The following is a 115,343-nucleotide window of genomic DNA, read 5'->3' on the forward strand; positions in this document are numbered from 1 at the left end:
AAATGCCCGCTCCATGCCTTGCTGCAGCAAGACAGGAAGCGGGCGTTTGAGCAAACGGCGCGCGTTCAGGCCGGCAGGGCCGCCTGCCCGTCCTCCAGACCGGAAATGACAGTTTCGAGATCTCGGGCCTGTCCAGCCAGCGCGGTCACAGCCTGGGACGAGGCGATCATGGCCGCTGCCGTCTGGTTGGAGATGCGGCTAATTTCCTCGGCGGACTGGCGAATCTGCTCAGTCGTCGCTGACTGCTCTTCGGCAGCAGCGGCCATGGAACGGATCTGATCCGAAGTGCGTGAGACAATGCCCACGATTTCCTGAAGCATCACCCCGGAGGCATTGGCCTTGTCCGTGCCGGCAGCAATGGCCCGGCTGGTTTCGTCGGTCTTGGCGCTGTTCTTGCGCACACTCTGTTGCATGGTGGTGATAAATCCAGCCACGTCCTTGGTTGCGGCCATGGTTTTTTCAGCGAGCTTTCGCACCTCGTCGGCAACTACGGCGAAACCGCGTCCCGCCTCCCCAGCCCGGGCTGCCTCAATCGCGGCATTGAGGGCCAGAAGGTTGGTCTGATCGGCGATATCGGCAATGACCCCCATGATCTTGCCAATACCGTCAGCCTGACCGCCAAGGTCGTCCATGTCCCGGCGCAATTCCTCGGCCAATTGGTTGACATGGCGAATGGACAGCACCACCTCGGAGACCATGTCCGCTCCAGCCGTGGCCTTGCCCCGGGCGTCATCAGCCAGGGATGCGGCAGCCGAGGCGTTTTTGGCCACCTCCATGACTGCGTCGTTCATGGCATCCATGGCCAGCGCCGTCTCGCCGATGCGCTCCTTTTGAGCAGAGGCGCCCTGCTCTACACTGTCCACCTGCCGGGCCAAGGCTTCGGTCTCCTGGGCGAGGGTATCAGCAATGGATTTGGCCTCCTGGGCCGTCGTCAGCATCCGGTCAGTCTGCTCACGCATAACAATCTCATTGCGGCGCAATTCCGAATAATCGGCATACACGCACAGTGCCCCCATGAGCTTGCCGTTAATTGCATTATACAAAACCGTGGCGTCAATCAGGACATTTCGCATATTGCCTTTGCGGGAAATGAGCTCCACTTCTTTGCGTATTTGTCTATTCTCGGCCATGGCCAGCCCAAGGACCGTCTTGCGCCCGGCATCGCCGTAAAAGAATTCAGCCACATTGCGTCCGTAATAGTCTTCCGGCCGGCCGGTTAGCTCAAGGAGTTGCATAAGAGTGTCGTTGGTCAAACGCAGATTCTCAACGGTGTCCACCACCACGAACGGGGTGGCCATCCCGGCCACGATGCCCTGATAGTAGCCCAGGGAATCTTCGAGATGACGCACCATGGCCTGCAACGAGCCGCTTATGGCTTCAAACTCTCGCGGTAACCCGGTTCTCGGGCGTGAGGTAAAATCCCCGGTGGCGATAGAGCTGGCATACGTGATAAGCGCCTCGGCCCCACCGGACACGCCGCGAATGAGCCAGGCAATCAAAGCCATCAGCAAGAGGACAGACAATACAGCCATACCTAGAAAGAGTCGAAAGACGGAGGCTTCTCCGGCCTTAATGGCATCGAGATTGGCTTTTGACACTTTGACCTGTACGTCAATAGCCTCCTGGACGGTCTTTTTCACGGATCGCCACAGTGGCGTTTCCTCGGAATTAAGCAACTGCACTGCCTTGGCCGTATCACCGGCAGTGGCCATGTCCATCAGTTTACGTTTGAGCAGGTGACTGGCATCCCAGTTCGGCAGCAGACTGTTCAGGGTGGAGGCCATGCTGCCCGTTGCCAGGGCTGACGCAGCAGCCAAGGCTTCCCGAAATTCTTTGTCGGCGTGGGTATAATTATCGCGCGCTTTCTGGTCAGTCGGGTTGAGAATGACGTTACGAGTCGCTTGTTCAGTCTGAAGGCCTTGGGCATAGACATCCTGAAGATGGTAGAGCAACGGTCCGTCGACAGTGCTCACATTCTCCAGGTAGCCAAGCATTCTGCTTTGTTGTATATATAAGAGAGTAAGAGTCAGACTCGCCCCGATGAGACTGGCAACACCAAGGGTCATCAAGAGTGCTTTCAAACTTAACCTATTCATTAATCTCCTCCTGACTGTCCACTGGACAGCAAATGCCAAAGGCGTCATTTGCACGCGCCGATCTTGCACAACATGTCGGAAAAACGACAACTATGTTTCATCCGTGTATTTTTGTCATAGATTATAGCCAATCTATTGGCAACAAACATGTCTTTTGAGAAAATCATCACAATATTTCGTATTTCAAGCAGTTCCCTGCTCTGGATATTGTGATATTTTGAACAATCAGCATAATGATGGACATGCTCCAGGTGGCGACAGGCTCAATATCAATCTGCTCTTGCCTATTCTTCAGAAGTGGCCATGGCGGAATTTTCCCTGTAAAAAATGCTTTCCGTGCCGCTTCGCACGCGATAAGGAAAAAGAAACTTGTTCGATGATGATCGAAAATTTTCGATCCAAGCTGCCGTATTTCAGCCGCATGCCCAGTCGGCGAGCCTGGCCGAACAGGACGATGCCAAGGAGTTGCCCCTATGCGCCGAATTGTTCCCCTGCTGTTTTTGGCCCTGTTTTTGGCCAGCGGTTGCACCCGTCCGCCCTATGCCAAACCCGGGGCAGAGCTCTCTGCCGTGGAAGACGACTACACAGATTGTTACAGCAAGGCCTCGCTTTCGGTGAATACGCCGCCATTCCCGGATCGCCCCTTGTCCGTGGTTGACAGCGATGCCGATGCCTGCATGAAGGATCGGGGCTACGCATCCAAAATCCGGATGTTTTAGGGCCTCTCCCCCTTGCGCTTCGGGGGAAAAGCGTTACATTGATGTTTCGACGGGGGTGCCCTGGTTTCGACGGGGATAGTGAAGCCCTGGTTGCAGGCCGAGGTGCCGCGAGGCCTCGTAAAACACGCGGCAACTGGTTAACTGCCAACGATTACGACTACGCTCTGGCTGCTTAATTGACAGTCAGCGTTCCATCAGTTGACGCCTGATATGCTGGACCGGAACGCCAAACCCCATCAGGCTGGCGCGAACCCTCGTCCGTTGGGGTAAGCTCGAGACAATAGACGGACTGGCCGGAGGCGGCCCGGCCGAAAGGCCTGCCCGAGGCGAGATTGTTTTTCGGTCTAAGCCTGTAGACGCCTGGAGTGGAGCATTCTCGGACGGGGGTTCGATTCCCCCCACCTCCACCAACCACCCCATCGACACCGTCCGTTACGGTTCAAAAAATCAAAAATTTCAGCCAAGAAGCCGGTCCGCCAGGGCCGGCTTCTTCCGTTTTGGGCCGTTGATATCCACGCTCGCCTTGAGACGTTCCTTGAGGAACAGGTTATGGACACTCTCCGCATCTCCTGGTCCACACCTTCCAAATGCTTGCTCTCGTATTCTCCATAGTCTCCAGGAACGTCGCGGTGTCAAAATATCGGACTCAACCTGCCGGTATTGTATGACTCTGCAACGGCCTCCTTGTTTTGACTCTGTCAGGGGTGCTCCGAAGATCGCCGGAGACTCGCCGGCCCTTTTGCTTTCCTGAATGCCTTCGCGCTCTCAACTCCAGACTGGCTATGTTGGAGTTGTTCCACGGCCTGACCACACGGGGCTTCCTTGCCTCCTTCGACAAGGGCGGCGGCTATTACAACACCAATTCCGCCCATCCTTTTACAATCCCACGCCACTGACCAATTTATTAGAAATGCTGTCCATTCTACTCTTCCCAGCGGCCTTCCGGCACACCTTCAGGGCGATGATCGGCGACCGGCGACAGGGGCAGGCCGTGCTCGCAGCCATGGCCATCCTCTTTGCCGGCTTCTCATATCTGACCCTGGCCGCCGAGTCCGTCCCCCACCCGGCTCTGGCCGGCATCGGCGTGGTTTCAACCCCGAGTCTTGAGGGCACTGAGATGCGCTTCGGCACGGCCTGTCCGGCCCTGTGGGCCGCCGCCACCAACGCCTCCAATGGCACGGTCAACGCCATGCACGACAGTTTCATGCCCGTGGGCGGTCTGTATCCCATGCAGCTCATGCAGCTTGGCAAAGCGGTCTTCGGCGGCGCTGGCTCGGGACTCTACGGCTTGCCGGTCTCAGCCATGGTGGCGGTCTTCGTGGCCGAGCTCAGATTGCTCAAGGAAATGTGGGGCAGAAGACACAGCCAAGGGCAGGAGCATTCCGTGCGCATCCACGTCCACAAGTTGCGCCAGAAAATTGAACAGGACCCGGCGCGCCCCCGGTATCTCCATACGGCAGCCGGCGTTGGCTACCTGTTTTTGGGAACTGTCTCGGGCGGACTTCAATGCGGCAATGGACCTGTATTGTTCGTGTGCATATATATGCGCCAATGGCGGCTAGTTTTTATTCGGAGCTGCGTCCAACTGCTTAAATCCACATTGACGCATGATAGCCTGCCCGGCGCTGCTTTGTAAAAACGTGAGGAACGCCCGGGCAGCCTCCTGGTGCACGCATGATTTCAGCAAGGCAACTGGGTAAATAATGGGATTGTGTCCGGTCATATTTGCCACAACCCGGACCTTCCGGCTGGCGAGACGGGCATCCGTGGCGTAGACAAAGGCCGCGTCGACCTCGCCCAAGGCGACATAGTCAAGCGCCTGCTTGACGGAAAGGCCATAGACCATCTTAGCCTCAAGTTGTTGCCACAGGCCGGCTTTCACCAAAACCTGTTTGGTATAGCTGCCGGCCGGCACGGCGTCTGGTTCGCCGAGGGCCACCCGCCCCACCCGGGGGTTAGCGAGATCAGACAGACTGTTGATGTCGACGGCATCGATTGGCACAACCAGCATTAGGTCGTTGCCTGTGAAATCGACGCGGCTGGCCTCGTCGATAAATCCGGCCTTCTGCGCCCTGTCCATGGTTTCCCGATCCGCCGGCACAAAAACGTCAACAGGCGCGCCTGCTTCGATTTGTTGCAACAGCTGTCCCGAACCGGCGAAATTGGCGAAGACCTGCCATTGCGGATTGGCGTTTTCAAAGGCAGTTTTGATTTCCGCCATGGCGTTGATGAGACTGGCTGCTCCGGAAACGATCAGCTCTTCGGCGGCGACGGTGCGGCAAACGCCCAGGCAGATCAAACAACTTAGGCAGATCAGCGAGGACAAGTGCTTGAGGGGCATATGGCGTCCTGTGCAGTCAGGCAATACGGGGATAGGGATGCGCGATGGCGCGGTGGCTCGTCTGCCTGGCGTGCTCCTGTCCTTCCTTGGAATGCCCGGGGTCGGCAAGGCAGCCGGCAGGTGGTTGCCGGTGCAGGGCTGAACGATGGGACCGTGTGCGTTTTTCCGCATACATTCTGGCGTCAGCGCAGGAAACCAGATCGTCGAGGGCTCTGGCGCAATCGAGTTCCAGGCTGGATACGCCAACGCTTGCCGCCAGCGGATACGGCCGGCCGGCGCTGTTGTTGAAGACAGCCATGTTGTGCAGCAGACGCTCTTTGGGTTCGATAACTTCAAGATGCGTTTCCTGCAGGCCGAACACAGCGAATTCGTCGCCGCCAAGACGGGCCACGACATCGCCTTCCCGAAAGGTCTCTCGCAAGACTTGCGCCATGTCCTTGAGCATACGGTCTCCTTCTTTATGACCGAGGCCGTCGTTAACCTTTTTCATGCCGTCCAGGTCCGCGTAGAGCAGGAAAGCGCCCCGCACCAGTCGCTGGGCAGACTTGAACATCTGGCCGGCCAGGGCCAGAAAACCGCGTCGATTGAACAGGCCGGTCAGTTCGTCGGACAGGGCCGCGCCGGCGAGCTCCCGGTAGATCTGGTGGCGTTCGATGGCATGCAGGATGGCCCGAAAAAGGATTCTCCCGTCAAAGCTGCCTTTGACGATGAAATCCTGGGCTCCCTCGCGCACGGCCATGGTCGAGATCTCCTTGTCGTCGAGACCCGAGAGAACGATGATGGGAATATCCGGAAATTGGAGCCGGAGTGTCGTGAAGGTCGTCAGACCCGTGGAGTCGGGCAGATTGAGATCAAGCAGCGCCACGTCGGCGCCGTTGTCCTCCAGAACTTTTACGCCATGCTCAAGCAGCGAGACGTGTTCGAGAATGAAGGCATGGTCCGCGTCGTCTTCGAGATAGGCCCGCACCAGTTCCGCATCCCCGTAGTCGTCTTCGATCAGCAATATCCGCAGTGTCATGAGCAGACACCGCAGGCAGCGTCTCGGGGCGGCAACTTGGCCAGGCGCAGCCAGAAGCTTTCGACGCTTTTGATCATGAACTCAAAATCGTCCAGCCCAAACGGTTTTGTCAGGTAGCAGTTCGCCCCGAGATCGTAGCTGGCTTCAATGTCGCAGGGTGCGTCAGAGGTGCTCAAAATGAGCACGGGTATGGTTCGCAAGGCTTTGTCGCTTTTAAGGGCCTGCAGGACTTCCCGGCCGTCCATGAGCGGCATGTTGAGATCAAGCAAAATGAGATCAGGCCGTCGGACGTCCACATAGGCTCCTTCCCGGCGCAAAAAACGCATGCCTTTCTCGCCGTCAGGAACGTGATCAATGGCGACATCGAAGGCTGCGTCCTGAAACACTTCACAGATGACTTCCGCGTCCCCTGCGTCGTCTTCCATAAGCAGGATGCGGAGTGCTGCATTTTTCACGCGGGGACATCCTCTGCATCGGGCAAGGTGAAATAGAAGGTGGAACCCCGGCCCTCTTCGGACTCCACCCAGATGCGTCCGCCATGGCGTTCGGCGATGCGTTTGCAAAATGACAGGCCGATGCCTGCGCCCTGCTGCTCCCGGTCGGCCTGGAGACGCTGGAACATGCGAAATATCCGTTCATGGTGCTGCGGGGCGATGCCTGGTCCATTGTCCCCGACCGAGACGACCCAGGCTCCGTCCCGGTGTGTCGCTGCTACGCGAATGGCCGGGGCGGCTATGCTTCGATATTTGATGGCGTTGCCAATCAGATTTTGGAAAAGTTGGCAGAGCTGGGTTGCATCCGCCGTAACCACGGGCAAGGGTTCACGGACAATGGCGGCGTCGTTTTCTTCAATGGGGAACTGGAGATTGTCCAGGGCCGCATCAAGGGGGACATTGAGATCAACAGGGGTAAAGGTCTTGCCTCGAGTGCCTATGCGGGAATAATCCAACAGATGGGTGATAAGCTGGCTCATGCGCCTGGCCCCATCGACCATATAGTCCATATACCGCAGCCCGTTGGCATCGAGTTGTCCGGCGCAGCGTTTGTTGAGCAGATCGGCAAAGCTTGTGATCTTGCGCAGTGGTTCCTGCAAGTCATGCGAGGCCACGTAAGCGAATTGCTCCAAATCTTTGTTGGAATTCTCCAATGCAACAGTCTTTTTTTCTAGATCGATCTGACGTTCTTCCAATCCCTGGGCCATGTGGTTAAACGCCCGTCTCAGACGCTCCAATTCCAGGGCTTGGCCGGTCCCGGCCAGACGCACGGCGAATTCCCCCCGGCCAATAGCCTCGGCCGCGTTGACCATGGAAGTGATTGGCCGCACAAGCAGTCTGGACCCCAGCGTCCAGGCGACGCCAAGACCGACGACGCCGACCAGGGCCAACCACATGGCCTGTTCATGCAGCAGTTTTGTAGAGGCCGCATAGGCCTCTTCCAGAGGGATTTCGACGAACACCGTGGGTGAATTGGCCAGATCAGGCAACAGCAAGTCGAACCCGACGAGCTTGGGTTGGCCCATAAGGCCGGTTGTTTCGGCACTGCCACGCTGTTTTCCCAACACGATGCGGCCGAGTGGGGACGCGGCGAGGGTGGCTCCCAGGGAAACGGAGGCGTCGGGAAGAAGGGACAGCAAAGTGCCTTGCGACGATAACACGCCAACAACACCGTTTATCGGCAGGAGGGCGGCAGCGGACTGGGACAGGGCTTCCAGGGTCATGCTCGCGGCGACAACGGCTTTGACCTCCCCGTCCCAGCCGAGGGCTGGGCAGGCCACGGTCATCATCGCTTGTCCATCGGGGGCCAGGGAGAACGGTTCGCTGACGCAGGCCTTTGATTGGGTGACCGATTTAAACCAGCCCCGGGCGGCATAGGTCGCCGTCCCCATCGGCGTATGCTCGGGCGGAAACAAGTCCCCGGCATCGGGCGCCGCCTGGCCGATCGGTTCGCCAGTGACCGAAACGGCCAGGATATTGGCCAGCCCCGCGCCTGATTGGGCCTTGAGTTGCGAGAAAAGCTGCGAACAGCCCTTGGGATCGATGACGCGGACGACGGTTGTCGCGGCCAGCGTCTCGACAAGGCGTCGCACGGCGTCATAGTGCACTTTTTGTCTGGCGGCCAGATTCTGGGCGCGCTGCAAGGCTTCCACCTGGGCTTCGCCCCTGGCGTGGGCGCGCAGGGTCAGACCGTGATAAAGGGCCAGTCCCAATGCCGGCAGGATCGCCAAAAGCACGAGCCCCATAAGAGTGGCGCGAAGCCCCCGCAGGAGGTTAGGATGATCTGCCGTCATGTGCTGGGACATTTTCCCTGAATACAACTTTGGGATCTATCGCTCGCACCCGGGCATGCGCCTCGGTATAAGAGGGTCACCGCAGCCGCAATCCCGTTGGAGGCAGGACGGAAAAACAGTCACAGAATGGATGCGTCGATGCAGTACTGTTTAGACGAACTCGATGTCCTTGTAAACAACTGAAATAACGTACACTTTTTTACAAATATCCGTGATTGTCGTGTCATTTGGCTCCGCCCTGATTGGCGTTGAGGAAAAAGGCAGTCGTCCAGTTGCTCTGAAGGCACCTGCCAGGACACTGTCCGGGGAACCGATTATCAGACCACGGCAAAACGGATAACAGACATTGAAACGGCCCCATGCCGCGACCAGACGGGTGCCCGTTCCAGGCTCGAAGTTCCCCAGGCCCCTTTGACAGACATCTCCAATGACAATCGCAAACCAAAATAAAAAATTCTCTACCAGCGAAAAGAATGCTTTCCAGACACCATCCTGTCATTGCTTTGCTATTATATCGTTCCAATATTGAAGTCGCTCATATTTGTTCTGTATAATATAACCACACATATGCGCACGCTCTCGTATAAATTTATTTGCATAGTCATCATTAAGCTTGTTTGGATCCAAAAACTTGACAAGCATTGATTTATATCTCGCCTCGATGTACTTTGGAGACATCACTTCTTTCGCAGCACTTAGAAATTCATTTACTCTTAAAGAAGACATTTTCTGTGTTTTTATATCATCAAACTGTATGGCCAACACGCCTGTTATCTTTGCTGCAACAGCGCATTCGCAAAGCTCATCAACAAATTTACTCCTGGCCTCAACTTTTATTTTTTTTGAGGCCAATATTTGTCTTTGATCGTTCTCTTTAAGAGCCTCTGCATTTTCCAATGGCAGCTGTATAAAAATAACAAAAATCAAGAATGTCACAATTACTTTGCATGGCTTCATAGCATATCCTTTTATTTCCTCAATATACTTTCGCACAGTTACTCTTCCATTGTATCGTACGTCAACCTCCTGGCCCGCCCGCTCTTCCAGCTACCGCCTGAACCAATAATCCAGGCTCCAATCCCGCGCTCTTGCCACCTGGCCGGCTTGTGCCGCATCCCGAAAACTTGGTAGCATGCATACACAGGAGACCACCATGGAATAATTATACCATTTAAAAAGCACGCATTTTTCAAAGAACGCCGCTTCCGCTAAGCGGCGCTACGGGGCCAGGGCCAAAACGGCCACAAGAATCCCTTGCATGACGTGGCTGGCAGCAACGTGGATGGTCATGGCATCCGGGCAGCGATTCTTCAAGAGCGCCGGACCGAAGGCAAGAATGAGACCGAATTGCCCCTATCCGGTTTTTTGGATTCTGGCCCAAGCGTTAAAGAACTACCAGCCGTCCCCATGGCGCGCACACTCTTGCCCGCCACCCATGACTTTCGCGAATGGCGCCCGCTGTCTTGCCTGGGTTCCTCCAAATTTCTTGATAAGACAGGATGAATGGGAGTATCGTGATTGCCATAAAACCTGTTCTCGAAACATCAAGCCAAAGGCCGCCCACCATGGTAAAATCACGTTTTCTGCCTGCCCTGCCCGCTCTCGGCTCCCTCTCGCTCGGACTGTGTTTATCACTTCTGCTGGCGTGCGCCTTGTACGCGGTTCCTGGCCACGCGCTGGCTGGTGAGCTTGGAAAACCCACCGGACATGTGGTCATGGAATTTGGTCAGGGCGGATTCATTCTCAGCGCCTCTGGCGGCAAGGGGACGTTGACCTTCAATGGGCGCAGATACCCCTTCAAGGTCGGCGGTATGGGAGTCGGGGGACTTGGCGTATCGAAAATCACTGCATCCGGAGAAGTCTACGGGCTGAAACGAATGGAGGATTTCCCGGGCGGCTATCTGCAGGCTCGCGCCGGTTATGCTGCTGTCGAGGGCAAAGGCGTTCAGTGGCTTGAAAATTCCAATGGTGTCGTCATGAAGCTGCGCTCGACCAGCAAAGGCTTGTCGCTCAATCTTGGTGCGGACGGGCTGAAGATCGAAATGGGTCACATCACAAAGAGCAAGACGAATAATTAACGAATGAAGTTGGCGAGTTGTGTTTCCTCACAAAGAATGTCGAGCGAATGTGACTCCACGTCATTGCTGCACAGGGAGATGCAATCAAAAATTGTGGGCATACCGCCCAAAAAAAGATTGACGCTCCCTGTGCTGCTCACGGGTCTGGCTTGATTCACACGCTATTCCCAGACAGCAGATCTGCCGATTTCCAGCGCGGGCGGACGCACTGACGACACCCAAACATGAATGCATCACAGGCATTCAATGCTGCAACGAAGGCCCCCCAAAAACAGGTTGGACAGATTCCAGGTCGGGCATTTCATTAATTCTCCGAGACCTCAAGGTTTTCGCCCGTTTGCCTCCCAGATGTTTCGCCCTGGATCATGACGCCGCCGAGCCAGGACATTTTGGCCTTCAAATTCCTGACGGCCTCCTCCCTTTCCATACACTCTTTTGCGTGTCCACGGCTGCCCCTGCGCCGTCTGGAGACAGGCCGTGCGCTACGCCTTGGCCTCTGGCTCACTTTTCGCACTGTAAGCGACTTCCTTGAAGGAATTTTACTGTGTCTTAACAGCAGATTGGCAGCATCATCGACTTCAAAATAGTCCCTCCCCCCTTGCCGAGCAATGAAAGGAAATTATTTCCCTACTTGGCTGGCTTAAAATTTGCTACTAAATCAGTAGACTTTTCCGGAGCACCCGGGGAACAGGCCACCAGGGCTCCAATATGGCCCAACCGCCTGTGACATGAGGAGATTTTCGGCAGAGTGCAGGAAGACGTAGCGCAGCCCAAGGCAACAGAATCCACAAAGTGTGGTTTCTCTCCAGTCTCCCAATGCTACGCCCCCCCTAAAAGCGTGGAACGCCTTGGGGGATGCCTCCGGCAGTGACCTGTGGACACCCTCATGTTGATTGCAAACAGAGCGTGCCATGACACCCTGCCCTTCTCAAGATGTCTGTCTCGTCTAGCCTGCAGTGGGAAGACTGAGGGGAAATTAATACATACTATTAACTATCTTCTGAAATAATATTCACTTCGGATTTAGAAAAATGAAGCTGCTTCTTGACTAGGGTTGCATAGAAATTGTTTGCAGTGCAAACGATTAGCAAAATGTGCCTTAAATTCATATGTCTTAGGTATGGAATAGGTATCCATCCGATACCATTAGTGACCCCAGGAGCGCAGCGCGTCCGAATGCTTCAGGGCGGAACCACCGAAAAATTGCACGCCGGAGGTATGCATGAAAATTGATAATTTGATCGCCACACCGGAGGACGCCCCCACCCCCGCCGGCATGTCCAGACGTTCATTCCTCAAATTCTGCACCGCCGTGGCCGTGACCATGGGACTGGGCCTGGACGGAGCCGTGACCGTGGCCCGAGCCCTGGCCGGATCGCGTCCGCCAGTTATCTGGCTCAATTTCTCCGAGTGCACTGGATGCAGCGAATCCTTCTTGCGCATGACCAGTCCTTATCCCGAAGACCTCATGTTCAACACCATCTCCCTGGACTACCAGGAGACCATCATGGCTGCCGCCGGTCTGGCCGCCAGTGGCCACCGCGACTCGGTGGTGGATGCCAACCCGGGCCAGTTTTTCGCCATCGTCGAAGGTTCCATTCCCACAGCCGCAGGCGGCGTCTACGGGACTGTCGGCGGAGAGACCATGCTGTCTGTGGCCCAGCGTATCCTGCCCAAGGCCAAGGCGGTCATCGCCTACGGCAACTGTGCCGCCTTCGGTGGTCTGGCTGCGGCCGCGCCCAACCCGACCGGGGCCAAGGGCGTCTCCGACGCCGTGTCCCTTGGCAGCGTGCCTGTGGTCAACATTCCCGGTTGCGCGCCCAACCCCTACAATCTGGCCGGCGTCATCGTAAACTATTTGCTCAAAGGCACCCTGCCGGCCCTCGATTCCAAGAAACGCCCGACGTTTGCCTATGGAAAACGCGTCCATGAGTGCCAAAAACCCCACGGCTGTCTTCTCGACTATGGTTGCAAAGGACCGAAAACGTATCACAATTGCAAGACGATCAAATACAATGAAGGGACTTCCTGGGACATTCAGGCCTGCGCCCACTGCATCGGCTGCACCGAACCAAACTTCTGGGACGCCTTCAAGCCCTTTTATACTTCGTCTTTTGTAACAGACTTCGCCTCAAAGTACGGGGCGATCAAATTCATCCCCGGCGACGATTAATACACAAGGATCTGAAGGAGAATTTATATGGCTGGCATACTGAATCCAAGCACTGTCGGAAACTCTGTCAAGATTGCTCCCGCACTCAATCTGCTCCTGAGTGATTCGACCAATACAAACAAAGCCACGGCCAAAATCACCCTTGATCCCATTACTCGTATTGAGGGTCACCTGCGCATCGACACCCAGGTGAAGGAAGGGGTCATCACCGATGCCTGGTCCTCAGCCACCCTGTTTCGGGGTATCGAGCTGATCCTGGCCGGCCGCGACCCCCGGGACGCCCCCTTGATCACCCAGCGTTTGTGCGGCGTGTGTACCTACGTGCATTTGCAAGCCTCGAGCGTGGCTATTGAAAACTCCATGCAGCTGACCGTGCCCGTCGATGCCCAGATTGTGCGCAATCTGATCAACGGCACCCAGTTTCTCCATGATCACATCGTTCATTTCTATCATCTCCACGCCCTGGACTGGGTCGATGTGACCGCAGCCATTAAGGCCGATCCCAACGCCACCCAAACCCTGGCCCGACAGATTTCGCCGGCAGCCCCGGCCATGGATTTCGCTGCTGTCAAGGCCAAACTGCAATCCCTGGTCGACTCCGGCCAATTGGGGCCTTTTGCCGCCGGTTACTGGGGGCATAGCGCCTACAAGCTCAGCCCCGAAGCCAACCTGCTGTTTGTGGCCCACTATCTCCAGGCCTTGCGCCAGCAGGCCGACACCGCCAAGATGATGGCTCTTTTCGCCGGGAAAAACCCCCACCCCCACGCGGTTGCGCCGGGCGGCATCACCTCCGGCGCGGAAATCTATGTGGCGGCTAACATGACCAGTTTCAGTTCGCTGCTGACGGCCACCAACGACTTCATCAACCAGTTCTACATCCCCGATGTTGTCTACCTCGCTGGCCAGTATCCCGAATATGCCAAGATCGGCGGCTTCGAGAACATGCTGGCGTATGGCGAATTCCCGCTGGACACCTATGGCACAGGCAACTGTCTGCTGCCCGGCGGCGTGATCCTCAACAAGGATGTCGCCAACGTCGCGGCCGTGAATCTGGCCGACATCACCGAAGACGTATCCCGGGCTTGGTATACCAAATCCACGCCGCAAAATCCGACCACCGGCGTCACAAGCCCGTCGTATACCGGTTACGACCAAAACGCTGATTACTCATGGCTCAAGGCCCCTCGTTACCAGGGGAAACCCATGGAAGTCGGTCCTCTGGCCCGGGTACTGGTGGCGTATGGCAAGGGGCAGACCCAGGTCAAAGCGGCTGTGGATTCCCTGCTCTCCACCCTTGGCCTGACCATGAGCGACATGTTTTCGGTGCTCGGTCGAACCGCAGCCCGGGCCATCGAAACCCAGGTCATCGGTCAAGCCATGACCGGCTGGTTGACCACCCTGCAAAACAATATCAAGGCAGGGAATACCGCCACGTTTACCGGCAAGGCCGTACCGGCCAACGTCACGGGTATCGGCATCGGCGAGGCTCCGCGCGGCGCCGTGGGCCATTGGTTCTCCACGGACGGCAGCGCCAAGATCAAGAACTATCAGATGGTGGTCCCCTCGGCCTGGAACTTTGGCCCCCGGGACGCCAAGGGGTTGCCAAGCGCCGTGGAAGCGGCCCTGGTCGGCGTACCTATTGCTGATTCCACCCAGCCGCTTGAAATACTGCGTCTCGTCCACTCCTACGATCCGTGCATTGCCTGCGGCGTGCATCTTATCGACGCGCAGGGCAATCCGCAGGGCATGGTGAAGATCGGATAACGATGCTTGGCGTCTTGGCATGCCGCGGCTCCCTGGAATAACCGGGAGCGCATTGCCGGGTGGCTGCAATAGGGCAGCCACCGAGGACGAGAGGGCCAAGGATGCAGACGGCCCGGAGACATCGAATCCCGGTTGGCAACCAGGATGGTTGCCGCAGGATGCCAGCGAGCCACTCGGACCTTGCCTGTGTTGTATGCAAAGCGCCTGGAAACGCTCGCAACAGGACGAGTTGAAGGACCAACTCGTCCTACTGGCAGCGGGCCAGCCTGGCGAGATCGGGGGGGCGGCGTCCGTCAAACTGACCGCAGGCGGCGAAATAGCGCAGGTCGCTGAGCCACAGGCCAAGTTGCCGGATGTCTCCCCGGGCAAGGGACAGCCATCCGGCCGGACCGGCGGCCAGATCGCCCAGCGGTCCAAGTAGTTCGCTCGGGTCGCGGAAACACTCCCAATCGCAGGCCCGGCAGTGGGCTTTGCCGTCCAACCGGTCTTCGCCAAGCTCCCAAAACGGCCCAAGGTTCTCCGTCCCGCGATAGCCGCACGGAAAGGCGTTTCCGAACCGGTCGACATACAAAAAGCTCACCCCGCCCAGACAGGGCCGACCGCTTGGCTCCTCGCCGGCATATTGGCGCACCAGAGTGGAAACGGCGCAACGAGGCGTGAATATGCGCAGCGCTCCCCGATGGCGGGGCACGGTATCCAGCACGGCCTGAAAGAGCGCCCGTTTTTCCCAGTCGGCAAAGGTCACCCGGGCATCGGCCGCAGTGGCCGCATAGACCGCCTGGGCTCCCTTTTGCTGATCCGCGTCGCTCATAGGATAGCAGCAATTGGCCATGGTGAAGCCGAGGTCGGCAGCCGTCTGGAAAAAGACCGATAGCCCATGGCAGGCTTTTTCGTAAAACTGTTCGGCGCTTGCCGCCTCCAAAGGGACTTCACCGGTCATGAGCCGGGTCAGAGCCAAATTGGCTGTGGGATAAAGGCCATGCGCGTGGAAAATCGGCAGAGCTTGCCGTATGCCTTCCACCATGCCCGGAAAGCCGCGATTGGCCTCATGAACGCCGGCATCGGCCGAATCAAGGCTGATCCAGAAGTTGCGCACCGGGGTGCTGGCCAACCCCTCGGCCAGCCGCGTCACCCGGTCGTGAAAATCCGGGGCCTCAGGGTGGGCAAAACGGGAGCCGTTCGTGCCGGTTCGCAGATATTCAATGCCGGCCCGGCCGGCATAGGACAACAGTTCAGAGAGCAGCGGACCGGTCAACAGCGGTTCGCCGCCCGTGAAGGACAGCGCGGAAACCCCCAGTCGGACGCAGTGATCGATAATCCGTTTGGCCGTATCAACGGCCATATCCCCGCGAGGACCGGTGTTTAAGACATTCATGCCGCATTGGACGCAACGGGCGTTGCAACGGTCGGTGAGCTGCAGTACCACCTGCCGGGGCCGGCCCCGACGATGAAGGATTTTGAAAATAGGCATGCCAGTCCTTGAAGTGGATTTCTTCCTTGTCTGTTAGCCATCTTCTCAATGCGGCTCCATGACTGCTTGGTGACTTTGCTGCGTCGAACCAGCCGTCATCCCCGAGCTGTCGTCAAATTGTAACGGCGCCTGGGCATGGTTTCCCCATGGATGCCACAGTTCCGCAAACGCCTTGCCTTGCCTGCCTCAACCACAAAGGGGGTGTTGGCAAGACAACTTGCTCCGTCAATCTGGCGGCCGGACTGGCCCGGCTTGGTTGGCGCATTCTGGCTGTGGACGCCGATCCTCAAGCCCATCTGAGCGTCTCTCTAGGCCTGACCTCCCCGAGCGGCGACAACGGCGGACTGGCCGGAGTGTTGACCGGCCGCCTCCCCCTTGACGCGGCCATGGCGAGGGCAGGCTCGTGCATGGTTGTGCCCGCCTCGGCCGCGTTGGCTGCAACCGAGTCTCCCCTGGCCATCGAGAATCCTGGCAACAACCGCTTGCGTCAGGCTCTGGCCGCCGCGACCGGCTTTGATTTGGTCATCATCGACTGTCCGCCCCACCTTGGTCCTCTGGCCCGACAGGCGCTCACTGCGGCAAGCGGCGTCATCGTCCCCATGACCCCGGACTTTCTGGCCATGCAAAGCTTGGCCTGGCTCATGGACACCCTGGCCGGTCTTTCAGCCGACCATCTGGCTCCCACCGTGGTCGGCATCGTGCTCAACCGTTTTTCCAGCCAAAAGCGCCTGCACCGCGAGGTGCAGGGCGCTGTGGCCGAGCATTTTCCCGGCCTGGCCTTTGCCGGCGTCATTCGCGAAAACATCGCCCTGGCTGAAGCGCCGAGCTTTGGGCAGGACATTTTTCAGTATGCGCCGCGCAGCGCCGGAGCTTCGGATTTCGCCAGAGTGTGCCGGGAAGCGGCGGCTCGGCTCAACCTTGCTCCCCTACCCGGGGCAAGCGGCATCGCCAGATAAGGACGTTGCACATGGCTACCCGTTCCAGACTCGGCCGCGACCCCTTGCAGGGCACAGCCAAACCTGCGGCCAAACAACCAGCCGCGACAAAACGCAAATCCCCGTCCCGGGCCAAAGCCGCCCCACAACCAGACGCGGTCGAACAAAACGCACCGCCAACCACCTTGACAAACGATCTGATCCGGCAGCCTGAGCCGGCCGCCCCGGGCAACGGCCAGCAGGTCTTTGCGGCTGCACCCGCCAAGACGGACGCGCCCAGCCCAACCGGACAGGCTACCGCCCCACCCCCGGCTTTAGGGCTGTCGCCAGCAGCTCCTGGCCTTCCTAGAGGGGACGACGCGTCCGACCAGACGACGCTGCCCGACCCGGCCGAAACGCCGACTGCGGCTGCGTCCGAAACGGCGCAAGCGGATGCCCCGTCCGGGACGGCGGCCGGGCTCGTCGCTTCCCCGGGTCCCTGCCCGTCCCAAGCTGCGCCTGCCGCCCCGGACCAGGGCGCGCATCCGGTGGAGGTCTTTTTGCGCGGCGTTCTGGAAGGGTTGCTCCCTGAGGGAGAAGCTGTTTTGCGGGTGGAAGTCGATCCTGAGACCTTTGCCTTGCCGGTGGAAAAACTCTTTTATTTCAGCCATGCCCTGCAACGAATCGTGACGCCGATGGAGCTTGCGCAAGGTCCGGATTGGCGTCCGGGGGAAACCGCCGGACAACTTCCCGTGCTGACGGTCCGGTTGCGGGCGCACGGCGGCGATCGCCATGTGCTCACTCTTACTGATAACGGGGAATTCTTTCGCAGCCGACTGCCGGAATTACGACTACACATGGAGGCTTTGAAGCCGCTTGTGGCCTTTATCGTCAAACGCCAAGGGTCTGTTCGGTTGGCCCAGGGCCGTTCGATCACGTTTGAAATCATCGGCTGACGTCGCACAGCCAAAGGAGCCGCGCATGGAAAAGGACAAGAGCAAGATCAAGGTCGAAGGCGTGATGCAGATCACGGAAGTCATCGCCAATCTGGAAAAATTGGCGACTGATATGAAGGCCGGACTGGTCACCATTGCGGCCGGGGAGGAATCCCTGACCCTACACCCGTCGGTGCTGGTCAATGTGGATATGAAGGCCTCGCAGAAGAAAGACAAAGAGAAGTTCGCCCTCGAAATCTCCTGGAAAAAGCACAAGGAGATGGAAGGGTTCACGGAAATGGGCGAATAATTTTAGCCCCTGTGCATGTGTCGCCCTGGCCCGTTTTGCGTCGGGCCAGGGCGACACGCATGCGTCCGGACGACGGGGCTGACAAGCAGACTCCCAGTTATCAGGGTTGTTCCTCAAAAAATCGGATGGCGTTTCGCAGTTCGCCGAAGCGGTAGATATTGTAATGGGCGGCAACGCCGTCCATTTGCTGCTGCCCCTGGCCGCTGGCAAAAAAGACCGTCCGCATTCCGGCCTCCCGGGCTCCATAAATATCCCGGTACATATCGTTGCCGACAAAGACCACTTCTTCGGGGCGCAGATGCATCCGCCGCAGGGTCAGGGCAAAGATGCGCGGATCGGGTTTGCGGTAGCCGAGGTCGCCGGAAACAACAATCGGGAAAAAATACTCGGCCAAGCCGACCATCTGCATCTCCGGCACGGCCCAGGCCGTCTGGGCATCGGACAGGGCGGCCAAGCGATAGTGCTGACGCAATTCGTCCAGAACCTCGCGCACGTCCGGATAGAGCTCCAGGCGATTGAGCGAGATGCCCCGGTAGAGCTCGGCCAGAAAATGCGGCAGTTGGGCCAGCTTGTTTTTGGGAAGCTCTGCCCCGCTGCGGGCCAGGCGGCTGGCGAGAAACTCCCGCCACACGGCCACGGCGTCGTATTCCGGAAACTGCTCCCCGCCCGCCCGCCGCTGCTCCTTGAGGATCTGATAATAGCCCTCGCGCACATCACCCCGGCTGGTGCGAATGCCGTAGTATTTGAGCAGGTGGCTGATGGAGCGGTAGATCTGCTCGTTGCCCTCGTCGGTGTTGATGTCGATGAGCGTGCCGTTCACATCGCAGATGATTCCCCGAACGATCATGTGAGCCCTCCGAGCAAAATGACTTTGGCCTCATGGACCAGGCGTTTGCGGTACCAATCCTCCAACCAGGCGTTGCGGGCAATGCGCAGGAGGGTCAGGCCCAGGTGAAACGGCAGCCGGGCGGTCAACGCCGCAAAAGTACGCTCGCGGTCCGGGAAATGCCCGGCATATTCCCACAAGAAATGGCCGACAAACGGCTCGGCCCGGTCAATGTCGCCGGTCATCTGCAAAAAGCAGTGTTTGAGTTCGCCGCAAAGCCGCCCCACGTCGTAGATACGGTCGTCACGGTGCATCCGCTCAAGGTCGATGGCGTATACATCCTGACCTCGCCCGAACAGGAAATTGGAGGGCGTGGCGTCGCCGTGCACTGCCACCTGCACATCCTGCCACATGGCGGCCCGACCGGCGTAGCCATGCCCGAGCTCCCGCAGCCGGTCGATTCGGCGGGCGGAAATGCCGGCATTGGCGGCCAGATACCCGACCACCCGGTCGTAGTAGCCTTGGGTTCTGGCAAAATCGACCTGTTCCGGACCAGCGGTGGCGTTGTGCAGGCGGGCGAAGAAACGGGCCAGCCCGGAGAGCTTGCGAAACAGCCGTTCGCCACGGCCGCTGCCGGCTGCAGCTTCGATGACACTGTCGAGTTGTTCGCCAGCGACATGTTCGATGACAAGCAGATCGCCCAGGCTCGGGTTGACGCCCAGGGGACGGACCACATAGTCCGGCAGGGCATCAAGGCCAAGGCTTCGGGCAAAATCCAGGTTACGACGCTCATTCTCGGCGGACTGGGGCGCGTTGCTGCCGTTTAAACCCCTCAAATGGGCGTAAAATTTTCCCACAACTGTGGCCTGGGTCCATTTGTCTTCATACAAGTAGACGTCGCTGGCCGGTGAGATGCGGTACACCCGCCACCGGGGCTCACGGTCGGTGGCCGCCAATTGCGGCAAAATGACGTCACGCAGATAGCTGTGCAGCGGGTCGGCGGCGGCGAGATGGCCGAGGTATTGGCGCATGGCGACAACTTTGAAGCCGGCTGCGACAATTTTGTGCGGTAAGCCGGGTTGACGATTTCTTCGGAGTGTATAACCAGCCCCTGGTATATGCAAATTCTTCGGACTCTCCAACCAATCTCCCCTGCCGTCCTTTGCCTGCGCCGGCAACCGGACGAGCCCGGGGAGGTCGCCGTTCCGGCCTGGGATGCCGCGCTTGCTCCTGCACAGGATGTCACGACGCCGAAACTGGTATGCGCCCAGTGCTGCCTTCCGATCACAGCCGATGCTTGGCGTATCCCGGTGTCCGGTTCACACTCCCACGTTTTTGCCAATCCTTACGGGCAGGTGTTTCGCGTCGAGTGTTTTGCAGCCGCTCCAGGTTGTGTCACGGTTGGTCCGATCAGCCTGGATTTTTCCTGGTTTCCAGACACGGGCTGGCAGGTGGCCATCTGTGCGCGCTGCGGTCTGCATCTGGGCTGGCGCTATGCTCGCAATGCCGACGGCGGTTTTTTTTTCGGACTCATTCCCGAGCGCCTGCGTCGCAAAACGGACAATTTGGTCTGATTTATGCTTGGTGGAGTTTCAAGTAGGTTGCCCGGACAGCTTGCCAGATTCCGATGGCTGCCTATCTTAAACTTGACCAAGCAAGTAGGAAATTGCCTCTTTGACCGCAAAGCCAAGACGGGTGCGCCGACAATGCACCCAGGCCACCCGGGAGGGTGCAAACATGAACAAACACCTGACGCTTATCCCCACGACTCCGCCCATCAGCCTTTCCTGGGAGGAGGATGCGAGCGGGCCGGCAGAGCCCGTGAAGCCGATCTTCAATAATCCGTCTCTGGCCACAGCCGATCGCATGGTCTGCGCTCATTGCGGCGAGGACATCACGCACTCCAGCCTGCGAATCGCCGTCCACGGCTCCCATCGTCATGCCGTGCCCACCGAGTATGGCATCGATCAGGAAATCGGCTGTTTTTCCCTGGCTCCGGGATGCCTGTCCGCCGGGCATTTCGCCCTGGATTTCGGCCATCAGGAAGATGGCTACTGGCAGATGGCCCTGTGCGCCAGTTGCGGCAACCATCTGGGCTGGCATCATCAGACCGACAGCGACATCGGTTTTTACGGGCTGATTCTTGACCATCTGGCCGCCGCGCCCGAAGACAGTCGAGAAAAAGCTGCTTAACGGCGCTTGGCGCAAGAACCGCTTCTTCCTACCCGGTTTTCGCTCTGAAAGCCTCCCGCCGGAGGCTTTCAGCCCCGGAGGCAGCACTGCCCCCGGACCCGCCCCACCGTCCCCGAGCATAAAAAAAGCCGGGGACCGAAGCCCCCGGCCTGTATCGGCGCGAAAACGAATCTAGGCGGCACTGACCGTGACAACGTCTTCGAATTCGGCTGTCACTTTGAAGGTCTTGCCGCCGGCATCGACAAAAAAGTCGTTACCCGGAAAGAGCTGTGTTGTGGCCGTGAAGGCGTCGCCAATGTAGACGTCCTTGGCCTCGCCGTTGGTTTCGAAACGGATGGTCGTCCCGTCGCCAAGCGTGACCATTTGTTCGTGGTCAATGCTGACCGGCAAATCGGCCTCGGTGAAGTTGCTCATCCTCTCCTCCATGTTTGGCGGTTTCAGGCCTATGGCACCCGCGCCGTGCGGGTCGAAACCAGAGGGATTTGAGCCAACTTACGCCCGATCTGCCCGAAAGCAAAGACTTTTCTCAAATTACCATCCCAGCACGTAGGCAAAAATCAACGGGGCCACGATGGAGGCGTCGGAGTTGATCATGAATCGGGGCGTGTCGATGTCGAGCTTGCCCCAGGTGATCTTCTCGTTGGGCACAGCACCCGAATAGGAGCCATACGACGTGGTGGAATCGCCGATCTGGGCGAAGTAGGCCCAAAACGGCGTGTCTTCCCGCTCCAGGTCCTGAATGAGCATGGGCACGACGCAGATGGGAAAATCGGCTGCAATGCCGCCGCCGATCTGGAAAAAGCCGATGGGCGTGCCGGCCTTGCCCTGCTCGGTGTACCACTTAGCCAGGACTTCCATCTGCTCGGTGCCGGTGCGGATGGCGCTGTGGCTCTTGACGTTGCCCAGAATCACTTCGGCGCAAAAAATATTGCCAAGCGTGCTGTCTTCAAAACCCGGGGAATAGATGGTCAGGCCCTTTTCCTTGGCCGCCAGCACCCAGGAGTGCTCCTTGGGGACCTGGAAGAACTGCTCGATGTCGGGCTGATCCAGCAGGGCGTACATGTATTCGTACGGGAACATGGGCTTGCCGGAATCGGCAGCGGCGGCCCACAGCTTGGAGATGCGGCGCTGCACCTGGCGCAGGACGCCTTCGGGAATGCAGGTATCCGTAACCCGATTGAATCCCTGGTCGTACAGCGCCTTTTCCGCCTCGGGCGAAAGGTCGCGGTACTCGGGGACCATCTTGTATTCGTTATGATTAAAGAGGTTGAACAGGTCCTCTTCAAGGTTGGCGGCGGTGCAGCTGATGGCATGGACCTTGTCCTGGCGGATCATCTCGGCCAGGGAAATACCCAATTCACAGGTGCTCATGGCGCCGGCCATGGTGAGAAACATCTTGCCGCCCCGGCCCAACAGATCGTTCCAGGCCTTGGCCGCATCGAGCGTCTCGCGGGCGTTGAAGTGACGGAAATTGGTTTCCATGAAACGGGATATGGAAGACATTCTAACTCCTTGGGTTATTCCCGGGCGGGACCGTCGCCTTGGTCGGCCCGCTCCTCAATGGCACCCGGGGACGTGGGCAAAAAGCCCTCGAAAACAATGTTGTCCCCATGACGCAAGGCTTTGACTCTATCCTCTCTCGATCGCACCGTCCAGAGCAGAACCGGCCATCCAAGCCATCGGACCAGAGCGACCGGTCCATGCGGCAGTCCCCGCCAGCCATAGGCAATACAGTGGGGTCGGGCTATGGCGGCATGGAACAGATTGGCATAGGCGAACCGCTTGAGCCGGCCCATGGCCGGTGCGTCGGCAAAATCGCAGGCAATGAGGCAGCGCGGCAGCTCCGGGGCCAGGAAGGCCAGACGGGCCAGCGACCAGGGATGAAACGAGGCCACGACCACCGGGCCGGAGTACCCGGCCAACAGGGCGGCCACGGCCTGTTCCAGACGCCCCGCCCGGCCCTGAGACTTGAGTTCGATATACAGCGGCACCCGGCCGGCCACCAGGGACAAGACCTCGGCCAACAGCGGCGGGTGCTCCCCGGAGCCCAAAAGACAAAGGCGGGGCAGATCAGCGCAGGTCAGCTGGTCGAGAGGGCCGGCCTGTCCGGTCAGACGGTTCAGGCCGCGGTCGTGAAAGACCACAACGCCGCCGTCGGCCAGAAGCCGCACGTCGCATTCAATGCCGTATCCGGCGTCACAGGCGGCTGCAAAGGCCGGCAGGGAGTTCTCCGGGCCGGTATCCGGGCCATGGAGGCCCCGGTGAGCAAAGGGGACGGCGGTCAGCCAGTCCAGGTCCCTCCCCGGACGCTTGGCCGACGAGGCCTGGCTACACCGCAAGCAGGCGAACAAGGGCAGCCTTGATGCCGTTTTGGTCAATGCCGCAAAGCGCCCGCAGGGCATTTTGTCCGCCATGCTCCACAAAGGCGTCGGGCAGGCCCAGCCGGTGTACGGTCAACCCGGAGAGTGCCCCGGCGTCGGAGAGCAATTCCAGTACGGCCGCGCCAAAGCCCCCCTGAAGCACATTTTCCTCGACCGTCAGCCACAGTGGATAGCGGCCGGCCAGGGCAAGGAGTTGCGCTTCGGGCAATGGCTTGATGAAACGGGCGTTCAACACCGCCACTTCCCTGCCCGTCTCGGCGGCCAGGGCATCGGCAGCCGCCACGGCCGGCATGACCCGGCTGCCGATGGCAACGATCAGGGCATCGCTTCCCTCGCGCACCATCGCACCCTGGCCGAGGGGCAACGGTTCGACGACCTCGGGCACGGGCAGGCCCACGCCGGCCCCGCGGGGATACCGAATGGCGACCGGACCGTCATGGGCCAGGGCGGTGGCCAGCATGGCCGGCAGTTCGGCTTCGCTGCCCGGGGCCATGAAAACAAGATTGGGGATGTGACGCAGATAGGAAATATCAAAAGCCCCGTGATGGGTGGCTCCATCCTCGCCTACCAGCCCACCCCGGTCGAGGCACAGGGTCACGGGCAGATTTTGCAGGCACACGTCATGGACAATCTGGTCGTAGGAGCGCTGCATGAAGGTGGAATAGATGGCAACGACCGGTTTGTAGCCGGCCATGGCCAGTCCGGCGGCAAAGGTCACGGCATGCTGCTCACAGATGCCGACGTCCACAAAGCGTTCGGGGAGTTCCGTGGCAAAACGCGACAGCCCCGTGCCCTCGGGCATGGCGGCCGTGATGGCCATGACCCGGGGGTCGGCCTTGGCCGAAGCGAGCAAGGCCTCGCCAAAAACCTGGGTGTAGCTCGGGGCGCAGACCCCGACTTTTTCCACCAGCCCGGTTTCCGGCTCAAAGCAGCCCACGCCGTGGAAATAGGTGGGATTGTTCTCGGCCGGCTCGTAGCCGCGTCCTTTCTTGGTCAGCACATGGACCAGCACCGGTCCCTCAATGTCTTTGACTTCCTTGAAGACCTCAATGAGCCGCTCGGTATTGTGCCCGTCGATGGGACCAAGATAATTGAACCGAAACGCCTCAAAGAGCATTCCGGGCGTGAAAAAGCTCTTAAACGACTCCTCGCCGCGACGGACATAGCCCATGAGGTCGCCGCCGTAGGGCAAGGAACTGATCCAGCTTTCCATGTCCTTTTTGAGCCGCTTGACCCAGCGCTGGTTAAGCTTGCGGCTTAAAAAGAGCGAGAGCGCCCCGACGTTTTTGGAGATGGACATTTCGTTGTCGTTCAGTACGACAATGAGCCGTCCGCCCCACCCTCCCGCCTGGTTCAGTCCCTCGTAGGCCAGACCGGCGGTCATGGAACCATCGCCGATAATAGCCACCACGTCGTGGTCCTCACCCTTGCGGTCCCGGGCCATGGCCAGCCCCAAGGCGGCCGAGATGGAGGTGCTGGAGTGGCCGACGCCGAAGTGATCAAAGGGGCTCTCGGCCGGACGCGGAAAGCCGCTGACCCCGCCCATGGTTCGCAGGGTGTGAAACTGTTCCTGACGGCCGGTCAGAATTTTGTAGGCATAGGCCTGATGCCCGACGTCCCAGACAAGTTTATCCCTGCCGGGATCGAAGGCGGCAAGCAGGGCCAGCGTCAGTTCCACAACCCCCAGCGACGGGGCCAGATGGCCGCCGTTCATGGATACCGTGCCGATGATGACCTGCCGGATCTCGTCGGCCAGCACGGTCCTTTCCTCGGCGGAAAGACCGGCCACGTCATGCGGATGCTTGATGCGCGTGAGGATGTGAAGGGCCGCGTCGCTCATTGCCGTCATTGCGTTTTTTCCTTGTCCCTGCCGAGGCTTGCAACCGTCACTGCACCCGGACAACGATGTAGCGGGCCAGATCCCGTAAAAAATCGGCGGCCTCGCCCACATACGGCTCAAGGGCGGCCACGGCGGCGGCTACGCGGTCCTCGGCCAGCCGGCGGCTTTCGTCAAGACCGATCATGGACGGGTAGGTGTTCTTGCCCTGCTCCCGGTCGCTGCCCACGGGTTTGCCCAGGGTGGCGGCGTCGCCGATCTCATCAAGAATATCGTCGACGATCTGAAAGGCCGCGCCAATGGCCTCGCCGTATTCCCGGGTTCGAGCCACACCCTCCTCGCCTGCGCCGGCCAGAATCGCCCCGCAGACACAGGAGGCCGTGATGAGCGCACCGGTTTTAAGCGTCTGCATCCGGGCCAGTTCGGCCAGGGTCACGCCCTCTCGGGCGGTGTAGTCCATGTCCAGGACCTGGCCGCCGACCATGCCGGCTGCCCCGGCGGCCCGGGCCGCTTCGGACAAGGCCGGCAGGACCAGTTCAGCGCCAACGCCCGGCCAGGCGCGGCCCATGCAACCAAAGGCCTCGGTCAACAAGGCGTCGCCGGCCAGGATAGCCCCGGCTTCGCCGTAAATCTTATGATTGGACGGCCGGCCGCGACGCAGATCGTCGTCGTCCATGGCCGGCAGGTCGTCATGAACAAGGGAATAGGTGTGAATAAGCTCGAAGCCGGCGGCAAAAGGCATGACCCTGGCCCGCTTGGCCTCGAAAAGTTCGGCAAAGGTCAGGCACAGGACCGGCCGCAGGCGCTTGCCGCCGGCCAGCAGGGAATATTCCATGGCGGAAAGCAGATTTTCCGGCACGCCGCGTTCCCGCATCCGCACACCGAACCGCTCCCGCAAATAAACCTCGACCTCGGCCGCCAACGCAGCCAACCGTTCCTTCACCGTCACAACGCCTCCCCGACCGGACCGGCAGCGCCGGTCCCCTCGTCGTCTTTCACGTCAAAGGGCCGCAACGTCCCGTCCTCGCCCGCCAGGGCGATTTCCATCCGGGCGGCCTCCAGCCGCTTGCGGCAGGTCCCCACCAGCCCCATGCCCTCTTTGTACAGGGCCACGCCCTTTTCCAGCGGCACGTCGCCGGCTTCCAGGCGCACGGCTATGCGCTCCAAACGCTCCAGGGCCTTTTCAAAGGATTCTTCTTTCACGCTCAAGGCTTTTCTCCAGCATCCGGCCGGTTTTCCGACACAACGGCCCGGACGCGGCCTTCATACACCATGATGTCGAGCTTGTCGCCGGGGCGCACATCGGCTTCCCGGCGCAGAAATTTCCCGGTGCGGGCAACTGTCGTCAGGCTGTAGCCCCGGGCCAGCGGTCCGGTCGGGTCCAGGCCGGCCAGATGCGCCTGGGCCAACTCCAGTCGCCGCTCACGGTCGGCCAGATACATCCTGGCTGCCGTCGTCAGTCGTTCCAGACGTCGGTCCAGGGTTTGCTCCCGGACATCCAGGCTCTGGGCGTCAAAACGTCGGGACACCCGGGCCTCCAGATCGTCCAAGCGCCGGGCAATGGCGTCCAGGTAGCCAGTCCCGGCCCGGGCCAGCCGCCCGGTTGCGCCGGCAAAGGCCTCGTCCAGCCGGGCCAGCCGCCGCGCCGGCGACAACCAGGACAGTCCCCGGGCCAAAACAGCCAGCTCCCGCTCCCGGGTCGCCAGGAGTTGCGAAGCCAGCCGGCGAAGGGCCATTTCGGCGTCATCCAGGCGCTGGGCCAACTGCTCGCGCTCAGGCCACAAGAGCTGGGCAGCATGGGAGGGCGTGGCCGCACGGACATCGGCCACCATGTCGGCGATGGTCACGTCCACTTCATGGCCGACACCGGTCAGGACCGGCACGGGCGAGGCAAAGATGGCCCGAGCCACGTCCAACGTGTTAAAAGCCCACAAGTCTTCCAACGAACCGCCGCCGCGGATGAGCACCAACACCTCGGCCCAGTCGTCGGCCACAGCCCGCAGCATGGCCCGCACGATGCCGGCCGGGGCGGCGTCTCCCTGCACCAAGGTTGGATAGACCCGGACCTGCGCCCCATGCCCGCGCTCGCGGCCGATACGGATAAAATCACGCACCGCAGCCCCGGCCGGGGCCGTTATGACCGCCACCCGGCCAGGATGCGGCGGCAGCGGCCGCTTCCTGGCCGTCTCAAAATAGCCCTTGGCCGCCAGATCCTTTTTGAGCGCCTCAAATTCCAGCCACAACCGGCCAGCCCCGACCTCCTGCACCACCTCGGCCACCAGCTGGTAGACGCCGCGCTGGGCATAGACCGTGAGCCGCCCGGCTACCATGATCTCCATGCCGTCGCTGAGCAGTTCCGCCAACGGCCGGTCCAGGACTTCGCCGGTCAGCGGATCATAGCGCTCCCCGCCCGCCGATACCCGGCCGGCCTGGGCGCCGCGAAACCAGACCACGGCCAACGAGGCCTCGGCGTCGCGCAAGGAAAAATAAAAATGCCCGGACCCCGGACGCGACAAATTCACCACCTGCCCGCGCACCCAGACAAAGGGGAACTCCGACTCGACCACGTCCTTCAAGGACCGCGTCAGCTCACCGACTTCAAACACATGGGGCATTAATTGTGTCCGTGAGACTGGGAGACGAACCGGGGGAGGGAACCTTTTTTTTGGAAAAAAGGGTTCCCTCCCCCGGACCCCCACCCTCCCCAAAAACTTTTCAAGGGGTTACAGGGGAATGGCCGGCCATTTGCGCCACTGCGTTAAGCCAGCAAAAGGTCAGTAAATCCTATCAATCGAAAGCACTTTGCAAAAGGGACCAGAGCCGCACAACACACCCTCCAGACAACCCTCGCGACACGAGCATTCGCTTCACTGCCGTGGCCCCACACATCTTCTCAGGTCTTCAGGGTCTGTATTCCCTAACCTGTCGTCATCACTCGCACAACCGTGCCCCCTGTCTGGTCGCTCTTGCGCGAACCTGTCGGCCCCGCTTCGGGACCGAGGGCAACTTGGGGTACGCCGTTGGGGCCGGTGCGACCGGCGCGCCAGCGACGGTCGTATCGGCCCCAACGGCGCACCCCATTCTCGGCAGTCACCCGCCGCAGCACATCCTCCCGACCCGCTTCCCGCACTCCCGCCGCCCCATCCGGGGGTCCGGGGGGATGATCCCCCCGGCAGGTCCAGGACAGCGTCCTGGCAGGGTCCGGGACAGCGTCCCGGCAGGGTCCGGGACAGCGTCCCAGTCTTCTCCTCCCCCCTACTCCAGTCCCCAGCCCTGATGGACGCCGGCACGCCAGGTGGCGAAGGCCTCGAAGAAACCTTCCAGCGAGAGTTCGCCCTTCTCATTGGTGCGGCGGTCCTTGGTTTCAACGATGCCGCGGGCCAGGCCTTTGCCGCCGAGCGTCAACTGGATGGGGAAGCCGATCAGGTCAGCGTCCTTGAATTTGACGCCGGGGCGTTCGTCGCGGTCGTCAAGGAGCACCTGGATACCGGCAGTGGTGAGCTGGTTGTAGATTTCATCGGCTTTGGCGTTGGCCGTGTCGTCCTTGGGGCTGAGATTGATCAGCGCCACTTCGAAGGGGGCGATGGGTGGCGGGAAGACAATGCCGGAGGCGTCGTTGTTCTGTTCGATGCAGGAAGCCACGATGCGCGACACGCCGATGCCGTAACAGCCCATGATCATGAACTGTTCCTTGCCGGCTTCGTCCAGGAAGGTGGCGTTTAGCGCCTGGGAATACTTAAGGCCCAGCTTGAAGACGTGGCCGACTTCGATGCCTTTGGTGAAGGTCAGCATCGCGCCGCATTTGGGGCAGGGATCGCCCGGGGCGACTTCGCGCAGATCGGCAAAGGAAACAATGGTCGCGTCACGACCGAGGTCCACGTGGAGCAAGTGGGCGTCGGCGGCGTTGGCCCCGACGATCCAGTCCGAGGCCAGGGAAAGTTCGCGGTCGGCGTAGATGGGAAGCGAAAGCCCCACCGGCCCGGCGAACCCGACTGGGGCGTTGGTGGCCTTGACGACCTCTTCCGGGGTGGCCAGCCGGATGTCTTCCTTGGCACCTATCAGGTTTTTGAACTTGATCTCGTTGAGTTCGCGGTCGCCGCGCACCAAAGCGGCCACGGGCTTGCCGTCGGCGATATAGAGCAGCGTCTTGACCACGGCTGCGGGGGCGGCCTTGAGGAAGGCGGCCACTTCCTCAACGGTATGGCTGCCCGGGGTGGCGACTTTCTCGGCCGGCGGGCAGGCCGGGACAGCGCCGGCAGGCGGACAAACGGCCTCGGCCTTTTCGAGGTTGGCCCCGTAGTCGCAGTCCGGGCAGGCCACGATGGTGTCCTCGCCGGTGGCGGCCAGGACCATGAACTCGTGGGAGAACGAGCCGCCAATGGCCCCGGAATCGGCGGACACAGCCCGGAACTTGAGGCCCAGGCGGGTGAAGATGCGGGCATAGGCCTCATACATGGCCCAATAGCTGGCATCGGCCCCGGCCTCGTCCTTATCGAAGGAATAGGCGTCCTTCATGACGAATTCCCGGCCGCGCATAAGGCCAAAGCGGGGACGGATCTCGTCGCGGAACTTGGTCTGAATCTGGTAGAGATTGACCGGCAACTGGCGGTAGGAACGGATTTCGTGGCGCACCAAATCGGTAACCACTTCCTCGTGGGTGGGTCCGAGGCAGGACTCTCGGTCGTGGCGGTCGACGAAGCGCAGCAGTTCGCGGCCGTAGAAATCCCAGCGGCCGGATTCCTTCCACAGGTCGGCGGGCTGCACGGCCGGCATGAGGATTTCCAGCGCCCCGGCCCGATCCATCTCCTCGCGCACAATGTTGGCGACGTTGTTGAGCGCCCGAAGCCCCAGGGGCAAATAGGTGTAAATGCCAGCGGTTAGTTTGCGGATCATGCCGGCGCGCAGCAGGAGCTGGTGGCTTATGACTTCGGCCTCGGCCGGGGTTTCCTTGAGGGTGGGGGCGTAGTAGCGGCTCAGTCGCATGCGGATTCCTTTTTTTCGGTAATAAAGCGTTCCAGTTCGTCCATAAAGGCCGGGATGAGGTTGGCGGCCCCGCGCACTTTGCCAAGCACCTCGCCCTTGCGGAAGATGATGCCGCAGTCGCGCCCGCCGGCAATGCCGATGTCGGCCTCCCGGGCCTCACCCGGGCCGTTGACCACGCAGCCCATGACGGCCACGGTAAAAATTTCAGGGACGCCGCGAAGGCGTTCTTCCACGGCCTCGGCCAGCCCGACCAGATCGATTTCCGTGCGCCCGCAGGTGGGGCACGAGATGATCTCCGGCCCACGGGCGCGCAACTCCAAGGAACGCAAAATCTCGTAGGCCACGCCGATTTCGGTCACCGGATCGCCGGTCAAAGACACCCGCAGCGTGTCTCCCAGGCCTTCGGCCAGGAGGATACCGAGGCCTACGGCGGATTTGACGGCCCCGCGCATGGGCGTTCCAGCCTCGGTGACGCCGATGTGCAGCGGATAATCGACCGTTGCGCCAAGCAGGCGGTAGGCGGCGATGGTGCGCAGCACGGACGAGGATTTAAGCGAGACCTTGATGTCGTAAAAGCCCCGGGCTTCGAGGAAGGCGATGTGTTCAAGCGCGCTTTCGACCATGGCCTCGGGGGTGGGGCCGCCGTGTTTCTTGAGCAGTTCCTTGGCCACGGACCCGGAATTGACGCCGATGCGGATGGGGGCCTTGTGCGCCTTGGCCGCGTCCACCACGACGTCCACAGCGGCTTCGGAGCCGATGTTGCCGGGATTGATGCGCAAGGCGTCAACGCCGGCCTCCAGGGCGGCCACGGCCAGGCGGTGGTCGAAATGGATGTCGGCGATAAGCGGCGCCGCAGCGCCGGCCCGAATGGCGACCAGGGCCTTGGCCGCGGTCTCGTCGAGCACGGCCAGACGTACGATCTCGCAGCCGGCCTCGGTCAGGGCCGCAATTTGCTCCAGGGTGGCGTCCACATCCCGGGTGTCGGTGTTGGTCATGCTTTGGACGCGCACGGGATTGTCGCCGCCGATGCCGACGGAACCGACTTGCACCGTCCGGGTCGGGCGTCTTGGAGCGAGAGGCGATGTTTTTTGCATGGGAAACGTGGGTTAGGTATTGTTGAACCGCAGCGGACGCCAGGGAAAACGCCTCCGGCCAACCGAGATGACTAGCCGCCCTGCCCGACGCCGGTGATGGCCAGACGCACCTCGTCGCCGCTTTTTTGGGCAACCGTGCCGTCGACACGGCAATCAGCGTCTTTTTTGCCCAGGGCGAAAAGCTTTTCAATGATGTCCTTGGCCGTGGCGTCGTCGCAAATCAGGTAGTGCTTCTTGTCCTTGGTTTCAAAGGACAGACAAATGGTTTCTTTCTGGGGATATTGCATAACGCCCGTCACCCTGCCGGTGAGGGACACGGTTTCAGCGGCCAATCCAGTCGCTGCGGTCAGAATCAGGACGACAGCCAGTATCCATACGCGCATCAATACAAACCTCCTTGACGCGACAGCGGCAACGCAGGGTCAGCGGGAAAGAGCATCATCATCGGCCGGGTCGGTCCGACCGGAGCCGGTGAGCAGCCACAGGAGCAGGCATACGGCTGCAACCCAATACAGCACATCCCGGCCAAGAAGCCAGCTGGCGGCATTGCGCAATCCTGGCGGCTCCAGGGTGAAAACCCGGCGCACCACGATATCGGGCACAAAATCCCCAAGCGGCCACTCCAGCCACAGCCCCTCCCGCCAAGCGACAAACAGCCGCATGGCCAGCAAGCCATACAGGGCCGCCAGACTTACCCACAGGCAGCCCCGGCCAAAGGTGTCGCCAGGAATTTTCATGCCGCCTCAACCTTGTGCGCCGTATCCGGGTGGCGGCACTATACGGATGGCGCGCCTGCCTGTAAACGGCTGTGCTGCAATGGCGGCATGTGGCCGCCCCTTTGCTGCAATGCACCATGGGACAGGCAACAAGGCTGGAGTGGGCATGTGGGCATGGCGCGCCGGACAAATTTAAAGGAATTGCCCCAGACTATTGCATGAAGTGCAGCCAAAAGGAAGGGCGGACGCCCCGTCAGGAGCTGGCAGGCTGACCAGCCAAATAAGCCAAGGCCTGTTCCCGGTCGGCAAACCGGGGGGCCTTGTCGGTGATGCCCAGGCGGTCGAGCACTCGCATGAAATTGTCGGCCAGACCAAACACGGCCGCCCGGCGGCCCGAGGCCAGACAGGCGTCGGCCAGAGTGAGCAGGATGTCAAGACCCGCGCCGTTTATCGAGGCATTGGGCGTAAACGCAAAAAGAATCGCCCGGGCTGCGTCCATCTCCCGAAACGCCCGGGTCAGAAATGGCTCGGTTTCGCCGGTGAGACTGCCCCGGATGTGGATGACGCCGACCTCCCCTTCCCTGGTGGCGGCCACATCGCCGTAACTGCCGGCCGATTCGACCATATCCAGGCGGGCTCCCGCCCGACTCAGAGCAGCTTCCAGGGTTTCCCGGCGGATGGGCTTGTCGATAAAATCCGTGGCCCGGAGTCCCAGGGCGGCCAGGGCCAGATCGGTGTCGCCATGGCCAGTGATGACAATGACCTCAGTGGCGGGTCGACGGGCTTTGATGGCTTTGAGGACCTGCAGGCCGTCCATGCCAGGCATCTTGATGTCGGTGAGCACGAGGGGCGGGGACTCGGCGTCAAAGAGGGCCAAACCCTCCTCGCCGCTGGCCGCAACCAGCACCCGATAGCCGTAGGCTCCGAGATAGAGCTCGAACATCTGAAGCGTGGGCCGTTCGTCGTCGATAACCAAAATGGTGCGCATAGGGGCTCCCGGACCGTCTCGCATGTGGCTGTTTGCTGGCTTGGGGCGGCGACGTCAAGCTCCGCGGCCGGGTCTGTCCCGGGCGGCCGGAAAAGTCAGTCGAAACACGCTTCCCTGGCCAGGGGCGCTGTCGACTTCAATTTCGCCGCCGTAATCCCTGACGATGCCGTAGGTTATGGCCAAGCCCAGGCCCATGCCCTGGCCGGTTTGCTTGGTGGTGAAAAACGGTTCGAAAATCTTGCGTCGCTCGGATTCCGGGATGCCGGTCCCGGTATCGGAAACAGACACCATGACCTGCCCGTTGACGCTTCGGGAGGTGATGGCCAGACGCCGGGGTCGATCCCGGCCGCGCGGATCAATCATGGCGTCGCGGGCATTGACCACAAGGTTGAAAAAGACCTGCTCCAGCCGGTTGGCGTGGGCCTTAATCGGGGCATCCGCCAGAAGGTCAAGCGTAATGTCGATCCCTTGCAAAGCCAATTCATGGCCGATCATGGTAAACACGCCACGAATTGGCTCGTTAATATCCACTTTCTCCAGCCTGGGTTCGGACTTGCGACCGAAATCGCGCAGATGGCCGATTATGCCCGCAGCCCGGTCCACCTGCTGGCTGACCTGCTCGGTGACTGTGGCCAAGGCCGCCGGTGTAGGAGAATTGCCGCTCTCCACCACCATCTTCAGGTAGTCGCTGCCGATTTTGATGGCATTGAGCGGCTGGTTCAGTTCGTGGGCGATGCCGGCGGACATCTCGCCCAGGGTCTTCATTTTGCTGGCCTGGATGAGCTGGGCGTCTTTTTCCACCAGCTCGGTGATGTCGGTGGCCGACACAATGACCGCATCGCGCCCCCGGTAGGCGATGCGGCAGGCGTGGACGTTGACGTAGAGCGGATTGCCGTCTTTTCGCACATGGCGCAGCTTGGGAAAAAGCACCCGGCCCGGGGCGTCGCGGTCGCGCAGATAGCCGGCCACGCCTCCGCCATCGGCTTCCGGCTCCAGATCGGCTACATTGCGGCCGGACAGTTCCTTGCGCCCGTAGCCGTACACCGCCTCGGCCTGGGAATTGGCATCGAGGATGCGGCCGCTCCCCGCATCGACCACAAAGACGGGATCGGGGTTGCTGTCGAAAAGGGAGCGGTATTTCTCCTCGGACTCACGCAACCGGCGGCGGTACAGGCGGATGCTCCAGATCATGTTGCTAAAGGACTCGGCGAGCTGGGCCACTTCGTCGCCGCCGCCGTCTTTGCGGTAGAACCGGCACTCCCGGCAGGTGCGGGAATTGACCAGACTGGAGGTCTCGGAATCGGCGCGATTTTGATCGAAATGCCAGCAGGGCAGATCCGTGTCGGCATAGGCTTGGCAGTGTTTGACGGCGTCGTCGGACAGGCCGAGCATGGCTTCGGGCGCATCCATACTGCCCCGGCTGATGGCGTCGGCAGCCTGGGTCAGCCGGGAAAGCGGCCGGGCCACGGCATTGGACAGGCGAAGGACAATGAGGAACATGACCACGGTGACGGCTGTGATAAAACCCAAAAAGGTGGTGCGTAGTTTTCCCACCAGGGAATCGATGTGGCTCTTGGACAGCCCGACATGGACTGCGCCCAGCGTGTAAATGCCTTCGCGCACGGGAACTGCAATGTCGATGGCCTGGGCGCTGTCAAAATCAACCAGATCAATGCCGTACTCCCGGTTCTCGGACAGGGGATTAATCTTGCGCAGGTCCTCGGGAAACGGCCGGATAAAGGTGTTGGCCAGGATGCGTCCTTCATTGTCCCGGATGAAAATGTAGGAAACCAGCACCTTGCGTTCGCCAAGTTGGGCCGCGTCGAACACCAAGCTGACCAGATTGGCCCGGTCCTTGTCCAGGATAAAGCCGCTGGCCCGTTCGGCAATGCTCTGGCCGATGGCCACGCCGCGCTGTTCGAGTTCGCGGTTAAGACTCGTCACCAAAATCCAGCGGGCCAGGATGGCAATGACGGCGCTGACCAGGAGCACCACCGCCATGGTGCCGCCAAACATCTTGAGCTTTAAGCTGACCCGTTGGGGAAACGGCATACGGTTACCGGTCGGATCCGACTGCGCCAGGGCCGCCTGCGCCGTCGAGTTCAGTGGGAACAGACGTCATCTTGGCCGAAGCCGCCAGGATCTCCTTGATGCGCCCCCAATCCGTGACCATCTGAAAGTGGCCGTGGTCAAACCGGGTGAAATAGACCCGTTCCAGGCCCTGATGGCGGTCTTTGGCGAAGCTGACTGGACTGGCGATGCCCACGGAAAAATTGGTGATGGATTCGATGGCGTCGAGGAAGTGTTCCCGGGTCAGTTCCCGACCGGCCCGGCGAAGGCCCTCGACCAGCACCCGGGCGTTTATAAACCCTTCCAAGCCGACCACATTGGGGCGTTCCTCGGGAAAGGAACGGGCCAGGAGCCGGGCGTAGTCCATAACCCCGGTCAACAACGCAGCCGCCTCAGGCAGATCCGGCGGCGGCGCCACCTGGGACATCAAAAGCGGCGTGTCGTCGCCGGGTCCGAGAATCCGGGCAATCTCGTCGGCTCCGACAAAGGAGACGGCATAAAAAAGACCCCGGTAGCCCCTGGCCCGGGCCAGCTTGATGGCCTTGGCGCAGGGACCGTAGGTGCCGATCATCACGATGGCCTGGGGATTGGCTTCCAAGAGACGCCCCACCCCCTCCTCCACGTCCATGGTGCCCCGGATGTAGGACCCACGGGCCACCGGGGCCAGCCCCAGGGATTTGAGCGCCATTTCCGTGCCCTTGAGTCCGTCAAAGCCGTAGGCGTCGTACTGATACAGCACAGCCACCCGGTCAAAGCCGAGATCGCTGACGAGATGGTCTACGGCAGCGGCAGTCTCCTGGTAATATGAGGCCCGGATGTTGACGATGTAGCGGCGAAACGGAAAACGCAGGACATCGGCCCCGGTGAAGCTGCCGACAAGCGGCACACGGGCTTCTTCCAAAAGCGGAATGATCTTGGCGGTGGTCGGGGTGCCGACGTAGCTGAACAGACAGAACACGCGGTCTTCGACAATGAGCTGTTGGGTGTTGGCCACGCAGCGCGGCGGGTCGTAGCCGTCATCAAGGGTGATGAGCTTGATGGTCCGCCCGGCCACCCCGCCGGCTTCATTGACGGCGTTTAGATAGGCCTGCGCCCCGTAAAGCGTCTGTTTGCCAAGATAGCTGGCATGGCCGGTGAGCGGCAGGGAACAGCCGATGGTCACGGTGTCGCTGGTGACGCCCGGGGTGCTGGTCGCACCTTTTTCAGGCGACGACTCTCCCGAACAGGCGGCCAGGACGACGGTCACGACGCAGGCGGCCAACACGGCCAAGCCTCGCATGCGGCGGGAAATTGGTGTGGAGATGCCCATGGCTGAGGATAGCAGACGAGGCCAGGGGTTGGTCAACCGGTGTGACGGGCCAAACGGGCCGGCCGGACCGGCCGCGCAAACCGCCGCAGTCGGGAGGCCGTGGCAGCGGCCTCCCGAAGCGGACGGAAGCGGGAACCTAACCGAGAACCCGAAGCGGACGCATGACCTTCGCCAGGAAGGCCTTGCGGCTTAAGGGCCGTGGTCCGGCGTCTCCGAACTGGACGTATTTGTAGTAGGCGCTGGGCGGGAACGGGCACAGGAAGATGACCCGCACCGAATCAGCGTCCACCAGCTCGGCCTTGGGGAACTTGACCTTGAGCTTTCCCAGGCGTTCCCGGGCCATGGCCAACATTTCGTCACGGTCGCCGAAGTTCATGGTGCCGGTGGGACAGGTCTTCACGCATGAAGGCACCATGCCGGCATGGATGCGGTCGTTGCACAGGTCGCACTTGTACATGAGCTTGGTGGCCGCATCGACGCGGGGAATGTCATAGGGACAGGCCTCGCGCACACCCTGGGCGTTTAAGCCCTTGCACTTCTCAGTAAACACCACGGCCCCGGTCTCAGGGTCCTGGACAATGGCGTCAGGGACTTCGGAATCACCGACCATCTTGCAGGGCGCATCCAGGCAGTGGCGGCATTGGTCCGGAAAGAACAGCCACTGGAACGTGTCGTCGATGGTGGTTTCGGTAAAGCGCACCACTTTGAGCGTCTGCCAGGACAGATCCGGCGGATTCTGGTGCGAACCGGTATTTTCCGTTTGCTCCACGGGTTTATTCTTCCACTGCTTGCAGGCGATCTGGCAACCCCGACAGCCGGTGCAGCGCGACAGGTCGACAAAGAAGCTCTTTCCATTCATGGCGTCGGTCCTCCCTAGGCCTTGCGCACGTTGACCATGAAGGCCTTGGTCTCGGGGATGCCCGTATTGGGATCGCCGACTGACGGACACAGGATGTTGGCCGAATCACCGCCGTTTTTGGGCCAGGTCCAGCCATAATGCCAGGGGATGCCCACCTGGTGGATGGTCTGGCCAAGCACGGTAAACGGCTGGATGCGTTCGGTGACGATGGCCTTGGCCCAAAGCGACCCGCGGGTGCAGTCGAGAATGACCTTTTCACCGTTTTTAATGCCGCGCATCGTGGCCAGCTCCGGGCTCATCTCGCAGAACATCTGCGGTTCCGCCTCAAGGAGCCAGGGAGAGTTGCGGGTCATGACGCCGGTCTGCCAGTGCTCGGTCACCCGGTAGGTGGAGCAGATAAACGGATACCGGGGATCGCAGGAGGCGTGAATGTCGGCCGGGCCGGTGAACTTGAGCGCCGTCGGGTTGTGCAATTGCTTGGAGAAGGGGTTCTCGGCAATGGGACACTCCAGCGGCTCGTAGTGCTCGGGCAAGGGGCCGTCGTTGCGGCCCGGGCCAAAGATCTGGCCCATGCCGTCGCCGGTCATGATAAACGGGAACTTGCCCTTTTCGGTGTCGGCCATGGGTGGCCAGGGACCGTCAGGCACATCGCCTTCCCATTTGCCGTTGACCCAGGCAATGACCGGCTTGTCCGGCTGGTAGGGCTTGCCTTGGGGATCGACCGAGGCACGGTTGTAGAGCACCCGGCGGTTGACCGGCCAGGCCCAGGACCAGGCCGGGAACAACCCGATCTTGGCCTGCATGGCCGTTTGGGACTTATCGCGCCGGGCGGACATGTTCTTGTCGGTGTAGGAACCGCAATAGACCCAGGTGCCGGAGCAGGTGGAGCCGTCGTTTTGCAGCAGGGCAAAGCTCGGCACCGGATCACCGGGCTTAAAGGTCTTGTCCGCGTCGCCGACCTTGAGGGTTTTTTCCGTGAGGAAATAGCCGTTGATGCGCTTGGCGACCTTGTGGGGATCGTAGATGTGGTTGGTGGCCACATCCCAATTGAGGTTTTTGATGGGATCGGGATAGGCCCCGCCTTCTTTGGCGTAAAGCTCCCGGATCTTTTCAAACAACTCATAGATAATATCGCCATCGGGCTTGGAGTCGCCGGACGGTGCCTGGGCCACATTGCGCCACTGCATCCAACGGCCGGAGTTGGAGATGGAGCCTTCCTTTTCAAAGGACACGGCGCACGGCAGATAAAAGACCTCGGTCTTGATCTTCTTGGGGTCCATGCCCGGGCCCTTCCAGAAGGAACCGGTCTCGGTCTCGAACATGTTGACCGTGACCATCCAGTCAAGCTTGGTCATGGCCTCACGGGTCTTGTTGGAGTTGGCGGTGCTGGCGGCCGGATTCTGGCCCCAGGCGAAAAAGCCCTTGAAGGCTCCGCCAAGCATGACGTCAAACAGCGACAGCCAGGAGTAGTCCTTGCCCGGCTCAAGCTTGGGCAGATAGGAATAGCCGGTGTCGAGATCCTGGTTGGGATACATCGACTTGATGAAGCTGGCCAGGTACTTGGGCCGGTTGCCCCACCAGTTGGCGCTTTGCGGTTCCTTGGTGACCGGGGTGTTCTTCTCGTTGTACTCGGCCAGGGTCTGCATCGCCGCCGTGGGCGTGGGGATGTAGCCGGGCAGAATGTGGAAGAGCAGCCCCTGGTCGGTGGAACCCTGGACGTTGGCCTCGCCGCGCAGGGCGTTAATGCCGCCGCCGGCCACACCCATGTTGCCAAGAAGCAGCTGGATGATGGACATAGCGCGGATGTTCTGTACGCCGACGGTGTGCTGGGTCTGGCCCATGGCGTAGAGCATGGTGCCGGACTTTTCCGGTTTGCCCGTGGCGGCGTAGGTCTGGTAGACCTTCTGCAAATCGGCCACCGGGGTGCCGGTAATAGCCGAAACAGACTTCATGTCATAACGGTCGTAATGGGCCTTCATGATCTGGTAAACGCAACGAGGATCTTTGAGGGTCGGATCCTTCTTGATGCGTCCCTGGTCGTCCTTGGCAAAGCTCCAGGTCGACTTGTCATAGGCGCGCTTCTCAGCGTCAAAGCCGCTGAACAGGCCGTCCTTGAAGTCGTACTTGTCGCCCAGGATAAACGAGGCATTGGTATAATTGACGACGTAGTCTTTAAAGATCAGGTTGTTGGCCAGGATGTACCGGATGAGACCGCCGAAGAAGGGAATATCGGAGCCGGACCGGAGCCGGGCAAACACGTCGGCATGCTGGGACGTACGGGTGTAGCGCGGATCCACGTGGATCATGGTCGCGCCCTTGTCCTTGGCCCGAAGCACCCATTTAAACGAGATGGGATGGTTCTCGGCGGCGTTGCTGCCGATAATGAAAATGCAATCCGAATTGACGATGTCGATCCAGTGGTTCGTCATCGCCCCGCGTCCGAACGACTCTGCCAGAGCCGCTACAGTTGCGCTGTGTCAGATACGGGCCTGGTGCTCAATGTAACTTAACCCCATGGCCCGGAGCATGGCCTGGTAGATCCAGCATTCTTCGTTGTCCATAGCGGCGGAACCGACCGAGGCGATGCCTTCGCAGCGGTTGACCACCCGGCCCTTGCTGTCCTTGGTCGTAAAGCTGCCGTCGCGGGCTTCCTTGACCTTGCGGGCAATGCGGTCGAGCGCCCAATCCCAGGATTTTTCTTCCCAGTTCTCGCTGTAGGGAGCACGGTACATGACTTTGAGAATACGGCGGTCGTTTTTCCCAAGCTGGTAATGGGACGCACCCTTGGGACACAGAGCGCCTTCGTTGATCGGATGGTCGGGATCGCCCTCAATGTTGACCACCCTCCCCTTGCCGTCCTTGTCCGTGCTGGCTATGAGCCCGCAGCCCACCGAACAGTAGCAGCACACCGAGGTGGTCTGCTTGGTGAACTTGAGTTTGGCCGCCTGCGCTTCAGCATAGGCCGGCTTCAGATCGAAGCCGAGTCCGCCGAAAGCGGTCACTGCGGTCGTCGCGCCAGCAATTTTCAGGAACTCTCGCCGGTTCCACTCCATGGTCCGTCTCCTTGCCGCTAGGCGTTCATCACAATCCCGCCGCCAGGCTTGCGGCGTCGGGCTTTGACCCGTGTGGTGTTATGCTAAATTTAGCATAAGTTAAAAATAACATATACTTCAGTGCAAAGGATCACTCTTTATCTAAAAAGCGGGCCGCACGGGGTCAAAGAAAACCGTATTAGTTAAGATCTGGCACTAACGAGGCAATGTTGGCGAGTAAAATCGGCAGGATATCCTGGTCTCGATGGTTGTAGCGAAACTCCAACTCCTTCAGATAGAGCGGAAATTTCCGGGCTGTGACGCCATGAAACCGGATCAGCCGCTCCCGGGCATACGGCCAGAACCCGGCCTGTCGGGGGTCGACCTCAGGAGCCCGGCCGGCCACCTCGACCAACCGGCGGTTGAGCAGCTCCGAGCCGCAGGCGACCAGGGCGTCATAGCGCAGATACCGATCGGAATAGACAATGGACCCCAGGCGCGACAGGGGCAGGGAGAAATTACGGTTGAAATGCAGTAGATCCTGCGGGGCAAGGGTTGGCAGATAATCGATAAACACCATGTCGCCGCGTTCCAGAATGCCAAAGACCGGAATGGCGGCCAGGGGCGCCTCGGGACCGTCGGGCCGCATGGCGCGCGCCGCCGAACCGAGTTCAGCGCCGAGCGGACTTTTCAGAATCTCCAAGCCGTCCAGGCTGGCGGCCAGGATGGACAGGCGAACCACCGTGGCGGCCTTGTAGGCGGTGTTGTAGGCCATCCCCAGGGCGGCGGCCATGGCGTGGGCGGTTTCGTCAGCGGCAAAAAGAACCAGCAGGCGCAGCCACTGGCGCGGCGTGAGGCCAGCCAGGCCGGCGAACCGGCCGGACAGGGCATGAAAAGTGTAGCGACACGAGGCACAACGCACCCGCCCCTCGGCCAGGACATAGGCCTTGCCCGTCCCGCATCGCGGACACACGGGACGCCCTGCGGGCCAGCAATGGCGTTCCAGGAACTTCCGAGCGCTCTCCTCGGTCCGGACATGCCGGGTCAGATCAAGAGCCATGCAGCCTGCAGCCTAGCCGCCAATAGCCGACATGTCCCTGGCCTTGGACGTGCCTCCGGGGTTTAAGACCTCGTAGCCAAGCGGTTTGGTCCGCAGAGCCATGGCAATGATCTGGCGGACCTTGGGCAGGCCCAGGACGGGATTGCGCAGGATGGGTCGCAGCCGGTACTCGCGCTCGGAAAAAAGGCAGGTGCGAAGCTTGCCGTCGGCCGTGATGCGCAGGCGATTGCAGTTGTCGCAGAAGTGTTCGCTTAAAGGCGAGATGACGCCGAACCGGCCAGCCCCGTCCACAATGCGGTGCATCTTCGCCGGACCGCCGGCGGCCCGGTCATGGTCGTCAGGCACGAGTTCGGCCGTGCGGGCGGCCATGGACAGCACGTCCCGGGCCGAGATGTAGTTTTCCGAGCGCCACAGATTCCCATCGCCGACCGGCATGAATTCGATAAAGCGCACGTCGATGGGTGCGGCCTTGGCCATGGCGACAAAATCCGGAATTTCCACGGTGTTGATGCCTCGAAGGGCCACGGCGTTGAGTTTCACCCGCAGTCCGGCGGCCAGGCATTCATCCAAGGCCCGGCGCACGGCATCCAGGCGGTCATGCCCGGTGATGCGTTCAAATTTCTCCCGATCCAGCGTGTCCAGGGAGATATTGACGGCGCGCACGCCAAGCTCGGCCAGGGTGGCCGGATGGCCGGCCAACAGGGTGGCGTTGGTAGTGATGCGCAGGTCCACATCGGGAAAGCGGGTGCGGATCGAGGCCACAAAGGTCATGAAATCGCGCCGGGCAAACGGTTCCCCGCCGGTCAGCCGGACCTTGGTGATGCCCATGTCCCGGGCCAGGGACACAAGGTCGAGCAGTTCCTCGTAGCGCAGGATTTTGTCGTGGGGAATGAAGGTGATGCTGCCCTTGGGGCGGCAGTACATGCAGGCGAGGTTGCAGCGATCGGTGACGGACAGGCGCAGGTAGCTTACCTCACGGCCTCGCCCATCGCGCAGTACGGCGGCATTGCCGGTCATATCCCCTCCTCCATGCCTCGGGCCCGGATCAGGTCCGGCGGCGAATTGACGTTGAAAAAGGCCCGGGCTGCGGCAGAGTCCTCCCGGCTGTAATCGACATGGCAGCGCAGTTCTTCAGGGAAAATCGCCGAAAGTCGGCGCTGACCCGCCAGCAGACAGCGTCGCAACACCTCGGCCCCGGCCGGATCGTAGATGGCCACCAGGGATTCCACAAACCCTGTCTCGATGATGCGGTAGGTGGTCATGATCGCCGTATTGGGGCGTTCTCTCCAGGCGGCAATCAACCGTACCAGGGTGGCTTCATCCAAAAAGGGGAGATCGCACGACACAACCAGACACGGCCGGCCCGTGGCGGCAAGGACGGAAAGCACCCCACCGGCCGGCCCAAGCTCAGGGGTTTCGTCAGCCACCCAGGGGACGGCCAGTTCAAAGGGCGACGGGTCGCGCCCGGACACCAGCACCTCGCCGGTGACGGCGGCCACGGTATTGGCCACCCGCCGAAACAGCGGCTGGCCAAAAAACGTCAGCCAGGCTTTGTCCCGGCCCATGCGACTGCTTTTGCCGCCAGCCAGGATAACGCCAAGAGGCATCGGCCCGGTCGGGGTCACATGCCGACCCTGCCGCTTGGATCGGTAAAGACCGTGAAGCGTTCCTCGGCGTCCCGGGCGAACCCGACCAGGGTGATGCCGGCCTCCTGGGCCGCAGTCAACGCCGCTCCGGTCACGGCCGAGCGGCTCACCACCATACGGATGCCGGCCCGCAGCGCCTTGTGCATCATGCTGGCCGTCACCCGGCAGGACAGGAACAGGACCAACTCCGGCAGGCAAAGCCCCAGGCGCAGGCCGTAGCCGGCCAGCCGGTCCAGGCAGTTGTGGCGGCCGATATCTTCGGCCCGCACGACAAATTCGCCGATCCCGGTGTCGTAAAGCGCTGCCCGGTGAAAGCAGCCGGTATCGTTCCAAAGCCCGGGCTCGGCGATAAACCGGCGCATCAGGCCAAGCAGTTCGGCTGCCGGCAGCCCTCGGGGCAGGGCCGTATCCGGGGCCGGGCGCGTGTCGGGCCGGACGTCCAAATCAAAAAAAAGACCCTCGGCCGCTGTCATGACCGGAAGCTGTCCCGCCGGGAGCATATCCAGGGCAGCATGGCCAAGGACCAGTACTTCCGGGTCAAGCGGCGCGGCATAAAGCGTTTTTTTCCCAACGCCGGCGACCGTCAGGGTGACCCGGATCTCCGTGGCCACGTCGTCGGTGATGTCGGAAAACCTGCCGTTGCGGTAGCGACGACAGGGCACGGATCGGGTCAGGGGCGCATCAAGCATTAAAACCCCCAGGCGGACAATACCGGCCGGTTATACCCCTGTCCCCGGGCCGCCATGTCCAGGGTCAGGGATTCCAGGTCGTCCAGGACCGGGACGCTGGCCCGGTCAAATTCCCGAAAATCCGTGGTTTTGATATAGCACTTGCAGGTCAGGCAGACATGCACGAAATACCCCGGCTCTTCCGCCGCAGAAAATACTTCGAGTTTTTTGGCGTCTTCCTCGCCGCAATACGGGCACATGAGGCGTCTGGCCCGGTATTCGAGCTGGCAAAAGGAGCAGGTCAGATGCCTGGCCCCTTCCTTGCCCACAAGCCGGGCCATGAGCGGCGGGCTGGCGCAGGTCGGGCATTGGCCGAACTCCCAGGAGCGGTCGACGGGGAAATGGGCGTGGACCGCCTCGCTCACGGCCGCCAGCCGGGGGGCCAGAGCTGCCTGGACGAGAAAATTGAGCAGCCGCGGCGCACTGGGCGTGCGTTCGCCAAAGGCCGCAAAGAAGCTGTCGTCCCCGGCCAGATGTTGGCGTACGGCCTTGGCCAGATCAAGTTCGCCGGACTGTCTGGCTGCGGCAATACCATCCATGGCTTGAACCAGATGGGCTTCATTGTCCCGGACAAAACCGGACAACTCGTCAAAAAGGGCCTCCATCCGGACCATGTCCACAGGGAAAGCATCACGGGCCAACATGGGCGCCCCGCGCAGGACCCGCTCAATGTCTTCAAGCATCCCGGGAACAATCTCCACGGACTCCGAGGCCCTGGCTGCAAGCTGCGCCTTGGCCGTGGCTGCAACCAAAGCCAGCATGGAAGCCGGCAGGACCGTTTTCTTCGACAGGGCTTCGAGTTTTTTAGTCAATAATTTAGATTCGTTGTCTGCATCGAAGGGCATGATGACTCCTTAAAAACGGTCCCGGTTGCCAGAGACGCCCGGGCCTTGATGACATTATGGTGACGCAAACCGGGAATGGCAAGGAAACAGATGCCCCCACCAACCGGCACGAGGCGTTCCGCCGAGCCTGGGGCTACTGGGCCACTGGCAACCGGACCAACGGCGCCGGTGTTTGTGTGGGCAATTGGTCAATACAGACCGGCGCTGTCAAGGGCGTCGCCGTATTTCCGGAGCGGTTTCCGACCTCCCGGAGGCGTTTTCCCCACTTGCCGGGACAGGAGAGGCAAGCGGTTTCGCAGGCCTTGACGCCGCGCCGCGCTGACGCAGCCAAGAAACCATATGACGACCGACGTCTGTTCCAGGCCAAACAGTGGGGAGCAGGGTTGACGTCGGCGGCTCTTGGCCGCAGTCTTGGGCCATGCGGCGATGCAAAGCGGCCTTGTCCCACAGCCCAGGCCGGCGCACAGTGGACTTTGACGCTCTAACACGGTGAGGCGAATTCCATGGGCTGGTTGACGGCATTATTGACGTCTTCGTCGGCGGTTTCGGCCGTCGCGGTACTGGGGCTTGTGGCCGCAACCGGACTGGCCCTGGGCCGCATTCCGGTTGCCGGCGTGCGCCTGGGCGTCGGCGGCGTGCTCTTTAGCGGACTGGCCGCCGGCCATTTCGGACTTGGGCTCGACCATCATGTCCTGGAATTTGTCCGGGAATTCGGGCTGATCCTTTTTGTCTACGCCATCGGGATGCAGGTCGGTCCGGGGTTTGTGGACTCGCTGCGCCGCCGGGGACTGCGGCTCAATGTCATGGCTGCGTTCATCGTCGTGTTGGGGGCCGGACTGGCTGCCGCTTTTCATCTGACCGGCCTGCTCCCCCTGCCGGTGGCCGTCGGCCTCTACAGCGGGGCCGTCACCAACACGCCCGCCCTGGCCGCCGCCTCCCAGGCCTTTGCCGAAGTGGCCCCAGCCCTGGCCGAGCACCATGTCGGACAGGCCGGACTAGGCTATGCCGTGGCCTATCCCTTCGGCATCTTCGGCATCATCTTAACCATGCTCGTGCTGCGTCGTCTCTTTCGCATCGACCCGGCCAAGGAGACGCAACAACTTGAAGCCCTGCTTCGCAGCCATGCCCCGCCGCTGACTGCCGCCACCATTGAAGTCGCCGCTCCGGCTGCGTTCGGGCTGGCCTTGTCCGGGCTGGCGGCGACGACGACCGACGGCGTGGTGGTGTCGCGGATTATGGACCACGGCACGGTGCGGGCGGCCGGGACAGACACAATCCTGACGCCGGGAATGCTGCTCCATGCTGTCGGCCGGGCGGATGCCGTCGAGGCCCTGTGCCGACAGGTCGGCCGCAGAAGCCAGGCCGATCTGCCGGCCCTGCCCGGCCCGCTGGAAGTGCGCCAGCTGATCGTCACCCGGTCGGCCGCTGTCGGACGCACCGTACCGGAACTGGGGCTGGACCAGGGACATGACGTGGCCGTCACCCGAATCATCCGCTCGGGCACGGAATTCTCCCCAGGCCCGGACGTGCCGCTGCACTGGGGCGACCGGTTGCGCTGCGTCGGCACGGCCGAAGCCCTGACCGGGGCCGAGGCCCAGGTCGGCAATTCGAGCCGGGACTTGGCCAAGCCCCACATTTTGCCCATCTTTATCGGCATCCTGCTCGGCACGGCCCTCGGCAGCATCCCCGTGCCGGTGCCGGGGCTGCCTACCAGCGTGCGCCTGGGCGTGGCCGGCGGTCCACTCCTGGTCTCCATCCTGCTGTCGCGGCTGCATCATTTCGGGGGGCTGGTCTGGTATCTGCCCCAAAGCGCCAATCTGCTGCTGCGGGAAATCGGCATCACCCTTTTTCTGTCCTGCGTGGGTCTGGCCGCCGGCAGCCGCTTCGTGGCCAGCATCGCCTCGGGTCAGGGGCTGGTCTGGTTCGCGGCCGGGGCCGTCATCACCTTCGTGCCCCTGCTCACCGCCGGCGTCATCGGCCGGGTTTTTCTGCGCTGCAACTACGCCTCGACTTGCGGGCTGCTGGCCGGTTCCATGACCGATCCCCCGGCCCTGGCCTTTGCCTCCCAGATGCTCGGCGGCGACGCCCCGGCCTCGGTCTATGCCACGGTCTATCCCCTGGCCATGATCCTGCGCATCGTCACCGGGCAACTCCTCGTGCTGACGCTTTTTTCCGGATAGCGAGGTAATCCCGTCCATGGACACGACCGGCTACGACTTCGCTGCGGCAGGAGGCGGCAGGGATGCCACAGGCTGACGACATCTGCCGGCGCTATGAGGGCATAGCCGACTGGTTTACAGCCACACGCTTTGCCGGCGACCCGCCTATGGAGTCGGCCTATCTGGCGGCAGTGACCAAGGCTCTGGCCCCCGGGGCAGCGGTTCTTGATCTGGGCTGCGGCGCCGGCGAACCGCTGGCCGGCTATTTCATCCGGGCCGGGCATCCGGTCGTCGGCATAGACGGTTCACCGGCCATGATCGCCCGGTGCCGGGAGCGGTTCCCGGCCATGACCTGGCTAGTCGGCGACATGCGCCGCCTGTCCCTTGGCCGGACCTTTGGCGCGGTCCTGGCCTGGGACAGTTTTTTTCACCTCGGCTACGACAACCAGCGGGCCATGTTTGCGGTCTTTGCCGCCCACACAAGCCCGGGCGGCCTGCTCCTTTTCACCAGCGGCCCCGACCACGGCGAAGCGACCGGGATCATGGACGGACTGGCCTTTGCCCACTACAGCCTGTCCGCCGCCGAATACGAGGAGCTTCTGACGCACCACGGCTTTGCCGTGCTGCAACATGTGGTCGAGGACCCGGATTGCGGCGGGCATACGGTCTGGCTGGCCAAGAAGGAAATTTCCGAAATTCTGCCGCACACCGGCATTTCGGCCTGACAGTCGAGGGCGTAAGGCACCCGGCCAGGGTCATCAGCAGGACCATTCGGACAGGGCGTCGACAATGGCGTCGGGATCAAGCAGGCGGATGCGCTGGCGCGACACGGCGATAAGGCCGCGCTGCTCAAAGGCGGCCAGGGTCTCGCTGACGGTCTGCTGGCAGGACCCGGTCATGGCGGCGATCTGGCCCTGGGTCAGGCGCACCGGGACATCGACCGGTCCGCCCCTGGCCTGGGCGATTTCGTCGTGGGACAGGCAAAGCAGCAGTTTGAGCAGCCGGGTGGGCACGCCGCAGGTCATCACATTTTCGAGTTGTTCACTCAAATAGCGGATACGGCTGCCCAGGACGCCGATGACCCGACGGGCGAGCAACGGTTCATCCAGCATAATCTCCAGGAAGCGGTCGCGGTCGATCTCCAGCAGCACACAGTCGGTCAGGGCCTGGGCCGAACACTTACGCCGCTCGCCCCCGACCACCTCGGCCAGACCGAACATTTCCCCGGGTGAGCGAATGAAAAACGTGGGTTCCTTGCCGTGCAGGGAGACCCGAAAAATCTTGATGGAGCCGCTGTCGAGGTAAAATGAACGGTCGCACCGATCATTTTCAAAAAAAACGATCTCGTTTTTTTTGATCCGCCGCTGCACGGCGAGCTGGCGAAAGGCCGCAAATTCCCGTTCCAGTCCGTCGAAAAAACCGCCCTTGAGGAGATGCCAGTCCATCTGGCCTGCTTGCTGTACCATCGGGCAGAGATAGTTGTTTGGCCGGCCAGGTCAAGGCCGGTCGCGCGGACGCGGGATTGCCGCGCCGCGCGACCGGATCAATCAGGCCGGGCTGTGTCGCGTCCTTGGCATCCGTTCAGGCGAACACGGCTGGCAGCGTCACGCAACAAACCTATTTTCATTTGCAAACTCGGATAGCTCTATGACGAACCGCCCTGCTCGTCGGCAACCTCCAGACGATTGCGATACTTGTAAGTGATCGTCTCGCCGTGGATGTCCGTGCATTTCCAGGTGATGTTGTTTTTTCCCATGATCGGCATCAACCGGGCTTTGTGATAGCCGAGCTGATAGGGAATGCGCGTTTCGATGGCGTTTCGCGGGCACATCTTGACGCAGGACATGCAGTCCCAGCAATCACGGGCGGCATGACAGTGGGATTTCCCGTCAGCCCCAACATAGAGGAGATCGCCCGGACAGGCCTCTTCGCAAAACGATTCCTCGCGTCCCTGGCAGCCGTTGCATTTTTTGTGGTCGATAATCGGCGGCATGTTGTCCTCCTTTACGGCTTGTACCGGTCGCCCGACACGATCTGCTCGTAGGGCCGGGTGAATGTTTCGATGGCTCCGGTGGCCATGTCCCGGCGGCTTTCCACATGGCAGTCGTAGGCCGGATCGATCTCGGGATAATCCGACCGTGTCTGCCAGCCCTGCCAGCGGGTCTCCTTGCGGAACTTGAGATGATGGCACAGCACTTCGGCCACATCGATCCGGTCGATGACCTCATGCACGCTCATCAGATCGTGCAGGTTCTCGGCCTTGAGATAGACCGTCTGGGACCGCAGCATGGCCAGGTGCTTGAGGGCGTAGTCCAGGCGCTCTTCGTTGGTGCGGTAAAACTGGCTGGTGCCGCCGGCGTATTCGTCCATGAGCCGTTGCAGGCGTTCTTCCATTTCGATGGCGCGCAGGCCGTCAAAGTCGACGTCGTGCAACAGCGGCCCGTAGACGCGCGCCTTTTCCGCCTCGATCTGGGCCATATCTGGTTCGGGCAACGCCAAACCCTGCATGTAGGCCATGGCGCCGCGAAGGGCCAACTTGCCCTCGGCCGCACAGCCGCCGACGAACTTGTTGGGATTGCCCCCGGCCGTCTCGCCGGCGGCAAAAAGGCCAGGGACGGTGGTCATGCGGTCAAGGCCCACCCAAAAGCCGGACTGGGTGTGGCCGCCGACGATGTAGGGGTCCGACCCGTAGATCTCAATCGGTTCCTTGACCGGGTCCTGGCCCCGGCTGGCCAAAAAGAGCACGAAGCTCGGACGTTCATTCAAGTAATCCGTCATCATCTGCTTGGCCAACTCCGGTTCCATGCCCCGGGTGTCGCAATAGGTGGGACCGCGGCCGGCCAACCATTCCTCCATGGGCGCGTTGGCCCGGATGTAGCGCGGGGCCTTGTCGCCGCCGAGGTGGGCGTAGCGGGTCTGCATGATGCGCTCGCCCTTGGCATTGATGATCGGGGCCTTGTAGCCGACTGAGATGGTGTCCACCGGACCGCAGAAGTCCTTGGTCCGGGTGGCGACCCAGCGCTGCTCCATGGAGGTCATTTCCGCACCCTGGCGGATGCCCACGGCATAGCCGGTACCCACGCAGTAAGGACACATCCAGATCTGATGATGGCTGTCGGTGGCGTCGGCGGTGTAGCTTTTATACAGGCCAGCCGCACCGCCGGTGGCGTTGATGGTGGCCTTGGCGTGAAATACGTAGAACTTGCCGTCGCGCACGCCAAAGCCCAACGCGCCAACGCAGCGCTCCCCGTCCATGAGTAACTGGGTGCAGGCCACCCGGTTGTAAACCACCGCACCGGCTTCGATGGCTTTTTCGGCCATAATCGGTTTAAGCTGCTCGCCGTGAATCGAGATGTCCCAGGCTCCGCGATAACGGATCTTGCCTTCGGCGTCGCGCAGGATGGGCAGGCCCCAACGCTCCAGATCGTCCACGGATTCGTTGAGTTCCCGGGCATTGGACAGGGCCAGATCCTCGCGGATGGGGCCGCCGCCGACTTGGGAGCGGCACCAACGGACCAGATCCTCCGGGGTTTTGCCGTCCGGGATGTAGGTGTTGATGGCGTCCATGCCGGCCGAGCAGGCTCCGGACCGCATGATGTGGGCCTTTTCCATGATGACCACTTTGAGGTTCGGATCGAGCTTGGCCGCTTCTACCGCCGAGAAGCAGCCGGCGTTGCCGCCGCCGATAATGAGCACGTCGCAGGTCACATGCACGGTTTCGACGGCGTCCAGGGTCAGGGGATTGTCTGCCATATGCGGCATGGGGTGTTCTCCTTCGCTTTTGGTCGCAAGGGTTGGTTGCAGGACGATATCAATAGGGCCAGGGCGCGGCCGGATTCCAGACCGGCAGCCCCATCAGGGCATACCAAGGGGCCATGACGCAGATGCCAAAGGCAATGGCCAGCAGGATGCACACCCAGCCCGAACGGGCGTAGTCGGCCGTGCTGAAGGTGCCGGTGCCGTAGGCGATGACGGCGGCCGTAATCTGGGTGGGCAGCAGATAAGCGAACGTGTCCACGTTGCAGATGAGCAGCGTGAAGGCCACGGGGTGAAGTCCCAATTTGGGACCCATGGCGAAGACAATGGGAGCCAACATGGCCACGGCCGCCACGTTGGAGAGCATCCCCACCCGCAGCACCTGGGTGCCGAGCATCATGACGAGCAGTGTTTGCCACCAGCCCATGCCCTGCACCAGCACATGGATATGCTCGGCCATCCAGCCGGCCAGACCGGACTTGGACATGGCGTCGGTCATGGTGATGGCTCCGCCAAGGAGCAGGAAGGTGCCCCAGATGGTGCGGTCCTGCACGGCCTTCCACTTGAAGGGGAAAAGCCCCGGAATAAAAAGGATCATGATGCCGACCAGCCCGACCACGCCAAGCTGGTACTGGTGCAGGCTCAGGGGACTGCCCTTGCCGGTCATGAAAAGGACGCCCACCAGACCAAAGACGGCCAGCATGGCTTTTTCCGGCCGGGTCATGGGACCAAGGGCGGCGTGTTGTTTGTGGATCTGTTCATGACCGCCGGCAATGACCACGCCTGCTGTCTTAAAATGGAAACGCACCCACCACTGGGTCAGGGCGAACATGAGGACATAGGGAACGTGGAGAATCATCCAGCTGAAATAGCCAAGGTTTTTAAAGCCGCTTTTCTCGAAAAGGCCGGTCATGATGAGGTTTGGCATGTGTCCGGTAAGGATGAAGATGCCCGAAATCATGCTGGCGTAGACCATGGACTGGATAACGATGGCCTTTTTGGCCTCGCGTTCCCGGGGCGTGTCGCCAAGGAGCTTGGTGATGCCCTGCACCACCGGCATGACCGTGGCCGCTCGGGCGTTGGCCGCCGGGATAAGAAAGGCCAGCACCACGTTGACCCAGAACATACCCCAGATGATGCGGCCCACACTCGACGCCTTGAGCTTGTCGAGAATGGCCAGGGCGATGCGCTTGTCCATGCCCAGGAGCTGGATCAGCGCGCCAGCGAAAAAGGCGAACAGGCACAGCCAGACCTCGTGGGTGGTGAAACCGGAAAACACCTGCCCCATGGGTGGATTGCCGTTGTTCCAGGGAAGAGCCCGGGTGAGGATCAGGAGCGTTGGAATGGAAATGCCGGTGATGCCGACCGGCATGGCCTCGGTGACCCACATGACGCAGGCCCAGGCCAGGATGGCCAGCACGGACAGGCCTTCGCTCTTAAGGCCCTCCGGCAGGGGCAACGCAAAGTTGATAATGAAAAACAGCGCCCAGGCAGCCACGTATCCGGTCCAGGCGATCCGTGGGTTTTGCCCGCACAGGGTCAGGTTTTCGGAGACGTAGGTTCCAAACCCTCCCCGGCATTCGTTGACGGTCGCAGCAGCCCCATTGGCCATACTTCCACCTCCTTTGGTCGCCGCAGCGCGGCATGGATGGGAAGTCGTAGCCCGGCAGGCCAAAGGACACTATCGCGGCGACGATAAAGACGTGGAGACCGCGAGGGATTTGTGAAAAATGTATCTCACCTAGGCTCCAGACAAGGGAACCACCCCGGCAGATCGGCATAAAGCGTCCCCCAGGCTCAGCCAAACCCCTCCACCGGCTATCCCTGGCTGCCACTGCCGCGTAGGGCAACAGCTTATAGAGCGATTCAAGCACCGCCTGTTTATCTGGCTGCCACTGCCGCGTGGGACAACAGGGTGACAAGCCTCGTTCACCCTGCTACCAGCCTGCCTTTACAAGTTGGCAGCCGCCTGTCAGGACGACTCGCCTGCCCAAGGAAATTTCATGCACATCTATGCCGATGCCGACGCCTTGCCCGGCCCCATCAAGGAAATCCTCTGCCGCGCCGCTGTTCGCCTGGGTCTCCGGTTGACGCTGGTGGCCAACAAGACCCTGCAGATCCCCGCTTCGCCGCTGATCGCCGCCATCCGGGTGGGCCAGGGGTTCGACGTGGTGGATGCGGCCATCGTGAAGCTCGTTTCGCCCGGCGATCTGGTCATCACAGCCGATATTCCCCTGGCCGCCCTGGTCATCGAAAAGGACGGCCATGCCCTCAACCCCCGGGGGGAACTCTATACCAAGGACAATATCCAGGGCCGTCTGGCCATGCGCAACCTGCTCTACGAACTGCGAAGCAGCGGCGTGACGACCGGCGGCCCTCCGCCATTTCACAACCGGGACAAAGAGGCCTTTGCCAACCAGCTCGACATCTTCCTGACCCGACACGCCAACCAGTAAGCTGCCGCGTCATCTGCTCCGACGTCCCACCGGCAACAGGACCCTTCCCGTGAATACAAAACTTCGCGGCTCCCTCGCCGCCCTGGCCGCCACCATGCTCTGGGCTGGCAATTTCGTCGTGGCCCGCGGGATTGCACATGATATCCCGCCCATTCAGTTAAATTTCTGGCGCTGGGCGCTGGCCTTCCTGTGCATCCTGCCCCTGGCCCTGCCGAAACTGCGGACCGATTTGCCGGTCATCCGCCGGCATTGGCGCTATCTGACGGCCATGGCCTTTGTCGGCGTCGCGGCGCTCAACGCCTGTGTCTACAAAGCCGGCCAGACCACGGAAAGTCTCAACATGGCGCTTTTGGTGCCGAGCGCTCCGGTCGTCATCATTATCCTGTCACGCATCGTGTACGGCGAACCCATCACCCCGCGACGCCTTGTGGGCGTGTTTGTCGTTCTCCTTGGCGTCGTGGAACTTGTTTCCCGTGGCGACTGGCAACACATTGCCTCCCTCAAGTTCATGGCCGGGGATTTGTGGGCTTTGGCCGGAGCAATCTGCTTTGGCGTCTATTCGCTCTTCATTCGAAAGCGTCCGGCCGCCATTTCCATTGAAGGATTCAACGCTGCGATGTTCGGTCTGGGCCTTGTGCTGTTGCTTCCGGCAGTGCTTTGTGAAGTCGCCGTCCTGCCAAAGCCGGTCTGGAACAGCCACGTTGTGCTCGGCGTCCTCTATGCAGGCATTGGCTGCTCCTTTGCCGCATACCTGCTCTGGACAAAGGCCATCGCCTCCATCGGCCCTGTTTTAGCCGGAATCGTCTACTATTCCCTGCCGCTTTTTACGGCTATCGAGTCCTTGCTGCTCCTTGGCGAGCGCATTTCCCTGTCCCACCTTATCGGCGGCGGCCTCATCGTGTTCGGGATCATGCTGGCAACCCTGGACCTGCGTTTCCTCTCCCTGCGCCCGCAGGGGAAAGACTGACCGCTGTTGCAGCTCTGACAAAAAAGACGGCCCCTTAAACAGGGGCCGTCTGCAGCAACGCTTTGTCTACCACCTTCTCGGCGGCGGGTAATATCCCGGAGGAGGATAATATCCCGGAGGCGGCGGGTAATAATACACCGGCGGCGGCGGGTAATACACCGGTGGCGGAGCAACATAGACCGGCGGCGCGGGTGCGTAGTACGGCGCCGCCAGCAGCCCGCCAACCACGCCTCCCAACACACCGGCTCCGAAGGCTACGCCGGCTCCCGGCCCCGGTCCCGGCCCTGGACCAGGGCGCGGTTGGGCCAATACGACACTTGCCGAAAGCATGAGTCCGCATACGCCCAGCACGACAAATTTCATTCGCATCATAGGTGTCCTCGTGCCTTGTCTGCCAACTTCAGGTTGTTTTCCTGGCATACCGCTACATATAACCATCTCTTCAAAAATAGCCAGCAGATACCGGGGAGGGACAAATGGGGAGTATTGTGGCCACCTCTCGGATTCTTCCGGACAGCTATCGGAAATTCCCACCGATGCGGTGGCCGGCTTTCCTGTTCGTGGCTCCGGGCAAACAGAGGTGGCAACGATCAGGCCGCGCACGGCAGCAGCTCCTGAAAATGGGCATCTGGCCGAACCGCAACTGAAGCCATTTTGGGAGCATCTGGGGGATAAAATGGAGGGGCAAACAAAGAGCACCCGCCCATGAGACGAGTGCCCGAAGAATAAAATATATGAAATCAGTCTGGTGCGAGAGGGGGGGCTCGAACCCCCATAGCCTAAGCCGCCAGATCCTAAGTCTGGTGCGTCTCCCAGTTCCGCCACTCTCGCACAGGTTCCCAACCGACGGGCGTTTGTGCTTACGCGAATTGCCCAACTTAGACAATATCCCAACAATCACACGAAGACTGCAAACCTGGTAAAAGGCAAGTCCGTTTGCAACCAATGTCCCGGACTAGGCTTGACCCCCCAGTCGCGCGTATGGAGCCAGATGATTGACTGGCCCGTCGCCATGGCCAAGATCCCAGGCTGTTTCCAGCGCCAATTGCAAATAGTCCCGAGCCGCTTCCACCGCTTCCGGCAAGGCCTTGCCCAGAGCCAAGTGGGCGGTAATGGCCGCAGACAACGTACAGCCCGTCCCGTGGGTGTTGTGCGTATCCACATAGGGTCGGACCAGTTCCCATCCCCGGCCATCGGCCAATACCAGACGATCCGCCACAAACCCGGCTTCGATAGCCTCGCCAGAGGCAAAATGCCCCCCCTTGAGCAACACCGCTTGCGCGCCCAGAGCCAGCAAGCGACGAATGACCGTGTCGGCGTCCTCACGGCTGACAATCGCCATGCCGGCCAGCAACTCGGCTTCGTGCCGGTTGGGCGTTATCAAATCCGCCAAGGGGAACATCCGGGTTTTGAGCGCGTCTACAGCCTCAGACTCTAGCAGGCGCGCCCCGGATTGGGCCACACACACCGGGTCGACCACCAGCGGGAAGTCCTTGTCCGCCAGTCCGTCGGCCACAGCGGCTATGATGGCCCCGGAAAAGAGCATCCCGGTCTTGGCGGCCCGGATAGGAAAATCGGTTCGAACGACACGTAGCTGTTCGGCCACAAATCCCGGAGTCGGGGCCTCAATGGCTGTCACGGCGCGCGTATTCTGGGCGGTCAGGGCGGTAATGACGGACAGGCCATAACAGCCCTGCATCATAAACGTTTTGAGATCGGCCTGGATGCCGGCTCCGCCGCCGCAATCAGATCCGGCAATGGTCAGGGCGCAGGGATATGCCATAGTTCCTCTCCGTAACGCCAGGGAGGTTGTCAGACTTACGAATCCAGTGCGTCCTCGCTCTCACGGATTTTGCTGAGCTTGAGTCCGCTCTTCGCCAGGATCAGGAGCCCGGCTACGGTCACCGGAATAAACTGCACCATATGGAGAACGAGTCCGGCAGCCAAGGCCTGCGCCCGGTCGACGCCGAAAAGGCCCAGCGAAAAGACCACTGCCGCTTCAAACACGCCAAGGGCTCCCGGCGACGAGGGCATGGCCATGCCAAATGACGAGATGACGAACACGGCCGCCGCATGGCCATAGGTCAGCGGCAGCCCGGCCACCCACAAAAGGACCAGGAAGGTGGAGCCAGCGTAGAGAATCCAGCACACGAGCGTATACAGGCCAAGGACCGCCATAAAGCCCGGCGTGACACCGTGGAGCACCTGCAATTTGAGTTCGGCCAGAAATTCGGCCAACCGCTCGGACGGTATTTTTTCAATGATGCGGCCGACGAAATCCGGATAGCGGCGCACCACCCACAAGCCGACCCATATGCCGCCGACAGCTGCGCCAAGGGGAACAAAGGCCATCTTGAGATCAAAATAAAACGCCACGACCATACCCATGGCCAGGATGGCGTTGAGATCGAAAAAGCGCTCCCAAAAGACCATGGAAATACTGCGCGACAGGGAAAATTTGCACTCCCGACGCAAGTAAAAGGCCTTGGCCAGTTCGCCGAGCTTGGCCGGCACGATGTTGTTGACGGCCATGGACATCAAAAAAGCCTTAAAGCAGGTCCAGGGGCCGGCTTTAAAACCCGAGAGGAAATCCAGGCGCAGGGCCATGACCCCATAGCCGAGAAAGGAAAAAACCGTGGTCCAAAACAGCGCCATGTGGTCGTAGCGCAAAAGCGTGTCCCACAAATCACCGAAATCAAGTCCCCAAAAGGCGTAGACCAGACAGGCCCCGACCAGAACCAGACGAACAAGCAGACTGGCGGCTTTTTTTACAAGCATCGCGGGCCGTTCCTCCATGTTTCCGGGATGGAACCCGGAAGTTGTCGATCAAACATTGAAAAGCTCACGCAGGCGGTAGTTGAGATGGGTGTAGCGCCGGTCGCCGCCGGCATTTTTAAGCCCGAGCATAAGCGCTCGCCGGCTGCCGACCAGCACGGCCAGACGTCTGGCCCGGGTCAGGGCGGTATAAATGAGGTTGCGGCGCAACATGACGTAATGCTGTGTCAAAATAGGGACCACCACCGCCGGGTATTCACTGCCCTGGGACTTGTGGATGCTTACGGCATAGGCCGGAGCCAGCTCATCGAGTTCAGAGCGGTCATAGGGGACACTGCGGCCGTCAAAGGACACAAGCAGCTCCCCTTCCTCGGGGTCCGCCTCGACAATGTGCCCCAGATCGCCGTTAAACACGTCCTTCTCGTAATTATTTTTGGTCTGCAGCACCCGGTCATGCAGACGAAAACGCAGATTGCCGCGCACGACTTCCGGTCCCGTGGGATTAAGCCGCGCCCGCAGGGCCTCGTTCAGGGATTGCGTACCGGCCTCGCCCTTGTGCATGGGCGAAAGCACCTGCACATCCCGCATCGGGTCGAGTCCGTAGACTTCGGGAATGCGCTCCCCGACCAGAGCGGTGATCAGGTCGCGCACAGCGGTTGGATCATCCTGCTCCACCCAGAAAAAATCCGCGTCAGGCGGTTTTTTTTCGGCCGCCAGGGGGAACTGGCCATTATTGACCCGGTGGGCATTGACCACGATCATGCTTTCCCGAGCCTGGCGGAAAATATGCGTCAGCCGGGCACTGCCGACGCTGGCGCTGTCCAGGATGTCTTCCAGGACATTGCCCGGACCGACAGAGGGCAGTTGGTCGGCATCGCCGACGAGGATGAGGCGCGACGTAAAGGGCAAGGCCCGCAGCATATGGCCGCAAAGCCGGGCGTCGAGCATGCTGACCTCATCAACCAGCAGCGCGTCGGTTTTAAGCTTGTTGTCCTCGCACAGGGCAAAGGAGCCGTCAGGCGCGGACTGCAGCAGACGGTGCAGGGTGGCGGCCGGTTGCCCGGTGGCTTCGGAGAGTCGTTTGGCCGCCCGGCCCGTTGGGGCGGCAAGTTTTACTTTTAACGACAGCTTGTCAAGAGCGGCCACCACCATGCGGGTGATGGTGGTCTTGCCGGTGCCGGGGCCGCCGGTGATGACAAAGACCTTGTTGGCGCAGGCATCGACCACGGCCTGGCGCTGCTCCGGGGAAAGCTGGATGCGGGCCTCGGATTCAAGCGCCGGCAGGAGCTTTTCAACCTTGCCCCGCAGTTCGGCCCCGGGATGGTTGGCCAGTTCCTGGATGCGCCGGGCGATCTCCACTTCCAGGGCGTAAAAATGGCGCAGATAGACGGCGGATTTGATGCCCTGGGCCGGCAGATCCTCGACCTTGACCCGCTTTAAGGTCTCAAGGCTGCCAAGCCCCTCTTCCAGGCGTTCCGGCGCCACGTCCCCGACCATGGCCGCGGTCTTTTCGAAAAGGATGTCCTTGGGGACAAACAGATGGCCCTGCTCGCCCATAGTAAAGAGCACATAGGCCAGGGCGGCCTGGATGCGCTCGGGGCTGTCCGGGGCAAAGCCCAGGCGAAGGGCCATGGCGTCGGCGGTCTTGAAGGCAATGCCCCGGATCTCGTAGGCCAGTTCGTAGGGGTTGGCCCGGATGCGGGCCTCGGCTGCGTTGCCGTAGAGACGCTGAATCTTGGCGGCGTGGGTGGTGGCGATTTCGTGGGTCTGCAAAAAGAGCATGAGCGACCGGATCTCGTTCTGGGCGTCCCAGGAGGCCTTGATTTCCTTGAGCTTCTTTTTCCCGACACCTTCCACTGCCAGCAGTTTTTCCGGTTCGCTGTCGAGAATCTCCAGCACCTGCTCGCCAAAGGCGTCCACCAGACGTGTGGCCAAAACCCCGCCAACACCCTTGATCTGGCCCGAGGCCAGATAGCGGCGGATGCCGTTGATCGTGGCCGGCATTACCCGCTCGGCCGTTTCGACCTGAAACTGACGACCGTACTTGGGATGGGTGGACCAGGAGCCGGAGACCCGCAACACCTCGCCCGGGGTGACCCGCTGCACCGGCCCGACCACGGAAAAAGCGCCCGGTTCGTCCTTGGAGCTGACACGGGCGATGAGGAAGCCGTTTTCCTCGTTAAAAAAGGTGACGGTCTGGACCTCCACCGTAAGTTCGATTGCCATGGCGTGCCGCTTCGTCCCGTAGGCTTAGAGGTCCTGGCGGTAGCGCAGGGACTGGGACAGGGTTTCCTTGTCCACGTATTTGACTTCGGCCCCCAGGGGGATTCCCTGGGCCAGTCGGGTGAGGCGGACAGCGGGATACTCGCGGCCCAGAAGATTTTTGATGTGCGAGGCCGTGGATTCGGCAGCCAGAGTCGCCCCAAGGGCCAGAATGCACTCCGTGATCTCGCCCTCGGCCAGCCGGGCGCGCAGAACGTCCAGGCGCAGCTGCCCGGCGGAAATCCCTTCCAGGGGATCGAGCAGGCCGCCAAGAACCAGATAGCGGCCGGCGAAAAGCCCGGTCTCCTCGATCTGCATGATGGAGTCCCACTGGGCCACCAGACACAGCTGGTCATGGTTGCGGCTGGGATCTGCGCACACCGGGCACACCGGCGTCTCGGACAGGCCGGCGCAGTGACGGCACAGACACAGCCGCTCACGCAGGCGCAAAATGCCGTCGCCCAGGGAATCGGCCCGGGCGCGCGGCCATTCGAGCAGCGTCATGGCCACCTTGAGGGCGGATTTCGGGCCAAGACCCGGAAGCCGGGAGAGTTGCTCCACCAGTTCCACCAGAGGGACGGGCAGGGTCGTTTGCGATGCCATGGGCGGGTGTCCGTTTACGTATGAAAACTGTGCGGCCGGGCCGGCCGGCAGGGGATCCTGCCGGTCGACGCCAACGGATGGGGCGGAAGGTTAGAACAGGCCGGGCACCTTGATGCCGCCGGTGATCTGGCCCATTTCGGCCTCCATCATGGCCTTGGCCTTCTTGATCCCGTCATTGACGGCGGCCAGGATCAGATCCTGCAACATCTCCACATCATTCGGGTCCACGGCCGTCTTGTCGATGGTCAGGGCCTTTAATTCATTGGCCCCGGTCACCACGGCCGTGACCATGCCGCCGCCGGCCGAGCCTTCGACGGTGCGCTCCTGGAGGTCTTCCTGGAGCTTGGCCATTTTTTTCTGCATAACCTGGGCCTGACGCACCAGTTCACTCATCCCTTTCATGCTGCTTCTCCTCTATCGGGGCTTGCGTTCAATGATTTCCGCGTCAAATGTCGTCACCGCCTGGCGCACTTCCGGCCGGGCGTCGATGTAGTCCTTGAGATCCTGGGGCGACATGCGGTCGGATTCCTGGCCGCCCTCCTCCACCCGCACGGTCACGCCCTGCCCAAAATATTCCGACGCCAGGGCGGAGAGCTGGCGAAACTTATCCGGATGGATGAGCTGGCCCCGGTGAAAGGCGTTGGCACAGCCGATGACCACTTCGCCGGGAGCCGGGTCCGGGTGATAAACGCCGCGGGCCTGTTTGAGGCCGGCGATCTCGCCCTTCTTGGCGGCAAAACGCTTAAACCCGTCCCAATTCTGCGGGCCGGCCGGGGCTGTCCGGGCAGGAGCCTCGCCCATCGGATCCACCGGCGCGCCTGCGGCCGCAGCCGGCTGGTAGGCACGAGACGGGGCCTGGGCCGCAGGGGGCATTTGAGCCGCTTGCGGCGTCTGAACCGGAGCCTGAGCCGAGGACGAGGCCTGGGACAGCACCGGGGCCTGGGGTGCGGTCGGGGCCGGCCGATGCTGCCCATAGGGGGCCGGCTGATCGGCCAGAGGCTGGGGGCGATAGCCGCCTTGCCGGGGGGCCTGGGGCGCGCGGCCCGCGCCTGACCCGGGACCGGAGGCCGCTGCCGGCGTTGCCGGCGCGGAGCAGGCGGCGAGATTTTGCAACGGGAGCAGGCGCGGCAGATAGGCCATGTTGAGCAGCAACAGCTCCAAGGCCAGGGCCGGTTCCAGGCTCGTCTGCACCCGGCGCTGGCCCTCCAGCGTCATCTGCCAGCAGGCATGGATGTGGGCGGCCTCGATGCGACCGGCCCAGTCCAGCCATTGCCCGGCTTCCTCAGCCGGCAGATCGACCACGGACAGGGCCTTTTCGCCGGCTTGGCGCAAAAGAAAGAGGTTGCGCCACATGGAGGCCAGCTCGCGCAGAAAAAAGCCGATATCCAGGCCCTTGTCGAGCACTTGGCGCAGCACTTCAACCACACCCGGTCCGTCCTCGGCCCGGATGGCTTCGATCAGCCCGAAAAAGACGTCCTGCCCGGCCAGCCCGAGGACGTTTCGGGCGTCGGACTCGGTCAACTCCGCCCCGCCAAGGGCCAGGACCTGGGCCAAAAGCGACATGGAATCGCGCACGCTGCCGGCCCCGCGCCGGGCAATAAGGCTCACGGCCTTTGGCTCAAAGGGAACGGTCTCGCGCGTCAGCAGGCTGACCAGATGGGCTTCCAGCTCGGCCTGGGCCAGGCGTTTGAACAGATAGTGCTGGCAACGGCTGATGATGGTGGCTGGAAACTTGTGCGGCTCGGTGGTGGCCAGAATAAAGGTCACGCGCGCCGGCGGCTCTTCCAGGGTCTTGAGCAAGGCATTGAAGGCCGCCGTGGTCAGCATGTGGGCTTCGTCGATGATGAAGACCTTGTAGCGGCTGTTGAGCGGCGCATAGCCCACGTCTTCTTTGAGACGGCGGGCGTCGTCGACCTTGCCGTGGGTGGCGGCGTCGATCTCGATGACGTCGGGGCAGACCCCGGCGGTGATCTGGCGGCACTGGGAGCAGACGTTGCAGGGCTCGGCCGTGGGCGCTGTTTCACAGTTGAGCGCCTTGGCCAGCACCCGGGCCAGCGTGGTCTTGCCCACGCCGCGGGTGCCGCTGAACAGATAGGCCGGAGCAATCCGGTCCTCGGCGGCGGCCCGGGACAGGATGCGTTTGACGGCCTCCTGGCCGGCCACGTCGGCGAAGCGCTGCGGTCGATATTTGGCAGTAAGGCTGACAGTGCTCATGGGGCGTGTCCGGGCGATCCTGGCGCGGTGGTCGGGACCGCCCGGGGATGGTTACAGGCTATAACGGTACAGCCATTTGGCGTAGGCCGGGTTTTCACCCTTGACCACCTTGAAGAAGGCCGCCTGGAGAGCCTTGACCACAGGACCGGCATGGCCCTCGCCGATGACCCGGCGATCGAGTTCACGAATGGGGGTCAGCTCGGCGGCGGTGCCGGAGAAAAAGGCCTCATCGGACATGTAGACTTCATCACGGGTAAACAGCTGTTCCACCACGTCGTAGCCAAATTCCTTAGCCAGGGTGATGAGGCTGTCGCGGGTGATGCCGGCCAAAATCGAGGTCAGGGGCGGCGTCTTGATGCTGCCGTTTCGCACGATAAAGACGTTTTCCCCGGTGCCCTCGGCCACATAGCCGGTGGGATCGAGCATGAGCGCCTCGTCGTAGCCGTCGGCCAGGGCCTCGGTCTTGGCCAGCACGGAGTTGACGTAGTTGCCGACCACCTTGGCCTTGGTCATCATGACGTTGACATGGTGGCGGGTATAGCTCGAGGTGCAGATACGGATGCCCTTTTCCAGGGCTTCAGCGCCAAGATAAGCGCCCCACGGCCACACGGCAATGGCCACCCGGATGGGGTTTGGCCCGGGATTGACGCCCATGGCCTCGCCAGAGCCGATAAAAATGATGGGCCGGATGTAGCCGGCGGTCATCTTGTTGGCCTGAAGGGTCTCGATGCAGGCCTTGGCCAGCTGGTCCCGGGTGTAGGGGACCTTCATGTCCATGACCTTGGCCGAACCAAGCAACCGGTCGATGTGCTCGTTTAGGCGGAAGACCGCTGAGGAGCCATCGGTGCACTCGTAGGCCCGAATGCCTTCGAACACGCCGACACCGTAATGCAACGTGTGGGTAAGGACGTGCACATTGGCCTGGTCCCAGGGCACCATCGCACCGTCCATCCAGATAAAATCAGTCCGAACACCCATGATCCAACCCCCGTGCTGGAAACGTTTTCCGGGGAGCTTCCCGGATGGCGTCATGATTGCGCCGGCTATGGCCAAAACGTAAACGTGGCAACTTAGGCGCTTTGCCCTTCGGGGTCAAGACGGTCACGCCCTGGCGGACGGCAGGGCAGCCGGCGTCCCCTCGCCGCGCAACTCGTCGATGAGCCCTTCGATCACCCGGGCCTGCTCGGCCAGATCGGCCACAGCTCCAGCCGCCTGTGCCATGGCCTGGGCCGTATCCTCGGACACTCGGCCCACATCGGCAATGGTGCTTTCAATGGATTCGCTGGCGGCCGACTGCTGCTCGGAAGCGGCGGCAATGGAGCGCACCTGATCCGAGGCCGTTTCCACAAGGCTCACAATGGCGCTTAGCGCCTGCCCGGACTCGCCGGCCAGGGTATTGGCCGTTTCGATGACTGCGGCGGCTTCGCGCACGCCGGCCACGCCTTTCTGGGTACCGATCTGGATGTCCCGGATGGCCTGCCCCACCTCGGCCGTGGCGGTCATGGTCTTTTCCGCCAGCTTGCGCACCTCGTCGGCCACCACGGCGAATCCCCGGCCGGCGTCGCCGGCCCGGGCAGCCTCGATGGCGGCGTTCAAGGCCAGCAGGTTGGTCTGATCGGCAATGTCGGAAATGACCCCGAGCACCCGGCCGATGCCCTCGGCCTGGCTGCCGAGTTCGCCCATGTTCCGGGCCAGATCCAAGGCCTTGTCCCGGGCGGCGCTGATACCGTCGACAGCCCGGCGGACCACGATCGCTCCGCTTGCCGCCTTGTCCCGGGCCGCTGCCGCCGTTCCGGAGGCCGTGGCCGCGCTGTGGGCCACATCAACCACCGTGGAACGCATCTCGCCCATGGAGGCCACGGCTTCGGACAGGCGCAAGGACTGTTCCTGCGCCCCGTGGGTGGCCCGCTCGGTATGTCCGGCCAAGGCGTCGGCAGCCCCGGTCAGCACGCCGACCACCTCGGCCAGCCGACCAGCGGCATGGAGCATGCCTTCCTGCCGGGCGTTCTCGGCGGCCAACCGATGTTCGTCGGCGGCCTCCATGGCCGTGCAGGCCTTGGCCGCTTCGGCCGCAGCGTCCTCGCCCCGGGCCAGGGCCGTGGCGATGTTTTCCTTCAGGGAGTCAAGCATCCGGCGCAAGGCGTCGGCCAATTGGGCAATCTCGTCACGACCGGCCACATCCAACCGGGCTTCGAGATCACCGTCGGCAACAGCCCGGGCAAAAGCCACGCCCCTGGTCAGGGGCCGGGTAATGGACAAGGTGATGATGATGCCAAGCAGCGCCGAGACGGCCACGCACAGGGCTCCAACGACCATGAGCACGGTTGTCCGTTTGCCGACGTCGGCCAGGGCCGCGTCTGCCTGGGAGTCGGCCAGGGCACGGCTGCGTTCCAGCAGAAGATTGAGCGACTCCATGGCTTTTTTCTGGGAAAGGGTGGAAATGCCGATGGACAGGGTCAGGGCATTGCTGCGCTTGCCGTTGGAGACCAGGTCAAGCACCTGGGCATTGGTCTTGCGCCAGGCAGCCAGGGCGTCGTTAAATGCCTTCCACTGGACCGCTTCCTCCTCCCCCAGGGTCAGACCGTCGACTTCGGCCCGACCGGCATCGACCAAAGCCAGCCCAATCCGCAGATTGTCCCGTTGCCGGTCAAATTCCTTGGAATTGGCCAGTTCCGGCACCAGGATGGTGCGTTCGGCCGACTGGGCGGCAAGCAAGCCTTCCTTGACCATGCCAAGACCGGCCACGCACGGCAGCGTGTTGCCGGCCACCTCGGACAGGGCTGCGCCAGTGCGCAAAAGCCCCTGATAGCCAATGAAGCCGATGGCCAGGGCGGCCAGCGAGGTGACGACGATGAGGGTGAAAAGCTTGACGCCGACCTTGACGTTGCCCATGGCTTTGCTCCTTGAAACGACCAGGCACATCAGCGCCCAGGATCAGCCTGGATGGTTGTGGTTGGGCTGTGTTTGCCCTGCCGCGCCTGCCCTGTCAAACTTCGGGCGACGGCCTGGATTGCGGCCCTGCGTCTTCGTCGGCGTCAAGCGCCCCGGGCGGCTTGTCCAAGGGCGGCGGCAGCGCCTCCAGGGGCGGCTCGGCCAAGGCCTCGCCCCGCTCCCGGGAATCCAAAAAGGCCAGAAAGGTTTTGGCCTCGGGGAAGTCGGCATTAAGGCGCAGGGCCTTGCCGAGTATGGCCCGGGAACTTTTCAGCCGTCCCTTTTCAAACAGCGTCCGAGCCATATTATAGAGAAGATGCTCGTCAGTGCGGCACAAGAGGTAGGCTCGGCTGTAGTAGCGCATGGCTTCGTCGTACATGCCAAGCTTTCGCATCTGGATGCCGAATGCATTATAAAGATGCTTATGCTCGGGCAAAAAAGCCGCGTCGATGCGCATGATTTTGTGGAACACGGCATCGGCGTTGTGTTTTTCCTGGCGCTCCAGGTAGGTCAGCCCCAGACCGAAGGCCGCCTTGACGTGTTCCTCATCCAGCCGCAAAATGACTTTGTATTCAAATTCGGCGGCAAAAAGCTCCTGGCGCTGCCGATGGGCGTCAGCGGTTGAGACAGACTCCTCCAGCCGACGCATAATCGGCACAACCTTGTTGAGATAAATCGATGGTTCAGGCTGGTATTGGGTCAGCAGCTGCTCACGGGTGATAAACCGCTTGGTTCCGGAAGGGATGAAAGTGCGGTTGAGGCGCTGGATGGCCACCCGTCCCAGCTCGTCTTGCTGCTCGGCATAAAAAAAGATGCGCTGACTGGCCCGGCTGATGCCCGCGATGCCGAGCAGTCGCTGCGAATCAATGGAAAAAACGCCCTTGACGGGCTTGTGGCCGGAAGCGGCCCTGGTATGGGAAACGGGTGGTTCTGGCATGACGCTTGGCAGAGTGTATTCCGTTTCATACCCACGTCCGGGGTGTTTCGGCAAGCTGTCTGAAAAAGCTGGCGAACCAGGCGTGTTGACAGTTTTTTTTCCAGGCGCGTATAGTCTGTGATGCCGCGACGACACCCGTCGCAACCGGCAAGCGCAGAGCGGACGGGCCGACATCCACGCACCCCCAGGGAAGGCCATGCAGATAGACGAATATCCGATATTGGTGGAACAACTTTGTCCGGGGCTTTTTATTCGCATTGACGAACCCGGTCTGTCCCACCCCTTCCCGCCCAAGGGATTCAAGCTGCGCACAGAGGCCGAGGTGGCCAAGGTCGTTGGCCTGGGGCTTGCCCATGTCTATTGCGTCCCCGACAAGTCCGATCGCCTGCCTATTTCCCTGGAAGAACTCGACGGTCTGGTCGGAAAACGCCAGAAAGGTCCCTGGGCCACCGCCCGCACCCCGGTTTCGGCAGAACTTTCAAGTCTCAAACGAGAGACGATTGAGCGCAACAAGGACCGCATCGAACGGTTTGCCGCCTGCGAACGTCGGTACGAAAAGGCCATGGACAAGGTGGTCGAGGCCATTAAAAAGGTCAGTTCCCCCAACGCCGAAGTGCTGGAGGCGGCCGGGGAAGTCGTTGGTCCCATGGCCGAGATGTTTCTCTCCGACCTGGACGTGCTCATAAACGTCATGACCTCCAAGATGCGCGACGAGGCCAAGCACTACCACGCGTTGAACGTGGCTGTGCTGTCCATGATGCTGGCCAAGGAGATGGGCCTGGGCAAAACCGAGATCGAAGAGGTCGGGGTCGGCTCACTGTTTCACGACGTCGGGAAGGGGCGGGTGCCCATCCAGCGGTTTTCCAAGGGCAACATGGTGACCATGAGCAAGGTGCTCAAGGAATACTACATGGAACATCCCAAGATCGGGGCCAAGATGCTGGCTGCCGTCCCGGGATTTCCGCCCTCGGCCCAGATGCTGGTCCTGCAGCACCACGAATTGCTCGACGGCACAGGTTTTCCGGCCCGGGTCCAAGGGACGGCCATGGTTCTTGGGGCGCGCATTGCCGCCGTGGCCAACGTCTACGACCGTTTTTTAAACGCCAAAGACGGCAGCGCCCTGCGCACCCCGCACGAGGCCATGAAGGCCCTGTATAAACGGCGCGGCCCGCTTGATCCCAAGGCCGTGACCATGTTTATCCGCAAGCTCGGCGTCTACCCCCCGGGCTCCCTGGTCGAACTCTCCAACACCATGCAGGGTATGGTCGTCTCGGCCAATATGAGCGACTCCCTGCGCCCGAGCATCAAGGTCTACCACCCGGACATCCCCAAACGCGAGGCGCTCATCATCGATCTCACCATCGAAACCGAACTGACCGTGGTCAAGGCCCTTCGCCCCGAAGCGCTGAGTCCGGATGTGCTGTTGTACCTTAATCCCGGCAAGCAGGTATCCTACTATGTGGACGCCGCGCCCCGGTCCTAGTTTCCGTCTGCCGCTGCAACGGAGCCGCCCGTGATCCGTCCGGGCTCGCCGGCCCGCGCTCTCATGCGGACCCTGCGCACCGGCCTTTCCCAGCCGCCGGGATCGGACATCACTGCCCTCTTGCCTCTGGCCCGCCAAACCCTGGCTTTTATTGACCGCAGTGCCGCAGACGACCCGGCCACTGCCGCCGATGCGTCCGAACTGGCCTTTCTCCTGGCTGCCCTGCTCAACGCCGGGGATGAACATTTCACCAGACAGGCCTTTCCCATGCTCTTTCGCTTGGGGGTCGAAGGCGAGGTGCTCTCCGTCACCCACCTGGAAACCATGCCCGAGGAGCAGGCCCTGTCCCTGCTTGGAAGCCTGGGCGACGAGGAAAAGCTCCTTTTTGCCAACGCCTTTTTCCGTCGCCCCCGGGCCGAGCGCCCCAAAACCGCTGCCCTTTGCCTGGAAGTCATTGCCGACGTGGTGGAGCGCACCCCGGATGAACTGCTGATACTCCTGGATTTGCTGGCTAACCGCCACGAGTATCCGGCTCTGCCGCTGCGAAACGCCCTTATCCGGGGACGTCTGGGCATGTGGCTCAAGCGGCTTATCCAGATGGATCTCTCGGCCGAACAGACCCGCTACATGGCCCGGGTGGCCGGACGGTTGCGCGAACCCGGGCTGGTGGAACAACTGGCTGAGCGCCTGGGCGATATCGACGAAGTGTCGGCCGAAATCATTTGCCGGGCCCTGGCTGAAACGCCGGGCATTGACGCCGCTATCGTCGCCCAGCCGGTAAAGACCCTGATCGAGGCTGCAGAACCGTCCCTGGCCGCCGCCGCCCTTTGCGCCTTGGTGCGCTGCGACGAGATGCAGGCCGCCAGTGTCTGCGCCGCCCTGGCCGCTGCCAACCCCGGCCGTATTCCCGAACTGGCCCCGGCCCTGGCCGCCATGTCGCTCCCCGCTTTTGGCCAAGCCCTGCGTGAAATGCCGCCGCAGACCCGGCGCGCCATGCTGTGCGCCGTATACTGCATCCTGGCCGCCGCCCTGCCGGGAGCGACCCAGGCCGCCGCCCGATCCATCGCCAAGGCCGGCATGGCCCCCAAGGCGCTGCTTTCGGCCCTGGCCGCGGATCTGGGCCACCGTTCCCGGGCCGCCTCGCGCCCTTTTCCCAAACGCCCCCCTCTCCCCGGCCAGACGTCGGCCACGGGAGCGCCCAAAGGTCTGTGGAGCCGGGTCAAAACCCTGGTTGCCGCCCCGCCGCCCGGCCCGTCCTCCGAACCATCGGAGACCCTGCGCCGGGACATGGCCACACCGGGCGCCCAAATCCACAAGCGCCAGATCATGTGGACCAACCTTGACGGGGCAAATGTTGCCGCGGTGGTGTTTTCACGCTGTTCACTCAAAGCGGCCAGCTTCATTGAGGCCGTCCTCGCCGGGACAAGCTTTGTCGGCGTCCAGTTTTCCGACGTCAATTTCGAGCGATCCCGATTAAACGGCGTTTCTTTTCGGGCCTGCCGCTTTCTCAACTGCCGCTTCAACGAGGCCATCCTCCAGGATGTGCAGTTTATGGACTGTGAGCTGCGCCTGTGCGCTTTTGGCGGCGTAATCGGACGGGACGTGTCCATGACCGGATTTGACGCCCTGGAATGCGATTTTGTGGGCGCTGCCCTGTCCGGACTCTCGTTGGTGCGCTGCCGGCTGCGGGCGGTCAGCTTCATCCGAGCCGTACTGGACGATCTTGCCTGCCGAGGCGTCCTTTTTTCCGACTGCTTGTTCGAAATGGCCGCTTTTGAGCGGGCACGCCTGGTCAGTGTGCGCACCGAAGGCTGCTACTTCGCGGCCTCGCGTTTTTCCGGACCAACCGATGAACCGGACATTCTCGGGGCCATGGCCAAGGACGAGGCCCTGGCCGTCATTGACGCCCTCGGCGCCGGATCGCCGCTGCCCCCGGACCTGACCGATGGTCCCGGACTGCGCCTGCTGGCGGCCGTGTGCGACGGCGTCCTTTCCGGTCGGGATATCCGTCGTCGCCGGCTGACGCTGCTGGCCAACAACAAGCGGCGTCTGGCCTGGGCCAGACGCCGGCTTGGCCCGTCAGCAGCCGCCTTCCTGGAGATGTTGCCGGGGTTGATCGAGGCGCCGCTTGTGCGCGAGGAAACCGGCATCCGCCCCGGCCCGGCGGCCCGCATCGCCGGGTTTGCCCCCAACCTGACCGCCGCCCGCCTGCTGGCCGCCCATTTCGGCGACCAAGCCGACACAGGGCAAACCATTCCGGAAGACGCCATTGCCGTGGAAGCGGTCTATACCATCGGCAGCGTGGGCACCGTGGCCCAGACCGAAGATTCCGACCTCGACATCTGGGTGTGCATCGCCCAGGCCGATGCCGCCCGTCCGGACCTGCCTGCGTTCCAGGACAAGCTCGATGCCATCAGCCGGCAGGCCGAGCGCGACTATGCCCTGGAAATCCATTTTTTCCGCATGAGCGTGACCGACATCCGCGACAACATTTTCGGTTACTCCGAAGACGAGGGCTACGGCTCGGCCCAGGGCTGCCTGCTCAAAGAGGAATTCTATCGCACGGCGCTGGTGGCGGCCGGCAAAAAGCCGGCCTGGTGGTACGCGCCGCCGGGCATCGGCCAGGAGGCCTATGAGCGATCCCTGGCAGCCATGGCCCGCTCGACGCCGGACGTGGCGGCCGACACCCTGGATTTCGGCTGTGTGCGCTCCATAGCCGGCGACGAATACTTTGGGGCCTCGTTGTGGATGATTGTCAAATCGCTGACCAGTCCGTTCAAATCCATTATCAAGTTCGGCCTGCTGGAAAAATACGCCGCGCACCCGGGTGATCCGGAGCTGTTGTGCGAGACGCTCAAGGCCTTCATTTTCGCCAATCAGGGGGGGCTTTGGCGCTGTGACCCCTACGCCCTGCTATTTCGGGAGGTCAGCCGCCACTACCAGGAAGACGGCCAGACCGGGGCCGTGGAATTGCTGCGGCAGGCCTTTTTGCAAAAAACCGGTTTCGATCCCTGCGACGAATACGCCAGCCGTACCGGCGAAACCATTCTTGACCACTTTTTTCCCTATGCCCCGCCGTCGTTTCGTTCCTGCCCGCCGCCGACGAAAAAGACCGGGGGAGCAGAGGAAGAGGGGTTTGCCCGGGCGACAGCATTGTGCGACGCTATCTCCACCTATTTTCTCAAGGCCTATGAACGGCTCAAGACCCGAAGCACGGCCCTGGGCAACAGCGGCGGACTGACGGAACGCGACCAGACCATGCTGTCGCGGCGTATCGGGGCGAGTTTCGGCCGGCGGGTGGGCAAAATCATGCGCCTGCCCTTTTTGCGGCCGGGACGACATCTCTTTGCCTCGCTGGAAATCGGCCTGGAAGATGGGAAATCCCGTGACGCCACGTTTGTGGCCCGGGGTGAAGCGGCCGGGGGGGATCGAAAGGCGCGCCAAAAGGAGACGCTTCGCCAGGAGGCCTCGGTGGTGCGGCTGGCCGTCTGGCTCGTTGCCAACGAACTGTATCGCCCGGGGCTGCATGTCCAAGCCACGCTGCTGCCTGCGCCGCTCACCCTGCCGGATTTCACCGGACTTATTAACGCCGTCTACGACGTCTTCCCGGCCCGGGAAACCTTTACTCCCCCCCTGTCCTGGGGGCTGGCCGACGAGCGGGTCACAACCGCCCTGCTGGTCGTCAACATGCTCGCCCCGCGCGAGGAACGCGGCACGGTCAGCATCGATACGCTCTACGCCACCAACTGGGGAGAACTCTTTCACCTGGAGCGCACAGCCGCCCTGGAACCGCTGGCCCACTCGCCCCGGGACTATCTCATTGAATCCATGGGGTTGACTCTTGATCCCGACGCCCGCATCGAAGTCTTTGTCCCGGTCAAATCCCAATGCCAGGCCGTGCGCCGGGCCAGACGTTAAAGCAACGCTTTAGCTTTTCGCCTGCACCCAGGTCCGCTGCAAACCGGCCGCCCCTTCCAGAGGCGCTACCGGTGGACAGTTTCCTCGACCGGTTCGGCGTTGAGCGGCACAGGCGGCGTCAGGTACAGTCTGTTGCTGTCGAAACGATTGGCCGCACGGAACCACAGCCAGTAAAACGACGGTGTGACAATGCGCCGGTTGCCGACCCAGTCCATGAGCAGATGACCGGTGATCCCGATGGTCAGGCCCACGCCCCAGGCGGCAGCCACCCCGGTGCCGACGAGCAGCCATAGGAAACAGACCAGCTCAAAGGAGTGCAGAACCAGATACAGGCGGGGCAGACGGCCTTCTTCGCAACTGGCAAAAAAGTGCTGCGTGCCGTCCCAGCGCTTGTTGCACAGCATGTAGTCCAGGACATGGTCGCAATCGATCAGCACGCTGGAGACGCCGGCCATGAAGGCGGCGGAAAACCGTCCGCCAGTGGCGGCGTAGGCGGCAACGGCCAGCGGAATGGCACTGAGACAATGGGATGCAAGTTTCACGAGTCGGTCTTCCTTGCTGCGGCCCGGCGGCCGGCCTGGGTCAGCCGGCCGCTGTAGGCCGAGATGTCGTATTCGTAGTAGTCCAGTTCAAACAAGCGGCGAAAAAGCCGCCAGGACCGGGCCGGTCCCAGTCCCAGGGACGTGGCGGCCTCGCCCGGCATCACGCGGTCCGGAAAGGGCGCATCGGGCAAGCTGGCCAGGGCCACAAGCAAACGCCGGGCCTCCGGTTCCAGATCGTCATCCATGGGCTAGCCCACTGCCGGAGGCTGGTTGCCTGCAAAGGCGGCCGGCGTCAAGGCGCGTTTGCCCACTCCCCCGGCTGGCAGCGTTGTCTCGGGTTGCGCCAGACAATTCCCATCATGTTTGTTAGGCAACAACACCATGAATTTATAGATTTTATTCACAATAAAACAGCAATGCCTTTTTGTGAAAGCGATGCGCGGCGCAGCAAGGGCGAGATGGAGGCAGAGTTCCAAAGCTGCGCTGCGCTGCCTGTGGGCTTACACCCCGGCAGCGGCCAGGGCCGCGTCCACGATCTCCTTGGCCTCAGTCTGCAAAGCCTTGAGGTGGTCGCGGCCCTTGAAGCTTTCAGCATAGATTTTATAGACGTCCTCGGTGCCTGAAGGCCTGGCGGCAAACCAGCCGTTTTCCGTGGTCACCTTGAGACCGCCGATGGCCGCGCCATTGCCCGGGGCGGTGGTGAGCCGGCCGGTGATGGCCTCGCCGGCCAGGGACGCGACCTGCACCATCTCGGGCGAAAGCTTGGCCAGGACGGCCTTTTGCGCCTTGCTGGCCGGGGCGTCCGTGCGCTCATAGACCGGCTCGCCGTAGCGGGCCGTCAGGTCGGCGTAATGGGCGGCCGGGTCCTTGCCGGTCTTGGCCGTGATTTCGGCCGCCAGCAAGTCCATGATGATGCCGTCTTTGTCCGTGGTCCAGACCGTGCCGTCGGTGCGCAGATAGGAAGCCCCAGCGCTCTCTTCACCGCCAAAGCCGAACGAGCCGTCAACAAGGCCCGGCACGAACCATTTAAAGCCCACCGGCACCTCGCACAGCCGTCGGCCAAGCCCGGCCGCCACCCGGTCGATCATGGCGCTCGACACCACGGTCTTGCCCACGGCCGCGTCGGTCCGCCAGCGCTTGCGCGTGGCAAACAGATAGTTGATGGCCACGGCCAGATAGTTGTTGGGGTTCAAGAGTCCGGCCGAGCGGGTGACGATGCCGTGGCGGTCGTAATCGGGATCGTTGCCAAAGGCGATGTCGTAGGCGTCGCGGTGCTCAATCAGCCGGGCCATGGCATAGGGCGAGGAGCAATCCATCCGGATTTTCCCATCCCGGTCCACGGTCATAAACGAAAAGGTCGGGTCCACCACGTCGCTTATAAGCGACAGGTTCAGGCCATAGCGTTCAACCAGGGGTTCCCAGTAGGCCACGCCCGAGCCGCCCAGCGGATCGACGCCGATGCGGATGCCGGAGTCGCGGATGGCGGCCATGTCGCAGATATTGGCCAGATCGGCCACGTAGGGCGCGATATAATCATAGTGCTCAACGCACGCCGCAACCAGGGCAGCGGCCAGGGGGATGCGGCGCACCCCGACCAGCCCCTTTTCCAGAAGAGCGTTGGCCGCTTCCTGGACGGATTTGGTGATGTCGGTGTCGGCCGGACCGCCCGAGGGCGGGTTGTACTTGAAGCCGCCGTCTTCCGGGGGATTGTGCGAGGGCGTGATGACGATGCCGTCGGCTAAAACACCCTTGTGGTCGCGGTTGAAGGTCAGGATGGCATGGGAAATGACCGGCGTTGGCGTATAGCCCCGTCCGGTCTGGATGCGTGTGGCCACGCCGTTGGCGGCCAGGACTTCCAGGGCGGTGATCCAGGCCGGTTCGGACAGGGCGTGGGTGTCCATGCCGAGATAGAGCGGCCCGCTAATCCCCTGCCCCTGGCGGTAGTTGCAAATGGCCTGGGTGGTGGCCAAAATATGGTCTTCATTAAAGGAGCCGTTAAACGACGTCCCACGATGCCCGGAGGTGCCAAACGACACCCGGCACCCGGGGTCGGTCGGATCGGGTTTGACGGCATAGTAGTCGGCGACCAGACGCGGCACATTGACAAGCAGCGAACGCGGCGCCGGTTTGCCGGCGAGGGGACTGACGGGCATGGGAATTCCTCCTTGAACTGTGGCCTGTTCATAGTGCCGCAATGGGGCGGAATCGTCCACATTGGACGACGATTCCAGGGAAAATCGCGGGGGGTCGATGCGCAGGCTGCGGCAGATGGGGCATTTGCCGGGTTTTCCCAGCCGGTCACGCTTGGCAAACACATGGCCGCAACCGAGGCATCGGGCCGGATGCACAAGCAACCGGGCAGAAGAACGGCGAAGGGAACGTTGCACATGCTCCAAAGCGTCCACGACGGCTTTTTCGCCGGCCCGCACCAGACCGGACAGCTCCAGGGCCGTGGCCGGGGCATCAAGGCCGGCCAGCGCATCACGCAGCGCCTGGGCCAGGGTCTTGTCCCGACAGGGCGCAATCGCGGCTTTTGGAGGACGCATGGCGGCGGATGACGGCTAGAGGCAGTACTTCCAGACGTCCTGGACCGTGGCGAAGAGCATCAGGCCCAAAAGCGCCAGCCAGCCGCCGACGGCTGCCGGCAGATAGAGCCGCGACAGGCGGCTCCACAGGCGCGTGGCCACGTCAAAGACCATCTTGCCGCCGTCGAGCGGCAGCACCGGCAGCAAATTGAACACAGCCAGCGACAGGGACAGGTGGGCGGCCAGGATGCCATAACGCATGGCGTCCGCCTGGGCGAACCGACCGCCCTCAGCCACGATGCCAACCACGCTGCTGACCTGTGCGGGATGGTGGAAAAGGCCGGCCAGTCCGGTCAGGATGGTGGCCAGGGTCTGCCCGGTCAAAAGAAACGGTTTGATGGCCAGACCGAGCCAAGTGGCTCCAACCGGAATCGGAGCGGCCAGGCACAGCGCCCCGTAACAGGCCAGGGCAAACAGGACATTGGCCAGGGGGCCGGCCAGGGAAAAAAGCAGGCGCTTGCCAAGGGGCAGGGCCAGATAGGCCCGTTCGTCCGGCAGGTCCGGCAACACATAGCCGCCAAGGGGCACGGCGCACAGGCAGTAGCGCACCCCGCCAACCGTGCGGCTGGCCACCACCGGGCCAAAGCCCAGGGCAAAGCGGGCAATCGGCACTCCGACCAACCGGGCCGCCACAAAATGGCCCAATTCATGGATAAATATCAGGACGCCGAGGAGCGCGACGACAGCCGCGTAGCTCATGGCCAGCCTCCGTCAGACCGGGATAAGCCCGGCCGGCGATTCAGATAAAATCCGGGTCGATGGCCGCCTTGCCGCCGGCCATGACCAGCTTGACGAAGCGCACCGAGCGGTCGTCCACCGGCACGATGGGAAACCGCCCCCGGCAGGCGTCACAGGCGATCATGGTCGGCTTGACCGGGGCCACCACCGGCACTTCGCGCCGACAAAAAGGACACGGATAGAGAAAAACGAGTTCTACGCCCACGGGTTTGGCCGGGGTCAGCGGTTTGCGTTGTTCGGTACTCATGCCTGCTCCGTGACGAGACTGACGCCGGTCATGGCCGCCGGCACGGGCAATCCGGCCAGGGTCAGAATGGTGGGGGCGATATCGCCGAGTTTGCCCGGGGAAAGGGTCGCCCCCCGGCGGTCCGGGTCCACCAGGATCAGGCGCACGGGATTGAGCGTATGGGCCGTCATGGGGCCGCCGTCCGGGGCGATCATTTCCTCGGCATTGCCGTGGTCGGCCGTCACCAGCATCCGCCAGCCGGCCGCAGCCACGGCTGCGGCAATGCGGGCCACGCAGGCGTCCACAGTCCTGACTGCGGCCTCGGCCGCCTCCAGGATGCCGGTGTGCCCCACCATGTCGCAGTTGGCCAGATTGACCACGGTCAGGCTGTGGCCCTGATCCATGGAAGCCAGAAAGGCGTCGGTGACGGCCGCCGCGCTCATCTCGGGCTTGAGGTCATAGGTGGCCACCTCGCGCGGCGAGGGAATGAGCCGGCGGGCTTCCCCGGGGAAGGGCTCCTCGCGGCCGCAATTGAAAAAATAGGTGACGTGGGCGTATTTTTCCGTCTCGGCCAGTCGCAACTGGGTCAGCCCCTCCCGGGAATAGACCTCGCCCAGCACATCGGTGACGGCCACCGGGGCAAAGGCCGCCGGCAGTCCAAACGAACCGTCGTACTCGGTCATAGTGGCAAAGGCGGAAAGTTTCGGCACGCGACCCCGGGCAAAACCGTCGAAATCGGCGGCTGTCAGCGCCCGGGTGATCTCCCTGGCCCGGTCGGCCCGGAAGTTGAAGAAAAAGACGGCATCCCCGTCACGCATGCTTCCTTCGCCGTCGGGAAGCACGCGGGGCTTGACGAACTCGTCGGTCTCTCCGGCGGCATAGGCAGCCTCGACAGCGGCGACCGGGTCGGTGAACGCCTCGCCAATACCCTCGGTCAGGGCGGCGTAGGCCGCAGCCACCCGCTCCCAACGGTTGTCGCGGTCCATGGCGTAGTACCGGCCGATCAGGGAGGCGATGCGCCCTGTACCCAGATGCTTGAGGAATCCGTCGAGGTCGGCCACGTAGCCGGCCCCGCTCTGGGGCGGGGTGTCCCGGCCGTCGAGCAGGGCGTGGACCAGGACGTCGCGCTGGCCCAGGCCGGCCAGGGCGGCAATGAGCGCCTTGGCATGGCGCAGGTGGCTGTGCACTCCGCCGTCGGACACAAGGCCCATGAGGTGGACCCGCCCGCCTGCGGCCAGGGACGCCCGAGCCAGTTCGGCCAACACCGGATTATTGGCTAGGGAGCCGTCTTCCATGGCGATATCGATGCGGGTCATGTCCTGGTAGACGATCCGACCGGCCCCAATGTTCATGTGGCCGACTTCGGAATTGCCCATAAAGCCGTCCGGCAGGCCCACGGATCGGCCCGAGCAGGCCAGGGTGGTGGACGGATAGGCGGCCAGCAGGCGGTCGATGGCCGGAGTGCCGGCTTCGGTCACGGCATTGCCGGGTCCGGCCACAGCCACCCCCCAGCCGTCCAGGATGAGCAGCAGGGTCGGAGTCGGTTTCATAACGCGCTCATCGGGCCTTGCGGGTCTTGCGAATCGTCCTGATCGTCCAGTTCGTCCGCATCATCCAACGCATCCGGATCATCATCCAGCGGGTCTTTCGGCCCTTTCGTGCGCTGGGGCAGGGTCAGGGCAAGAGGCTTGCCCTCAGACCACAGGCCTTCGATATTGTAAAAGGACCGCTGGTCTTCCTGAAAGATATTGACCAGCACGTCGTTGAGGTCGAGCAGCACCCATTGGCCGGTATTGTAGCCTTCCATGCCAAGGTAGGAAAAGCCGTGATCGCCGCAGTTGGCCAGGACATAGTCGGCCAGAGCCTGGGCCTGACGCACGCTGGCCGCCGAGGCCATGACCATGGCGTCGCAGATGGGGCTCAAGCCGGCGACGTCAACGGCCTTGATGTCTTTGGCTTTTTTTTCATGAAGCCACAGGGCCACCCGGGCGGCCTTGTGGGCAGGGGAAAGATTGGCATCAGTCGGTTTTGCGGGCATTTCATCTCCAAAAAATAGTCATGCCGTCCGGTTCCCGGACAACGGCAGTGCTCTACGCGATTTGCCGACGTCCCGCAAATGCGCAGCCCTCATTTTTCCCGGCCCTCACTTGACGCCGCCGGTTGCTTTCGGCAGGAATCTCCCTTGGATGCGCCTATGACGCCATTTGGAGGAATCCCATGATTTTCGATATGGACATCGAAACCCTGCCCAGGGAAGATCTCGAAGCCCTGCAACTCAAGCGGCTGAAAACACAGTGCGAACGGGTCTACGCCAATGTGGCCTTTTACCGCCGGGCCTTTGATGAAGCCGGGATCAAGCCTGCCGATATAAAAAGCCTGGCCGACCTGCGCTATCTGCCGTTCACCGAAAAGCAGGATCTGCGCAATCATTATCCCTTCGGCCTGTTTGCCGTGCCCAAGGACAACGTGGTCCGCGTCCATGCCTCCTCCGGCACCACCGGCCGGGCCACGGTGGTCGGCTACACCCAGCGCGACATCGACACCTGGGGCAGGCTGGTGGCCCGGTGCTTTGCCGCCGCCGGAGCGACCCGCCGCGACATCATCCACGTGGCCTACGGCTATGGCCTTTTTACCGGCGGTCTCGGGGCGCACTACGGAGCCGAGCACCTGGGAGCCATCACCGTTCCGGTTTCCGGCGGCGGCACGCGGCGTCAGGCCATGCTGCTCAAAGATTTCGGAGCCACGGTCATTTGCTGCACTCCTTCCTACAGCCTGGTGCTGTACGAGACGGCGCTCGAAGCCGGCATCGATTTCAAGGATCTGCCCCTGCGGGTGGGCGTCTTTGGCGCCGAACCCTGGACCGAAGAGATGCGCCGGGACATTGAGACCAAGATGGGCATCAAGGCCATCGACATTTATGGCCTGTCCGAAGTCATGGGACCGGGCGTCGGCATCGAGTGCGTTGAGGCCCAGGCCGGCGCGCACCTCATGGAAGACCATTTCCTGTGCGAAGTCATCGACCCGGTGACCAAGGAGCCGGTGGCTCCGGGAGAGGCCGGCGAACTGGTCATCACCACGCTGACCAAGGAAGCCCAGCCGGTCATCCGCTACCGCACCCGCGACATCACCCGCCTGGTGTATACGCCGTGCAAATGTGGCCGCACCTTTGCCCGGATGCAGCGCGTCCATGGCCGCAGCGACGATATGCTGATCATCCGGGGAGTGAACGTCTTCCCGTCCCAGATCGAGAGCATATTGCTGGAAACCGAAGGGCTCACCCCCCACTACCAGCTTGTGGTGCGCCGCGACGGCAACCTCGATACGCTGACCGTCCAGGTGGAAGTGGATGAAAAGATCTTCTCCGACGAGGTGAAAAACCTCCAGCGCCTGGAAGGCAAGATCCAGAAGAACATCAAGGAATTCCTGGGCGTCACCGCCCAGGTCAAGCTTGTGGAACCCCGGGGCATCCAGCGCTCCGAGGGCAAGGCCAAACGTATCCTGGACCTGCGTAACGACTAACGGCTCAGCAGCCGACATCCCGGAGGAAGACGCCATGAAAGCCGAACAGATTTCCATTTTTCTGGAAAACCGGACCGGTCGCCTGGAAGAAGTGACCCGCGTCCTGGCCGAAGCCGGCATCAGCATCCGCGCCCTGTCCCTGGCCGACACCTCGGACTTCGGCATCCTGCGCCTTATTGTCAGCGACCACGAAAAAGCCAAGGCGGCGCTGAAGGAAAACGGCTTCACCGTGGGCCGAAATGCCGTGGTGGCTGTCGAAGTTTCAGACAAGCCCGGCGGACTGCACGCCATTTTGAGCCTGCTCAACGCCGGCGGCGTCAATGTGGAATATATGTACGCCTTCGTGCACCAGTGCGAGCGTTCGGCAGTCATCATCTTCCGCTTCGACCGCACCGATCAGGCCATTGAGCTGTTGCAGAAAAACAATATCGCCATCATTCCCGGGGACAAGCTCTACACCATCTAGTCCCGGCCCCGACACCCGCGCGCGCCGTCAGCCGTCAGCCGTCCCCCGGCCCTGCGGCGCGCGCCAAAGCCCATATCCCCTGGCCCAAACCGGGGACAAGCGTCATCCCCCTCTGCCCCAGACCGCTCCCCCGCCGCCGCCCTGTCCCTGATCACATCCAACCCCGTCCAACGATGCGTCAGACGAGTTCTTGCCGCGCGTTGTCCTGGGGCCGGGTTGTCTGGTCACAGCCGCTGCCGCCGAGTCCCGTCTCCTGGCTACGTGTCCGACCAGCCCCAGCCTGCCCCGGCTGGACGCAACCTGCTTCTGGCCTGGGAGCGCACCGACCGCACCGTCTGGCCTGGCCTGAAACAGGATTTCGGCGCAGCCGTCGCCGCGCAGGCTCCGGTCTCACTGACGCAGCCAACCAAATCACAGAGCCCTGGTCAACAACGCCTTGACAAAAGTCACTCCCCATGGGCTACCATCGCCTTATTCTTCTGAATTTGGCCAAGTCTAATCCTTCTGGCCCAAAGGACCGCTGTCATGGGACCTGTGCTCCGCCAAATCGAGGCTCTGGCCTGGGAATTGCCGCAGACCGGGGCCATGCGCACGCGGGCCGTTTTTTACGGCAGTCAGGCCGCGGCCAAGGCCCTGGAGGACGGTGTCCTGACACAGCTCGCCAATGTGACCGGATTGCCCGGCGTCGTTGGCCCGGTCCTGGCCATGCCCGACGCCCATCCAGGCTATGGATTTCCCATCGGCGCGGTGGCGGCTTTCGACCCGGAGGCTGGCGGCGTGGTATCGGCCGGAGGCGTGGGTTTCGACATTGCCTGCGGCGTACGCACCCTTGTCGGCAACCTTTCCCGGCAGGACGTCGAACCGGTGCGGGAACAGCTGGCCGACCGCCTTTTCGCCCGCATCCCCTGCGGCCTCGGCCAGGGCGGGGCGCTTCGCCTGTCGGACGCCGCCATGGACAGGATGCTTCGCGGCGGCGCGGCCTGGGCCGTGGGCCAGGGCTACGGCGAAGCCGGCGACCTGACCCGATGCGAGGAGGGCGGCGTCATGGCCGGAGCCGATCCAGCGGCTGTGTCCGGGCTCGCCCGCAAGCGCCAGCGCGACGCTCTGGGAACGCTCGGTTCCGGCAACCACTATCTTGAAGTGCAATACATCGACGAGATATACGATCACCCTGCCGCCGCCGCCTACGGCCTTCGCCGCGATCAGGTGGCCGTATCGATCCACTGCGGTTCCCGGGGCCTGGGCCATCAGACGGCAACCGACCACATGGCCGCCATGCGCCAAGCCGCTCCCGGCCACGGCATAACGCTCCCCGACCCGGATCTGGCCTGCGCGCCCATTGCATCGGCCCTTGGACAGTCCTATCTCGGCGCCATGCGGGCCGCCATCAACTGCGCCCTGGCCGGCCGACAGGTGTTAAGTCACCTCGTGCGCGAGGTCTTTGCCGAATTGTTCCCCGGCTGCCGGCTCCCTCTTCTTTTCGACGTCTCCCACAACACCTGCAAGGTGGAGCGGCATCAAACGGAACGCGGCGTCAAAACCCTCTACGTCCACCGCAAAGGAGCCACCCGGGCCTACGGGCCGGGCCATCCGGAACTGCCGGACTTCTGCCGGGCCGTCGGACAACCGGTCATTATCGGCGGCAGTATGGGGACGGCCTCCTTTATTCTCTGCGGCGCGGCCTCCGCTGCCGGCCGCTCGTTTGCCTCGGCCTGCCACGGAGCCGGACGCGCCCTGGGACGCCGTCAGGCGGCCAAACAGTTCCCAGCCCGCAGCGTGCTGGCCGATCTGGCCGAGCGCGGCATTTCCCTGCGCGCCAAAAGCCTCAAAGGGGTTGGCGAAGAGGCTCCGGCAGCCTACAAGGACATAGAAGACGTGGCCCACACGACCCAGGAGCTGGGTCTGGCCCGTAAAATCGCCAGGCTTCGTCCCCTGGCCTGCATCAAGGGGTAATACTGTCATGCTTGAAGGTCTCATCCGCGAAACCGACGCCTTGGAAAAACTGACCGGTGATGCGTTGCTGCTCGTGGACAAAGACGACATCATTTTGCACGCAACGCCCGGGGCCGCAGCATTTTTGGGCGTTCCGGCCAACCAGCTGACCGGTATGCCCCTTGGTCTGCCCCTGGATGGGGAGAGTGTTCGGGAGGTGCGTCTGCCGGCTACCGGCCGTCTGGCGGTTATGCGCCGGGAAATCCTGCGCCGCACCGATCTGCCCCTGACCCGGGTGCTGCTGCGCGATCTGGCCCCCCTGCGTGCGGCCGAGGACCAGCTCGTCGCCGCCCGGGAGGCGGCCAAGGCCGGCGAACGGGCCAAAAGCCATTTCCTGGCCAACATCACCCACGAAATCCGCACCCCCATGATCGGCATCCTCGGCATGACCGAGTTGACCCTGGCCACGGAGCTTACAGCCAAGCAGCGGGAATATCTGGAGATGGCCCGCCACTCGGCCCAATCTCTACTGACCGTGCTCAACGATATTGTGGACTATGCCCGCATTGAAGTGGGCGCGTTGGAACTGGCCCGGCTACCTTTTGATCTGCGGGCCACGGCCGAGGAGATTATCAGCGTCTTCCGGCCCCTGGCAGCCAAGAAGGGTTTGTCGCTCACCTATCGTTTTGTCGGCGCCGTCCCCCATACCCTGGTCGGCGACGCCAGCCGGTTGCGTCAGGTGCTGATCAATCTGGTCGGGAATGCCGTCAAATTCACTGATGCCGGCAGCGTGGTTCTGGTCATTGCCCGAACCGATTCAGGTCCAACGTCCAGCCGGGCAAGACTGCACTTCGAGGTGCGCGATACCGGCATCGGCATCCCCGGCGATAAAATTCAGACAATTTTCGACAGTTTCACCCAGGCCGACGTGTCCCCGGCCCGGCGCTACCAGGGAGCGGGCCTCGGCTTGGCCATCGTGCGCCATCTCGTGGAAATGATGGGAGGAACCTACCATGTCGAAAGCGAGGAAGGCAAAGGCAGCATCTTCACCTTCGAGATGGACTTTGCCCTGCCCGGAAGCCTCACGACCGTTGCGCCTGCCGCAGTTGCGCCACAACCAGCCAAGGCCCGCTCCCTGACCATTCTTTTGGCCGAGGACAATCCCATCAATCAGATTTACGCCCAGGAATTGCTGGAGATGGACGGCCACGAGGTGGTGGTGGCCCACACCGGCAGACGCGCCCTGGAGGCGCTTCGCAAGAAACGCTTCGACGCTATCCTCATGGACATCCAGATGCCTGAAATGGATGGACTGGAGGCCACCCGGGCCATCAGAAACGATACCAGCGGCGACTTTGATCCGGGCATTCCCATTGTGGCCCTGACGGCCCATGCCCTCAAAGGCGACCGGGAAACATTCCTGCAAGCCGGCATGAACGAATACCTGAGCAAGCCCGTCAGTCCCAGCGAGCTTGAAATGGCCCTTAGCCGGGTGATGGGCCTCTCGCCGACTCAGGCCCAAGACCAGCCCCTGCCTCGTGACGACGGTCGGCTGGTACTCGACTGGACCGAACTGCTGTCCAAGGCCCGGGGCAACACCGGATTTCTCATGAAACTGTTCGGGGCCTTCGTGGCCGAGCAGCCGGGAAATCTGGTTTCCATGCGCGACGCACTGACCGGGCCTGACTTGCAGCATCTGGCCTTTCTGGCCCATTCCCTGAAGGGCGCCTCGGCCACCATGTGCGCCCCGGTGTTGCGCGAGGCCTGCCACGATCTGGAACGTGCTTCCCGGGAGAACAACCAGCCCCAGGCCCAGGCGGCCTTTGAGCGCATGGAAGCGGCCATGGATGATGTCTTGGCGGCCATGCGCATCAAGCTCACCGCCGCCTGAGGGTTTGGCCGGCGCGCCCGATTACTTGCTGGACCAGAGTTTGACCAGCCGGGCCATCTCCAGGGGTTCCAGGCTCGGGGTGTCGTACCGGCCGGCTGCGTCGAGCTGGCGAAACCCTTCGTACAGAATCACTGCGGCGGCTACCGACACATTAAGGCTTTGCACCATGCCCATCATGGGGATATACAGCGCCCCGTCGACATGCGGGGCCAAGTCGTCGTCCACGCCCCGGTGCTCGTTGCCGAGGATGATGGCGGTCTTGCCGGTGAGATTCCAATGCGGCAGCGGTTTGGCCGTTTCAGAGAAGCTCGTGGCCAACAGGGCATAGCCCTGGCTTTTGAGCGTTTGCGCCAGGGAGGCCGCGTCGCGGTGGCGCACGGTTTCCACCCATTTCTTGGCCGAACCGGATGATTTTTTCCCCAGAGCCGGAAAGGCTGTGTCGGTGTAAAGCAGATGGACGCGGTGAATGCCGAAGGCGTCACAGCTTCGCAATATGGCCGACACGTTGTGGGGATCGTGGATGTTGTTTACAACCAGGGTCAGGTCGGTCTGACGCCTGGCCAGGACTTCCTCAATGCGCTTTGCCCGGCGCTCGGTGATGCAGACATGCATGGCCGTGGCACATAGGCCAATATGCCGTCCGGCGCAAGAACAAGGAGTTGGGATCATGCCGAGAATTTCCGCCCCAGACGTGACTGCCGCCAAAGGGGCGCGTAAAATCGCCATGCTGGCTGCCTATGACTATACATCTGCCCGCCTGGCCGAGGCGGCCGGGGTGGATGTCCTGCTCGTCGGCGATTCCCTGGCCATGGTGGTTTTGGGGCACGACGACACGTTGTCGGTGACCATGGATGAAATGCTCCACCATGTCCGAGCCGTGGCCAAGGGCTCGGAAACGGCCCTGGTGGTGGCGGACATGCCCTTTTTGTCCTATCAGGTTTCGGTCGAGACGGCCGTGGCCAATGCCGGCCGCTTCCTCAAGGAAGGCCGGGCCGGAGCCGTCAAACTCGAAGGCGGACGCGAGGTGGTCCCCCAAGTGCGGGCCATGGCGGCTGCCGGCATTCCCGTCCTTGGCCATGTGGGGCTCACCCCGCAGCATCTGGCAGCGCTCGGCGGATTTAAAGTCCAGTCCAAAACGGCCGAGGCGGCAGCCAAGCTGCTGGACGACGCCCTGGCCCTGGCTGAGGCCGGTTGTTTCGCCATCGTGCTCGAATGCATCCCGGCCCCGGTGGCGGCGGCCGTAACCAAAGCCCTGCCCGTGCCCACGATCGGCATCGGGGCCGGACCGGATTGCGACGGCCAGGTCCTGGTCTTCCACGACGTCTTAGGACTCTACGACCGCTTGCGCCCACGATTCGTGAAACAGTTCGGGACACTCGGGGAGCAGGCCGTGGCCGCATTGACGCGGTACGTCGAGGCGGTTAGGAGTTCGGATTTTCCGGGACCGGAGCAGAGTTTTTCCATGGCCCCGGACGCGCTGGCCGCGTTCTCGGCCCTGATCGGGAAAAACGATGACATTCCCGATAGCTTGAAGACCAAGCCCTGACCAGCAGCCGTGGCGCATCGGCGTCCATTTTTATGAGCGGTACATGAAAAACAAGCAGTATGACGACGACGTCCGGGAATTCATTGCCCTGCAAAACGGGGTGTTCCTGGTCGTCAGCACCGATGCCCTTTTTAACAAAAACCTGCGCAGCACCCTGCTTCGCCACCTGACCATCAAGGATGAATGCGTTCACAACATTGCCACAACTGAGCAACTCCCCAAAAACATCAAGCAATTGCGCGCAAAGAGCCACAAGATCCTTGTCTTCATCGAACGGGAACTAAACGGTCGCAACACCTCCGATATTATCCGCTATCTTAAAAACGATTTTGCCAATGACCTTTTTGTGGTGGTCCTGACGACGGAAGTCGAGCGCGACAAGCTTGTCCTGCTCCACGAACTCGGTGCGGACAACATCATCACCAAGCCCATCTCTGCGGATACGATGATCGAAAAGATCGCCTTCACGGTCAAACCCCGGGGACAGCTTGGCGAGTTTATGGACAAGGGCCGCCAGTGCCTGGAGATGGGCGATGCCCTGGAGGCGGCCAAAATCGCCAGACAGGTCCTGGACATGAAGTCCAACAGCCCGTCGGGACTCCTGCTTATGGGCGACGCCCTGCGGGCCATGGGCAAAAAGGATGAGGCGCTTCGGGCCTATACCCAGGCGGAAAAAGGAGCTCGGCTCTTTCTCGATCCCCTTAAAAAGATTGCCGAACTCCACCACGAGGAAGGCAATACCACCGAAGAAATCAAGTTCTTGGAGCGTCTGGACAAACTCTCGCCGCTCAACGTCGACCGCAAGGTGGACATCGGCACGGGCTACATCAAGCTTGGCGATACGGACAAAGCCAAGGCCGCCTTTGATATGGCGGTGCGCATCGCCACCAAGGAAGCCCTGGACGCTGTCAGCCGCGTCACCCAGACCATTGCCATGCGCTGCATGGAGTCCGCCCCGGAATTGTCCGAGCAGTATCTGCGCCAGTCGCTCAATACCCGAAAAAACATGCTCGACCGCTCCGATATCGAGACCTTCAACCGTTTGGGGCTCATGCTGCGCCGCCAGGGCAAGTGGCAGGAAGCCATTGCCGAATATCGCAAGGCCCTTAAAATATCCCCTGACGATCCCGGGCTCTACTACAATATTTCCATGGCTTACACCGAAGGCCGCCAGTACATTGAAGCCTACCAATACCTGGATCGGTCCTTGTCGCTCAATCCCGATCTTTGGAAAAACGGCGAGGCGGTGTGCTACAATATCGCCACGGTCTATCGTCGCTACGGCAAGAAAGATCCGGCCGTGGACTATCTCAAAAAAGCCCTGGAAATAAATCCCGGCTATGAAAAGGCCAAATCCCTGCTTCAGGAGATGGGCGCGGGCCGCTAGTCCGCAACGCGTTGCCCGACCAGCTCTTCCACTGCACCCGGCAGCCGCCCCCGGCTTGCCACCAACTGCCCAGTCCAACCGGAGTTTTTCCTCATGATCGTCCATCCCGACTTTGATCCCGTGGCTGTGAGCCTCGGCCCTGTCAGCGTCCGTTGGTACGGCCTTATGTACCTGATCGGTTTTGCCGCGGCCTGGATACTCGGACGCTGCCGGGCCTCGCGTCCGGGTTCAGGCTGGACCGCCCTTGAAGTCGACGATCTGGTGACCTACATGGTACTTGGCGTGGTGGTCGGCGGACGGGTGGGCTACATGCTCTTTTACGATCTGCCGGCCCTGGCCGCCAATCCGCTGTCTCTTTTTATGGTCTGGCAGGGGGGAATGTCGTTTCACGGCGGCTTTTTGGGCGTACTCACGGTGGTATGGCTGTGGGGCCGCAAAACCGGCAAGGGCTTCTGGGGTGTGGCCGATTTCACCGCCCCTCTGGCCCCGTTCGGCATTTTCGCCGGCCGCATCGGCAACTTCATAAACGGCGAACTCTGGGGCAAGGCGACCAATCTGCCCTGGGGCGTCCTCTTTTCCGACCCCCGGGCCGGGGGTGTTCCCCGCCATCCGTCGCAGCTCTACGAGGCCCTGCTCGAGGGTGCAGCCCTTTTCACCATTGTCTGGCTCTACTCGGCCAAGAAGCACAAGCCGGGAGCGGTCAGCGGCGTCTTTTCCCTGTACTACGGCATCTTTCGCTTTGCCGTGGAATTCGTGCGCCTGCCTGACCCCCAGCTCGGCTATCTGGCCTTTGGCTGGCTGACCATGGGCCAGCTCTTAAGCCTTCCGGTCATCGCCCTTGGCCTCTGGCTCATCCTGCGCCCGGCACACGAACCGGCGGCAGCGTAAAGCGCCGCTATTCGCGGTGCAGGGGAATGAGCACGAACTCTCCGCACAAGTCCTCGGCCTGGGTTTCCGGCCACACGGCCACGTAGGTCTTGCCCCGGGCCTGTTCCACCGGCACGGCGGCCGGGAACGGCGCGTGGCGCTTGCAATAGCCCCACTCCCCGCCCTGCATCTCCTCTGGAGGGCAGTAGCGGTGCTCGGGTGGGATCGGTCCCTTCCAATACCGACACATCCGGCATTTCTGCTTCATGCTGCCTGCCTGGGGTCGTAGTTGTTCGCGCATGGACGTCCCTCCCCAGTCTGCTTGTCTGTCCGTCTCTGCCCTGATCCAGCCTAGTGGGCGCCGCCTGTGGGCAATCCCGGCACGGTGATCTCAAACAGTTCGGGCCAGTGTTTGCCGGTCACCCAGACCCGCCCGGTGGCCGGATCGTGGGCGATGCCATTTAACACCTTGTTGAGGTCGGTGGCCGTGACGCCCGGGCGCAGCCCAGAACAGTCCACCCAGGCCGTCACCCGGCCGCTGGCCGGATCAATGACGGCAATGCGGTCATCCCCCCAGACATTGGCCCAGATCTGCCCGGCAATCAGCTCCAGCTCATTGAGGCGTGTCACAGGCGCACCGTCGTCGGTTACGGATACCGCCCCGATGGCAGCCATGGTGGCGGGATCATAAAAAAACAGTTTATCCGAGCCGTCGCTGACCACAAGCATGCCATTGAGGACGCAGGCCCCCCATCCCTCGGTCGGCAGCGGGAACTCCCCAGCCGGGGACAGGTCCGCCGGCTTGGAAACCAGCACCCGGCCTTCCCGCCAGGAGAGCTGGTACAACAGCCCGCGAACCAGGGCCAGGCCCTCGCCGAAAATTGTGGCCGGGAGCACCCGTCGGGCCAGCACCTGCCCGGTGGCCGGATCCACCCGGCGAAGGGTCGATTGGCCGTAGAGTCCCGTGCTCTCGTACAAAAAACCGTCGTGGTAGAGCAGGCCCTGGGTAAAGGCCTTGGGATCATGGGGCAGCCGGGTCTTTATGACTGCGGGCAACAGCGGCGCAGCCAGGCCGACGCCGGCCAGACAGGAGCAAACCAGCAACACGGGCAGCGCAATGGCCGCAAGTCGTCTAATAGTCGAGGACATGTCGTGAATCCACGCCGTAGCGGCGCATGCGGTTGAGGATCGTGCCACGGCTGACGCCAAGTATTCTGGCCGCTTTCGAACGGTTGCCCCCGGCCTGACGCAGGGCGGTTACGAGTTCGCTGCGCTGGGCTTCGAGCACGACGCCCGGGCGGCAGACTGCGGCAGGAATGTCCTGGCTGGCTGGCATGAGCAGCGACGGCGGCAGATGCCGGGGTTCCACCGGACCTGCGTCGGTGACCACAAAGGCGTATTCCAGGGCGCTTTTGAGCTCGCGCACATTGCCGGGCCAGGGATGGGCCAGAAGGATGCGCATGGCTTCCGGGGAAATGGAGGGCACGGGCCGGGCAGCCTGGGAGGCCAGACGACGCAGGAAATGCTCGGCCAGGGGAGCCAGATCCTCAAGCCGGGTGCGCAGTGGCGGCAACTCAATGGGAATGACGTTTATCCGGAAAAAAAGGTCTTCCCGAAAACGCCCTGCCGCCACCAGCCGGGACAAATCGCGATTGGTGGCGGAAATAACCCGTACATCGGCCCGCACAGACCTGTTTTCGCCCACCCGCTCAAAGCGCTTGGTCTCAAGGACACGCAGCAGCTTGACCTGGATGGAGGCTGGGGCGTCGCCGATTTCATCCAAAAAGATGTCGCCCCCGTCCGCGGCCTCAAACCGGCCCTGGCGATGGCGGTGGGCTCCGGTAAACGCACCCTTGGCATGGCCAAACAGTTCGCTCTCTAGCAATGCTTCGGACAGGGCGGCGCAATTGAAGGGAATAAACGGTCCCTGCCGCCGCCGGCCAAGCTCATGAATAGCCCAGGCCGCCAGTTCCTTGCCCGTGCCGGATTCACCCACAAGCAGCACCGGCGCATCGCTCCCGGCCGCCCGCTCGAGCAAATCAAACACCCGGCGCATGGCCGGCGAGGCCCCGATCATGCCGTGAAAGCCCTCATCGGCGGAAAGGAGGCGGGTCAGTTCCTCCACCTTGCGATCCAGCCCGGCCAGTTCGGACAGATCCGTCAGGGTTTCCACGGCAAAAAGCGGCTGACCGGCGGTATCGCGCAGAAGCGACTGGTTTTTGAGCACCGGCAGATAAGTCCCGTCCTTGCGCCGGATCATGCAGCGCTTGGCCCGGGTGGTTTTTTCGGCAAACAGTCGGCACCACGCGCCGCCGCCGCCTCCCCGTTCCCGTTCGCACAGGTCGCAGTCAAACACCCGGCAGGACTGGCCAACGAGCTCCTCCCGGCCATAGCCGGTCAGGCGTGTAAGCGCCTCGTTGACCATGGCAATAGCCCCGTTGGCTCCCACCAGCAGGAGGCCTTCGCTCATGGTGTTGACGATTTCCCTGAGGTGCTTTTCAAATTCCACAACAACCCGCCACACCTGCGAAAGCAGGGCGCCGCGCAGGCGGCGAAGTGCCCGCGCCTGCCCCGGCAGTCAGCTGTTTACTCGTAATCCCAAACCGTTAGCATGATGCTTAGGGCCTTGCAAGGCGAGGCCTAACTCCAAAATGAAAGCGCGACAGACCGGTTGCCGTCGCGCTTTTCATGCTTACACTGGGTGGATGAATGATTTCCTTATTTTCAGCGGCGTCCTGGTGGCCTGGTTCCTGGTGGTACGCTTTATCTTCCCAAAACTCGGCATCCAAGGCTGAGGCGTCAAGACGGGGTGCGGTCCGCACTCCCCAAAAACACCGCTGTCTCCTGACACGCCGAACAAGGGCGACGACGTCCAGCCTAAAAGCTGATCTTAAAGCCGACGTTCCCGCCCAGGCTGTCCATCCCGTTGTCGGAAAACGATCCCAGGTGCTGGTAACGTCCGGCAGCCTTGAGACTGACGTTTTTCGCCAGGGCGACCGAAGCGCCGACATCGGCCTGTCCGGCCCCGCTTTGCTTGGAGCCGTTATAGGGCAGGTCCTTGTCGGCAAACACGCCGCCGCCGCCGGCGCCGACAAAGAGCGTTCCCTTGGGCGTTCGCACAAAATTCCAGCGGGCCATGGCGGCAATACCCGTGGCGTTGTTGGTTTCCTGCTTGCTGCTGACGCCAAGGGGCGTTGCTGTCTTGGTTGTCTGATCCACGGCGTAGCCTAGACCTTCGGCTTCGATGGCGACGCCGTCGGCAATATAGTGCCCGGCCGCACCGCCGTAGGTGCCAACCACGCCGACGTTCTTGTTGGTTGTTCCATACACGCCGCCCCGGGGTTCGACGTAGCTCGTCCCCTGGGTGTATTCCTGGGCCAAGGCCAACCCGGTCTGCGCAAGCACGGCGCAGGCGGCGATGAGGGTGATGGCGAGCTTCATGGGTACGCTCCTTCTGGGAGTCCGGCCGTCCGGCAGACTCAGTGCATCAGGGACTTGGCGGCCAGGGTTTTGGGGTCGGGCCGAAGGGACGGCAGTTTTTCCAGGATGACCGCCGTGCCATAGCAGGAAAAATAGCGGGAGCCATCGGGATGGAAAGCCACGTTCTCCTGGTAGCCGATGATGGCGTCAGCCCCGATGTCCAGGGCACTGGCGGTGAGCCCGTAGAACGCGCATTCGGAATCAAACCCACGTCCGCTGACCAGCCCGAGAACCCGGCGGATCTTGCGGCCATCGAGATGGGGGGTGGTCACCACGGGGAACTTGCCGCTAAAAAACAGCTCCTTGGCATTTTTCAGCCGGGCGCCCTTCTTGAGTTCCTCATGGCGATCCCGAATCTTCTTGTCAGCGCCGGCGAAAATGGAAAGCATGGCGTTCTCCTTGGTATCACGTTGTGACGGCGCAGCAGCCAACCGCCTTCACCGCAGGGTCGCCCTTCCCCTAGCAAAGAGCTTGCCAAGATTATTAACCAATAATTTCAGGGATATAATTTTTCATCCCAGCCGTATGTCAAAAGGCCGACTGCCTGGAACAGGACGCCAACGGGCCCAAAAAAAGCCGGACCGCGACGGTCCGGCTTTTGACTGCGCCAGAGGGAAGGTCTCAGCCAGCTTTGTCCAGATAGCGGCGCACGGCGGGATTAGGTCGCACCGTGGTGCGGTAGCCGGAAAGCCGCTGATTTTCCTGCTTGGCCCGCTGCAGATCATTTTTAAGGTCGGCATGAAGGCGTCTGGCCTCCACGGTGAGCTGGCCTTGCAGATTCTTAAGCTTGTGGAGCTTGTCCCGAAGCAGGCCGATGCTGTCTGGATCGGCACACTGCCAAGCCATTTCCAGCAGTCGTCCACGATCCTTGGCCAGCTTTTCAGCTTCTTCGATTTCGCCGGCGAGAAGATAGTGCAGTTCGCGTTCACCGGTGGCCAGGGCCGCTTCAAGGAATTCAAGCTTGTCGGACATGACGTTATTCCTTTCCGGTGCTCTCGAAGCTTTTCTGCAGTTCACCGATGACCGCTTTGAAGCGACCCATGGACGGAATAAATTCGTATTCCAGCAGGTCGGCGAGCAGAATCCAGTCCTCGTTTTCAAGCACTTCCAACATTTCCGAGAAGAGGTTGGAAATTTCATCGGCCGCCGCATCAAAGGCAGAGTCGGTGCGCTTGACGGCCTCACCGCGCAACACGCCGATCATGTTGAGGAAGTCCCGGGTCACATCCATGAGATCCTGGTAGACTTCCAAGGCCTCGGCATCGTCGGCCTGGCGGAACAGCTCAGCCACCCGGCGGGCGCCGTGGTCCATAAGCTGTACAACCTTGCCAAGCTCCATGGTCATGTCGAGCGCCATGTCCGCAACGGGCACGCTTTTGACTTCCACGGACTCGATCTCATCGACCTCGATGTCCTCAGCCTGATGGGGATAGATCTCGGAAAATGTTTCGTTGTTGACGAACACATCCGTGACGATTCGACCGTCCAGTTCATTCGTCTCCATGATGCGGAGCAGAATTTCCTCAAGATTTTGGAACTGCTTGATTTCCATGCCGGTTGCCCGGCCATCCACACTTATCATGTCGCGCCTCCCTCTGGAGTTGTTATCGAAGGGAAAGGATTTCCTGTCCCGCCCCTTCTTATACAACAACCGTGCCAGGGAGTTCAGGCCTCGACGAGATGGGTGAAAGCGGTCACGCAGGCGGCAAAGCGGCGGATGTTGGCGACAAGACGGTCCAGATTCGGGACCTGCTCCTGGGCCTGACGCTGCCACAACTGGCCAAGCACGGCCAGATGCGGCGAAGCGGCCCACAGGCTGTTTATGCGCTCGTAGCTGGCCAGAAATCGGCTTTTCATGGCCTGATTGCGGGCAGCCAGGACAGCCTGCCCTTCGACCAGACGGAGCATGTCGGCCGATTGGGCCAGGCTGCGGACCAGGGCCTGACGGTCGGCATCGGGCAGGGCCGCCGGCAGTACTATCGGCGGGACAAAGGGGGTGTCGTCAAGGAATTGACGAAGAACGTGGCGCTGGTGACGCAGCCAGATGGCCCGCGGTTCACTGTCGTGCCCAGTCAAGGAAACGAGATCCATAAAACCGGCGGCATCAAAGGCCGACACCCAGGCCCTGGCTCCGGGGTAGCGCCCCGGGGCAAAGGCCCCGGTGTGGCAAAAGGCCACGACGGCCTGGGCCACGGCATCGGGCGAAATGGCCTCCAGACAGGCGTGATCGTGCGAACAGGGTATGCCAAAGGGGCAGGGATGGCAGGGCATATCCGGCTCCAGGCACAGGCAGCCTTCCAGATAGGGGCCGGTGTCAAAGGGCTGGGCCGTGGCCAGAAAGACGGCCACGCTGGGGACGCCCAGACCGGCCGCCAGATGCAGGGTGCCGGTGTCGTTGGTGACAAGCAAGGCCAGTCTGGCTGTCACGGCCGCAAGCAGCGGCAGACCGGTGGCCCCGACCAGATCCAGGCACGGTCCGGTGTACAGTTCGCGAAACCGGGCGGCCAACGATTTTTCCGCGCCCGTCCCGACCAGGACGGCCACGGTGCCCAGCCGCTCCCACAGGAGGCTGGCCACCCGGGCAAACCGCGCCACCGGCCACTGCCGCGCCGCGGCGCTGGCTCCGAGTTGGAAACCGACGGCCAAGGCCCCTGCCGCCACGTCGGCAAAAAGCGCCGCAGCTTGGCCAGACTCGGCCCCGCCAGGACGTTTGAGGGCAAACCGGCCCCGCCCCTGGCCGACTCCGGCGGATTTGCGAAACAGGTCCACAACATTGAAGGGACTCAGCCCCCGTCTGGCCGAAGAGGCTTCCAAAAAAGCAGCCCAGGGCGTCGATTCATGGCGAAATCCGAAGGCATCCAGAGAAAAGCCGCGCACGGCGTCGCCGCAAAGCCGCCGGGCCAGGAGACGCGCAGACAGGGCCGCCGTCAGGTTGACCACGGTCTGCGGAGCAGCCTGGCTAGCCACTGCATCGGTAAATTCCGTGACCGCGACCAGGGCCTGCCGCCAATCCCCGGCCAGTCCGGCCAGGAAACGCGCCCCGGGCAGCGGGAAAATGGCCGAAGCTTCGGGCAACAAGGCGGCAGCGCCGGCAAAATTTTCCAAGCAGGCCACGGACACGGCATGCCCTTCCCCGGCCAGTTCGGCCAGGGCCGGCTGGGACTGGAGCAAATCGCCAAAGCGCGTGAGATTTTGCAACACAATATTCATGCAGGCTCCATGACAGGCGTCAAAGTCCTTGCCAAGCACCCGGAACGCCCCAGGCCGGCTTGTTGCCCTGACCGTAAGATGCTACCAGGGACACGGAGCATCGCAGCCGGCCCGGCCGCCTCGACACCCACATGAGTAATTCCTTCGAAGACACCGAACTCACCGCCAAGGCGCTGGAATTGGAACGGTTCCTCCCGGAGGGCCGCCAATCGGAATTCCGGACGCTGGTGGCCGCCATGGCCGACGAGGCCGCCCGCAACAGCGCCCAGGCCGAAGAGACGGTCAGGTTGCGCGAACACGCCCGCCGACTCGGCGGCCAGCTCAAGCGACTGCAGGAGATCTTCCGTGGCAACGACCAGGCCTTTGCCACCTTCCGTTCGGCCCTGACCCTGTCCCGACGCCTGCGGCGCATGGATGAGCTGCCCGACATGTTGGCCGAACTGTCCCGGGCCATGGGCGTAACCACGCTGACCTGCCTGCTCTCCCGGGAACTCTTTGCCGCATTCGTGCCGCCGGGATTTCCTTGCCCGGCCGCCAAGGCGCTGACAACGGCCATAAACGCTCTGCCCCGCGCTGACCCGGGACGCCGGGTCTATGTCGGCCCAGTGGCCGCCCTGCCGCGCCCCGACTTTTTTTTCAATCCGGCCGTGTTGACCGCCCAACCGCAACTGCGTGAGGGATCGTGCTTTATCGCCCCTCTGGCCGACAAATACCAGCCCAAACGGCGCATCGGCGTTCTGGCCATGGCCGACAGCAATGCGGGCCGTTACTGTGCCGAGAAAGGCACGGATTTTCTGGAACATTTCTGTGACGTTTTGGCCGGCGATCTGCTCCACGTCAAGATTCACGAAGAACTGACCCGACAACGCGAAGCCGACGAGCTGACCGGCATCCCCAACCGGGCCTACCTTCGCCGCCACGGGCCGGCCGTATTGAGTCTGGCTGAACGCCGGGGATCTTCCGTGGCCCTGCTGTTTTGTGATCTCAACCGCTTCAAAGCCGTCAATGACACGTTTGGCCACGAGACCGGCGATGCGGTGTTGCGCGACGTGGCCCGGGCCATGGCCGGACGTGTGCGCACCTACGATCTGCTGGCTCGGCTTGGCGGCGACGAGTTTGTCGTGCTGATGCCCGATGCCGGGCCGGCCGAGGGAGAGGTCATGGCCGACCGCATCCGGCACTGCGTGGCCGAAGTGGCTGGTGACCGCAATCTTTCCGGAGTGCCCGGACTTTCCGTCTCCATTGGCGTTGCCGTGTACGCGCCGGGACAGGATATTGACGATCTGGTCCGCGCGGCCGACGCGGCCATGTATGTGGACAAACGAAACACTCCCCCCCTCTAAAGACGCCTGCACCGGCCTGCACCCCGAAAACGACGAACCGGGGATGCATCCGTTTAAGCCCGCGTACCCGACAGGAGCCGTCATGCCCCGTCCCCATTGCCGCCTGGTCCTTCTGGTTGCCGCCGTGCTGTTGAGCCTTTACGCCGACACGGCCGAGGCGGCTTCCCGGGTCTCGAAACTGTTGGCAGCCATGAGCGTCGAAGAAAAGGTCGGCCAGGTGTTCATGTTGTGGTTTCAAGGTCCGACCGTCTCCGACGACATTGCCGGACTTATCCGGGACCGCCACCTTGGCGGCGTCATCCTCTATAGCGCCCCGGGCAACATCGAAACGCCGGAACAGGTGGCCGAACTGACCGCCGGCCTGCAGGCCCAGGCCGCAGCTTCCGGCCAGGGGGTCGGTCTGCTGGTTGGCGTGGACCAGGAAGGTGCGCCGGTCGCCCGCTTGCGCCGGGGATTCACCCTGTTTCCAAGCCAGATGGCCCAGGCGGCCACCGACCGGTCCGACTTTGTGCGCCAGGCTGCCGCCGCCACGGCCCGGGAATTGCGCGCTGTCGGCATCAACACCGATTTTGCCCCGGTGGCCGACGTCAATATCAACCCCGACAACCCGATCATTGGCATCCGATCCTTTGGTTCCTCCCCATCCGACGCGGCCCGCTATACGGCCGCGGCCACGGCCGGCTATGCCAATGCCGGCGTCATCTGCACGCCCAAGCATTTTCCCGGCCACGGCGACACGTCAGTGGATTCCCACGTGGGGCTGCCCCGGGTGGACCATGACGCCAGAACCCTTGACCGGGTGGATTTTCCGCCGTTTCGGGCCGCCTTTGCCGCCAATGCGCCAGCCGTCATGACCGCCCATGTGGTGGCCCCGGCCCTTGCCCACGGCGAACCGGCCCTGCCGGCCACCTTGTCGCGCCACGTGCTGGAAGGCGTGCTGCGGGGACGCATGGGCTTTGACGGCGTCATTTTCACCGATTCCCTGGGCATGGGGGCCGTGGCCAATACCTACGGCACAGCCGAGGCTTCCGTCATGGCTCTTATTGCCGGAGCCGACGTGCTGCTTATAGGAGCCGACGCCGGCCGGCCGGCCGAGCAACGTCAGGTGGCCATGGACGCCGTGCTTGCCGCTGTCCGTTCCGGCCGTGTCCCGGCCGCCCGGCTCAACGCCGCCGTGTCTCGGGTGCTGCGCCTCAAGGAACACTACGGTCTGCTCGACGCAGTCGTTCTGGCCCGGCCCGCAGCCGATGTTGCCGCCCGGGTGGGCCGAAACGAGGACGCCCTTCTGGCCCGGCGTATTGCCGCCCGAAGCCTGACCGCGTTTGGTCCGGCACATTCCACCCTGCCCTTGCCTGCCGTCGCCTCGACCCTGGTCATCCGTCCCCGCCTTGGCCGCGAGGTCATTGACGCCGAGGCCGAAGCCGCCCTAGCCCTTTGGCCCGGCCCACAGACGCTCTTTTTGCCGCCCGACCCGGACGCGCAAACGATCAGCGACGTACTGGAAAAAGCCCGTCAATCCAAGAATGTGGTCCTGCTTGTCACGGATGCCCGCCGCCAGAGCGGCCAGGTCCGGCTGGCTACGGCTCTGTCCGCTCTGGCCGATCCGCCAGTCGTGCTGGTTGCCGCCCAGTCGCCCTATGACTTGGCGCTTGTGCCCCAAACGACGGTGTGTATTGCCACCTACGGCGAAGCTCCGGCCAGCCTGGAGGCCTTGGGGCAAAGTCTTTTTGCGCCTTTCCGCTTTACCGGTCGGGCGCCGGCTGTACTCCCTTCGCATCCATAATGACACCCGGTGGGATCAATCCTTTTTTACGTAAGACCCAATGTCATGGATTGACCTTTCACATGGAATAGTTTTGGATGGAAAAAATTATCGGTCAGGAGTTCCCATGCGTGACCGCAGCATCGCCCCTTCCCCCGGCATTGCAATGCTCTGGCTGGGAATCATCTTAAGTCTTTGTATCGTCGTTACGACTTTTTTTGCAAATATGTATATAGCCGTATCCATTGCCGTCCTCGGATGCGTTGCGAGCTGGATTGTCGCTCAGCGCATCAACTCGCCGCTTCAAAGGCTTTTCCAGGGATTTCAAAAAGTCAACAGTGATCATAAAACCTTTTTCCTGGATGAAGTTATCTCCTGGCAAGCACTTGGCCCTCTGGGCCAGGAAGCTTCAGAAGCGTTTGAATTCAGCCTGCTCCGACGCGAGTACTACCGGGCCGCTGTCCTCGCTGTGGGTACCCCGTTTTTGATTACCAACAAAGACGGTATCATCACCCATTGCAGCCAGACCATGGCCGAATTGCTCCGCAAACCCCAACGGGATCTAATCGGCAAGACCGTCAGCCAGGCGGCGTATAATAAGACCGGTATTGCCATCACGGAAAAAGCTCTTCAGGACGGCAGTTCCATCCAAGCCGAACGAGATCTCGCTTTGTGGGATGGACGAACGATTGCCTGCTATTTTACAGCCAGTTGCTTTCGAGGGTTCCGCAACGACCTGCTCGGTGCGGTCTGCACCATCACCGACCAGTCTCAATTGCGCGCCCAGCAGCAGGATCTGGAAAAGACGCAAAGCGAACTGCGCAACCTCGGCGGCGACATCAACGAGTTGTCCCAGCGCGTGGCTTCGGCCTCGGAAGAACTTTCCGCCTCCTCCGACGAGCAGGCCCGAGGGGCCCAGCAGCAGAAAGGGCAGGCCGACGCCGTGGCTACGGCTATGGAAGAAATGACGGCCACGGTCATGGAAGTCGCCAAAAACGCTGCCCAGACCTCCGACGCCGCCGTCGGCGCCAACACGGCGGCCGAAACAGGCGCTGTCCAAGTCCGCGAGGCTGTGGTCGGCATCAAGGCCGTGGCTGAATCCGCCGGCAAACTCGGTCAGGTGCTCACGTCTCTCGACAGCCAAGCCGCCGAGATCGGCCGCATCATCGGCGTCATCAACGACATCGCCGACCAGACCAATCTGCTGGCCTTAAACGCTGCCATTGAGGCCGCCCGGGCCGGCGAGGCCGGTCGCGGCTTTGCCGTGGTGGCCGACGAAGTGCGAAAGCTCGCTGAAAAAACCATGACCGCCACCAAGGAAGTGGAAAAGTCCATACACGAAATCCAGGACGGTTCCCGTCACGCCGTGGCCTCCATGCAGGAAACCGAGGCCCGGGTGGCCACCAGCACCGAGGCCACCCACAAGGCCGGTGAATCCTTGGAACACATCATGGCCAGCATCCGCGAGGTCAACAGCCAAGTCAGTCAGATTGCCACAGCCGCTGAACAACAATCTGCCGCGGCTGAAGAGATCAACCACAACATCGAAGTCATCGCCCATGTGGCTGCTGAGGCCGACGAAGGCGCGGGCCAGACCGCTCAGGCGACCCGCGAACTGGCCGAATTGGCCAACTCCCTGCTCACCCTCGCGACTTCTTTTGCCCAGCGCCAGGGCGATTCCCTCAAGCTGCGCGAATCTGCCGGCAACATGAAAGGCATTCTCCCCAAACTCATGCTGGATTTCATCCAAGACCAGTATGGCGACGGGGTCTCCAACGCCCTGCAGGAAGATATGGGATACCCCACCTTCCTGCCCACTCAGAACTATCCCGATCAGGTCCTGCGCCAGATGGCGGACTTCGTGTCGGCCAAGACCGGCAAAAGCGTCAAAGAGGTGTTCCTGGCCCTGGGACGCTACACCATCAAGGGCTTCCACCGCCATTATCCGCGCTATTTCAAGGGCGAGACACTCAAAGAATTCTACCTGACCATGAACGACACCCATGCCCGGCTGACCAAGGATATGCCCGGCCTGTTGCCCCCGCGCTTCAGCTACGAGGACAAGGGCGATCGTTTGATCATGACCTACCATTCCAAGCGCGCCTATCCTGAATACTACGAGGGCATCCTGCGGGGCGCGGCCGAATTCTTCAAGGAACCAGCGGACATCACGGTCTCCTACAGTGACCCGCACACGGCCCGGGCCGAGATCATTTTCCGCGGGACTGCCCGTCGCCCCAAGGCCCTCGGGGCGTAATCGGCCTATGCGGCGCGTGCCCGACAGCATCCGGTACGCGCCTTAGCCGCTCATGTCCGCCACACCACTGACCATCGCCTACTACGGCTTCGACGACCCGGCCGCAGCCTGCCCCCGGCTGCGGGTTTTTGAACCGGTCCACGCCCTCGGCCGGGTCGTGCGTCTCCTGCCCGGGGCCATCCCAGACGGCCCTGGCCATCGTCTCGTCACGGATGTCCTGGAACCAGCCGATCTTATCCTGATCCAGCGGTTTTTCCCCAGCCCACAGACCGCCCCCGTCCTTGAGGCCATCTTCACCAGCGGCAAGCCCGTGGTTTACGACACGGACGACGACTTTACCGCCGTGCCGCCTGACCATCCCTTCTTCCATCACATGGCGGCCGTTGCCCCCTGCGTCGTCGATACCGCCAGACGGGCCAGCCTTGTGACTGTCAGCACGCCGATCCTGGCTGCAAGCTTCGGTCGCTTCGCCAACCGGGTGCGCATGGTGCCCAATTTCCTGCCCGACAGGCTGTGGCGTCCGGTCCCGCCGCCGGACCGGGGCGTGGCCGCCGTCGGCTTTGCCGCCACGCCATCCCATGCCCCGGATCTGGCCCGGCTGGAACCCGCCTTGTCCCGACTCAATGCCAATCCTGATTTCTCCGGCCGCTTTGTATTTTACGGCTGCCTGCCAAGCACCGGCAGCTTCCCCACGGCGACGCGCCTGCCCTTTGCCCCGAACTATGCCGCCTATGCCGCGAAGTTACCGCGCCTGGGCTTGGCCATCGGATTGGCGCCCCTGGCCGATACCCCTTTTAACCGGGGCAAAAGTGCGGTCAAATGGCAGGAATATGCGGCCATCGGGGCTGCCGGCATTTATGCCGACCTCCCCCCGTATCGGGAGGTGGTGGAGGACGGGCAGACCGGATTGCTCGTCGGTCCTGATCCCGAAGCCTGGGCCGAGGCCGTGGCCCGGCTGACCCGCGACGCTGCCCTGCGACGCCGTCTGGCCCAAAACGCCCGGGAAGCCCTGGACCATTCCCATCGCCTCAGCGATCAGGCGGCCCGCTATCTCGATGCCTGGCAGTATGCCGCCCAAGGAGAGACGCCGTGACTGCACCCTGGTTCGACGATCCGCGTTTCCCGATGCCGCTCTTGGATCTGCTGCTGGCCGGCACGGTTGGCCGCGACCACCTTCTTCGTGCCGCCGCCCTGGCCGGGGAAACCGCTGTCGGCGCTGACGCGCCCGGCCTGTGGCGCAGACGTCAGGCCCATCTCCTCGTTGCCGCCCTGGAGGAAGACTCCCTCTATGGCCCAACGGCCGCAGTCCTGGCCGGGTTGTTCCCGATCCTTCCGGCAGGCTGCGTCGCTCCGGCTTTCGCCGCCCTCGTCACCGCCCTGGCCGCCCGCTTCACTGTGCCGGACAATACGGCCTACTACCAACGCCTGCTCCTTGGCGACAATGCCGGCCGCCTTGACCGCTATCTGGAAAACGAAATCCAAACCGACCGCCACGCCCTCTTCTGGCTCCATGTTGCCCTTCGCCGGGCTGTGCTGCAGCGGGATTTCGACCGGGCCGCAACCCTTGCCGGCAGCGCGCTGACCGGCACACTGGCCCCCCTGCGCCACAAAATCGACGGCGATCTGGCCCTGCTTGGCGGTCGCCCGGCCCAGGCCATGGGACACTATGCCGCACTCCAGGCGAAAGCTCCCTGGCCTGGCGGACTTTTCCGCCAGGGACTGGCCGCCCTGGCTGCTGGTGATGCGCCGGCCGCCCAGGACCATCTCGCCGGGCTGGCGCGGGCTGTGCCTGAACATGTTTCGGCCATGCTGGCCCTGGCCGATCTGGTCTCCGGCCGGGGCGAGGCCCGCTCGCTCCTTCCCGGGAGCCTTAGTGTGGCACTTTATACCTATAACAAGGCCGACGACCTGAACCGCACCCTGGAAAGCCTTCTTGTCTCCGATCTGGCCACCAGTTCCGGGCCCGGCCGCGTGTATGTCCTGGACAACGCCTCCGTCGACGCCACCCCGGATGTGGTCGCAGCCTGGACCGGACGCATTGATCCTGGCCGGCTGACGGGCATCCGGCTGCCCGTCAATATTGGCGCGCCGGCCGCCCGGAACTGGCTGGCGGCCGATGCCCGCGTCCGGGAAGCCGACTATGTGGCCTATCTGGATGATGATGTGGATCTGCCGCGCGATTGGCTGGCCCGATTGGCCGCAGCAGCCAAGGCCTACCCCGAGGCCGGCGTCTGGGGCTGCCATGTGGCCGATGCCCACAATCCGGCGATTGCCCAGGGCATCGACGGCATGCTGCTGCCCCTGCCAAGCGGCTCAAACGAACCGCTCATCCTTTCCGACCTGCACGCCCAGGGTTTTGATTACGGCGGATTTGCCCATTTGCGGCCGTGCCTGACGGTCATGGGCTGTTGCCATCTTTTTCGACGCGACCGGCTGCTCGGGGTCGGAGGCTTTGACATCCGCTACAGCCCATCCCAGTATGACGACGTAGACCACGACCTGCGCCTGCTCCTGGCCGGCCTCCCGCCCGTCTACCAGGGCCATCTCACTATCGGCCACCGTCGCCCGTCACCGGCCCTGGCTCCGGTGCGGCCGGAGCAGCTGGCCGGAGGGCAGGCCAACTGGCAAAAACTCGTCGCCAAGCATGACAGCCGATATGCCGCCATGGCCACGCTCCAACGCGACGCTGCGACCCGGGACCTGCGCCGTAAAGTCCAGGAATTGGCCGAAGCCGGAATTGTGGGGAAATAACGCGTCAACCGGCCTTGTCATCTGCGGGGAAACTCAGGCGGAAAAAAGACCCCTGCGGGCTGCTGCCGAAGGTGAGTGAGCCGCGGAGTTGCCGGGTCAGTTGCACCACCAGCTGCATCCCAAGCGTTTTGACCGCGTCAGGATGAAACCCTTCGGGCAATCCCGATCCATCGTCCTCCACCACAGCCTGGATCATGGCGTCTTCAAAAGCCATGTTCACCCGAATGTTGCCGGCGTCGCGTCCGGCCAGTCCATGTTTGACGGCGTTGGTCAACAGTTCGTTGACGATCAGGCCAAACGGGATGGCCTTGTCCACGCTCACCCGGCACTGGGCCAGATGGAGGCTAAAGCCGATACTCTTGTAGCCGCGCAACGACTGCACCACTTTGGGAGCCAGGCGTTCCAGATATTCCTTGAGGTCCACCCGGGCCAGATCGCCGGAGCGATAGAGTTCCTCGTGAATAAGCGCCATGGAGGCGATCCGGTTGCGGCTTTCTTCAAAAATATCCTGGATGTGGGGATCGGCGATAGCGTCTTTTTGCAGGAAAAGGAGGCTGGAGATGATCTGTAAATTGTTTTTCACCCGGTGATGGACTTCTTTGAGCAACACTTCCTTTTCCAACAGTGAGTCGCGCAATTGCAATTCCTTGACCTTGTCGTCTGAAATATCGCGGATGACGCCGACAATAAAACGGTTGCCTCTGGGATCAATAAAAAGTCCCTTGCGCGTCACCAGGGTACGAACCCGGCCCTGAGCGTCTGTCAGGCATTCCTCAAACAAATCAGCTTGTCCGGTTTCCAAAACGATGTTGTCGCGTTCGACGAAAACAGCCGCCTCCTCACGGGGCACGAGGTCTGCATCGCACTTGCCAATAATGGCATTGGCCGGCAGTCCGAGCATGGCGCACAAGGCATCGTTGACAAGGACGAAGCGGTGGGAACTGTCCTTGACGAAAACCGGATCGGGGATAGCCTCAAGGATCAGCAGGTTGAACTGACGGGAGAGCAGCAACTCCTGTTCAGCCTTTCGCCGTTCGCTGATATCACGGGAAACACTTATATAGCCCCGAAACTGACCGACGGTATCGAATAGGCCGCGCGTCATGGACTCAACCCAAACCGTGGAACCATCCTTACAGTACATCTCCAGTTCGGTTGTATGCAGAAAATTCCGGTCAATGGGCCCGGATTCGTTGATGCGGTGCAAGTCCTGCCGTACCCTGGCGGCTGATTCTGGAGTCAAGGACACGTCAATGGACCGGGACAGGGCTTCCTCAACGGAAAACCCAAGCAGCCGTCGCACGGACGGACTTACATACGTCAAATGCAGTTCCGCGTTAAAAACAGAGATAAGATCGTGGGCATTGTCAGCAAGCAGACGGTATTTCGTCTCACTTTCGCGCAGCTTGCGTTCAGCGGCCTTGCGTGGCCCGACGTCGCGCAAAAAGACCAAGGCGCCAGGAGAACCGTCGAACAGAAACGGCACCGCAGCCACTTCCACCTCGATAATCCCCCCATCCAGTCGGAGATATCGCTGTTCCCGCAATTGGGCTGGGAGGTTGTGAACGATGTTTTGCCGGATACGCTCGGTCACGGAAGCACGGGAATCCTCAGGGACAAAATCCAGAACATTGTGCCCGATAATCGATTCCAAGGAATCTGCCCCAAACAGTTTCACCGCTTCGGTATTGGCGTACGTGAACTGGACTCCGTCATGAATAGCAATGGCATCAGGAGCGTGCTCAACCACCAATCGGTAGCGCTCCTCACTCTGCCGTAGCTTCTGTTCCTTGGCATCAACCACGGCGACATGTCGCCGCAGCAACACAAAGAGCAACAACGACGTAATAGCAACAAACAAGATTCCTTTAGCAGAGGAAACCTGCAAGAGCAGGTCTGGATCACGACGAAAAAGAACATCCGCAATTCTGTCAGAAAAAATAATCCACAACAGTCCGAAGGCTGCATACCATACGGTTATTTTGACCGGCAAGCGGCTAACAAAACTCTTTCGCAGCTGGCCAGACTCCTGACTTGACATAATTCGCCGTCCGTTTTCGGAAAAGCCGGCCTGCAACGAGCGCCCGCTCCTCCTCGGCATACGACAGTATCTTTGCAGTCAATGGGAAAGACAGGTCCGCTACTGCTTTTCTGTCGCCTTGGTCAGCCGCGTCACGTTGCTTTTAGTGAAAAACCCATCAAACCCATCATAGCGTTCTATATACTCGTTGACCAGCATCGTTTTTGGTGACATCGCGGAAAAAATCTGTTTGAGCCCCTCTCGCCGCGATCCAATCAGTTCCGACAGAAACTCCATCCCGTCCAAGCGCAACCCGGAAACGACCTCTTCAATACCGTCAGCGCAAAAAGCCATGTGATGGGGACGCAGGCCGTAGTTGGCGATAAACCCCTCGGTGGGACCTGCCCCGGATCCTTCGCGTGGGGAGCCGATGCCTGAAGTGAAGACCTGGGCGTAATCGCCGGCCCCAAGCCGGGCTACATTGGTGATGGAATTGAGCGATTCCACATACACGGCAAAATCAAAGCGGTAGTTGGTCAGGGACAGGAATTCCACAATGGCGGCATTCCGGTGTTTGGCCCGCACCCGGGTGGCCACATGGTCGAGACCCCCGATCCGGGCCAGCCAGGGATGTTGTGCCTTGGCGGCAGTCAGCGGCAAAAGCCGGCTTTGGCCGTGCCGGTAAGTCCCGGGGCGACCCTTCCACTGGATAAAGCCCAGGGAATTGCCCGTATGGGCCGAGGGAGCGGTCTGCACAAACGAAAAGGCATCCGTGACCCGGGGAGCCGCTGCGGCAAAGGCCACCCCCCGCTCCCGCTGGAGAGCAGCATAGCGCTCGAGGTCCCGGCACTCAAACACAAAGGTCTCCAGACGGGCCGGGACAAAGGCTGCCGTTTTGATCCCGCAGTTGTAGGGCGAAAACGGGTTGGCAGCAGCGGGATCGCGGCTTTTGAGGATGAGATCCGGTCCTCCGGGATCACGCAACACGAGCGACGGGCTGCCGTCGCCGGTCAGCGGATCATCCAGGGCCGCTTCAAAGGCCAAGCCTGTGGAATTGAGCAACGCTTCGGCCGCGGGCACGAGGTCTTGCGGCGCAACATTGATCACCACCGCCGCCAAATTCCCGACCAAACCGTCCAGCCCGGCCAGACGGCGCGAGGCCAACACCGATTCGACGTCTCGCAAAAGCTCGGCGTCGTCATTCACGAACGCTTCGTTCAACAGCTCCCCCACCCGTTACAATTTACAACATATCCACCGGATCGAGATCCAGGGTGAAGCGGACCTTGGTCGATCCGGACAGGGCCTCCCGGCCGGCCGAGTAAACCTGCCGAATGCTCGGCCAGTCCGGTGCTTTGATCAGGCAATGCAGCCGTCTGCGCCCGGCCATGAGGGCCAGCGGCGCCGGAGCCGGACCAAGCACCCGGACCCCAAGCGGTCCGGCCGCCAGTCGCATGGCTTCGCCCACAGCTGTGGCCAGGGCATAGCCGTTTTCCAACTCCCGGGGAAAGCTCAGCCGGGCCAGCCCCAGACGAATAAAGGGCGGATAACATAACCGCCGCCGCCGGGAAAGCTCCAGCTCATAAAAGCCCTCAAAATCACCCCGAGTGACATGTGAAAAAAACGGATCGTCCGGCATCCGGGTCTGAATCAGCACCCGGCCGGGCCGTTCGCCGCGCCCGGCCCGGCCCGCCACCTGGGTCAAGAGCTGAAACGTCCGCTCCGAGGCCCGGTAATCCGGCAGATTCCGACCGAGATCGGCGTCGGCGGCAATGACCAGGGTCACAGCCGGGAAATGGTGGCCTTTGGACAGCATCTGGGTGCCGACCAGCACCTGGGCTTGACCCGAAGCAAATTCAGTCAGGATGGCCTCGGCCCGTTCAGGACGCCGGGCCACGTCGCGGTCCAACCGGGCCACGACCGTGCCGGCCGGCAGCACTCCGGCCAACTGCTCCTCAAGCATCTCGGACCCGACGCCCATGGGCAGAAAACTGGCTCCGCCGCAGCCCGGACAGGGCGAGGGATGGGGCCGGGCAAAGCCGCAATAGTGGCACACCAGCCGTTCCCGGTCCTTATGGAAGGTCAGGGACAGCTCACAGCGGGGACAGCGAACCGGGGTCTCGCAGTCCAAACAAAAAAGGAGCGGCGCATAGCCCCGGCGGTTGAGCAGGATCATGGCCTGATCGCCGGCCGCAACCGTCTCGGCCAGGGCAGCGGCGGCCAGATCGGTCAGGACGCCGGTGCGGTCGCCGGTTTCATGTTTGCCGGCAACGGCCGTCAGTTTGCCTGCCCCGCGCATATCCACCAGCTCAATGGCCGGCATCCCGCCGCCGCCCACCCGGTTGGCCAGGCGCACCATGGGAACGTGGCCGGCTTTGGCGGCATAAAAGGTTTTGACGTCCGGGGTGGCCGACCCCAGGACGAAAAGCGCCCCGGACTGTTTGGCCCGAAAAAAGCCGACTTCCTTGGCCTGATACGGCAGACGGTCCTCCTGCTTGAAGGCCCCGTCGTGCTCTTCGTCCAAAACGATCAGGCCGATATTACGCAGGGGCAGCAGGAGCGCCGACCTGGTGCCGGCGACGACCATCGGGGCCGCGTCGCCGGCAGCCCGCCAAAACGACTCCTCGCGCAGCGAAGGCGGCTGATAGCCGTGGTAGAGCAGCGGCCGCAACTGGGGAAAGGCGCGTACAGCGGCCCGGTGGAGCTTGGCAGCCAGGGCCACTTCAGGGGCCAGGAGCAGGACCTGCCTCCCCTTGCCTAGAACCAGCCTGGCCAGTTCCATATACAGGCGGGTCTTGCCGCTGCCGGTGACGCCGTAGACCAGCCGGGCCGCGCCGTCAGGACGCTCCAAGGCCAAGGCCAGTTCGGCCAGGGCGGTGGTCTGCTCGGCCGTCAACGGCGGCAGGGTCGCCGCTGTCGTCTCGATGGCCGCAGGCAGACCCGCTGCCGGGTCAACCTCACTCAAACGGACAAGTCCCAGGTCCGACAGCCGTCGCAGGAGGGGGAGCGTCCCTGGGCCAAGGCGTTTTTTGAGATCGGAAAGCGGCATGGGCCCCTGGTCGCACAAGAGATCAAGCACGGCCATCTGCCGGGCTGCGCCTGGGCGCACAGGCCAGGGCGGATCGGCCGCCAGGGCGCACAGGGGATCGCGTTCGGCGGCGTCGAGCCGGCACAGCATGGTTCCGTCGCGCCAAGCCATGGCCAGCCGGGCCAACTCGTCCGGGGGCTTGCGCGACAGGGCCAGAGCCGTCAGCGACCGGGGGACGCCGGCCTCGCTGCATTCAAAAATCACCTTGGAGGAGCGCAGACCGCGCGGCAACAGCGTACCCAAAATGCGGCCGGGCGTGGACATATGGCGACTGGCCAGGGTGGCGACCAGCTCCATGTAGTCCCCGTCGCACAGCGGCTGGCGCTCAAGCGGCCACATCGCGGCCCGAAGCGTCACCCCAGGTGGCGGCGCAGCCTCGGTTGCAACCACTACGCCGGTACGCAGCCAGTTGGCCATAGGCACGAGCAGGCGCAGCCCGACCGGAAAATCGGTTGGCGTAAAATACGGCGGCAGGGAGTAGGTGAGGACGCTGTAGGGCGGAGCGGTCAGGGCAACGGCAATGGCGGCAGTCATACTCCGGCGTCCTTCCCAAGCGTACCCATTAGGAACAAACGACAATACGACATGGTTTCAGTGGTAAACGCAGTATCCGTCGATTGCGGCGACACGGCCCGGCGACCAAAAGGAAACGCCCGGGAGGCGATCCCCCCGGGCGCGACAAGCCTCTGGATAAAAACCGGGGCAGGACGAAACGCCTAGCTCCCAAAGGGCAAAAGCTCACGCAGACGCGGCACCAGCGACTCTCGCAGGACCTCGTCGTGCAGGGCAAAATAGATATTGGCGGTGAGATAGTCAGCCCAGTCGCCGGCATCGAAACGCTGACCCTGGATCTTAACGGCGAGCAACCGGTTGTTGCCGGCCAGTCCCTTGAGGGCGTCGGTCAGCTGGATCTCGCCGCCGTGTCCCGGAGTCACCTTTTCCAGATGGTAGAAAATATCCGGGAAAAGAACATAGCGGCCGACGATGGCCAGTCTGGAGGGAGCCTCATTGACCTTGGGTTTTTCCACAAGATCACGCACCCGGTACATGCCAGGGGCAAACTCTTCGCCATCGATGATGCCGTAGCGCGAAACCATGTGGGGCGGCACTTCCATGACGCCAACGACGGGCATATGCTCGGACATGGCCACGGTGAGGAGCTGCTTGATGCCCGGCTCCATGCTGAACATCAGATCGTCGCCGACCATAACGGCAAAGGGATCGTTCTTGCAGACTTCCCGGGCACAAAGCACGGCGTGCCCCAGGCCCAGCTGTTTTTTTTGGCGCACCGAGATGATGTTGACCATCTCCGCCACTTCCCGCACCATCTTGAGCATATCAGTCTTACCGGTCCGGGTAAGAAGATCCTCTAAAATGAGGTTGTAGTCGAAGTGGTCTTCAATAATGGTTTTGTTGCGGTTGGTGACGAACACCACATCCTGCAACCCCGAAGCCTGGGCTTCTTCGACCACATACTGCACCACGGGTTTGTTGTAGACGGGCAGCATTTCCTTGGGGATGTTTTTCGTGGCCGGCAACGACCGCGTACCCCATCCGGCGACGGGAATGACCACCTTCTTGATTTCCATGTTCTTCTCCTTGAATGCGCGCACTGCCCGGTATTTTTCGGAGGCGGCGAACCGCGCCCGCGCGCCGGCCGTCCGGATATTGACCTGTCCGATTGTGCCGTTAGCCGCCAAGGCGGCGGCTCCCGGCATCACCAACCGACGTTAATTGCTTTGCATAAACAAGTCCAGCCCCAAAAGGAGTTACGAGACCCCGCCTCAGCGCAGGGCCTCGGCCACGGTACCGGCCAGCCGGGCGCACAAGGTATCGACCAGGGTCGCATCTTCGGCCTCGACCATGACCCGGGCCAGGGATTCGGTGCCGGAATAGCGAAGAAGCACCCTGCCCCGCCCGGCCAACAGCTTTTCGCACTCAATCACGGCCCGTTCGATGGCCGGTGCCTGGCTGAAAGGAATCTTGCGCTGCACCGGTACATTGACGAGCTTTTGCGGGAAAGGGGCCAGCAAGGTGGCCAGTTCGGAGAGCGGCTTGCCCTTGCGCACCATGATCTTCATGAGTTGCAAGGCGGCCAGGGTGCCGTCGCCGGTGGTGCTATGGTCTAAAAAGATCAGATGCCCGGACTGCTCCCCACCAAGGACCGCGCCATCGGCCCGCATGGCCTCGACCACGTAACGGTCGCCGACCGGGGTGCGCTTGAGTCTGCCGCCATGCTCGTCCATGAACACTTCCAGGGCCATGTTGCTCATGACCGTGGCCACCAGCAGGTTGCCCGGCAGGGCCTCGCGTTCGAGAAAATCCAGAGCGCAGATGGCCATGATCTGGTCGCCGTCGAGAATGCGGCCCTTTTCGTCGGAAACAATGACCCGGTCGGCGTCGCCGTCCAGGGCGATACCGATATCGGCCCCGGTCTCGACCACCATACGGCCCACCTGTTCGGGATAAAGCGAACCGACGCCCAGGTTGATGTTGGTGCCGTCCGGGTCCACGCCGATCTTGACCACCGTGGCCCCAAGCTCCTCGAAAACCTGGGGAGCCACCCGGAAGGCCGCGCCGTTGGCGCAATCAAGGACGATTTTCATTCCATCGAAACTGATGTCAAGCGGAATGGTTTTTTTCAGAAAGACGTTGTAGCGGCCGGTGCTGTCCTGGAGTTTGAAGGCTCGGCCCACGGCGTCGGGTTCAGGAAGCGCCCAGTCATGGGAACAGCCCTCGACCGAAGCGGCGATTTCAGCTTCGGCGGCGTCAGGCAGCTTAAACCCCATGTGGTCGAAAAACTTGATGCCGTTGTCGCAAGACGGATTATGCGAGGCCGAGATCACCACGCCGACGTCGGCGCGCATGTCGCGGGTCAGGAAGGAAATAGCCGGCGTGGGCAACGGCCCGACCAGGAAGACATCCATGCCGGCGGCACAAAACCCAGCCGCCAGGGCATATTCATAAATATAACCGGAAAGGCGAGTGTCCTTGCCGATAAGGACCTTATGACGGCGTCCGCCGTTGTGAAAATACAACCCGGCTGACAACCCCAGACGCATAACCACGTCCGGGGTCATGGGATAGGTGTTGACCCTGCCGCGCAACCCGTCTGTTCCGAAAAGTTTTTTTTCCATTCCTTGGTTCGGCCGGTTCACGCCGGCCTCATTTCACAGTCAGCGACACCTTGTCGGGTTTGGCTTCAATGAGTTCGCACCCTTGCGGCATCTTCACCCGGTACGACGCTTCATATTTACCCGGTTCAATGTCAGGCTTCAACTCCAGCGTCGCCTCCACGAGGCCTGGGAAATCCTTGTCCGAGATAATGGCCGCCGGTCCCTTGATGCGCAGGGTGACGGCCTGGGGCGCGACATCCGCCTCCCGGCCCTTGGGTTTCTTGATGGCCAGCGGTGCGCGCAAGGTAATTTCGGATTCCTTGGCGGCAAATCCCATAACCACCTGGACTGCCGGCGGCGACACGTCCACATCCTCAGGCACGTCCAGGGGCACCCGTTCATCGAACCGGGCCGGCGGCGGCTGGGGCAAAGTGATGGACTGGGTCCGAATTTCGGTAATCTTGTCCAGCTTGTCGGCAGGTCCGGTCAGACGCGCCGTATCTGGCACCGCCTTTACCGCCGACATGGAGAAGCCATTGGGGGGCGAGGACCGCAACATCACCTTGACGGGCACGGTCTTGGCTGCCCGGCGTTCGACGTCCAGCTCCAGTCGGGTGGGCCGGATTTCCACGACTTCGTAGACCTTTGGCAACGGAATGTTCTTGGTCTCGAACAAAACGATATTCTTGCCCGGCACGATCTTGGACAGATTGAGACTGTAGACGAGCTGGCTCTCGTCGATCTTGCGGGCCACGCCTCGCGGCCCCCGGACCAGAACATCCACGGCGCCGATCATGCCGGATTTGATGTAGAGATCCTCGGGCAGCCCCGTCATCTCCACCCGCATGGGCATCCAGGTATCAACCTTCTCCCGGCCGGTCACCAGGTACCAGCAGAAAAGGGCCATAGCCAGGGCTAACAGGAGGTATTGCCAGTTCGGTTTCATGGGCGTTTGGCCACAAGGTTCCAGAGCATGTTTTTCAGCGTCATCTCATCCACCGGGGAAATCAGCTTGCCCCCGTCAGCCACCGACACCACGCCCCGCTCCTCGGACACCACCACGGCCAACGCATCGGTCTCCTCGGTGATGCCAAGCGCCGCCCGGTGGCGGGTGCCCAGGCTCGCATCCAGGGGAACACCGGCGATAAGCGGCAGGATACAGCCGGCCGCAGCCACGCTTTCTCCCTGGATAATGACCGCCCCGTCATGCAGCGGCGTGTCCGGAAAAAAAATGGTCCCCAGCAGTTCCCGGCTGGGACGCGCGCCAAGCTCCACTCCGCGCTGAATATAATCGCCCAACGGGACACGACGCTCGAAGACGATCAGCGCTCCGGTATGCGTCCGGGCCATCTGGAACACGGCCAAAATGAATTCGTCCAGGGCCGCCTCGGACACGGCTTCGCGCCGGCGGCGAAAAAAACCACCCGCCCCGACTGAGGACAGGGCCTTTCGGATGTCGGCCTGAAACAGGATGATGATGACCAGGAAGATCGAACCAAGGAAATTGGTGAGCAGCCAGTGCAGGGTATTGAGTCCGAATTCGCCGGACACGTAGTAGATGATGAGGATAAGCAGAAAACCATGGAGCACCGAGGCGGCCCGGGTGCCGCGAATGAGCAGCAGTCCCCGGTAAAAGATAAAGGTGACCACGGCGATATCGAGAACTTCACGCCAGGAAATATGCAGATTATCGATGAAACTTCCCATGATCAATAGGTGCGGTGTGCGGCAAGATCGCTGGGATCAGGCAGCAAGGCTTGCGGCCAGGCCCAAGGCCGTTTTGACCGAGGCGGCGTCGTGGACCCGGTGGATACGCGCGCCCCGGGCCGAGCACAGGGCCGAGGCAATGGCTGTCGCCAGTTTGCGTTCGCCCACCGGCAGACCGCACAGGACGCCGAAAAACGCTTTATTGGACAGCCCCAGATAGACGGGCCGCCCAAAACACAGGAACCGGTCGATATGGCGCAGGATGGCCAGATTATGCTCGGGCCGTTTCCCGAACCCGATGCCCGGATCGAGCACAATATGGTCTTCAGGCAGACCGGCGGCCACCAGCATGGTCAACTTCGCTTCAAAAAAGGCCAGAATATCGGCCACCACATCGACATAACGGGGGTCATTTTGCATGACGTCCGGCCGCCCCAGGCTGTGCATAAGCACATAGCCGGGTTTTTCACCGGCGACGACGTCAAGCAGGCCGGGATCAAAGGCACAGGCCGAAACGTCGTTGACGATGGCCGCCCCGGCCGCCAGGGCGGTGGCGGCACAGCCGGCCCGGTAGGTGTCGACCGACAGCGGCAGGCCTGGGAGTGCGCCGGCCAATCCAGCGATGACCGGCACAACGCGGGCGATCTCCTGGTCCTCGGACACCGGGGCGGCTCCCGGCCGGGTGGATTCCCCCCCCACGTCCAGCATGTCCGCCCCGTCCCGGACAAGGCCCAAGCCATGGGCGACGGCGGCCGCCACGGTGTCGTGGCGGCCGCCGTCGTAAAAGGAGTCCGGAGTGACGTTGACGATGCCGGCGATGCGATCAACTGCGCAGTCGATCTCCCGGCCCGCTGCCAGACGCCACGGCTTTGACGTCTTATCGGCCATGGCCCTGGCTGGAGGAACCATCTGTGGAGCCGGATTCGTCCGCCGGCTTGCCCTCGTCTGGTTCAAGCGTGAACTCATCGCTTGAGGCTGCGGCGCTCGGTGCGGCGGCGGTTCCAGAAGCTGCTTCTGGCCCGGTCCCCGGCGCGCTGGCGGCAGTTCCCCCGGTCGTCCCGACCGGAGGCTCCGGAGGGGGCAGGGTTTCTCCCCGCAGCAGACGGTCAATTTCGTCGCCGGTAATGGTTTCCCGTTCGAGCAGGGCCTTGGCGATGGATTCCAGGGCTTCACCTTCGCTTTCGAGAATGCTGCGCGCCCGACGATAGGCCGACTCGACGATCTTGCGCACCTCGGCGTCGATCTGACGCGAGGTTTCTTCACTGAAGTTACGGTGATGCACGAGATCCTTGCCGAGGAAAATCTCATCCTCGCGTTCGCCGTAAGACAGCGGTCCCAGCACTTCGCTCATGCCCCAGGAGCAGACCATCTTGCGGGCCATGGCCGTGGCGCGTTCGATATCGTTGCCGGCTCCGGTGGTCAGCTGGTTCAAAACCAGTTCTTCGGCCACCCGGCCTCCCATGAGAACAGCCAGATTCTTTTGCAGGAAGTCGCGGGAATAATTATGCCGGTCATCGGTCGGCAGCTGCATGGTGATGCCAAGGGCCATGCCGCGCGGGATGATGGACACCTTGTGGATGGGGTCGGTGCCGACCAGCTTCTTGGCCACCAGGGTATGTCCGGCCTCATGGTAGGCGGTGGTGCGCTTTTCCTCATCCGTGAGAATGAGGCTCCTGCGCTCTTTGCCCATGAGCACCTTGTCCTTGGCGTGCTCGAAATCAGCCATATCCACCCGGTCCTTGTTGGTCTTGGCAGCCTGCAGAGCGGCTTCGTTGACCAGATTTTCCAGGTCCGCTCCGGAAAATCCCGGCGTTCCCCGGGCCAAAATGTCCAGATTGACATCCGGTGAAAGGGGCGAACGGCGGGTATGGACTTCGAGGATGCGCCGACGACCGCGCACGTCCGGGGTGGGCACCACCACCTGCCGGTCAAAACGGCCGGGACGCAGCAAAGCCGGGTCCAACACGTCGGGTCGGTTGGTGGCGGCGATCAGGATGACGCCCTCGTTGGACTCGAAACCATCCATTTCGACCAGAAGCTGGTTGAGCGTCTGTTCGCGCTCGTCGTGGCCGCCGCCAAGGCCGGCCCCGCGCTGCCGGCCAACAGCATCGATTTCATCAATAAAGATCAGGCACGGAGCGTTTTTCTTGCCCTGCAAAAACAGATCGCGGACCCTGGCCGCGCCCACGCCCACGAACATCTCCACAAAGTCGGAGCCGGAGATGGAGAAAAACGGCACCCCGGCCTCACCGGCAACAGCCCGGGCCAGCAGGGTTTTACCTGTGCCTGGCGAACCGACCAGCAACACGCCCTTGGGGATGCGTCCCCCCAACCGGGTGAATTTCTTGGGATCGGAGAGAAACTGCACCACTTCGTACAGCTCTTCCTTGGCCTCATCCACGCCGGCCACGTCTTCAAAGGTGATCCGGGTCTGTTCCTGGGTGATCATACGCGCCCGGGAACGGCCGAAATTCATGGCCCGACCGCCGCCGCCCTGCATCTGGCGCATGAAGAAAATCCAGACGCCGACAAGCAGCAACATGGGGAACCAGGACACGAGCAGGGTCATGTACCAGGGCGATTCCTCGTCCGGTTCGGCCATGACTTCGATCTTTTTGGCCATAAGCGATCCCACGAGACTGGGATCCTCCGGGGCGTAGGTGATGAATTTGCCGCCGCCTGTGGCCACACCGGTGATTTTTTTGCCCTGAATTTTGACGGAAACCACGTCTCCTGCATTCACCTTCTGCATGAATTCAGAATAGGAGAACTTGGTACTCTGGGTTTGGGGCTGGTTAAACAAATTGAACAGGACGACCATGACCAGGGAGATGGCCGCCCAGAGCATGAGATTTTTCGCGAAGCTGTTCAAACTGGAGTCCTCCGGAGGACGGATGGGGCCGAGGCGGCCCGTGGGTTATATAAGGCGTCAGCGATAACACAGCCATACCCGACCTGTCCACGCGACGATGCCGCTACCGCCGGCCCGTCCTCCGGAGACTGTCCCAATCGACCGGGGAGGCTTGCCAAGGGTTTCGATGCTTCCTATTGTCTGCTATGATAAGCTTCCAAGGCATGGCCGGCAAGGAGCAGTAATGGCCGATAAACGTATTTTAACCGTTGACGATTCCGAAAGTGTGCGCGCGCTGGTGGCTTCGGCCCTGCGTCTGGCCGGTTTTGACGTGGTCGAAGCCGTGGACGGAGCGGATGCCCTGGACAAGATTTCCAGCGGATTTGACATGGTCATCACGGATATCAATATGCCCAATATCGGCGGCATCGAACTTCTGACTTCCCTGCGTGCCCGCACAGACACCCGGTTTACCCCGGTCCTGGTGCTGACCACCGAATCCCAACGGCCCCTTCGGGATCAGGCTGTCGCCGCCGGGGCCTCAGGCTGGGTCGTCAAACCGTTTGAACCGGCCAGCCTCGTGGCTGTCGTGCGCCGCTTCATCGGCTGATCATGGCAGCATCCGACACAGGCGACACATCTGCGCTTTCCCCGGCCGAGGCCGACGCCGCCATGGCCGACGCCGCCATGGCCGACGCCAGCGCCCTGCTCTTTCACGATGTCCCCCTGGCTGTCTATCTGCGGGCGGCCAGCGGCGCCTTTCTTGAAGTCAATGCCGCCATGGCCGTCCTTTTCGGCTACGCCGATCCTGCCGCCTTTCTTGCCGCCATGACCGTCACCCCGGAACAATTCTATCTCGATCCGACCATCCGGGACGCCGTGCTCCATGATCTGGCTGCCTCCGGTTCGGTTACCGGCCGGCGGT

98 protein-coding genes, 1 tRNA gene and 1 other RNA gene (1 of these 100 cut by a window edge) are annotated in these 115,343 nt (G+C 62.0%); 31 read left to right on the top strand and 69 right to left on the bottom strand.

Translation table 11 applies throughout. The features are described 5' to 3' along the window. Positions 1–65: 65 nt before the first annotated feature. Complete coding sequence (locus NY78_RS00860) at positions 66–1,973, bottom strand: methyl-accepting chemotaxis protein (protein ID WP_231583668.1); 1,908 nt, start codon at positions 1,971–1,973, stop codon at positions 66–68. Between the two features lie 596 nt (positions 1,974–2,569). Here NY78_RS00860 and NY78_RS00865 point away from each other — a divergent pair. The 3 genes from NY78_RS00865 to NY78_RS00870 all read left to right on the top strand — a co-directional run bounded on the left by NY78_RS00865 (position 2,570) and on the right by NY78_RS00870 (position 4,451). Next, the gene (locus NY78_RS00865; RefSeq protein ID WP_043630551.1) at positions 2,570–2,815 is read left to right on the top strand and encodes a hypothetical protein; all 246 of its coding nucleotides are present in this window, start codon (positions 2,570–2,572) and stop codon (positions 2,813–2,815) included. Positions 2,816–2,866: 51 nt separating this feature from the next. After that, positions 2,867–3,225: a transfer-messenger RNA gene (ssrA, locus tag NY78_RS23410) on the top strand. Between the two features lie 500 nt (positions 3,226–3,725). After that, a complete protein-coding gene (locus NY78_RS00870) occupies positions 3,726–4,451 on the top strand; it encodes a potassium-transporting ATPase subunit KdpA (RefSeq protein ID WP_231583669.1) in 726 nt (241 codons plus the stop codon). On the opposite strand, the gene modA is transcribed toward NY78_RS00870, so the two are convergent. The 5 genes from modA to NY78_RS00895 all read right to left on the bottom strand — a co-directional run bounded on the left by modA (position 4,374) and on the right by NY78_RS00895 (position 9,454). Then, entirely contained in the window at positions 4,374–5,156 is a 783-nt protein-coding gene (modA, locus tag NY78_RS00875; RefSeq protein WP_043630556.1) for a molybdate ABC transporter substrate-binding protein, read from the bottom strand. The genes NY78_RS00870 and modA overlap by 78 nt on opposite strands. A 16-nt stretch (positions 5,157–5,172) precedes the next feature. Continuing rightward, positions 5,173–6,174 carry a GGDEF domain-containing protein gene (locus NY78_RS00880; RefSeq protein ID WP_043630558.1) on the bottom strand — a complete coding sequence of 334 codons (1,002 nt, stop codon included), beginning with the start codon at positions 6,172–6,174 and terminating at the stop codon, positions 5,173–5,175. Beyond that, a complete protein-coding gene (locus tag NY78_RS00885) occupies positions 6,171–6,629 on the bottom strand; it encodes a response regulator (RefSeq protein WP_156180815.1) in 459 nt (152 codons plus the stop codon). Before NY78_RS00885 ends, NY78_RS00880 begins: the two co-directional genes overlap by 4 nt. Further along, positions 6,626–8,461 carry a sensor histidine kinase gene (locus NY78_RS00890; protein WP_231583671.1) on the bottom strand — a complete coding sequence of 612 codons (1,836 nt, stop codon included), beginning with the start codon at positions 8,459–8,461 and terminating at the stop codon, positions 6,626–6,628. The genes NY78_RS00885 and NY78_RS00890 overlap by 4 nt, the downstream gene beginning before the upstream one ends. Before the next feature lie 495 nt (positions 8,462–8,956). Next, complete coding sequence (locus NY78_RS00895) at positions 8,957–9,454, bottom strand: hypothetical protein (protein WP_156180817.1); 498 nt, start codon at positions 9,452–9,454, stop codon at positions 8,957–8,959. A 521-nt stretch (positions 9,455–9,975) separates the two neighbouring features. On the opposite strand from NY78_RS00895, the gene NY78_RS00900 reads away from it, so the two are divergent. The 3 genes from NY78_RS00900 to NY78_RS00910 all read left to right on the top strand — a co-directional run bounded on the left by NY78_RS00900 (position 9,976) and on the right by NY78_RS00910 (position 14,476). Continuing rightward, positions 9,976–10,539, top strand: coding sequence for a hypothetical protein (locus tag NY78_RS00900; protein ID WP_231583673.1), 564 nt, complete (start codon positions 9,976–9,978; stop codon positions 10,537–10,539). Between the two features lie 1,222 nt (positions 10,540–11,761). Beyond that, positions 11,762–12,712 (top strand): hydrogenase small subunit, encoded by a 951-nt coding sequence (locus NY78_RS00905; RefSeq protein ID WP_082139835.1) that lies wholly within the window; start codon positions 11,762–11,764, stop codon positions 12,710–12,712. Between the two features lie 27 nt (positions 12,713–12,739). Next, complete coding sequence (locus tag NY78_RS00910; RefSeq protein ID WP_082139836.1) at positions 12,740–14,476, top strand: nickel-dependent hydrogenase large subunit; 1,737 nt, start codon at positions 12,740–12,742, stop codon at positions 14,474–14,476. Positions 14,477–14,723: 247 nt separating this feature from the next. On the opposite strand, the gene NY78_RS00920 is transcribed toward NY78_RS00910, so the two are convergent. Next, a complete protein-coding gene (locus tag NY78_RS00920; RefSeq protein WP_043630565.1) occupies positions 14,724–15,947 on the bottom strand; it encodes a radical SAM protein in 1,224 nt (407 codons plus the stop codon). Positions 15,948–16,093: 146 nt separating this feature from the next. Between NY78_RS00920 and NY78_RS00925 the strand changes: the two genes are divergently transcribed. Genes NY78_RS00925 through NY78_RS00935 form a run of 3 tightly spaced genes read left to right on the top strand, consistent with a single transcriptional unit; the run spans position 16,094 to position 18,106 of the window. Beyond that, positions 16,094–16,903: a ParA family protein gene (locus NY78_RS00925; RefSeq protein WP_043630566.1), complete on the top strand. Its 810-nt coding sequence runs from the start codon at positions 16,094–16,096 to the stop codon at positions 16,901–16,903. Positions 16,904–16,914: 11 nt separating this feature from the next. Beyond that, positions 16,915–17,817 carry a hypothetical protein gene (locus NY78_RS24420; RefSeq protein ID WP_043630568.1) on the top strand — a complete coding sequence of 301 codons (903 nt, stop codon included), beginning with the start codon at positions 16,915–16,917 and terminating at the stop codon, positions 17,815–17,817. Between the two features lie 25 nt (positions 17,818–17,842). Next, positions 17,843–18,106 carry an amphi-Trp domain-containing protein gene (locus tag NY78_RS00935; RefSeq protein WP_043630570.1) on the top strand — a complete coding sequence of 88 codons (264 nt, stop codon included), beginning with the start codon at positions 17,843–17,845 and terminating at the stop codon, positions 18,104–18,106. A gap of 100 nt (positions 18,107–18,206) precedes the next feature. Here the strand turns inward: NY78_RS00935 and NY78_RS00940 are convergent, their stop codons facing one another. Together NY78_RS00940 and NY78_RS00945 are read right to left on the bottom strand one after the other, a co-directional pair. Continuing rightward, a complete protein-coding gene (locus NY78_RS00940; protein ID WP_043630572.1) occupies positions 18,207–18,953 on the bottom strand; it encodes an HAD family hydrolase in 747 nt (248 codons plus the stop codon). Continuing rightward, positions 18,950–19,963, bottom strand: coding sequence for a phosphotransferase (locus NY78_RS00945; RefSeq protein WP_043630574.1), 1,014 nt, complete (start codon positions 19,961–19,963; stop codon positions 18,950–18,952). The genes NY78_RS00940 and NY78_RS00945 overlap by 4 nt, the downstream gene beginning before the upstream one ends. A 279-nt stretch (positions 19,964–20,242) precedes the next feature. Here NY78_RS00945 and NY78_RS00950 point away from each other — a divergent pair, with 279 nt between their 5' ends. Next, positions 20,243–20,506, top strand: coding sequence for a cereblon family protein (locus tag NY78_RS00950; RefSeq protein ID WP_053062105.1), 264 nt, complete (start codon positions 20,243–20,245; stop codon positions 20,504–20,506). A gap of 163 nt (positions 20,507–20,669) precedes the next feature. Then, entirely contained in the window at positions 20,670–21,125 is a 456-nt protein-coding gene (locus NY78_RS00955) for a cereblon family protein (RefSeq protein ID WP_043630575.1), read from the top strand. 171 nt (positions 21,126–21,296) lie between these two features. Here the strand turns inward: NY78_RS00955 and NY78_RS00960 are convergent, their stop codons facing one another. From NY78_RS00960 to NY78_RS01065, 21 genes are all read right to left on the bottom strand, one after another. Next, positions 21,297–21,539: a hypothetical protein gene (locus tag NY78_RS00960; RefSeq protein ID WP_043630577.1), complete on the bottom strand. Its 243-nt coding sequence runs from the start codon at positions 21,537–21,539 to the stop codon at positions 21,297–21,299. 117 nt (positions 21,540–21,656) lie between these two features. Beyond that, on the bottom strand, positions 21,657–22,628 hold the full coding sequence (locus tag NY78_RS00965) for a deoxyhypusine synthase family protein (RefSeq protein WP_043630579.1): 972 nt from the start codon (positions 22,626–22,628) through the stop codon (positions 21,657–21,659). A 14-nt stretch (positions 22,629–22,642) separates the two neighbouring features. Next, positions 22,643–23,476: a glycerophosphodiester phosphodiesterase family protein gene (locus NY78_RS00970; protein ID WP_231583675.1), complete on the bottom strand. Its 834-nt coding sequence runs from the start codon at positions 23,474–23,476 to the stop codon at positions 22,643–22,645. After that, positions 23,454–25,355, bottom strand: a complete 1,902-nt coding sequence (gene dxs / locus NY78_RS00975) for a 1-deoxy-D-xylulose-5-phosphate synthase (protein ID WP_043630581.1) — start codon at positions 25,353–25,355, stop codon at positions 23,454–23,456. The genes NY78_RS00970 and dxs overlap by 23 nt, the downstream gene beginning before the upstream one ends. A gap of 37 nt (positions 25,356–25,392) precedes the next feature. After that, entirely contained in the window at positions 25,393–26,292 is a 900-nt protein-coding gene (locus tag NY78_RS00980) for a polyprenyl synthetase family protein (RefSeq protein WP_043630584.1), read from the bottom strand. Continuing rightward, on the bottom strand, positions 26,289–26,552 hold the full coding sequence (gene xseB, locus NY78_RS00985; RefSeq protein WP_043630586.1) for an exodeoxyribonuclease VII small subunit: 264 nt from the start codon (positions 26,550–26,552) through the stop codon (positions 26,289–26,291). The genes NY78_RS00980 and xseB overlap by 4 nt, the downstream gene beginning before the upstream one ends. Further along, positions 26,549–27,958, bottom strand: coding sequence for an exodeoxyribonuclease VII large subunit (xseA, locus tag NY78_RS00990; RefSeq protein ID WP_043630588.1), 1,410 nt, complete (start codon positions 27,956–27,958; stop codon positions 26,549–26,551). Before xseA ends, xseB begins: the two co-directional genes overlap by 4 nt. A gap of 640 nt (positions 27,959–28,598) precedes the next feature. Beyond that, positions 28,599–30,326: a proline--tRNA ligase gene (locus NY78_RS00995; RefSeq protein WP_043630590.1), complete on the bottom strand. Its 1,728-nt coding sequence runs from the start codon at positions 30,324–30,326 to the stop codon at positions 28,599–28,601. Then, positions 30,317–31,420, bottom strand: a complete 1,104-nt coding sequence (ispG, locus tag NY78_RS01000) for a flavodoxin-dependent (E)-4-hydroxy-3-methylbut-2-enyl-diphosphate synthase (protein ID WP_043630592.1) — start codon at positions 31,418–31,420, stop codon at positions 30,317–30,319. Before ispG ends, NY78_RS00995 begins: the two co-directional genes overlap by 10 nt. A gap of 71 nt (positions 31,421–31,491) precedes the next feature. Then, on the bottom strand, positions 31,492–31,803 hold the full coding sequence (locus tag NY78_RS01005; RefSeq protein ID WP_043630594.1) for a hypothetical protein: 312 nt from the start codon (positions 31,801–31,803) through the stop codon (positions 31,492–31,494). A 39-nt stretch (positions 31,804–31,842) separates the two neighbouring features. Next, positions 31,843–32,157 (bottom strand): hypothetical protein, encoded by a 315-nt coding sequence (locus NY78_RS01010; protein ID WP_043630596.1) that lies wholly within the window; start codon positions 32,155–32,157, stop codon positions 31,843–31,845. A gap of 232 nt (positions 32,158–32,389) precedes the next feature. Further along, a complete protein-coding gene (locus NY78_RS01015) occupies positions 32,390–33,124 on the bottom strand; it encodes a response regulator (RefSeq protein ID WP_043630598.1) in 735 nt (244 codons plus the stop codon). 54 nt (positions 33,125–33,178) lie between these two features. Further along, a complete protein-coding gene (locus NY78_RS01020) occupies positions 33,179–35,176 on the bottom strand; it encodes an ATP-binding protein (RefSeq protein ID WP_043630600.1) in 1,998 nt (665 codons plus the stop codon). 4 nt (positions 35,177–35,180) lie between these two features. After that, complete coding sequence (locus tag NY78_RS01025) at positions 35,181–36,473, bottom strand: ABC transporter substrate-binding protein (protein WP_043630602.1); 1,293 nt, start codon at positions 36,471–36,473, stop codon at positions 35,181–35,183. Positions 36,474–36,639: 166 nt separating this feature from the next. Beyond that, the gene (locus NY78_RS01030) at positions 36,640–37,362 is read right to left on the bottom strand and encodes a 4Fe-4S dicluster domain-containing protein (RefSeq protein WP_043630604.1); all 723 of its coding nucleotides are present in this window, start codon (positions 37,360–37,362) and stop codon (positions 36,640–36,642) included. Between the two features lie 14 nt (positions 37,363–37,376). Then, positions 37,377–40,415 (bottom strand): formate dehydrogenase-N subunit alpha, encoded by a 3,039-nt coding sequence (gene fdnG, locus NY78_RS01035; protein WP_082139838.1) that lies wholly within the window; start codon positions 40,413–40,415, stop codon positions 37,377–37,379. A gap of 178 nt (positions 40,416–40,593) precedes the next feature. Next, positions 40,594–41,454 (bottom strand): transposase, encoded by an 861-nt coding sequence (locus NY78_RS01045; protein ID WP_043630609.1) that lies wholly within the window; start codon positions 41,452–41,454, stop codon positions 40,594–40,596. 12 nt (positions 41,455–41,466) lie between these two features. After that, the gene (moaA, locus tag NY78_RS01050; protein ID WP_043630611.1) at positions 41,467–42,471 is read right to left on the bottom strand and encodes a GTP 3',8-cyclase MoaA; all 1,005 of its coding nucleotides are present in this window, start codon (positions 42,469–42,471) and stop codon (positions 41,467–41,469) included. Further along, positions 42,468–43,079 carry a molybdenum cofactor guanylyltransferase gene (gene mobA / locus NY78_RS01055; protein WP_442855188.1) on the bottom strand — a complete coding sequence of 204 codons (612 nt, stop codon included), beginning with the start codon at positions 43,077–43,079 and terminating at the stop codon, positions 42,468–42,470. The genes moaA and mobA overlap by 4 nt, the downstream gene beginning before the upstream one ends. Next, the gene (locus NY78_RS01060; RefSeq protein ID WP_043630612.1) at positions 43,076–43,789 is read right to left on the bottom strand and encodes a formate dehydrogenase accessory sulfurtransferase FdhD; all 714 of its coding nucleotides are present in this window, start codon (positions 43,787–43,789) and stop codon (positions 43,076–43,078) included. Before NY78_RS01060 ends, mobA begins: the two co-directional genes overlap by 4 nt. Beyond that, positions 43,789–44,673 (bottom strand): formate dehydrogenase accessory protein FdhE, encoded by an 885-nt coding sequence (locus NY78_RS01065; RefSeq protein WP_043630614.1) that lies wholly within the window; start codon positions 44,671–44,673, stop codon positions 43,789–43,791. Before NY78_RS01065 ends, NY78_RS01060 begins: the two co-directional genes overlap by 1 nt. 503 nt (positions 44,674–45,176) lie before the next feature. Here NY78_RS01065 and NY78_RS01070 point away from each other — a divergent pair. Both NY78_RS01070 and NY78_RS01075 read left to right on the top strand, forming a co-directional pair. Further along, entirely contained in the window at positions 45,177–46,853 is a 1,677-nt protein-coding gene (locus NY78_RS01070) for a putative transporter (protein ID WP_043630615.1), read from the top strand. A gap of 62 nt (positions 46,854–46,915) precedes the next feature. Then, complete coding sequence (locus NY78_RS01075; RefSeq protein ID WP_047959963.1) at positions 46,916–47,557, top strand: class I SAM-dependent methyltransferase; 642 nt, start codon at positions 46,916–46,918, stop codon at positions 47,555–47,557. Positions 47,558–47,590: 33 nt separating this feature from the next. On the opposite strand, the gene NY78_RS01080 is transcribed toward NY78_RS01075, so the two are convergent. The 4 genes from NY78_RS01080 to NY78_RS01095 form a co-directional block, all read right to left on the bottom strand. Next, positions 47,591–48,277 (bottom strand): Crp/Fnr family transcriptional regulator, encoded by a 687-nt coding sequence (locus NY78_RS01080; protein ID WP_043630617.1) that lies wholly within the window; start codon positions 48,275–48,277, stop codon positions 47,591–47,593. A gap of 200 nt (positions 48,278–48,477) precedes the next feature. Further along, a complete protein-coding gene (locus NY78_RS01085; protein ID WP_043630618.1) occupies positions 48,478–48,825 on the bottom strand; it encodes a 4Fe-4S binding protein in 348 nt (115 codons plus the stop codon). A gap of 11 nt (positions 48,826–48,836) precedes the next feature. Continuing rightward, on the bottom strand, positions 48,837–50,594 hold the full coding sequence (locus NY78_RS01090; protein WP_043630620.1) for an adenylyl-sulfate reductase subunit alpha: 1,758 nt from the start codon (positions 50,592–50,594) through the stop codon (positions 48,837–48,839). A gap of 49 nt (positions 50,595–50,643) precedes the next feature. After that, the gene (locus NY78_RS01095) at positions 50,644–52,200 is read right to left on the bottom strand and encodes an SLC13 family permease (RefSeq protein ID WP_043630621.1); all 1,557 of its coding nucleotides are present in this window, start codon (positions 52,198–52,200) and stop codon (positions 50,644–50,646) included. 391 nt (positions 52,201–52,591) lie between these two features. On the opposite strand from NY78_RS01095, the gene NY78_RS01100 reads away from it, so the two are divergent. Both NY78_RS01100 and NY78_RS01105 read left to right on the top strand, forming a co-directional pair. Continuing rightward, the gene (locus tag NY78_RS01100) at positions 52,592–53,044 is read left to right on the top strand and encodes a YaiI/YqxD family protein (protein WP_043630623.1); all 453 of its coding nucleotides are present in this window, start codon (positions 52,592–52,594) and stop codon (positions 53,042–53,044) included. A 49-nt stretch (positions 53,045–53,093) separates the two neighbouring features. Next, entirely contained in the window at positions 53,094–54,011 is a 918-nt protein-coding gene (locus NY78_RS01105) for a DMT family transporter (RefSeq protein WP_043630625.1), read from the top strand. 746 nt (positions 54,012–54,757) lie between these two features. Here NY78_RS01105 and NY78_RS01110 read toward each other — a convergent pair. The 10 genes from NY78_RS01110 to NY78_RS01155 all read right to left on the bottom strand — a co-directional run bounded on the left by NY78_RS01110 (position 54,758) and on the right by NY78_RS01155 (position 65,733). Next, positions 54,758–54,842, bottom strand: a tRNA-Leu gene (locus tag NY78_RS01110). A 124-nt stretch (positions 54,843–54,966) separates the two neighbouring features. After that, a complete protein-coding gene (gene thiD / locus NY78_RS01115; protein ID WP_043630626.1) occupies positions 54,967–55,794 on the bottom strand; it encodes a bifunctional hydroxymethylpyrimidine kinase/phosphomethylpyrimidine kinase in 828 nt (275 codons plus the stop codon). A 35-nt stretch (positions 55,795–55,829) separates the two neighbouring features. Beyond that, a complete protein-coding gene (locus NY78_RS01120; protein WP_043630628.1) occupies positions 55,830–56,789 on the bottom strand; it encodes a lysylphosphatidylglycerol synthase transmembrane domain-containing protein in 960 nt (319 codons plus the stop codon). 48 nt (positions 56,790–56,837) lie between these two features. Continuing rightward, positions 56,838–59,012, bottom strand: coding sequence for an SF1B family DNA helicase RecD2 (gene recD2, locus NY78_RS01125; protein ID WP_043630630.1), 2,175 nt, complete (start codon positions 59,010–59,012; stop codon positions 56,838–56,840). A gap of 24 nt (positions 59,013–59,036) precedes the next feature. Next, positions 59,037–59,651, bottom strand: coding sequence for a recombination mediator RecR (gene recR, locus NY78_RS01130; protein ID WP_043630631.1), 615 nt, complete (start codon positions 59,649–59,651; stop codon positions 59,037–59,039). Positions 59,652–59,741: 90 nt separating this feature from the next. Beyond that, positions 59,742–60,053 carry a YbaB/EbfC family nucleoid-associated protein gene (locus NY78_RS01135; RefSeq protein ID WP_043630632.1) on the bottom strand — a complete coding sequence of 104 codons (312 nt, stop codon included), beginning with the start codon at positions 60,051–60,053 and terminating at the stop codon, positions 59,742–59,744. 12 nt (positions 60,054–60,065) lie between these two features. Then, positions 60,066–61,865 carry a DNA polymerase III subunit gamma/tau gene (dnaX, locus tag NY78_RS01140; RefSeq protein WP_043630634.1) on the bottom strand — a complete coding sequence of 600 codons (1,800 nt, stop codon included), beginning with the start codon at positions 61,863–61,865 and terminating at the stop codon, positions 60,066–60,068. A gap of 51 nt (positions 61,866–61,916) precedes the next feature. Beyond that, positions 61,917–62,843, bottom strand: a complete 927-nt coding sequence (locus NY78_RS01145) for a branched-chain amino acid transaminase (RefSeq protein WP_043630637.1) — start codon at positions 62,841–62,843, stop codon at positions 61,917–61,919. Positions 62,844–62,966: 123 nt separating this feature from the next. Beyond that, positions 62,967–64,757 (bottom strand): methyl-accepting chemotaxis protein, encoded by a 1,791-nt coding sequence (locus NY78_RS01150; protein WP_043630639.1) that lies wholly within the window; start codon positions 64,755–64,757, stop codon positions 62,967–62,969. Positions 64,758–64,851: 94 nt separating this feature from the next. Further along, the gene (locus NY78_RS01155) at positions 64,852–65,733 is read right to left on the bottom strand and encodes a tetratricopeptide repeat protein (protein ID WP_043630641.1); all 882 of its coding nucleotides are present in this window, start codon (positions 65,731–65,733) and stop codon (positions 64,852–64,854) included. Between the two features lie 196 nt (positions 65,734–65,929). Here NY78_RS01155 and NY78_RS01160 point away from each other — a divergent pair, with 196 nt between their 5' ends. Next, positions 65,930–67,216 (top strand): HD-GYP domain-containing protein, encoded by a 1,287-nt coding sequence (locus NY78_RS01160; RefSeq protein WP_043630643.1) that lies wholly within the window; start codon positions 65,930–65,932, stop codon positions 67,214–67,216. 30 nt (positions 67,217–67,246) lie between these two features. Further along, positions 67,247–71,134, top strand: a complete 3,888-nt coding sequence (locus tag NY78_RS01165; protein ID WP_043630645.1) for a class I adenylate cyclase — start codon at positions 67,247–67,249, stop codon at positions 71,132–71,134. A gap of 65 nt (positions 71,135–71,199) precedes the next feature. Here the strand turns inward: NY78_RS01165 and NY78_RS01170 are convergent, their stop codons facing one another. The 7 genes from NY78_RS01170 to rsfS all read right to left on the bottom strand — a co-directional run bounded on the left by NY78_RS01170 (position 71,200) and on the right by rsfS (position 77,263). Continuing rightward, positions 71,200–71,676 carry a hypothetical protein gene (locus NY78_RS01170; protein WP_043630647.1) on the bottom strand — a complete coding sequence of 159 codons (477 nt, stop codon included), beginning with the start codon at positions 71,674–71,676 and terminating at the stop codon, positions 71,200–71,202. Further along, positions 71,673–71,921: a hypothetical protein gene (locus NY78_RS01175; protein ID WP_043630649.1), complete on the bottom strand. Its 249-nt coding sequence runs from the start codon at positions 71,919–71,921 to the stop codon at positions 71,673–71,675. Before NY78_RS01175 ends, NY78_RS01170 begins: the two co-directional genes overlap by 4 nt. A 255-nt stretch (positions 71,922–72,176) precedes the next feature. Continuing rightward, a complete protein-coding gene (gene pgm, locus NY78_RS01180; protein ID WP_043630867.1) occupies positions 72,177–73,829 on the bottom strand; it encodes a phosphoglucomutase (alpha-D-glucose-1,6-bisphosphate-dependent) in 1,653 nt (550 codons plus the stop codon). Positions 73,830–74,237: 408 nt separating this feature from the next. After that, the gene (locus tag NY78_RS01185; protein ID WP_043630650.1) at positions 74,238–74,960 is read right to left on the bottom strand and encodes a site-2 protease family protein; all 723 of its coding nucleotides are present in this window, start codon (positions 74,958–74,960) and stop codon (positions 74,238–74,240) included. Positions 74,961–75,000: 40 nt separating this feature from the next. Continuing rightward, positions 75,001–75,246 carry a hypothetical protein gene (locus NY78_RS01190; RefSeq protein WP_043630652.1) on the bottom strand — a complete coding sequence of 82 codons (246 nt, stop codon included), beginning with the start codon at positions 75,244–75,246 and terminating at the stop codon, positions 75,001–75,003. Further along, positions 75,243–76,775, bottom strand: a complete 1,533-nt coding sequence (gpmI, locus tag NY78_RS01195; RefSeq protein WP_043630653.1) for a 2,3-bisphosphoglycerate-independent phosphoglycerate mutase — start codon at positions 76,773–76,775, stop codon at positions 75,243–75,245. The genes NY78_RS01190 and gpmI overlap by 4 nt, the downstream gene beginning before the upstream one ends. After that, positions 76,772–77,263 (bottom strand): ribosome silencing factor, encoded by a 492-nt coding sequence (gene rsfS, locus NY78_RS01200; RefSeq protein ID WP_043630655.1) that lies wholly within the window; start codon positions 77,261–77,263, stop codon positions 76,772–76,774. The genes gpmI and rsfS overlap by 4 nt, the downstream gene beginning before the upstream one ends. A gap of 179 nt (positions 77,264–77,442) precedes the next feature. Here rsfS and NY78_RS01205 point away from each other — a divergent pair, with 179 nt between their 5' ends. From NY78_RS01205 to NY78_RS01220, 4 genes are all read left to right on the top strand, one after another. After that, the gene (locus NY78_RS01205) at positions 77,443–78,744 is read left to right on the top strand and encodes a phenylacetate--CoA ligase family protein (RefSeq protein WP_043630657.1); all 1,302 of its coding nucleotides are present in this window, start codon (positions 77,443–77,445) and stop codon (positions 78,742–78,744) included. Between the two features lie 34 nt (positions 78,745–78,778). Beyond that, on the top strand, positions 78,779–79,210 hold the full coding sequence (locus NY78_RS01210) for an ACT domain-containing protein (protein WP_043630658.1): 432 nt from the start codon (positions 78,779–78,781) through the stop codon (positions 79,208–79,210). 525 nt (positions 79,211–79,735) lie between these two features. Then, positions 79,736–81,163: an RtcB family protein gene (locus tag NY78_RS01215; RefSeq protein WP_043630660.1), complete on the top strand. Its 1,428-nt coding sequence runs from the start codon at positions 79,736–79,738 to the stop codon at positions 81,161–81,163. A gap of 7 nt (positions 81,164–81,170) precedes the next feature. After that, positions 81,171–83,033: an ATP-binding protein gene (locus NY78_RS01220; RefSeq protein ID WP_043630662.1), complete on the top strand. Its 1,863-nt coding sequence runs from the start codon at positions 81,171–81,173 to the stop codon at positions 83,031–83,033. Between the two features lie 21 nt (positions 83,034–83,054). Here NY78_RS01220 and NY78_RS01225 read toward each other — a convergent pair whose 3' ends face one another. Then, positions 83,055–83,645: a TrmH family RNA methyltransferase gene (locus NY78_RS01225; RefSeq protein ID WP_043630666.1), complete on the bottom strand. Its 591-nt coding sequence runs from the start codon at positions 83,643–83,645 to the stop codon at positions 83,055–83,057. Positions 83,646–83,700: 55 nt separating this feature from the next. Here NY78_RS01225 and panB point away from each other — a divergent pair, with 55 nt between their 5' ends. The 3 genes from panB to lgt all read left to right on the top strand — a co-directional run bounded on the left by panB (position 83,701) and on the right by lgt (position 86,854). After that, entirely contained in the window at positions 83,701–84,579 is an 879-nt protein-coding gene (gene panB / locus NY78_RS01230; protein WP_047959964.1) for a 3-methyl-2-oxobutanoate hydroxymethyltransferase, read from the top strand. 43 nt (positions 84,580–84,622) lie between these two features. Further along, positions 84,623–85,966: a tetratricopeptide repeat protein gene (locus tag NY78_RS01235; RefSeq protein ID WP_043630667.1), complete on the top strand. Its 1,344-nt coding sequence runs from the start codon at positions 84,623–84,625 to the stop codon at positions 85,964–85,966. Between the two features lie 93 nt (positions 85,967–86,059). After that, positions 86,060–86,854, top strand: a complete 795-nt coding sequence (gene lgt / locus NY78_RS01240) for a prolipoprotein diacylglyceryl transferase (protein ID WP_043630668.1) — start codon at positions 86,060–86,062, stop codon at positions 86,852–86,854. Between the two features lie 7 nt (positions 86,855–86,861). Here lgt and NY78_RS01245 read toward each other — a convergent pair whose 3' ends face one another. From NY78_RS01245 to NY78_RS01280, 8 genes are all read right to left on the bottom strand, one after another. Further along, positions 86,862–87,134: a hypothetical protein gene (locus tag NY78_RS01245; RefSeq protein ID WP_231583677.1), complete on the bottom strand. Its 273-nt coding sequence runs from the start codon at positions 87,132–87,134 to the stop codon at positions 86,862–86,864. 50 nt (positions 87,135–87,184) lie between these two features. After that, on the bottom strand, positions 87,185–87,982 hold the full coding sequence (locus NY78_RS01250) for a glutaminyl-peptide cyclotransferase (RefSeq protein WP_082139839.1): 798 nt from the start codon (positions 87,980–87,982) through the stop codon (positions 87,185–87,187). Continuing rightward, entirely contained in the window at positions 87,966–89,342 is a 1,377-nt protein-coding gene (locus NY78_RS01255) for a sigma-54 interaction domain-containing protein (protein ID WP_082139840.1), read from the bottom strand. The genes NY78_RS01250 and NY78_RS01255 overlap by 17 nt, the downstream gene beginning before the upstream one ends. Positions 89,343–89,710: 368 nt before the next feature. Next, positions 89,711–90,274, bottom strand: coding sequence for an outer membrane beta-barrel protein (locus tag NY78_RS01260; protein WP_043630671.1), 564 nt, complete (start codon positions 90,272–90,274; stop codon positions 89,711–89,713). A gap of 38 nt (positions 90,275–90,312) precedes the next feature. After that, positions 90,313–90,702: a hypothetical protein gene (locus tag NY78_RS01265; RefSeq protein WP_043630672.1), complete on the bottom strand. Its 390-nt coding sequence runs from the start codon at positions 90,700–90,702 to the stop codon at positions 90,313–90,315. A 232-nt stretch (positions 90,703–90,934) separates the two neighbouring features. Further along, entirely contained in the window at positions 90,935–91,285 is a 351-nt protein-coding gene (locus NY78_RS01270; protein WP_043630674.1) for a hypothetical protein, read from the bottom strand. 4 nt (positions 91,286–91,289) lie between these two features. Next, on the bottom strand, positions 91,290–91,895 hold the full coding sequence (locus NY78_RS01275; RefSeq protein ID WP_043630676.1) for a hypothetical protein: 606 nt from the start codon (positions 91,893–91,895) through the stop codon (positions 91,290–91,292). An 83-nt stretch (positions 91,896–91,978) separates the two neighbouring features. After that, positions 91,979–93,523 carry a glycosyltransferase family 9 protein gene (locus NY78_RS01280; RefSeq protein ID WP_043630678.1) on the bottom strand — a complete coding sequence of 515 codons (1,545 nt, stop codon included), beginning with the start codon at positions 93,521–93,523 and terminating at the stop codon, positions 91,979–91,981. A gap of 131 nt (positions 93,524–93,654) precedes the next feature. Between NY78_RS01280 and NY78_RS01285 the strand changes: the two genes are divergently transcribed. The 5 genes from NY78_RS01285 to NY78_RS01305 all read left to right on the top strand — a co-directional run bounded on the left by NY78_RS01285 (position 93,655) and on the right by NY78_RS01305 (position 101,636). After that, positions 93,655–94,866: a GGDEF domain-containing protein gene (locus tag NY78_RS01285; protein ID WP_043630679.1), complete on the top strand. Its 1,212-nt coding sequence runs from the start codon at positions 93,655–93,657 to the stop codon at positions 94,864–94,866. Between the two features lie 82 nt (positions 94,867–94,948). Continuing rightward, positions 94,949–96,649, top strand: a complete 1,701-nt coding sequence (locus NY78_RS01290; RefSeq protein ID WP_043630681.1) for a glycoside hydrolase family 3 protein — start codon at positions 94,949–94,951, stop codon at positions 96,647–96,649. 145 nt (positions 96,650–96,794) lie between these two features. Next, the gene (locus NY78_RS01295; protein WP_231583688.1) at positions 96,795–98,885 is read left to right on the top strand and encodes a methyl-accepting chemotaxis protein; all 2,091 of its coding nucleotides are present in this window, start codon (positions 96,795–96,797) and stop codon (positions 98,883–98,885) included. 52 nt (positions 98,886–98,937) lie between these two features. After that, positions 98,938–99,978 (top strand): glycosyltransferase, encoded by a 1,041-nt coding sequence (locus NY78_RS01300; RefSeq protein ID WP_043630684.1) that lies wholly within the window; start codon positions 98,938–98,940, stop codon positions 99,976–99,978. Then, positions 99,975–101,636, top strand: coding sequence for a glycosyltransferase family 2 protein (locus NY78_RS01305; protein WP_043630686.1), 1,662 nt, complete (start codon positions 99,975–99,977; stop codon positions 101,634–101,636). Before NY78_RS01300 ends, NY78_RS01305 begins: the two co-directional genes overlap by 4 nt. 4 nt (positions 101,637–101,640) lie before the next feature. On the opposite strand, the gene NY78_RS01310 is transcribed toward NY78_RS01305, so the two are convergent. From NY78_RS01310 to ftsH, 9 genes are all read right to left on the bottom strand, one after another. Then, positions 101,641–103,677: a PAS domain S-box protein gene (locus NY78_RS01310; protein ID WP_047959979.1), complete on the bottom strand. Its 2,037-nt coding sequence runs from the start codon at positions 103,675–103,677 to the stop codon at positions 101,641–101,643. A gap of 99 nt (positions 103,678–103,776) precedes the next feature. Beyond that, positions 103,777–104,862 (bottom strand): hypothetical protein, encoded by a 1,086-nt coding sequence (locus NY78_RS01315; RefSeq protein ID WP_231583678.1) that lies wholly within the window; start codon positions 104,860–104,862, stop codon positions 103,777–103,779. A 37-nt stretch (positions 104,863–104,899) separates the two neighbouring features. Continuing rightward, a complete protein-coding gene (gene priA, locus NY78_RS01320) occupies positions 104,900–107,278 on the bottom strand; it encodes a replication restart helicase PriA (protein ID WP_043630688.1) in 2,379 nt (792 codons plus the stop codon). 182 nt (positions 107,279–107,460) lie between these two features. Continuing rightward, complete coding sequence (gene galU / locus NY78_RS01325; protein ID WP_043630878.1) at positions 107,461–108,333, bottom strand: UTP--glucose-1-phosphate uridylyltransferase GalU; 873 nt, start codon at positions 108,331–108,333, stop codon at positions 107,461–107,463. A 195-nt stretch (positions 108,334–108,528) separates the two neighbouring features. Further along, positions 108,529–109,881 carry a phosphoglucosamine mutase gene (gene glmM / locus NY78_RS01330; protein WP_043630690.1) on the bottom strand — a complete coding sequence of 451 codons (1,353 nt, stop codon included), beginning with the start codon at positions 109,879–109,881 and terminating at the stop codon, positions 108,529–108,531. Positions 109,882–109,909: 28 nt separating this feature from the next. Further along, on the bottom strand, positions 109,910–110,806 hold the full coding sequence (locus NY78_RS01335; protein WP_043630691.1) for a CdaR family protein: 897 nt from the start codon (positions 110,804–110,806) through the stop codon (positions 109,910–109,912). Next, positions 110,803–111,567: a diadenylate cyclase CdaA gene (cdaA, locus tag NY78_RS01340; RefSeq protein ID WP_043630693.1), complete on the bottom strand. Its 765-nt coding sequence runs from the start codon at positions 111,565–111,567 to the stop codon at positions 110,803–110,805. Before cdaA ends, NY78_RS01335 begins: the two co-directional genes overlap by 4 nt. A gap of 36 nt (positions 111,568–111,603) precedes the next feature. Then, positions 111,604–112,455, bottom strand: a complete 852-nt coding sequence (gene folP, locus NY78_RS01345) for a dihydropteroate synthase (protein WP_082139841.1) — start codon at positions 112,453–112,455, stop codon at positions 111,604–111,606. Further along, positions 112,445–114,439, bottom strand: a complete 1,995-nt coding sequence (gene ftsH / locus NY78_RS01350; protein WP_043630696.1) for an ATP-dependent zinc metalloprotease FtsH — start codon at positions 114,437–114,439, stop codon at positions 112,445–112,447. The genes folP and ftsH overlap by 11 nt, the downstream gene beginning before the upstream one ends. Before the next feature lie 223 nt (positions 114,440–114,662). On the opposite strand from ftsH, the gene NY78_RS01355 reads away from it, so the two are divergent. Together NY78_RS01355 and NY78_RS01360 are read left to right on the top strand one after the other, a co-directional pair. Beyond that, positions 114,663–115,028: a response regulator gene (locus NY78_RS01355; protein WP_043630697.1), complete on the top strand. Its 366-nt coding sequence runs from the start codon at positions 114,663–114,665 to the stop codon at positions 115,026–115,028. Positions 115,029–115,030: 2 nt separating this feature from the next. Beyond that, positions 115,031–115,343, top strand: partial view of an HD domain-containing phosphohydrolase gene (locus tag NY78_RS01360; protein ID WP_231583680.1) — the 5' portion only. Its footprint extends 1,112 nt past the window's final position; 313 of the gene's 1,425 nt are visible here — the first part of the coding sequence; it begins with the start codon at positions 115,031–115,033; its stop codon lies off the right edge, out of view.

The sequence above is a fragment of the Desulfovibrio sp. TomC genome (assembly GCF_000801335.2).
Taxonomy (GTDB): Bacteria; Desulfobacterota; Desulfovibrionia; order Desulfovibrionales; family Desulfovibrionaceae; genus Solidesulfovibrio.

Excerpts from the sequence above, each read along its gene's own strand:
- NY78_RS00865 (WP_043630551.1), top strand. The coding sequence starts at position 2,570 with ATGCGCCGAATTGTTCCCCTGCTGTTTTTGGCCCTGTTTTTGGCCAGC.
- NY78_RS00870 (WP_231583669.1), top strand. The coding sequence starts at position 3,726 with ATGCTGTCCATTCTACTCTTCCCAGCGGCCTTCCGGCACACCTTCAGG.
- modA (WP_043630556.1), bottom strand. The coding sequence starts at position 5,156 with ATGCCCCTCAAGCACTTGTCCTCGCTGATCTGCCTAAGTTGTTTGATC.
- NY78_RS00880 (WP_043630558.1), bottom strand. The coding sequence starts at position 6,174 with ATGACACTGCGGATATTGCTGATCGAAGACGACTACGGGGATGCGGAA.
- NY78_RS00890 (WP_231583671.1), bottom strand. The coding sequence starts at position 8,461 with ATGACGGCAGATCATCCTAACCTCCTGCGGGGGCTTCGCGCCACTCTT.
- NY78_RS00905 (WP_082139835.1), top strand. The coding sequence starts at position 11,762 with ATGAAAATTGATAATTTGATCGCCACACCGGAGGACGCCCCCACCCCC.
- NY78_RS00910 (WP_082139836.1), top strand. The coding sequence starts at position 12,740 with ATGGCTGGCATACTGAATCCAAGCACTGTCGGAAACTCTGTCAAGATT.
- NY78_RS00920 (WP_043630565.1), bottom strand. The coding sequence starts at position 15,947 with ATGCCTATTTTCAAAATCCTTCATCGTCGGGGCCGGCCCCGGCAGGTG.
- NY78_RS00925 (WP_043630566.1), top strand. The coding sequence starts at position 16,094 with ATGGATGCCACAGTTCCGCAAACGCCTTGCCTTGCCTGCCTCAACCAC.
- NY78_RS24420 (WP_043630568.1), top strand. The coding sequence starts at position 16,915 with ATGGCTACCCGTTCCAGACTCGGCCGCGACCCCTTGCAGGGCACAGCC.
- NY78_RS00935 (WP_043630570.1), top strand. The coding sequence starts at position 17,843 with ATGGAAAAGGACAAGAGCAAGATCAAGGTCGAAGGCGTGATGCAGATC.
- NY78_RS00940 (WP_043630572.1), bottom strand. The coding sequence starts at position 18,953 with ATGATCGTTCGGGGAATCATCTGCGATGTGAACGGCACGCTCATCGAC.
- NY78_RS00945 (WP_043630574.1), bottom strand. The coding sequence starts at position 19,963 with ATGCGCCAATACCTCGGCCATCTCGCCGCCGCCGACCCGCTGCACAGC.
- NY78_RS00955 (WP_043630575.1), top strand. The coding sequence starts at position 20,670 with ATGAACAAACACCTGACGCTTATCCCCACGACTCCGCCCATCAGCCTT.
- NY78_RS00960 (WP_043630577.1), bottom strand. The coding sequence starts at position 21,539 with ATGAGCAACTTCACCGAGGCCGATTTGCCGGTCAGCATTGACCACGAA.
- NY78_RS00965 (WP_043630579.1), bottom strand. The coding sequence starts at position 22,628 with ATGTCTTCCATATCCCGTTTCATGGAAACCAATTTCCGTCACTTCAAC.
- dxs (WP_043630581.1), bottom strand. The coding sequence starts at position 25,355 with ATGACGGCAATGAGCGACGCGGCCCTTCACATCCTCACGCGCATCAAG.
- xseA (WP_043630588.1), bottom strand. The coding sequence starts at position 27,958 with ATGCCCCATGTGTTTGAAGTCGGTGAGCTGACGCGGTCCTTGAAGGAC.
- NY78_RS00995 (WP_043630590.1), bottom strand. The coding sequence starts at position 30,326 with ATGCGACTGAGCCGCTACTACGCCCCCACCCTCAAGGAAACCCCGGCC.
- ispG (WP_043630592.1), bottom strand. The coding sequence starts at position 31,420 with ATGCAAAAAACATCGCCTCTCGCTCCAAGACGCCCGACCCGGACGGTG.
- NY78_RS01005 (WP_043630594.1), bottom strand. The coding sequence starts at position 31,803 with ATGCGCGTATGGATACTGGCTGTCGTCCTGATTCTGACCGCAGCGACT.
- NY78_RS01010 (WP_043630596.1), bottom strand. The coding sequence starts at position 32,157 with ATGAAAATTCCTGGCGACACCTTTGGCCGGGGCTGCCTGTGGGTAAGT.
- NY78_RS01015 (WP_043630598.1), bottom strand. The coding sequence starts at position 33,124 with ATGCGCACCATTTTGGTTATCGACGACGAACGGCCCACGCTTCAGATG.
- NY78_RS01020 (WP_043630600.1), bottom strand. The coding sequence starts at position 35,176 with ATGCCGTTTCCCCAACGGGTCAGCTTAAAGCTCAAGATGTTTGGCGGC.
- NY78_RS01025 (WP_043630602.1), bottom strand. The coding sequence starts at position 36,473 with ATGCGAGGCTTGGCCGTGTTGGCCGCCTGCGTCGTGACCGTCGTCCTG.
- NY78_RS01030 (WP_043630604.1), bottom strand. The coding sequence starts at position 37,362 with ATGAATGGAAAGAGCTTCTTTGTCGACCTGTCGCGCTGCACCGGCTGT.
- NY78_RS01045 (WP_043630609.1), bottom strand. The coding sequence starts at position 41,454 with ATGGCTCTTGATCTGACCCGGCATGTCCGGACCGAGGAGAGCGCTCGG.
- moaA (WP_043630611.1), bottom strand. The coding sequence starts at position 42,471 with ATGACCGGCAATGCCGCCGTACTGCGCGATGGGCGAGGCCGTGAGGTA.
- NY78_RS01060 (WP_043630612.1), bottom strand. The coding sequence starts at position 43,789 with ATGCTTGATGCGCCCCTGACCCGATCCGTGCCCTGTCGTCGCTACCGC.
- NY78_RS01065 (WP_043630614.1), bottom strand. The coding sequence starts at position 44,673 with ATGCCCTTCGATGCAGACAACGAATCTAAATTATTGACTAAAAAACTC.
- NY78_RS01070 (WP_043630615.1), top strand. The coding sequence starts at position 45,177 with ATGGGCTGGTTGACGGCATTATTGACGTCTTCGTCGGCGGTTTCGGCC.
- NY78_RS01075 (WP_047959963.1), top strand. The coding sequence starts at position 46,916 with ATGCCACAGGCTGACGACATCTGCCGGCGCTATGAGGGCATAGCCGAC.
- NY78_RS01080 (WP_043630617.1), bottom strand. The coding sequence starts at position 48,277 with ATGGACTGGCATCTCCTCAAGGGCGGTTTTTTCGACGGACTGGAACGG.
- NY78_RS01085 (WP_043630618.1), bottom strand. The coding sequence starts at position 48,825 with ATGCCGCCGATTATCGACCACAAAAAATGCAACGGCTGCCAGGGACGC.
- NY78_RS01090 (WP_043630620.1), bottom strand. The coding sequence starts at position 50,594 with ATGCCGCATATGGCAGACAATCCCCTGACCCTGGACGCCGTCGAAACC.
- NY78_RS01095 (WP_043630621.1), bottom strand. The coding sequence starts at position 52,200 with ATGGCCAATGGGGCTGCTGCGACCGTCAACGAATGCCGGGGAGGGTTT.
- NY78_RS01100 (WP_043630623.1), top strand. The coding sequence starts at position 52,592 with ATGCACATCTATGCCGATGCCGACGCCTTGCCCGGCCCCATCAAGGAA.
- thiD (WP_043630626.1), bottom strand. The coding sequence starts at position 55,794 with ATGGCATATCCCTGCGCCCTGACCATTGCCGGATCTGATTGCGGCGGC.
- NY78_RS01120 (WP_043630628.1), bottom strand. The coding sequence starts at position 56,789 with ATGCTTGTAAAAAAAGCCGCCAGTCTGCTTGTTCGTCTGGTTCTGGTC.
- recD2 (WP_043630630.1), bottom strand. The coding sequence starts at position 59,012 with ATGGCAATCGAACTTACGGTGGAGGTCCAGACCGTCACCTTTTTTAAC.
- recR (WP_043630631.1), bottom strand. The coding sequence starts at position 59,651 with ATGGCATCGCAAACGACCCTGCCCGTCCCTCTGGTGGAACTGGTGGAG.
- NY78_RS01135 (WP_043630632.1), bottom strand. The coding sequence starts at position 60,053 with ATGAAAGGGATGAGTGAACTGGTGCGTCAGGCCCAGGTTATGCAGAAA.
- dnaX (WP_043630634.1), bottom strand. The coding sequence starts at position 61,865 with ATGAGCACTGTCAGCCTTACTGCCAAATATCGACCGCAGCGCTTCGCC.
- NY78_RS01145 (WP_043630637.1), bottom strand. The coding sequence starts at position 62,843 with ATGGGTGTTCGGACTGATTTTATCTGGATGGACGGTGCGATGGTGCCC.
- NY78_RS01150 (WP_043630639.1), bottom strand. The coding sequence starts at position 64,757 with ATGGGCAACGTCAAGGTCGGCGTCAAGCTTTTCACCCTCATCGTCGTC.
- NY78_RS01155 (WP_043630641.1), bottom strand. The coding sequence starts at position 65,733 with ATGCCAGAACCACCCGTTTCCCATACCAGGGCCGCTTCCGGCCACAAG.
- NY78_RS01160 (WP_043630643.1), top strand. The coding sequence starts at position 65,930 with ATGCAGATAGACGAATATCCGATATTGGTGGAACAACTTTGTCCGGGG.
- NY78_RS01175 (WP_043630649.1), bottom strand. The coding sequence starts at position 71,921 with ATGGATGACGATCTGGAACCGGAGGCCCGGCGTTTGCTTGTGGCCCTG.
- pgm (WP_043630867.1), bottom strand. The coding sequence starts at position 73,829 with ATGCCCGTCAGTCCCCTCGCCGGCAAACCGGCGCCGCGTTCGCTGCTT.
- NY78_RS01185 (WP_043630650.1), bottom strand. The coding sequence starts at position 74,960 with ATGAGCTACGCGGCTGTCGTCGCGCTCCTCGGCGTCCTGATATTTATC.
- NY78_RS01190 (WP_043630652.1), bottom strand. The coding sequence starts at position 75,246 with ATGAGTACCGAACAACGCAAACCGCTGACCCCGGCCAAACCCGTGGGC.
- gpmI (WP_043630653.1), bottom strand. The coding sequence starts at position 76,775 with ATGAAACCGACTCCGACCCTGCTGCTCATCCTGGACGGCTGGGGGGTG.
- rsfS (WP_043630655.1), bottom strand. The coding sequence starts at position 77,263 with ATGCCCGCAAAACCGACTGATGCCAATCTTTCCCCTGCCCACAAGGCC.
- NY78_RS01205 (WP_043630657.1), top strand. The coding sequence starts at position 77,443 with ATGATTTTCGATATGGACATCGAAACCCTGCCCAGGGAAGATCTCGAA.
- NY78_RS01210 (WP_043630658.1), top strand. The coding sequence starts at position 78,779 with ATGAAAGCCGAACAGATTTCCATTTTTCTGGAAAACCGGACCGGTCGC.
- NY78_RS01215 (WP_043630660.1), top strand. The coding sequence starts at position 79,736 with ATGGGACCTGTGCTCCGCCAAATCGAGGCTCTGGCCTGGGAATTGCCG.
- NY78_RS01220 (WP_043630662.1), top strand. The coding sequence starts at position 81,171 with ATGCTTGAAGGTCTCATCCGCGAAACCGACGCCTTGGAAAAACTGACC.
- NY78_RS01225 (WP_043630666.1), bottom strand. The coding sequence starts at position 83,645 with ATGCATGTCTGCATCACCGAGCGCCGGGCAAAGCGCATTGAGGAAGTC.
- panB (WP_047959964.1), top strand. The coding sequence starts at position 83,701 with ATGCCGAGAATTTCCGCCCCAGACGTGACTGCCGCCAAAGGGGCGCGT.
- NY78_RS01235 (WP_043630667.1), top strand. The coding sequence starts at position 84,623 with ATGAAAAACAAGCAGTATGACGACGACGTCCGGGAATTCATTGCCCTG.
- lgt (WP_043630668.1), top strand. The coding sequence starts at position 86,060 with ATGATCGTCCATCCCGACTTTGATCCCGTGGCTGTGAGCCTCGGCCCT.
- NY78_RS01245 (WP_231583677.1), bottom strand. The coding sequence starts at position 87,134 with ATGCGCGAACAACTACGACCCCAGGCAGGCAGCATGAAGCAGAAATGC.
- NY78_RS01250 (WP_082139839.1), bottom strand. The coding sequence starts at position 87,982 with ATGTCCTCGACTATTAGACGACTTGCGGCCATTGCGCTGCCCGTGTTG.
- NY78_RS01260 (WP_043630671.1), bottom strand. The coding sequence starts at position 90,274 with ATGAAGCTCGCCATCACCCTCATCGCCGCCTGCGCCGTGCTTGCGCAG.
- NY78_RS01265 (WP_043630672.1), bottom strand. The coding sequence starts at position 90,702 with ATGCTTTCCATTTTCGCCGGCGCTGACAAGAAGATTCGGGATCGCCAT.
- NY78_RS01270 (WP_043630674.1), bottom strand. The coding sequence starts at position 91,285 with ATGTCCGACAAGCTTGAATTCCTTGAAGCGGCCCTGGCCACCGGTGAA.
- NY78_RS01275 (WP_043630676.1), bottom strand. The coding sequence starts at position 91,895 with ATGATAAGTGTGGATGGCCGGGCAACCGGCATGGAAATCAAGCAGTTC.
- NY78_RS01280 (WP_043630678.1), bottom strand. The coding sequence starts at position 93,523 with ATGAATATTGTGTTGCAAAATCTCACGCGCTTTGGCGATTTGCTCCAG.
- NY78_RS01285 (WP_043630679.1), top strand. The coding sequence starts at position 93,655 with ATGAGTAATTCCTTCGAAGACACCGAACTCACCGCCAAGGCGCTGGAA.
- NY78_RS01290 (WP_043630681.1), top strand. The coding sequence starts at position 94,949 with ATGCCCCGTCCCCATTGCCGCCTGGTCCTTCTGGTTGCCGCCGTGCTG.
- NY78_RS01295 (WP_231583688.1), top strand. The coding sequence starts at position 96,795 with ATGCTCTGGCTGGGAATCATCTTAAGTCTTTGTATCGTCGTTACGACT.
- NY78_RS01300 (WP_043630684.1), top strand. The coding sequence starts at position 98,938 with ATGTCCGCCACACCACTGACCATCGCCTACTACGGCTTCGACGACCCG.
- NY78_RS01310 (WP_047959979.1), bottom strand. The coding sequence starts at position 103,677 with ATGTCAAGTCAGGAGTCTGGCCAGCTGCGAAAGAGTTTTGTTAGCCGC.
- priA (WP_043630688.1), bottom strand. The coding sequence starts at position 107,278 with ATGACTGCCGCCATTGCCGTTGCCCTGACCGCTCCGCCCTACAGCGTC.
- galU (WP_043630878.1), bottom strand. The coding sequence starts at position 108,333 with ATGGAAATCAAGAAGGTGGTCATTCCCGTCGCCGGATGGGGTACGCGG.
- glmM (WP_043630690.1), bottom strand. The coding sequence starts at position 109,881 with ATGGAAAAAAAACTTTTCGGAACAGACGGGTTGCGCGGCAGGGTCAAC.
- NY78_RS01335 (WP_043630691.1), bottom strand. The coding sequence starts at position 110,806 with ATGAAACCGAACTGGCAATACCTCCTGTTAGCCCTGGCTATGGCCCTT.
- cdaA (WP_043630693.1), bottom strand. The coding sequence starts at position 111,567 with ATGGGAAGTTTCATCGATAATCTGCATATTTCCTGGCGTGAAGTTCTC.
- folP (WP_082139841.1), bottom strand. The coding sequence starts at position 112,455 with ATGGCCGATAAGACGTCAAAGCCGTGGCGTCTGGCAGCGGGCCGGGAG.
- NY78_RS01355 (WP_043630697.1), top strand. The coding sequence starts at position 114,663 with ATGGCCGATAAACGTATTTTAACCGTTGACGATTCCGAAAGTGTGCGC.